This is a genomic window from Paracoccus everestensis, assembly GCF_021491915.1.
Lineage (GTDB): Bacteria > Pseudomonadota > Alphaproteobacteria > Rhodobacterales > Rhodobacteraceae > Paracoccus > Paracoccus everestensis.
On sequence record NZ_CP090836.1, the window covers coordinates 2,814,872 to 2,925,701 of the forward strand.

The window sequence follows — 110,830 nt, forward strand, 5'->3', positions numbered from 1 at the left end:
CTGCAGCCCGCGATCCTTGCCACGGCCGGCCGCGCCGCCGAAGCCACCGAAGACGACCTTGCCAGCACGGCTTGGGGCGCAGACATCGCCGCGATGCGGCACGAAACCATGACAGTCAGGATATTCAGATCATGAGCCAGAACGGTCCCCTCCGCGTCGGCATCGGCGGCCCTGTCGGCGCCGGCAAGACCACGCTGACCGAGCAACTGGCCCGCGCGCTTGCCCCGCGCCTGTCCATGGCCGTGATCACCAACGACATCTACACGCGCGAGGATGCCGAGGCGCTGATGCGCGCCCAGGTTCTGCCCGCCGAACGCATCCGGGGCGTGGAAACGGGCGGCTGCCCCCACACGGCGATCCGGGAAGACGCCAGCATCAACCTGGCCGCCATCGCCGACCTGAATGCGGCCTTCCCGGACCTGGACCTGATCCTGATCGAATCGGGAGGCGACAACCTGGCCGCGACCTTTTCCCCGGAACTGGCCGACCTGACCATCTATGTCATCGACACGGCGGCAGGCCAGGACATCCCCCGCAAGCGCGGGCCGGGACTGGCGCGATCGGATCTGCTGGTGGTGAACAAGACCGACCTTGCGCCCCATGTGGGCGTGGACGCGTTGTTGCTGGAATCCGACGCGCGAACCGCGCGCGGTGCCCGCCCGGTGGTCATGGCGCAGTTGCGCCACGGGGCAGGCGTGCAGGATATCGTCGATTTCCTGATCGACCAAGGCGGCCTGCAACCCTGCGCAGCCTGAGCCTGCCTGCGCCACGGGCAGTTGCCCCCTGCTCTGCCCGTTGCCCGTTCAGTTGCCGCACCACGCGCCTGGATCCTGCCTCAAGCCTGTTCAGACCTTTCAAATCCCGGCTTGCTGCACCTGCGAAGGCCCCGCGCCTTCACGGAAACAACAGGGACACGGGCCGAACGGCTGGGGAAGGTGATGATGAACAAACTGTCCACGATGCTGGCGCTGACCACTGCGATGGGGCTGGCGACCGGGGCCATGGCGCAGGAAGGCGAGCCGATCAGGATCGGCGTGCTGCATTCGCTGTCGGGCACCATGGCGATTTCGGAAACGACGCTGAAGGACACGGTCCTGATGATGGTCGAACAGCAGAACGCCAAGGGCGGGCTTCTGGGCCGCCCGCTGGAAGCCGTGGTGGTGGACCCCGCATCCGACTGGCCGCTGTTTGCCGAAAAGGCGCGCGAGTTGCTGACCGTTTCCGAGGTGGATGCGATCTTCGGCTGCTGGACCAGCGTGTCGCGCAAGTCGGTCCTGCCGGTGATCGAGGAACTGAACGGCCTGCTGTTCTATCCCGTCCAGTACGAAGGTGAGGAGTCGTCCAGGAACGTGATCTATACCGGCGCCGCGCCGAACCAGCAGGCGATCCCGGCGGTGGACTACATGGCCGAGGAACTGGGCGTCGAGAAATGGGCGCTGCTGGGCACCGACTACGTCTATCCGCGCACCACGAACAACATCCTGGACGCCTATCTGAAGGGCAAGGGCGTGGCGGAAGGCGACATCTTCGTCAACTACACTCCCTTCGGCCATTCCGACTGGTCCAAGATCGTGGCCGATGTCGTGGCGCTTGGGGCGGATGGCAAGAAGGTGGGCGTGGTGTCCACCATCAACGGCGACGCGAATGTAGGCTTCTACAAGGAACTGGCGGCGGCAGGTGTCAGCGCCGACGACATCCCGGTCATGGCGTTTTCGGTGGGCGAGGAGGAACTGGCGGGCCTGGATACCGCGAACCTGGTCGGGCACCTGGCCGCCTGGAACTATTTCCAGACCGCCGAATCGGACGGCAACACCGCCTTCATCGAGGAATGGAAGGCCTTTATCGGCGACGACGAACGGGTGACCAACGACCCGATGGAGGCCACGGTGATCGGCTTCAACGCCTGGGTCGCGGCGGTCGAAAAGGCCGGCACCACCGATGTCGATCCGGTTCTGGACGCCATTATCGGGGTTGAGGTTCCGAACCTGACCGGCGGCACCGCCACGATCCTGCCGAACCACCACCTGACCAAGCCCGTCCTGATCGGGGAAATCCGCGAGGACGGCCAGTTCGACATCGTCAGCCAGACCGAGCCCGTGCCGGGCGACGCCTGGACCGACTTCCTGCCGGAATCGGCCAAGCTGGACGCCGACTGGCCGGGCAAGGACTGCGGAATGTTCAACACCGAAACGAACGCCTGCGTGCAGGTCCAGTCCAACTATTGACCCGTCGGGGCGGCTCTCTCCGCCCCTTCTTTTCCGGGAATGCGCCCATGATCCGCCCGCTGATCGTTCTTGCCCTGACGCTGCTTCTGGCGGCGCCCGCCGCGGCCAACCCCGCGCTTGAAGCGGTCATTGCCGACAACCTGGACCAGATCGAGAAGCCCTCGCGCCGGTCGGTGGAACCGCTGGTGGGCCGGATCGCGGCCACCGGTCCCGAAGGTCTGGCCCTGCTGTCCGCCTGGGCCGACCGGTCGCTGGGCGTCACGGATGACGGGCGGCTGCTGATCGTGGCCGGTGATAGGGCCAGCGACGCGGTGACGGGCCAGCCCGTTCCCGGCGCCGATCCGAAAATGCTGCGCCCCAATTCCGGCGTGCGCGGCGTGATCGAATCTGTCCTGGTCGCGAGTGAGATTTCCAACCCCGACCCGGTGCGCCGGGCTGCCGCCCTGGCCTCCATCGCCCGCGACGGCACGGCCGAGCATCTGGCAGCCCTGCGATCTGCCGCGCCCGAAGCCGATCCTGCCCTGGCCTTGCAGCGCGATCGCGTGGCCAGCCTTTTGACGATCCGCTTCGATCCCGACCCCGCCGTCCGCGTCGCGGCCATCGACGACCTGGCGGGCGGGGTGGGTCTCGACTTTCGTGCGGCGCTGAACCCGCTGCTGGTGACAACGCGCATCGCCGCGCCCGCCGAACCGGATGCCAACATCGCCCGCGAACTGACCGTTGGTGACGACGATTTCCCGCGCGAGGCCGCCATTGCCCTGCTGACCAGCCAAGGCATCCTGCAACCCCGCCTGACCCCCGCCGACCAGCGCAACGCGCTTGCCGCCAACATCGTGAACGGAAGCGTGGGCGGCGTCCCGGTGGCAGACCTGTCCGACCCCGCCGCCCGTGACCGCGCCTACGAGGCGCTCGAGGCCTCGGGCGCGGTCCCCCCCGCCGCAACGGACGGCGAGGCTGACGCGGCAATCGCCGCCAATCGGTTTTTCGAAACCTACGCAGAACCCAATGCCGCCGTGACCGACGCCGCCCGCGCCGCGCAGACCGGCGCGCAGGTACGGCTGGCGGCCATGACCGGCATCGACCTGGGGCTGGACGCGCTGTCCTTGGCCTCGATCTATTTCCTGGCGGCCATCGGGCTGGCGGTGACCTTCGGGGTGATGCGCGTCATCAACATGGCGCATGGGGAATTCATCATGATGGGTGCCTATACCGGCTATGCCGTGCAAACCCTGATCGCCGACCGCACCCTGTCGCTGGTCGTGGCCTTGCCGCTGGCCTTCGTCGTGACCTTCGGCGCCGGGGTGCTGCTCTATCGGCTGGTCATCCGCCACCTAGCGCACCGTCCGCTGGAGACGCTGCTGGCGACCTTTGGCGTGTCCATCGCGCTGCAACAGTTGGCCAAGAACATCTTCGGCACCCAGGCCCGCCCGCTGACCGCCCCCGCCTGGCTGGAAGGATCCATCATCGTCAACGACGTGATCTCGATTTCCTCGATCCGGGTGGCGATCTTCGTGCTGGCCCTGCTGTTCCTGGGCCTGTTCCTGTTCATCATGAAGCGCACCCGGCTTGGGCTGGAGGTCCGCGCCGTGACCCAGAACCCCGGCATGGCGGCGTCGATGGGCATCAACCCCGATCGCATCGCCATGATGACCTTTGGCCTGGGATCGGGCATCGCGGGCATCGCGGGCGTGGCCATCGGGCTGTTCGCGCAGGTCACCTCGGAACTGGGCCAGCAATACATCGTGCAAAGCTTCATGACCGTGGTCGTGGGGGGCGTGGGCAACATCTGGGGCACGCTGGCGGGCGCCACGCTGATCGGCGGGCTGTCCAAGGTGATCGAGGCGCTGAACCCCGCCAACACCCTGGCCGCGCAGACCTTCATGATCCTGTTCATCATCATCTTCATTCAGTTCCGCCCGCGCGGCATCATCCCGCAACGCGGCCGCGCGGCAGAGGCGTGACATGACCCGGCAATCCTTCATCCTGCGCAACCCCTCGATCCTGGTGGTGCTGGCGGTTCTGGCCGTCTTCATTGTCGCCGTGACCCTGCTGAGCCAGGCCTATGGCACCGGGCTGATCCCCACATCCACCGTGAAGGTGCTGGGCAAGACATTGTGCCTGGCGCTTGCGGCGGTGGCGATGGATCTGGTCTGGGGCTACCTGGGGATCCTGTCGCTGGGGCAGATGGCGTTCTTTGCCCTTGGCGGATACCTGATCGGGCAATGGCTGATGTATGCGCGGACCGAAGGCATCGTCGCGGCATCCATGGCCGGAAACCCCATTCCACCCACCCCACAGGAACTGCGGGAGGGCGTCGCCAACCAGATCTTCGGCGTGGTCGGATCGTCCGACCTGCCGCTGGCCTGGTCCTTCGCCCATTCGCTGCCGATCCAGCTTCTGCTGGTCTTGGCGGTGCCCGGCCTGCTGGCCCTGGTCTTCGGATGGCTGGCCTTCCGCAGCCGCGTCAACGGGGTCTATCTGTCGATCCTGACCCAGGCAATGACGCTGGCCTTGGCCTTGTGGCTGTTCCAGAACGACAGTGGCTTCCGGGGCAACAACGGGCTGTCGGGCTTGCAGAACATTCCCGGCCTCGATGCGGTCGATCAGGCGACGCTGTCGGTCTGGTTCCTGTGGGCCTCGGCCATGACCCTGGGCCTGGCTTACGTCTTGGCGGCATGGCTGGTCAGCGGCAAGTTCGGCAGCGTGATCCGCGCGATCCGCGACGACGAGACCCGCGTGCGCTTCCTGGGCTATCCGGTCGAGGGCTTCAAGCTGGTGGTCTTCACCCTGGCCGCAGTGATCACCGCCATCGCGGGGGCGCTGTATTACCCGCAGGCAGGGATCATCAACCCGGCCGAGCTGATGCCCATCGCCTCGATCTATCTGGCGGTCTGGGTGGCGATCGGCGGACGCGGCAGGCTGTATGGCGCGATCATCGGCGCGGTCGTCGTCTCGCTGCTGTCAAGCTGGTTCACGGGCGGGCGGGCGCCGGGGATCCGCCTGCCGGGCTATACGGTGAACTGGGTGGACTGGTGGCAGGTGGCGCTTGGCATCAGCTTCGTGGGGGTCACGCTGTTCGCGCCCAAGGGCATCGCGGGCATCGTCGATTGGCTGGGCGGATTGCGCCCGCCGCAGCGGCATGGCCGCGACCTTGGTCCCGACCAGGGCGCGTTGCAGGAACAGGAGGCCAAAGCATGACGGCGTTGCTGGAGGTGGACGGCATTTCCGTCAGCTTTGACGGGTTCCGGGCGATCAACAACCTGTCCTTCAGCATCGGCCCTGTCGAGTTGCGGGCCGTGATCGGTCCCAATGGGGCGGGCAAGACCACCTTCATGGACATCGTGACCGGCAAGACCCGCCCCGACGCGGGCGACGTGAAATGGGGCAGCCCGCCGAAATCGCTGCTGCGCATGAACGAGGCGCAGATCGCCCGCGAGGGCGTGGGGCGCAAGTTCCAGCGTCCCACCGTCTTCGAGGACCAGAGCGTCGCGGACAACCTGACCATGGCGCTGAAGGCCAACCGCAGCCCCTTTGCCGTGCTGGGCTGGCGGCCGTCGCGCGCGTCAGCGGAACGGGTCGCGGACCTGGCCTCCGAGGTCGGCCTGGCAGCCCAGGTCGCCCGCAAGGCCGGGGAATTGTCCCATGGGCAAAAGCAATGGCTGGAAATCGGGATGCTGCTGGCATCGGCCCCGCGCCTGCTGCTGGTCGATGAACCCGCCGCCGGCATGACGCTGGCGGAACGAGAGCAAACCACGGCCCTGCTGGTGCGGCTGGCGCAGACCCGCGCCGTGGTGGTGGTGGAACACGACATGGACTTCGTGCGCCGCCTGAACTGCAAGGTCACGGTCCTGCACCAGGGGTCGGTGCTGGCGGAAGGTTCCCTGGACCATGTGACCCGCAATCCCGACGTCGTCGAAGTCTATCTGGGGCGCTGAAAGATGCTGGAAGCCACCAACCTGACCCTGCATTACGGCGGAAGCCAGATCCTGCACGGGATCGACATCACGGCCCGCCCCGGATCCGTGACCTGCGTGATGGGCAACAACGGCGTGGGCAAGACATCGCTGATGAACCTGCTGGCCGGGCGGCATCCCCGATCCGGGGGCACCCTGCGGTTCGACGGCCGTGACTTGGGGCGCGTCACGGCGCAAGCAATGGCGCGCATGGGCGTGGGCTATGTCCCGCAGGGCCGGGCGATCTTTCCCATGCTGACCGTGCGCGAGAACCTGCAGACGGGATTCGCCTGCCTGCCCCGCAGGGACCGCCGCATTCCGGACGAGCTCTTCGACAGCTTCCCCGTCCTGGCGGAAATGGCCCACCGACGCGGCGGCGATCTGTCGGGCGGCCAGCAGCAACAGCTTGCCATCGCCCGCGCCCTGATCACAAGACCGCGCGTCCTGCTGCTGGACGAACCGACCGAGGGGATCCAGCCCAACATCATCGCCCAGATCGGCCGCGTCATCGCGGGCCTGCGAGACCGGGGCGACATGGCGGTTGTCCTGGTCGAACAGTTCTTCGATTTCGCCTGGGACCTGGGCGATGATTTCCTGGTCCTGGAACGCGGCCGCGCGGTGATGCAAGGCCCCAAGGCCAGCCTGCGCCGCGCCGACCTGCATGCAAGGCTTTCCGGTCACGCGGCGGCGTGATCAGGCCACGAACGGCATCCGGCTTTCCTTTCGCCAGGCCCGGGTTCAATCACACGGTCCGCCTTGTGGCACCGGCGCCAGCGCCAAGTCGATGCGGCGCTATCGCTTGCGTTCCCAGCGGCCGCCTTCCTCGGACCAGTATTCCGCCGCGACGCCCCCGCCGGTCAGCACCCGCCATTGGTCGCGCGCCCGGGCAGTGGCCGCCGCATCGCCGCCGTCGAAGATGATGCAGGCGCGTTCCAGGGCCTGCACCTCGGAAGGCGTGATCTCGGCCCCGTCAAGGGCCATCAGGCAGGCGGGATCGTTGGCGGCCCCCTGTCCGGCCAGCGTCAACAACACGGGCTGTCGCGCGTCATGCGGACCGCCGGCCAGGCCATGCGGCAGGAAGCCGTCGCCTTGCCACAGGTGCAGATCCAGCCGCTCCATCCGGCCCGGATCCGTGCCGCGCAGTTCCACGTGCCAGCCCGCCGCCAGCGACTTGCCGATCAGTTGCGGCAACAGGCTTTCGGCGGGGGACCGGGTCAGGTGATAGAACAGCGCGTTGCCCACCGGGCCTATTTCGCCTCGTAGCCGTCACGGACCAGGCGATCCAGCGTCATCACCCCCCAGCCGGTCGCACCCTTAGGCGCAAGGTCGGTGGCGGCTGGCGGCAGCGCCACGCCCGCGATGTCGATATGCGCCCAGGGGGTGCCCTTGCGGATGAAGCGTTGCAGGAACTGCGCCGCCGTGATCGACCCCGCCGCGCGCCCGCCGGTGTTCTTCATGTCGGCCAGGCGCGACTTGATCAGGGTATCATAGGGCTGGCCCAGCGGCAGGCGCCAGGCACCCTCGCCCTCGGCCTTGGCGGCGGCCAGGATGCTGTCGGCCAGCGCGTCGTCGTTGGCAAAGACGCCCGCATTGTCATGGCCAAGCGCGATGATCACCGCCCCGGTCAGCGTCGCCAGATCGATCACGGCCGAAGGATTGAAGCGGGTCTGCGCATACCACAGCACATCGGCCAGCACCAAGCGGCCCTCGGCATCGGTGTTGATCACCTCGATCGTGTCGCCCTTCATGGACCGCACGATGTCGCCGGGACGCTGGGCACGGCCGTCGGGCATGTTTTCCACCAGTCCCACCAGGCCCACGACATTGGCTTTCGCCCGGCGCAGCGCCAGCGTGCGCATCACGCCCGCGACGACACCCGCGCCGCCCATGTCCATGGTCATCTCCTCCATGCCCGCGGCAGGCTTGATGGAAATGCCGCCGGTGTCGAAGACCACGCCCTTGCCGACCAGGGCCAAGGGCGCCTCGTCGCCGCCGCCGTTCCAGTGCATCACCACGACCTTGGACGGGCTTTCCGACCCCTGCCCCACGCCCAGCAGCGCGCGCATCCCCAGTTCGGCCAGCTGGTCCTCCTCCAGCACCTCGACGGTCAGGCCGATCTCCTCCATCGCCTTCAGGCGGTCGGCGAAATCGCTGGTGGTCAGGACGTTGGCCGGTTCGTTGACCAGATCGCGGGTGAAGAACACGCCTTCGGCAACCGCCGCCGCGTCCTGGGCAGACTTCGCCAGGGCCTCGGGGCCTTCGGCCATGAAGGTCACGCGGGCCTTTTCGCTGACCGGCTCGGCGGGCGCTTCCGGGGCGCTGTCGGCCTGGGCATCGGCCAGAACCGCCGTGTCGGGTTCATGCGTGATGCTTTGCGGGATCGGGTCGGCGCCTGCGTCCCCATCACCCTCGACGGGCTTTGTCTGGTAAACGGAAAAGTCGTATCCCCGCAGCGCGATGCCCAAGGCCACCTCGTTGGCCAGCGGATGCGCGCCCGCCAGCACCAGCGTGTGGGTCTTGCCCAGCTTGGCGCCGATGGCCGCCCCTGCCTTGCGCGCCTGGTCCACGGTGGCATCGTCGGGCAGCGCCACCAGCGTCAGGGCATCCGCCTCCATCCCCGCCGGAAAAGCCAGTTCCAGGGCCGCGCCGGGCTTCAGCGCCTTGCCCGCCCTGGAGTCCATCGCCCGCCACGCCGCCTGCCGGGTCGCGTCCGGCAGGCCCGGCGGCAGGTCGCCCCCCGGGGCGACGATCATTGCCACCCGTCCCTGATGCCCGGCCAGACGGTCGGCGGCGGTTTCGGTAAAGGTGATTTCGACGGGGTGGGTCATGGCGTCCTCATCATTCTGCGGATCAAAGCCTAGACGCCCCGCGCACCCTTTTCCAGAGCCGCCCTTGCCGCTAAGCAAGGATGTGACTGCCGCCCCAAGGATACCCCCCGCGATATGCCCCGGATCGACCGCTATATCCTCAGCCAGTTGCTGACCCTGTTCGGGTTCTTCGCCCTGGTGCTGGTGTCGGTTTACTGGATCAACCGCACGGTCAGCCTGTTCGACGATCTTCTCAGCGACGGGCAGACCGCGCTTGTGGTGCTGGAATTCACGGCGCTGACGCTGCCCCTTGTGATCTCGGTCGTGCTGCCGGTGGCGGGCTTTGCGGCGGCGGCCTACGGGACGAACCGGATGGCGGGGGAATCGGAACTGGTCGCCATGCAGGCGGCGGGGCTGTCGCCCTGGCGGCTGGCGCGGCCGGTGCTGGTTTTCGGCGTCTTCGTGGGGCTGATGGTGGCGGTGCTGGTCCACGGCCTGGTGCCCCTGGCCCGCGCGCGGCTGGCCGACCGGCAAGCGGAACTGGCCCAGGACGTGACCGAGCAGTTCCTGCGCCCCGGCAGCTTTCAATACCCGACGGACGGCATCACCCTGTTCATCCGCGACATCGCCGCCGACGGCCGCCTGCTGGATCTGTTCATCGAGGATGCGCGCGATCCCGCGAACCAGATGATCTATACGTCCGAGGAAGCCCTGGTCGTGCGCACGGATACCGGACCGGTGCTGATCCTGTTGCGCGGCATGTCGCAGAACCTGCGCCAGGCGGGGGACCGCCCGTCGCTGGCGGTCACGCGGTTCGGGGAATTCAGCTATGACATCGGGGCCATGCTGACCGGCGGCGGGCAAAAAGGCCGCGACCTGCGCGACTACGGCACGCTGCGCTTGTTGAACCCGGATGCCGATCTGCTGGCCGCCACCGGGGCCACCGCGCCCGATGCCCGGCGCGAGGCGCATGAAAGGATCGCCCAGCCGCTGTTGTCGCCCATCGCCGCGATGATCGGATTTGCCACGCTTCTGATCGGCGGCTATTCGCGGTTCGGCGTGTGGCGTCAGGTGCTGTGGGCGATCCTCGGGCTGATCGTGGTGCAGTTTCTGACCAATGCCGCCGCCAATCAGGTCGGACGCGACCCTGCCCTTTGGCCGCTGCTCTATATTCCGGCGGCGGCGGGCACGGTGATGTGCCTGGGGCTTTTGTGGCTGGCGGGCAAGCCGCGCCGCCTGAAGCACAGGGGCGCACCGGCATGATCCTGGCCCGCTATGTCGCGCGCCGCTTTCTGCGGTCCTTTGTCACGATCACCGGGGCGTTCCTGCTGATCCTGCTTCTGATCGACATAATCGAGATGATCCGCCGGTTTTCCGACCGCGACATCGGCCTGGGCGGCGCCCTGGGGCTGGCGGGACTGAACGTCGCTTCCAGCTTTTATTCGATCCTGCCCTTGCTGACGGTGCTGGCGGGGATCGCGCTGTTTTTGAACCTGGCGCGCACGTCGGAAATGGTGGCGATCCGGGCATCGGGCCGATCCGCGCTGAAGGTCGTCACCGCCCCTGCCGTCACGGCCGCGCTTGTGGGCGCGCTGACGGTGGCGCTGCTGAACCCCCTGGTGGCCGTTACCGGCGCGCGCTTTGACGAGGCCGTGGCCCGGATCGACCGGGACAGCCGCCAGACGGTATCGGTGGGCGACAGCGCCGTCTGGCTGCGCCAGGCCGTGACCGAGGGGTCCGAGGAATCGGGCCAAATCGTCATCCGCGCCAGCCGCGCCAGCCCCGATGCGACGACGCTTTACGACGCCACCTTCATGGTCTTCGACGAAGCCGCCGGTCCGGTCCGCCGGATCGAGGCCCGGCAGGCTAGGCTGGTGCCCGGCCAGTGGGAACTGTCCGATGTCCGCGACTATCCCCTGTCAAATTCCAATCCCGAAGCTGCCGCCACGTCCGCCGACCGGATGGAACTGGCATCCGACCTGACCGCGCAGCGCATCCGCGAGGGCTTTGGCCGTCCCGAGGCGGTGCCGGTCTGGCAACTGCCGGGCTTTATCGCGGGACTTGAGCGGGCGGGCTTTTCGGCCGCGCGCCACAAGGTCTGGTTGCAGATGGAACTGGCGCGGCCCTTCCTGATGGGGGCGATGGTGCTGATCGCCGCCGCCTTTACCATGCAGCACGTCCGGGGACGCAATACCGGCGGGGCAGTGCTGCTGGCCTTCGGGGCCGGGATCGGGCTGTTCTTTCTGCGCAATCTGGCGCAGGTTCTGGGCGACAATGGCCAGGTGCCGCCCTTGCTGGCAGGATGGACGCCGCCCCTGGTCGGCGGGCTTCTGGCCTTGGCGCTGATCCTGGCGCGGGAGGACGGATGACGACGCGCGTGCTGAAGGGCTGGGCATTGGGGCTGGCATTGCTGCCGGGCATGGCGCTTGGCCAGACGATGCTGTCCCAGGATCCGGGCCTGGGCGCAGGCAGCCTGGGCGGCCCAAGCACCTTCCGCTGGACCGACGAGGCTGCCCTGGCGCCCACCGCCGACCCCTTGGGCAACAGCATCCTGGGCGACCGCACCCCTGATGCCACCCCCTTGCGGGCCGCGGCCCCCGACACGAACGTGACCCTGCCCGCCCGCCCGCTGGACGGACCACGCGACGATGCGGCAACGGTTTTGGCCGACAGCATGGTCCTGCAAGGCGACCAGACGCTGATTGCGGCGGGCGGCGTGGTCGTCTGGTACCAGGGTGCCCGGCTGGTGGCCTCCCGCATCGTCGTGGACGGTCCATCGGGCGACCTGACCATAGAAGGCCCGATCCATCTGTCCCGCCCCGGTGCCGTGGACCCCGATGCCGAGGCGATCCTGATTGCCGACAGCGGCCAGCTGGACCGCGAGCTGCAAGACGGCATCATCCGAGGCGCGCGGCTGGTGCTGGCCCGCGAATTGCAGCTTGCCGCCACCGAACTGACCCGCACCGGAAACGGCCGGACCACCACCTTGCGCCAGGTTGTCGCCTCAAGCTGCCAGATTTGCGCCAGCGACCCGACCCCCTTGTGGGAGATTCGCGCCCGCAGCATCACCCATGACGCGGAAACCCGGCTGCTGACCTTTGATCATCCGCAATTCCGCGCCTGGGGCATCCCGCTTGCCGCCGCGCCCTTTACCGTGACCGCCCCCGATCCCACGGTCGAACGTCGCACGGGCTTCCTGCGGCCGGAATTCCGGACAACCTCGGGGCTGGGGTTCGGGATCAAGCTTCCCTATTTCGTCACCCTGGGCGATCATGCGGATGTTACGGTCACGCCCTATGTCTCGGCCAGCCGGACGCGGACGCTGGAACTGCGTTACAGGCAAGCCTGGTCGAATGGCGTGACCGAATGGAACGGCGCGGTCAGCCGCGATGACATCGAGGCGGGCGAGACGCGGGGATACGTCTTTGGCAATGCCCTGGTCGACCTGCCGCGCGGCTATCGCCTAGGGGTCCAGGTTCAGGCGGCATCCGACCGGGGATATCTGCTGGATTACGACATCACCGAGGCCGACCGGCTGTGGAGCGGCTTTACCGTGGAACGCGTGACCCGCGACAAGCTGTTCTTCGGGCGCGTCGGCAATTACCATTCCCTCCGCGACGACGAAGACAACAGCACCTCGCCCGCCCAGGTGGCCGACGTGATCTGGCAGCGCAGCTTCAGCCCCCGCTATATCGGCGGACAGGCGGCCCTGGAATGGTCGGTCCATGCGCATCGCCGCCCGTCCGACCAGGATCAGGTGGGGCGCGACATGGCCCGCGCCTCGGTAGGCCTTGACTGGCGGCGCAGCGAGATCCTTGCGGGCGGCGTGGTAGGCGCCGCCCTGGCGGGGATCGACGCCGACATTTACCGCATCGCGCAGGACAGCCGCTTTGACGACCTCGTGGCGCGCGCCGACCCGATGGTGGGCGTGGAATTGCGGTGGCCGCTGATCGGCGGCCGCGACGGGGCGACGCATCTGGTCGAACCCGTGGCGCAGATCCTGTATTCCCCGTCAGGGAACGACGACGACATCCCGAACGAGGACAGCCGCCTTGTCGAGTTCGACGAAGGCAACCTGTTTTCCGACAACCGCTTCCCGGGCTGGGACGCGCGCGAAGGGGGCCTGCGCGCCAACCTGGGCGTGACTTGGACCCGCATGGACCCGACAGGCTGGTCGCTGGCCCTGACAGGGGGCCGGGTGCTGCGCGCCGATCCCGAACCCGCCTTCCCCGAGGGATCCGCCCTGTCGGGAACCCGTTCGGATTGGCTGGTGGCGGCGCAATACGACAGCGGGACGGGCCTTGCCATCGCCAACCGGGCGCTGTTCGACGACGGCCTGGATATGTCGCGCAACGAATTGCGGCTGGGCTGGCTGCGCAACGATCTGCAATTGTCGGCGGGTCATCTGTGGCTGGACGGCGATGACGGGAATCCGGAACGCCCTACCATCAGCGAACTGGCCGCCAATGTCGGATGGCAGATTCGCGACGGCTGGTGGGGCAGTGCCGAAACCCGCTATGACTTCGTGGCCGACCGGGCGCAGCGCGCGTCGCTGGACCTGACCTATCGCAATGAATGCCTAACGGTGGACATGGGCGTCTCGCGCCGCTTCACCAGTTCGGACAGTGTGCGGGCGGAAACCAGCCTGGGCCTGTCGGTCCGCCTGGGCGGTTTCGGGACGCAGGAAGACTTGCCGGGCACGGTGGCGCGCCGGTCCTGCATACGCTAAGGTTTGCGCCAAGAAACGAACACAAAGGGGCAGCAGATGCGGCATTTCCTTTCCGGCCTCGCCTTGACGGCGGCCCTGGCGGCGGCGCCCGCGCCGATCCTGGCGCAGAACCTGTTCGAGCCGGTGGTTTATATCAACAACGCCGCCATCACCCGATACGAGGTCGGGCAGCGCCAGCGGTTCATGCAGATCGTGGGTGCGCCGAACACTACTCCCGCCGAGGCGCAGCAGGCATTGATCGACGACCGGCTGCGCAATTACGCGGCGCGGCAGCTGGGGATTGTCCCTACCGACGAAGGCCTGCAGAACGGGCTTGAGGAATTTGCAAGCCGGGCGGGCCTGTCTGCGGCCGAATTCACCGCGGCCCTGGAAAACGCGGGCGTCGAACCCCAGGCTTATCGCGATTTCGTCAGCGCGGGCCTGGTGTGGCGGTCGGTCATCCGCGAACGCGTGGTCCCCCGGATCAAGGTGTCGGATGCCGAGGTGGACCAGGAACTGCGCCGCGTGGTCGAAACGCCGATCCTATCGCGGGTGCTGATTTCCGAACTGATCATTCCCGCTCCGCCGGGGCAGGAACAGCAGGCCCTGAACCTAGCCCGCCAGATCGCCGGCGCGGGGCTGTCGTCGGATGAATTCGAGGCTGCGGCGCGGCAATATTCCGCCGCCGAATCGGCGCAGGCGGGCGGGCGGCTGGCCTGGGTCAACATCGACAACCTGCCCCCCGGCCTGCGTCCGGTGATCACCGCCCTGCAGCCCGGCCAAACCACCCAGCCGCTGACGGTCGAGGGGGCGGTCGTGCTGTTCCACCTGCGCGACAGCCAGGGGACGCTGCGACCCGGTGCGACGGAACAGGTGATCGACTATGCGACCCTGCGCCTGGCGTCCGCCGCGGATGCAGCAACGCTGGCCGCGCGGGCGCTGTCCTGCGACGACCTGTATGTCCAGGCAGGGGCGCAAGCGGGCCAGGTGCAGCGCCAGACTGTGCCGCAAGGCGCGATCCCGACGCTTGTCGCGCAACGCCTGGCCTCGATGGACGCGGACGAGGCCGGCGTGGTCGATTATGGCAACGGCGCCGATCTGGTGATGCTGTGTTCCCGCCAGCCTGCCTTGGTGGCGGACATGGCGGCCGACGTGCCCACGACCGCCCTGCCGGACGACGGAGTCGAGGCCGCGGTGCCGAATGCAAGCGACCTGCCCACCCGCGAGGCCGTGCGCGACGAGATCTTCAACCGCAAGGCCAATGCCGCCGCCGAAGCCTATCTGGCCGAATTGCGGGCCGAAGCTATCATTCGCCGCCCGTGACGGCGGGCCGCATCATCCTGACCTGCGGCGAACCGGCGGGCGTCGGGCCGGAACTGGCCCCGCAGGCGCTTGCGTCAGGTGTGGATTTTGCCTGGATGGGCGATCCGCGCCATCTGCCTGCGGGCACGGCCTTCACGGAAATCGCCGCGCCCGGCGATCCGGTGCCTGCCGGGCATCTGGCCGTGCTGCGCCACGATTTTGCCGCGCCCGCCGAACCGGGCCGCCCCGACCCTGCCAATGCGGCAGGCGTGATCGACGTGATCGCACGCGCGGTGGATCTGGCGATGTCGGGACGGGCGGCGGGAATCTGCACCCTGCCCATCAGCAAGCAGGCGCTGAAGGAAGGCGCGGGCTTTGCCTTTCCGGGCCATACCGAATACCTGGCCCATCTGGCCGGTGATGTTCCGGTCGTGATGATGCTGGCCTCGACCACGGTGGATCCGCCCTGCCGCGTGGTGCCCGCGACGATCCATATCCCGTTGCAGGACGTGCCCGCCGCGCTGACCGATGCGGTTCTGGAACAGGCCATCCGCATCACGCACGCCGCGATGATCCGCGACTTCGGTATCCCCGCCCCGCGACTGGCGGTTGCGGGCCTGAACCCCCATGCGGGTGAAGGCGGCACGATGGGCCGCCAGGAAACCGACTGGATGGTTTCCCTGCTGGCGCGCCTGCGGGCCGAGGGCTTTGACCTGGCCGGCCCCCTGCCCGCCGACACGATGTTTCACGCCCCCGCCCGCGCCCGATATGACGCGGCGGTCTGCGCTTATCACGACCAGGCGCTGATCCCCATCAAGACGCTAGATTTCGCGGGCGGCGTGAATGTGACGCTGGGCCTGCCGTTCATCCGCACCTCGCCCGACCACGGCACCGCCTTTGACATTGCGGGCCAGGGCATCGCCGATCCGGCCTCGACCATCGCCGCCTTGCGCATGGCCCGCGACATGGCGGCGGCGCGGGCATGACCACCATCGACAACCTGCCCCCCCTGCGCGAGGTGATCGCCCGCCACGACCTGCGCGCGAAAAAGCAGCTGGGCCAGAACTTCCTGCTGGACCTGAACCTGACCGCCAAGATCGCACGCCAGGCGGGCGACATGACGCAATGCGACGTGCTGGAAATCGGTCCCGGTCCTGGCGGACTGACGCGCGGGTTGCTGGCCGAAGGGGCGCGCCATGTCCTAGCCATCGAAAAGGATGCCCGTGCCCTGCCTGCCTTGCAGGAAATCGCCGACCGCTATCCGGGCCGACTGACGGTGATCCATGGCGACGCCCTGGACATCGACCCGCTGGCGCATCTGACCCCGCCGATCCGAATCGCGGCGAACCTGCCCTATAATGTCGGAACGGAGCTGCTGATCCGCTGGCTGACGCCGCGCGACTGGCCGCCCTTCTGGCAATCGCTGACGCTGATGTTCCAGAAAGAGGTCGCGGAAAGGATCGTCGCCGCACCGGGCAGCAAGGCCTATGGTCGCTTGGCGCTGCTGGCCCAGTGGCGGGCGGATGCACGCATCGTGATGACCCTGCCGCCCGAGGCCTTCGTGCCCGCTCCCAAAATCCATTCCGCCGTGGTCCATCTGACCGCCCTGTCTGTCCCCCGCTTTCCCGCCGACCCGGCGATCCTGTCGCAGGTGACGGCAGCGGGTTTCAACCAGCGGCGCAAGATGCTGCGCGCGTCCTTGCGGGGCCTGCATCCCCGGATCGATGCGCTGCTGGAACAGGCGCAGATCCCCCCCACCGCACGGGCCGAGGAGATCGAACTGGAACGGTTCTGCGCGCTTGCCCGCGCCTTGCAGGCCGCCCGCAGCGGGCATTGAAAAAGGGCCGCTGGCTGATCGCCGCGGCCCCTTGTTCCTATTCCTCGCCGGTGGCGGGCGTATCCTCAGACCTTGTCTCGTCCTCGGGCGCCTTGCGTCGGCCGCGCGGGGCACGAGGTGCCGCAGGCTTTTCGCCACGCGGCGCGCGTGGGGCGCGGCTGCGGGCAGGCTTGGACGCGGCCTCGGGCGTCTCGACCGGGCCTGCGGTCTCGTCCTCGGATGTCGTCACGGCGTCCGGCAGGCCCTCGGGCAAGGGCTCCATGAGGGGATCAGGCTGGCGAAGTTCCGGCTGCTCCTCCCGGACCTCGGCGACCGGTTCAAAGCCGGGCTGTTCGCGCTGGCCTCCATCGCGGGGGGCCTGGTCGCGGCCGCCTTGATCGCGCTGCTGGTCACGATGCGCGGCATCACGGTTGCCGCTGTCGCGTCCTCCGGTGTCACGCCCGCCGCTGTCGCGCGTGCCGGTGTCACGCCCGCCGGTGTCGCGGCGGGTATGATCGCGTCCGTTGCCGTTTCCGTTTTCGCGGCCAGCATCGTCGCGTCCGCCCCCATCGCGGTTCTGATGCCCGTTATTGTTGCCGTTCGGCTGGGCCTCGCGCCCTTCTTCACCGTCTTGGCGGGGCTGGTGATATTGCTGGCGCTCGGCCATTTCCTTTTGCGCCTCGCCCAGCATCCGCGTGTAATGCTCGGCGTGTTGCAGAAAGGACTGCTCGGCCACGCGGTCGCCGGACAATTGCGCGTCGCGGGCCAGGCTCAGGTATTTTTCAATGATCTGCTGGGGCGTTCCGCGCACCTTGCCCTCGGGGCCAGAGCTGTCGAAAACGCGGTTGACGACATTGCCAAGCGTGCTGCGCTGGCGGTTCGACTTGTTGCGCGAACGGGATTTTGATGATCTCATCAGTTTATCTGTCGTGATTCCAGTATAATCCGGGATCCAGGAGTCTGGACGGCGTCGCGGGCGGCACGGGCGCCGCGAAAGGCGCGCATTGCCGTTCAGCCAAAGGCTTGCGCCCGGACAAACGCAACGGGCGTCCATCAGGGAATCGGCTTTTGCAGGCTGACCCGTGCGTTGGCATCGCTGCCCCCTGCACAAGGGCGACTAACCACGCCCGGCGCAGGCTGACAAGCAAAAACTTGGTCTGCGCCCGCGATTCAGGCCGAAAACCGTGCCAGAATGACACGATCCCGCCCATCCAGATCGTGGATCACCTGCGTTTCAGCCCCCGAATCGGCAAAAAACGCGCCCACCGCCCTCGCCTGTGTCGGCCCGATTTCGACCAGCACGTGCCCACCGGGATTCAGGTGATCCCCCGCCTTCGCCGCGATGGCACGATAGGCGGTCAGCCCGTCCGCCCCATCGGTCAGGGCGCCATGGGGTTCCCAATCGCGCACATCGGGGGACAGCCCGGCCATTTCATCCGCCGCGATATAGGGCGGGTTCGACACGATCAGGTCGAACCGCCCGGCCACCCCGTCATACCAGTCAGCCCGGATGAACTCCGCCGGGACGCCGATCTCCCCCGCATTCCGACGCGCAACCTCCAGGGCCGCGCCCGAGATATCGGTTCCCACCCCCCTGGTCCCCGGCCGCGTGGCCAGAACCGAGATCAGGATCGCCCCCGTCCCGGTTCCCAGGTCCAGAACGCTGGACCAGGGCAGCGCCAAGGCTGCATCCACCAGCACCTCGGTTTCGGGGCGCGGGTCCAGCGTGTCGCGGGTGACATGAAAGCGGTGGGCATAGAAATCGCGAAAGCCCACGATCTGGGCCACCGGCTGATGCGCGGCGCGGGCGGCGATGCCCTGGTCCAGCCGCGCCAGTTCGCCAGTTGTCAGATCGCGATCCAAGCTCCGCAGCCGCCCTGGGTCCACCCCCAGGACAGCCGCAAGGATCCGGTCGGCATCGCGCGCGGCACCTTGGATCCCCGCCTCGGCCAACCTGCGGGCGGCATCCGCACGGGCTTGCGCCAGCCTCACTCCTGGGCGGACAGGCGCGCGGCCTGGTCATGGGCGGTCAGCGCGTCGATGGTTTCGCCCAGATCGCCCGCCATGATCCGGTCCAGCGCGTAAAGCGTCAGGTTGATCCGGTGATCCGTCATCCGGCCCTGCGGAAAGTTATAGGTGCGGATCCGTTCGCTGCGATCCCCGGACCCCACCTGGGACCGCCGGTCGGCGGCCCGTTCGGCATCGGCGCGGGCGCGTTCCATGTCGAAAAGCCGGGCACGCAGCACCGCCATGGCATTGGCGCGGTTCTGGTGCTGGGATTTTTCGCTGCTGGTGACAACAATGCCGGTCGGCAGGTGGGTGATGCGCACCGCCGAATCGGTGGTGTTGACGTGCTGCCCCCCTGCACCCGACGCGCGCATTGTGTCGATGCGGATATCACCCGCCGGGATGTCGATGTCGACCTCCTCGGCCTCGGGCAAGACCGCCACGGTTGCCGCCGAGGTGTGGATCCGCCCGCCCGATTCGGTTTCCGGCACCCGCTGGACGCGGTGAACGCCGGATTCGTATTTCAGCCGGGCAAAGACGCCCTCGCCCTCGATGCGCGCCACGGCTTCCTTGACGCCGCCAAGGTCGGATTCGGTCAGATCCAGCATCTGGAAGGTCCAGCCCTGCTGTTCGGCATGACGGCGATACATGGACAACAGGTCGCCCGCGAACAGCGCGGCCTCGTCGCCGCCGGTGCCGGGACGGATCTCGATGATGGCCGGGCGTGCGTCGGCCGCGTCTCTGGGCAACAGGGCGATGCGCAGGGCCTGTTCCAGGACGGGCATCTCGTCGCGCAACCGTGCCAGTTCATCTTCGGCCAGTTCGCGCATCTCGGGATCGGCCAGCATGGCCTCGGTCTCGGTCAGACCGTCACGGGCGGCCTGCCAGCGGGCGATCTGTTCCACCACCGGCTTCAGTTCGGCATATTCGCGGCTGATCCGGGCGATCTGATCCGGTGCCGGGCCCGCGTTCAGCTGCGCTTCGAGAAACTCGAACCGCTGGACGATCTGGACAAGGCGATCCTCGGGCAACATGGTGGGGGATTACCCGCGCGCCCCCCCACCGGCAAGGGCTTCTTCTTCACTTAAGTATCCCGCAGGGGGTCCGGGGGGCGCGAAGCCCCCCGGCTGTCGCGGGACGCGCTTCAGCGACGCGTCCAGCCGTAAAGCGCGATCAGTTCGGTCGCGACATGGGCTCCCGCGATCGCCGTGGCCCCCGTCGTGTCATACGGAGGAGAGACTTCGACCACGTCGCCGCCGATCAGGTCCACCCCCGCCAGCCCGCGCAGCAACGCCGCCGCCTGCCATGATGCCAGCCCGCCCCAGACCGGCGTGCCGGTGCCAGGCGCGAAGGCGGGGTCAAGCGCGTCGATGTCAAAGGTGATATAGACCGGACGGTCCCCGACCGCCTGCCGGATCCGGGCCAGGGTCGCATCCACCCCGTCGCGATGCACGGACGGCGCATCCAGGATGGTCACGCCCATTGTGTCGGGATTGTCGGTCCTGATCCCCACGCTGACGCTGGCTGCCGGGTCAACGGCCCCCTCGCGGATGGCCTTGTACAGGAACGTGCCGTGGTCGATCCGGTCGGGATCATCGTCCACCCAGGTGTCGGAATGGGCGTCGAACTGGATCAACGCCACCGGGCCGCGCCGGGCGGTCACGGCGCGCAGGATCGGCAGGGTGATGGAATGATCGCCCCCCAGCGTCACCGGCGCCGCGCCTGCGTCCAGGATGGCTCCGATATGCCCCTCGATCCGCGCCGGAACCTCTGCGACATTGGCATAATCGAAGGCCATGTCGCCGTAATCCACGACCGACAGCATCGACAAGGGGTCATAGCCCCAGCCATAGGGGGCGTCATAGGGTTGCAGCACCGACGCCTCGCGGATGGCACGGGGACCAAAGCGCGTGCCGGGCCGGTGCGTCACCGCCTGGTCGAAAGGGATGCCGGTGACCGCCACGTCCGCCCCGGCCAGATCCTTGGTATAGCGCCGTCGCAGAAAGCTTGTTGCCCCGCCGAACGCATTCTCGAACGACAGGCCGCGCGGATCTTTCCTGGTAAAGGCTTGATCGACCTGATTTTTCGCATCTTCCAGTGCCATCGCGACCTTTCCCGCCCTTATGCCCCCGCATGGTGGCGCAGCGCAGGACGCGCCGCAAGCGCCGCCGATTTGATCTGCATCAGGGCGTGACCCCGTCTCCTCCGGTTATCATGGGTCACGAGCGCGCGAGACATGAAATGAAAGACCGCCATGAAGACATCCCTTCTTGCCATCGCCGCACTGGGCGTCCTGGCCCAGCCGGTGCTGGCCCAGACCGACCTTCCATCGGACGCCGAGCTGCGCCAGGCCGCCCTGGAATGGTTCGAACCGATCCCCGACGCGCCCCAAGCCCCTCCGGGCAACGTGCTGAGCCCGGAACGGGTCGATCTTGGGGCGATGCTGTTCTTTGATCCGCGGATGTCGTTGTCGGGCCTGTTTTCCTGCCAATCCTGCCACAACGTCGGCATCGGCGGCGTGGACGGGCTGCAAACCTCGATCGGGCATGGCTGGCAGCAGGGACCGCGCAACTCGCCCACCATGCTGAACGCCATCTTCAACATCGCGCAGTTTTGGGATGGCCGCGCGCCCGACTTGGCCGAACAGGCCAAGGGTCCGGTCCAGGCGGGGGTGGAAATGAACAACACGCCCGAAAACCTGATCGGCACGCTGAATTCCATGCCAGGCTATGTCGATGCCTTCAAGGCGGCCTTCCCGGACGAGGCGACGCCGGTCAGTTTCGACAACTTCGCCACTGCCATCGAATCCTTCGAGGCGACGCTGATCACCCCGAACAGCGACCTGGACCGCTTTCTGAAGGGCGACGACGCGGCGATGACGGACTTGGAAAAGCGCGGGCTGGCGGCCTTCATGGACACCGGCTGCACCGCCTGCCATTCGGGCGTGAACGTGGGCGGGCAGGATTACTACCCCTTCGGCGTGGTCGAGCGGCCCGGCGGATCGGTGTTGCCCGAAGGCGACCGGGGCCGCTTTACCGTGACGAAGACGGCCGATGACGATTACGTCTTCCGCGCCGCCCCCCTGCGCAACGTCGCCCTGACCGCGCCTTATTTCCATTCCGGCGCCGTCTGGGATCTGGCCGAGGCGGTCAGCATCATGTCCTCGTCCCAACTGGGCACCGAACTGGCCGAAGCGCAGGTCGATGAGATCGTGGCCTTCCTGGGCACCCTGACGGGCGAACAGCCCCAGGTGGTCCACCCGATCCTGCCGGTGCGCAGCACGGATACGCCCCGGCCCCAGCCGATGATGCCGTGACATCCCTGCCCGGCTCGGCGACCCTGGGCCGGGCAACCCCCGAATCGCCTTGCATCCCCGGCTTTCGCCGCTATAAGACCCCATCCTTCCGACCGGATATTGCAACCGGCGCAGCCTCTCGTGACGGGTGCGGAAGGGATGGCCCGTCGATGAAATGCGCCTGAAACCGAAAGGGATGCCATGCCTCTGTACGAGCATGTGCTGATTGCCCGCCAGGACCTGTCGAACACGCAGGCCGAAGGGCTGATCGAACATTTCTCGACCGTGCTTGCCGACAATGGCGGCCAGGTCGTCGAAAACGAATACTGGGGTGTCCGCACCCTCGCCTACAAGATCAACAAGAACCGCAAGGGCCACTATGCCTTCCTGCGCTCGGACGCGCCTTCGGCCGCCGTGCAGGAAATGGAACGCCTGGCCCGCCTGCATGACGACGTGATGCGCGTCATGACCGTGCGCGTGGACAAGCACGAGGAAGGCCCCTCGGTCCAGATGCAGAAGCGTGAAGAACGCGGAGAGCGTGGCGACCGTGACCGCGGCGACCGCGGCGACCGTCCGCGCGGCGATCGCGACCGTGGTGATCGTGGCGCCGACCGTGGCGATCGCGGCGACCGCCGCGAGCGGAACTGAGAGGATCTGGAATCATGGCGAACAAACCGTTCTTCCGCCGCCGCAAGGTTTGCCCGTTCTCGGGTGAAAACGCCCCGGCCATCGACTACAAGGACACGCGCCTGCTGCAACGCTATATCAGCGAACGCGGCAAGATCGTGCCCTCGCGCATCACCGCCGTTTCGGCCAAGAAGCAGCGCGAGCTGGCCCGCGCCATCAAGCGCGCCCGCTTCCTGGCGCTGCTGCCCTATGTCGTGAAGTAAGGAGACCTGAACATGCAAGTCATCCTGCTGGAACGCGTGGCGAAACTTGGCCAGATGGGCGAAGTCGTCAACGTGAAGCAAGGCTTTGCCCGCAACTTCCTGTTGCCGCAAGGCAAGGCGCTGCGCGCGTCGGACGCCAACATTAAGGCGTTTGAGGGCCGCAAGGTCCAACTGCAAGCGCAGAACGCCGAATCCAAGGCAGAGGCCCAGAAAATCGCCGACAAGCTGGACGGCCAGACCTTTGTGGTCATCCGTTCCGCATCCGACGCCGGCGCGCTGTATGGGTCCGTCACCACCCGTGACGCAGCCGATGCCGCGACCGAGGCGGGCTTCACGCTGGACCGCAAGCAGGTCGTGCTGAACCAGCCGATCAAGGAACTGGGCCTGCACAATATCAGCATCGTGCTGCACCCCGAGGTTGATGCGACCATCATCCTGAACGTCGCCCGTTCTGCCGAGGAAGCTGAACTGCAAGCGCAGGGCAAGTCGATCCAGGAACTGGCCGCCGAGGCCGATGCCGCCGCCGAGTTCGAGATCGCCGAACTGTTCGACGACATCGGTGCGGCGAACGACGAAGAGGCCGACGACCGGAACTGATCCGGCCGCGCCCCTTTATCGGGCACACGCAAAGTTCAGGGCCGCGACGGGAAACCGCCGCGGCCCGTTTTTCGTTCGGGTTCAAATTGTTTCCCGCCGGAACCGACCATATCATGGACCTGATGATTGGCAGCCGTCCCCGGACGGAATTTTCGCGTTTTACCCAAGGATCGCCCATGCCCGACCCTCTCAGCCAGCTTCTTGCCAGCCGCGACTGGCTGATGGCCGACGGGGCGACGGGCACCAACCTGTTCAACATGGGCCTGCAATCCAATGTCGCGCCCGAATTGTGGAACGCCGACCAGCCGGACCATGTGCGGCGCCTGTATTGCGACGCCGTGCAGTCCGGGGCGGACCTGTTCCTGACCAACACCTTTGGCGGCAATGCCAGCCGTCTGGGCCTGCAAGGCGCCGCGCATCGCGTGCGCGAGTTGAACCTGGCGGGCGCCGCCATGGCGCGCGACATCGCCGACGCATCCGGGCGCAAGGTCGTCGTCGCCGGCAATATCGGTCCCACGGGCGAGATCATGGCCCCCATGGGCAGCCTGTCCCATGCCCGCGCGGTCGAGATGTTCCATGAACAGGCCTGCGCGCTGAAGGAAGGCGGCGCGGATGTGCTGTGGGTGGAAACCATCGGCTGCGACCGCGAATTCCGCGCCGCAGCCGAGGCCGCGCGCCTTGCTGAGATGCCTTGGTGCGGCATGATGAGTTTCGACACGGCGGGCCGCACGATCATGGGCGTGACCTCGGTCCAGTTGTCGGCCTTGGTAGAACGTCTGCCGAACCCGCCTGTCGCCTATGGCGCGAATTGCGGCGTGGGGGCGGCGGATCTGCTGCGAACGGTGCGCGACTTCGTCGCCTCGGGCAACGAACGGCCGATCATCGCCAAGGGCAATGCCGGGATCCCGCATCTGGAAGCAGGCCACCTGCATTACGACGGCACCCCCGCGATCATGGCGGATTACGCCTGCCTGGCGCGTGATATGGGGGTGCGCATCATCGGCGGCTGTTGCGGCACCACCCCTGCCCATCTGCGGGCCATGCGCGACGCGCTGGAAACCCGGCCCGCGGGCCCCCGCCCCTCATTGGAGGAGATCGCGGCACAGCTGGGAGGGTTCAGCTCGGTCGGGGAATACTGACCGAGCGCGCCGGTCGGACGCATCCCGGCGCGGCGCACAAGCGTTGGGCGGGGCGGCGGAACAAAAGGGCGAAGTCATCATGACCGAGGAACGCGACAGCCGGACGGCCATCGTCCGAGGACTCTTGAACAAGTGCCCCAATTGCGGCGAAGGCAAGCTGCTGCGCGGATACCTGGGCGTCCCCGCAGAATGCGAGATTTGCCATGCGCCCCTGGGCCGCTATCCCGCCGCCGACGGACCGGCCTTTTTCGCCATGACGATCATGCTGTTGCTGTTGATCCCGCTGATCGGGTTCACCTGGATCCTGTTCCGGCCAAGCCCGGTCATGCTGCTTGCCATCACGGGCGGGATCACGACGATCCTGACGCTGATCCTGCTGCGCTTCGTCAAGGGGGCCTTCATCGGCTATCTTTGGGCCAAGAACGAACAGGATCGGGGGGCCTAGAACAGCGACAACTGGTCCCCGGCCTTGGGCGGCGGGCCAAAGCGGCTGCAATCCAGGGGCGCGCTTTCCTTGTGATAGTTCAGCCGCCTGCGGGCCAGCCGGAACCGCTGCAGGGCCAGTTCCGCCTCGATCCCAGCGCCCCGGAAGCGATGGCCGAAACGCGGATCGTTGTCGCGCCCGCCGCGCATGGCCCCCACCCGGTTCATCACATGGGCCGCCATGCCGGGGCGGTGGCGGTCCAGCCAGTCGCGAAACAGCGGCGCCACCTCCAGCGGCAGTCGCAAGGGAATCATGCTGGCCGTCGTCGCCCCCGCCTCTCTCGCGGCAGCCAGGATCGCCTCGATTTCAGGTTCGGTCAGGACCGGAATCACCGGGGCGACCATGACGCGCACCGGCACCCCGGCAGCGGCAAGGGTGCGGATCATCCGCAACCTGATCGCGGGCGTGGGGGCGCGCGGCTCCATCGCGCGGGCCAGATCCGCATCCAATGTGGTGATGCTGACGCCCACCGCCGCCATCTGCCGGGCCGCCAGCTCGGCCCATAGATTCACATCGCGCAGCACGGTTTGCCCGCGCGTGACCAGCGTCGCCGGATGGTTCCAGTCCGACAACACCCGCAGGATCCCCGGCATGATCGCCAGCCTCGATTCCACCGGCTGGTAAGGATCGGTGTTCGTCCCCAACGCGATCGGCGCAGGACGATAGCCGGGCCGCGCCAGTTCGCGCGCCAGCAGCACCGCCGCATCGGGCTTGGCCGTGATCCGGGTTTCGAAATCAAGGCCCGGCGACAGGCCCAGATAGCTGTGGGTCGGCCGCGCATAGCAATAGATGCAGCCGTGTTCGCAACCGCGATACGGATTGATCGAGCGGTCAAAGGAAATATCGGGCGAGGTATTTCGCGTGATGATGCTGCGCGGCCGTTCGACCGTGACCTCGGTCCGCAAAAGGCGCACCTCCTCGGGAATGTCCCAGCCGTCGGACTCGCACGTTCTTTGATGCCGTTCGAACCGCCCATCGGGACGGGTGTCCGTGCCACGGGCCTTCAGGCGTTCTTCGGGGTTGCGGGGCGGCAGCATGGCATCATGCTAGAACAATACAAGAACAGTTTCCAGTGCTTTGGCGGTTGATGTTCACGCCCCCCGCCCCCATCCTGCCACCAACCCAGCATCAGGAGGGATCATGAGCGACGATTACACCCCGCCAAAGGTATGGAGCCAGAAGGGCGAGAACGGCGGCCAGTTTGCCAGCATCAACCGTCCCGTGGCCGGCCCGACCCATGACAAGGATCTGCCGATCGGCAAGCATCCCTTGCAGCTTTATTCGCTGGCCACGCCCAACGGGCAAAAGGTCACGATCCTACTGGAGGAATTGCTGGAGGCGGGCTTTGACGCGGAATACGACGCCTGGCTGATCCGCATCGGCGACGGCGACCAGTTCGGCAGCGGCTTCGTGGCCGCAAATCCCAATTCCAAGATTCCCGCGTTGATGGACCATTCTGCAACCCCACCGCGCCGGGTGTTCGAATCGGGGTCGATCCTGGTTTATCTGGCGGAAAAGTTCGGCGCCTTCCTGCCCGCTGACCCGGCCGGTCGGACCGAGGCGATGAACTGGCTGTTCTGGCAAATGGGCTCGGCCCCCTTCCTGGGCGGCGGCTTTGGGCATTTCTACGCCTATGCGCCGGTCAAGATCGAATATGCCATCGACCGCTACACGATGGAGGCCAAGCGCCAGCTTGACGTTCTGAACCGGCATCTGGCTGACAACCGCTTCATGGCGGGCGATGAATACTCGATCGCCGACATGGCGATCTGGCCCTGGTATGGGCAGATCGTAGCAGGCAAGCTTTATGGGGACGCCGCAACCTTCCTAGGCGCGGATATCTATGGCAATGTTCGCCGCTGGCATGACGAGATCGCCGCCCGCCCCGCCGTGCAGCGCGGGATCATGGTCAACAAGACCAGCGGAGAGCCGTCGCAGCAATTGTGGGAGCGCCACGATGCCAGAGACTTCCAGACCCGGACGCAGGACAAGCTGGAGAAGTAAGATCGGGGGCGCTGCCCCCATCGCCTTGCGGCGATTCCCCGGGATATTTAGACCAAAGTGAAAGCCTCTTTTGCCTTGGTCCGAAATATCCACGGGGGTCCGGGGGCAGTCAGCCCCCGGCTTTCGCGGGACGCAGATCAGTTCCGCGCGCGATCCACCATCTTGCCCTTGGAAATCCAGGGCATCATCTCGCGCAGTTTCGCGCCGACCTGCTCGATCTGGTGTTCGTCGTTGATGCGGCGCGTCGCCTTGAACGAAGGCTGGCCGACGGCGTTTTCCTGCATGAAGTCGCGCACGAACTTGCCCGACTGGATGTCTTTCAGCACCGCCTTCATGCGGGCCTTGGTTTCGTCATAGGGCAGGATGCGCGGGCCGCTGACATATTCGCCGTATTCGGCCGTGTTGCTGATCGAGTAGTTCATGTTGGCGATCCCGCCTTCATAGATCAGGTCGACGATCAGCTTCACCTCGTGCAGGCATTCGAAATAGGCCATCTCGGGCTCATAGCCCGCCTCGACCAGGGTTTCGAAGCCCATGCGGATCAGTTCCACCAGACCGCCGCACAGCACAGCCTGTTCGCCGAACAGGTCGGTTTCGCATTCCTCGCGGAAGTTCGTCTCAATGATGCCGGACCGGCCACCGCCGATGGCGGAGCAATAGGACAAGCCCAGATCCATGGCCTTGCCTGAGGCGTCCTGATGGACGGCCACCAGGCAGGGCACGCCGCCGCCCTTGACATATTCGCCGCGCACGGTGTGGCCGGGGCCTTTGGGGGCCATCATGATGACATCGACGCCGGGCTTTGGCTCGATCAGGCCGAAATGCACGTTCAGGCCGTGCGCGAATGCGATCGCCGCGCCGTCGCGCAGGTTGTCGTGGACGTATTTCTTGTAGGTTTCGGCCTGCAATTCGTCCGGCATGGTGAACATGATAAGATCCGCCCAGGCCGCAGCCTCGGCAATGCCCATGACCTTCAGGCCTTCGCCTTCGGCCTTCTTGGCAGAGGGGCTGCCTTCGCGCAGGGCGACGACCACGTTCTTGGCGCCCGAATCGCGCAGGTTCAGCGCATGGGCATGGCCTTGCGAGCCATAGCCCAGAATGGCGACCTTTTTGTCCTTGATCAGATTCACGTCGCAGTCGCGGTCATAGTAAACGCGCATGGGATTTCCTTTTCCTTCGATTGCGGCGGTTCTAGCCGGAAGTGCAGCGAAGGGATGTTCAATTTTCCCGAAAGAGAGTAGTTAGGTGAAATAATCATGCTCAAATACCATTGATTGTTTGAATGTCATGCCCGATGCAACCGACTATCGCATTCTGCGCCACCTGCTTGCAGACCCCGGGGCGCCGAATGCCATCTTGGCACAGCGGGCTGGCGTCACCCCCGCCAGCCTGTGGCGGCGGCTGGAAAAGCTGCGCGGCACCGGCGTCATCGCCGCCATACAGACCCGCATCGACTGGCGCGCCCTGGGATACGAGGTGCAGGTCAGCCTGCGATTCACCCTGGACAAGACCAGCCCGCGCGCCTTTGACGAATTCATCGCCGCCGCGCGCGACGTGCCCGAGGTTACGGAAATCCAGACCTTCCTGGGCAGCGTGGATCTGCGCCTGTCGGTGATCGCGCGCGACATGGCCCATTGGCAGCAGATCTATCGCGACCGGATCCTGCGCCTGCCGCACGTGTCCGACAGCGACGCGTTGATGCTGGTGTCCACCATCAAGGACAGCGGGGAACTGGCATTGTGAGCGGGCTGGACGCGACCGACCTGGCGATCCTGCGAATCCTCGCGCAGGACGCCACCAAAAGCGCGGCCGAGATCGGGCGTGCCGTGGGCATCGGCCAGCCCGCCGCCTGGCGGCGCATCAAGCGGCTGACCGACAGCGGCATCCTTGCCGGGCGCCGCGTGATCGTGGACAATGCGGCGCTTGGCTTTGGCGTCACCGTTTTCTTGGGCATCCGCCTTGCCGCCAAGGGCCGCACGTCGCTGGAGGATTTCGAACGCGCCGTGACTGCCATCCCCGAGGTGCAGACCGTCCAGCACGTGCTGGGCCAGTTCGATTATCGCCTGCGCATCACTGCGCGCGACATTTCCGATTTCGAACGCATCCTGCGCCGCCGCATCATGACCCTGCCCGGCGTGGGCCAGGTCGAGGCGAATGTGATGCTGTCCGAGGAGCGAAGGCCCGGGCCGCTCGGCGCAATGTGAAGCGTTCCTTCTGGCCTCGCCTCGCATCCCGCGCTAGAGATTTCAAATGCAAAAGATCACGCTTCCCGAACGGCCCCATTGGCGCGACACCGCGAAAGAGGTGGGCTTTACCTTTGCCGACATGCATGGCGAACCCTATTGGGACGAAAGCTCGGCATACCGGTTCACGCTGCGCCAGATCGAGGACGACATCGAGGATCCCTCGACCGACCTGCACAATATGTGCCGCGACGCCGTGGCCGAGATCGTGCAAAGCCAGGAAATGATGGAGCGTCTGGGCATCCCCGACCAGCATCGCGACCTGGTGGCCGACAGCTGGCGCCGCAACGAGCCCGAGATCTATGGCCGCCTGGATCTGGCCTATGACGGCAAGGGTCCGGCGAAGCTTCTGGAATACAACGCCGACACGCCGACCTCGCTTTACGAAAGCGCGGCGTTCCAGTGGCAATGGCTGGAGGACCAGCTGGCGGCGGGCGTGCTGCCGCGCGGCGCCGACCAGTTCAACGGCATCCACGAGGCGTTGGTCGAACGCTTTCGCGCGCTGTTCGACCGGAACACCGACATCCACTTCACCGCCGTCGCCGACAACCCCGAGGATTACGCCACCGTCGAGGCCATGGCCTGGGCCGCGCGAGAGGCCGGGATGGGCGCGCATTACAGCGACCTGGACAAGCTGGGCGTGACCAAGCAGGGACAGTTCGTCGATGCCGAGGACCGGGTGATCGGCACGCTGTTCAAGCTGTACCCGTGGGAAGACCTGCTGCGCGACGATTACGCGCGCCATATCGCGGGGTCGGGTTGCCTGTTCCTGGAACCTGCCTGGAAGGCGCTTGTGTCGAACAAGGGGATCCTGCCCGTGCTGTGGCAGATGTTCGAGGGCCATCCGAACCTGTTGCCCGCCTTCTTCGCCGACGACGTGGCCGATGCGCTTGTGGCGGGGGGGCGTGCGGTGCCTGCGGTGGCCGATGCCTTTGGCCGCGTGGCCGACCAGTTCCGGCAGGCCCATGTGGTCAAGCCGATCTTTTCACGCGAAGGCGCCTCGATCAGCATCGTCGAGGGTGGCGAGATCACCGAAGCGTCCCCAAATACCGATTATGACCAGCATCCGCGCATCGTGCAGGCCTATGCGCCCTTGTCCGACTTCGACGGATTCAAGCCGATCGTCGGGGCCTGGATCGTGGGCGATGCCTGCGTGGGCATGGGCCTGCGAGAGGACAAGTCCCGCATCACGCAGGATCTGTCGCGCTTCAAGCCGCATTTCATCGCGGACTAAAGGGGGAAAGACATGAGGAAACGTTCCAGAGCCGTCGCCCTGACCATCCTTGGCGCCGCCAGCTTTGCCATCGCGGGCTGCCGCGAGGAACAGGTGGACGCGCAGGCCTTTCCCGATCTGGCAAGCTGCCAGGCCGCTGCGGCCCAGGGCGGACTGTTCACCGAGGCCGAATGCCAGCAGTCCTTTGCCGAGGCCGAACAGCTTCATGTCGAATCCGCGCCCCGCTATGACAGCCTGCAGGTCTGCGAGGAACAGCACGGCGTCGGCAATTGCGGATCGGAAGACCAGCAGGTGTCGAACGGCGGGTCGGGCAGCATCTTCATGCCGTTGCTGGCGGGATACCTGATCGGGTCCATGCTGGGCGGGGGCGGGCTGTCGCGGTCCCAGCCCATGTATCGCACGCCCCAGGGCGGCTATACCAACGCCGCGCGCACCAGCACGTTTTCCAGCAACACCGGCCGCGCGGCGCTGAACAGCAGCCAGTTCGCCCGCCCTGCCGCGACTGCCGGGCAGGCACCGATGTCGCGGGCCACCGCAGCCTCGCGCGGGGGAATCGGGTCCACCGGCGCCAGCCGCGGTTTCGGCGGTTGATCGCCGCCGGGATTTAGGGGAACCTTTGCCGGACCAGGGCGTCTTGATTGGCCCTTATCCCTGCAGGAGTCTGCCATGTCCCGTGTTGCCCCGCTTGTCGCCGCCCTTTTGATGGCGGCAACGCCGCTGGCCGCGCAGGATATCGTCGTCTCGTCCAAGATCGACACCGAGGGCGGGCTGCTGGGCAACATGATCCTGTTGGTGCTAAGGGATGCGGGCCTGCCGGTGCAGGACCGGTTGCAACTGGGCGGCACGCCGATCATGCGCGACGCCATCGTCGCAGGCCAGATCGACATCTATCCCGAATATACCGCGAACGGCGCCTTCTTCTTCAACGAAGCCGACAGCAACGTGTGGAAGGACGCGGCCCAGGGCTATGCCCGGGTGGCCGAACTGGACCGCGAACAGAACGACATCGTCTGGCTGACGCCATCGCCCGCCAACAATACATGGGCCATCGCCCTGCGCCAGGACGTGGCCGAGGAGAACGGCCTGACCACCATGACGCAGATGGGCGATTGGATCGCGGGCGGCGGACAGGTCAAGCTGGCGGCCTCGACGGAATTCGTGACCTCGCCGGCGGCGCTCCCGGCGTTTCAGGAAACCTATGGCTTCACGCTGACGCCTGACCAGTTGGTGCAGCTTGCGGGCGGCGACACGGCCGCGACCATCGCAGCCGCGGCGCAGCAGACATCGGGCGTGAACGCCGCCATGGTCTATGGCACCGACGGCGCGATCGCCGAAGCGGGCCTGCTGGTGATGGAGGACGACAAGGCCGTCCAGCCCGTCTATCAGCCCGCCCCCATCGTTCGGTCCGAGGTGCTGGAAGCCCATCCCCGGATCGCCGAGGTGCTGGAGCCGATCTTCGCCTCATTGACGCTGCAAACGCTGCAAACGCTGAACGGCCGCATCCAGGTCGGGGGCGAGCCGGCGGCGGCGGTCGCGCAGGATTACCTTACGCAGGCGGGCTTCCTGGACTGATCCTGCCGTGCGGCTGTCGCCCCCGCCGGTTCTGTTCGCGCTGATCGGCGGGGCGGGATTGGCCTTGCCGCTGGTCCAGTTCAAGGCCAACCGGATCGTTCCGGGCGAAGGGATCGACCTGCCGGCGCTGCCCCTTGGCCTGCTGCTGACGGCGGCGCTTGGCGGCCTGTTGCTGGCCGCTTGCCTGGCGCTGTGGCCTGCCGCGATACGCCTGGCGGTTGCGGTCACGGGGATTGTCGCGGTGATCCTGTCGCTTGGCCTGGCCGCGATCCACCTGACGCCCGAGGGGAATACCTTGGCCCGAGTCTCTCCCGCCTCGGGCTTTTGGCTATTGCTCTTGGCCTTCGGGCTGATGCTGGCCGATGCGGTCAGCCGGCTGCGTCCGTCCTTGCCGATGCGGTGGCTGCTGCTGGCGGCGGCCCTTGGGCTGCTGGCCGCGATCTTGGCGTCAGGCCTGCTGGACGGCGTATCGGTGATGCGCGAATACGCCACCCGCCGCGAGTTGTTCCTGCGCGAGGCGCAGGCGCATCTGATGCTGGCCTTCGGATCGCTGGGGCTGGCGTTGCTGACTGGCATCCCGGCAGGCATTGCGGTCTTTCAGATGCCCCGCTGGCGGAGTCCGGTGCTGGGCGTGCTGAACGTTTTGCAAACCATTCCGTCGCTGGCGCTGTTCGGCATCATGATCCCGGTCTTTGGCTGGATCGCCGCGACCCTGCCCGGTGCCGCGCGGCTGGGGATATCGGGTATCGGCACCTTTCCGGCGCTTGTGGCGCTATTTCTGTATTCCCTGCTGCCAGTGGTGTCGAACACCCTGGCCGGGCTGTCGGGCGTCCCTGCCGCCACGCGAGAGGCCGCCGTGGGCTTGGGCATGACCCGCGTGCAGGTTCTGTCGCAGGTGCTGGTGCCGCTGGCGCTGCCGGTGCTGCTGGCGGCGGTGCGTATCGTGCTGGTCCAGAACATCGGCTTGGCGGTCATCGCCGGGCTGATTGGCGGCGGCGGTTTCGGCACCTTCGTCTTTCAGGGCCTGAACCAGACGGCAATGGATCTGGTGCTGCTGGGGGCGCTGCCGACTATTGCCTTGGCGCTTGTGGCGGGGATCGCGCTCGACTTGCTGGTCCAGGCCGCGCGCAGGGATCCCGCATGATCGAGATCCGCAACCTGACCCGCCTTTATGACGGCCTGGCCGTGGTGGACGATGTCAGCCTGACGGTGGAAACCGGGCAACTGGCGGTGCTGGTCGGCACCTCGGGGTCGGGTAAGACAACGCTTTTGCGGATGATCAACCGCCTGGTGCAGCCGTCTTCGGGGCAGGTGCTGATTGACGGGGTGGACACCGCCACCCTGCCCGCGCATCTGCTGCGCCGCCGGATCGGCTATGCCATCCAGGGCCACGGGTTGTTTCCGCACCGCACCGTGGCGCAGAACATCGCCACGGTTCCCCGCCTGCTGGGATGGTCCCGCGCGCAGACGGGCGCGCGCGTCGATGAACTGCTGGAACTGTTCCAGATGGATCCGGCCACGTTCCGCGACCGGATGCCGTACCAGTTGTCGGGCGGGCAGGCGCAGCGGGTGGGCGTCGCCCGCGCCTTGGCCGCGAAACCCGACCTGCTGCTGATGGACGAACCCTTCGGCGCGCTCGACCCGCTGATCCGGGCCAAGGCACAGGATGATCTGCGCGAGATCCAGCAAAGGCTGGGCACGACGCTGATCCTGGTCACCCATGACATGGCCGAGGCGGTGGATCTGGGCGACCGCATCGCGGTCATGCAGGGGGGCAAACTGCTGCAATACGACACGCCCGCGCGCATCCTGACCCAACCGGCCACCCCCTTCGTGGCAGACCTGATCGGAACGACGGACCGGGCGCTGCGGCTGCTGTCGCTGATGCGGGTGGGGGACATCGCACGGCCAGGCCGGGCCGATGGTCCCGCCATTGCGCCCGGGGTCAGCCTGCGCGACGCCTTGGCCGAATGCCTGTGGAGCGGGCGTGAGGCCCTGCCCGTCCAGGGCGGCGGGGTGGTGACGCTGGACGCCCTGCGCGCGCAGGCCCGCCCCCGATGACCGGGCGGATCCTGTTGGCAGGGGCGGCATTGTTTCTGGTGAGCTTCCTGATCTGGCCTGCCGCTCTTGCGCCGCTGTTTCAGCCCTTTACCCGCAACAATGCGCCCGCGATCTATGCCCAGACCAGCCTTTTGTCGCTGACCTTGTCGCATCTGGCCGTTGTCGCCGTGGCGGTGGCGGCATCGACCGTAGTGGGGCTGGCCCTGGCGATCCTTGTGACGCGCCCGGCAGGACGCGAATTCCTGCCTTTGGCGCGGACCGTCACCGCCGTGGGCCAGACCTTTCCGCCTGTCGCCGTGCTGGCCTTGGCCGTGCCGATCCTGGGCTTCGGCACCGGCCCGACGCTGGTGGCACTGTTCCTTTATGGCCTGCTGCCGGTCTTTGAAAACGCGGTTGCCGGGCTGACCGGCCAGCCCCCGCCTGTGGCCGAGGCCGCGGGCGCCATGGGCCTGACGCCCCGCCAAAGGCTGTGGCAGATCGACCTGCCCCTGTCCCTGCCGCTGCTGCTGGCAGGGATGCGGCTGACCGCCGTGATCTCGCTTGGAACGGCCACCATCGGATCGACCGTGGCCGCCCGCACACTGGGAGAGGTCATCATCGCCGGTCTGTTGTCATCCAACACCGCCTTTGTGCTGCAAGGCGGGCTGGTGGTGGGCATCCTGGCCGTGCTGATCCATCACGGCTTTCAGGCGCTGGAATTCCGGATCAGGGCACGAATGGGCCTGGATTAGATCGCCACCGGCAGAACCTTCCAGATATCGGTCATATATCCCCGGATCGTGCGGTCGGACGAAAAGAACCCCGACCGCGCGATATTGAGAGCCGCCATCCGGTCCCAGGTTGCGCTGTCCCGATAAACGGCGTCGATCCGGCGCTGCGTGGCGAAGTAATCGTCGAAATCGCTGGCGACCAGAAAGGGATCGTCGTTCCAGGTCCGGTCCAGCAAGGCATAATAGGATTCGGCCCGGCCGAAGCGGCCTTCCGATATCAGGTGCAGCGCGGCATTCAGATCGCGGCTTTTCTCGATGGCGCGGCGGGCATGACCGGGGGTCGCGACCTCGGCTGCGGCCTGATCCGCCGTCATCCCGAACAGGAAGAAGTTCTCGGCCCCGACCAGGTCGCGGATCTCCACATTGGCCCCGTCCAGGGTGCCTATCGTCAGCGCGCCGTTCAGCGTGAACTTCATGTTGCCGGTGCCCGACGCCTCTTTTCCGGCGGTGCTGATCTGTTCGGACAGATCGGCGGCCGGGATCAGATCCTCGGCCATTGAGACGTTGTAGTTCGGCGGATAGGCGATTTGCAGATACCGGGACGTGACCGGATCGTTGTTGATCGTGGCCGCCACGTCGTTGATCAGGTGGATCACGGATTTCGCCAGCCAGTATCCCGGCGCGGCCTTGCCGCCGAAGATCTTGACCCGGGGCGTCCAGTCCCCGTTCGGATCGTCGTGGATGCGCTGCCACAGGGCGATGGCTTCCAGGATGTTCAGAAGCTGGCGCTTGTATTCATGGATGCGCTTGACCTGGATGTCGAAGATCGCGTCCGGGTCGGCCTTGACGCCCAGATCGGCCAGCAGCCCGTCCGACAGCCAGACCTTGTTCGCGCGCTTGACCTGTCCCAACGTCTCGCGGAAGGCCGCGTCCCCGGCATGGGCTTCAAGGCCGCGCAACTGGTCCAGGTCGGTCGTCCACCCCTCGCCGATGGTGTCGTCCATAAGCTGGGCCAAGCCGGGATTGGACATCCGCAGCCAGCGGCGCGGGGTGACGCCGTTGGTCTGGTTCACGATCCGGTCCGGGTGCAGCCGGTGCAGGTCGGCGAACACAGTGTCCTTGACCAGGTCGGTATGTAGGGCGGATACGCCGTTCACCTTGCCCGCCATGATAAAGGCCAGTTCGCCCATCCGCACCTGATCGTGCTGGACGATCCCCACATGGGGCGGACGCCCGGTTGCCTTGCGGTGATCGTCGTCGATCATCTGGATGATCTGCATATGGCGCGGCAGGACGCCGCCCAGCAGCCAGGTGGACCAGCGTTCCAAGGCCTCGGGCATCAGGGTATGGTTGGTATAGTTCAGCGTTCCCTGCGCCAGGTCGCGGGCCTGGTCGAAGGGCAACCCGTGGTCGTCCATCAGCAGGCGCATCAGTTCCGGCCCGGCGATGGCGGGATGGGTGTCGTTCAACTGCATCGCCACCTTGTCGGGCAGCAGGCTCAGTTCGCCATGTTCCTGCATGAAGCGGCGCAGGATGTCCTGCAAGGAAGCCGAGGTCAGGAAATATTCCTGCTTCAGCCGCAGTTCCTTGCCCGATTCGGTGGTGTCGTCGGGGTAAAGGACGCGCGACAGCACGCGCGCCAATGCCTCGGGTTCGGCCGCCGCCGTATGGTCGCCCGCGTTGAAGCGGTGCAGATCCAGCAACGTCGTCGGATGGGCCCCCCACAGGCGCAGCGTGTTGGCCCAGTTGCCGCCCCAGCCCACCACCGGCGTGTCATAGGCCCGCGCGATGACGCTTTCGCCCGGACGCCAGACGGCACGGCCATCCACCGTCTCGACATGGCCCTTGAACCCGATGGTATAGCTGTAGTCGACCTTGACGAATTCCCAGGGGTGGGGCTGGTTCAACCAGTCCTCGGGCGTTTCGACCTGCTGTCCGCCCTCGAACCGCTGGCGGAACAGCCCGTGTTCGTAACGGATACCATATCCGAAGGCCGGGCATTGCAGCGACGACAGCGATTCCATGAAGCACGCCGCCAGCCGCCCCAGCCCGCCGTTGCCAAGCGCCGCATCGGGTTCGTTGTCCAGGATTTCCTGCTTGTCGAGGCCCAGCATCCGCAGCGCCTCATCCATGGGCTTTTCCAGCCGCAGGTTGATGATCGCATCCCCCAGCATCCGCCCGATCAGGAATTCCATCGACAGATAGCAGACCCGCTTGGCGCCTTGGTCGCGGGCGGCGCGGAACGCATCGACCCAGGTGCCCGCCATCAGGTCGCGCACGGCAAAGCTGACGGCCATCCGCCAGTCAAAGGGCGTCGCGAATTCCGCCCCCCGCCCCTGGCTGTGGGTCAGGTGGTGAAGGATCTGGTCGTGCAGGGCCTGGGCCGAAGGAATGGTGTGCAAATCAAGCCTCGTAGCGGCGGGAAATCATGGGGCAATGCCATGGCCGCCAGAATAGCGCCCAAGGGTTAATTTTGTTGCCAGCTTTACCGACGGTTGGAAAGGGCTGGGCGTGCATTACGATGCGGCAATGCCCGCCGGGCGGGCGTTTCGATCAATCCCCTGCCAGATCGCACAAGACAAAGGCTGCCACGCTTTCGGCCTCGATCCGTTCGACGGGGCCTGCGGGATCGTCGGGCATCCGGTCGCGCGCGCTGTCCAGCCGCCTGCGCCAGTGGGCGCCCCGGGCGGGATCAGGCATCCGAACACTCGTGTCCCCGCCATTGTTGAAGACCAGAAACACCGCCCCCGGCAGCGCGGCATAGGCGGGGGTGCCGGAGGCCATGCGCATCTCGGCCGCCAGCAGGCGCAGGTCCGGGTCGGCCCAGTCGGCCAGCGTCATGGGCGACCCGTCGGCGCGGCGCCAGAACAGGTCGGGCAGGCCGTCCTGTTCGCGCGGCTGGCTGTGCAAAAAGCGGCGCTGCCGCAGGATCGGATGGGCCTTGCGAAAGGCGATGGCCTGGCGGCAGAAATCCAGGAAAGCCGCGTCCGCGCCGTCCCAGTCGACCCAGCCCAGGGGATTGTCCTGGCAATAGGCGTTGTTGTTGCCGTTCTGGGAATTGCCCAGTTCGTCCCCCGCCAGGATCATGGGGGTGCCCTGGCTCAGCATCAGGGTGGCGATCAGGTTGCGGCGACGGCGGTCGCGCCGGGCACGGACGGCAGGATCGTCGGTCGGGCCTTCGCCCCCCCCGTTGTCCGAGATGTTGTGATCGTGGCCGTCGCGGTTGCTCTCGCCATTGGCTTCGTTCTGCTTGCGGGCATAGCTGACGGTATCCATCAGCGTGAAGCCGTCATGGGCGGCTATGAAATTGACCGATGACGTGGCGGCCCGGCCGTCATGGTCGAACCGCGCCGCCGATCCCGCGACGCGCTTGGCAAGGCGGCCGGTTACCCCGGCATCGCCGCGCCAAAAGGCGCGCACTCCGTCGCGATACCGGTCGTTCCATTCGCAAAAGGGCGCCGGATATGCGCCCAGTTGATATCCCCCCGGCCCCAGATCCCAAGGTTCGGCGATCAGCTTGACGCGGTTCAGGATCGGATCCTGCTGCACGGCGCGAAAGAACGGCCCGTCCCGGTCAAAGACGCCCCGCGTGCGGCCCAGCACCGAGCAGAGGTCGAAGCGGAAGCCATCGACGCGCATCACCGTGACCCAATACCGCAGGCTGTCCATCACCAGCCGCAGCGCGAACGGGCTGTCGAGGTTCAGGACATTGCCTGTTCCGGCATCGTTGACATAGAACCGCCGCTCGTCGGCCAAGCGGTAATAGGCCGCGTTGTCGATGCCGCGAAGGGACAGGGTGGGGCCAAGCTCGTTTCCCTCGGCCGTATGGTTGTAAACCACATCCAGGATCACCTCGATCCCCGCCTGGTGGAACCGCGCCACCATCTGCTGGAACTCGGCGATGTCGTGGCCCTGCATATAGCGCGGCTCGGGGGCGAAGAACCCATAGGACATATAGCCCCAGTAATTCGCCAGCCCCCGGTCCGCCAGGAAGCGGTCGTCGGCAAAGGCATGGACCGGCAGCAGTTCGACCGCCGTGACGCCCAGGCTGGTCAAGTGGTCCAGCACCGGATCCGAGGCCATGGCCAGATAGCTGCCCGGCTGGTTTACGCCGGGATGCAGCATGGTCAGCCCCTTGACATGGGCCTCGTAGATCACGGTTTGCGTCAAGGGTGTGCGCAGGGGGCGGTCCTCGCCCCAGTCGAAGGCCGGGTCCACCACCACGCAGCGCGGCATCCGGGCGGCGCTGTCGCGGCGGTCAAAGGACAGGTCGGCATCCGGGTGGCCTGCGCGGTATCCGAACAGCGCGTCGTGGGGCTGGGGACTGCCGGTCAAGCGCCTTGCATAAGGGTCGATCAGCAGCTTGTTGGGGTTGAAGCGATGCCCGTCGCGCGGGCGATAGGGACCGTGGACGCGGTATCCATACCGCTGCCCCGGTGCCACACCGGCGATGTATCCGTGCCAGATATGTCCTTCGCGTTCCGGCAGCGGGATGCGGGTTTCGCGGTCCCGGTCGTCGAACAGGCACAGCACCACCTGATCGGCGTGCTGGGAAAAGATGGCGAAGTTGACGCCGCCCCCGTCGAAGCAGGCGCCAAGCGGGAAGGGGTGCCCCGCGGTGATTGCATGGGTCATCGTGGGGCCGTCAGCCTTGCATAAAGCGCGGCATAGGCCCGTGCCGACTGGTCCCAGCCCACGGGATGCGCCATCGCATTGTCCTGCAGCCGGGACCACGTTTCGGCGTCCCTGTAAAGCAGGCACAGCCGCGTCAACGCGCCGCGCAGCGCATCCGCTGTCACCGGGGAAAACTGCAGCCCCGTCGCCACCCCCCGCGCAAGGGCCGCGGGGGATGCATTGATGACCGTGTCCGCCAGTCCCCCGGTCAGGCCCACGACCGGCACCGCGCCATAGCGCAGGCCGTACATCTGCGTCAGCCCGCAGGGTTCGAACCGCGACGGCACAAGGATCGCGTCCCCCCCGGCGATCAGCCGATGCGACAAGGCTTCGTCATAGCCGATACGGACCGCGACATGGGGGTTCCGTTCGCCCGCCATGCGGAAGGCGTATTCCAGACCCGGGTCGCCCGATCCCAGCAGCGCCAGTTGCCCGCCGTGATCCAGCAGCGCGGGCAGCGCCTCCAGCAGTAGATCGAGGCCCTTCTGATGCGTCATGCGCGACACGATCACGCACAGGGGACCGTCCGCGTCGGGCAAGCCCATCTCGGCCCGAAGGGCAGCCTTGTTGGGGGCCTTCCCGCCTGGGGCGCCATAGGGCTGGATCGCCGGATCCGCCGCCGGATCCCAGGCATCCGTGTCGATGCCGTTGAGAATGCCCATCAGCGATTCCCGCCGATGCCGCATCACCCCGTCCAGGCCCATGCCATATTCCGGGGTCATCAGTTCCTCGGCATAGGTGGGGGACACGGTAGTCAGGGCATCCGCGCCCATCAGCCCCGCCTTCAGCGCCGAGATGCCGCCATAGAATTCATAGCCTTCCAGATGGAAGTGCCAGGGATCCAGGCGCAGCGAATGCATCCGGCCAGGATCGGTGGATCCGGTAAAGGCAATGTTGTGGATGGTCAGCACCGTGGCCGGGCCGCCGCCCATCTGGCGCAGGTATTGGGGGACAAAGCCCCCCTGCCAGTCATGGCCGTGCAGCACCTGCGGTTGCCAGCCGCCCATGCCATGGATGCCCAGATGCGCGCCGATCCAGGACAGCGCGGCAAAGCGTTCGGGATTGTCGGGCCAGTCCTGCCCGCCCGGGGCCATATAGGGCGAACCCGCACGCGCAAACAAATGCGGCGCGTCGATCACCACAAGATCCAGCCCCGCCGCCTGCCCCGACAGGATCCGGGCCCAGCCACCGAAAAGGTCGTGGAAATACGCCACCTCGGTGCCGTCCTGCAGGGCGGCCATGACGGCGGGATAGCCCGGGACCAGGGTGCGCATCTGCACCCCCTGGTCCCGCAGCGCAGCAGGCAGGGCACCCACCACATCCGCCAGACCGCCGGTCTTTACCAGCGGCGCGCATTCGGAAGCGACCGACAGCACTCGGGTCACAGGCTTGCCGCCCGCCGGTCCAGCATATCCTGGGTGATCAAGGTAATGCCCCCGTCGGTGACCCGGAACCACCTTGCGTCCTGGGCCGGATCCTCGCCCACGACCAGCCCTTCGGGGATCACCACGCCCCGGTCGATCACCGCGCGGGTCAGCCGGGCGCGACGCTGTACGGTGACATAAGGCAGCGCCACGACATGATCCAACTGGGCATAGCTGTTGGTGTGAACCTGCGTGAACAGCAGAGAATTGCGGATTTCCGTCCCCGAAATGATGCAGCCCCCCGACACCATCGACGACACCGCGATCCCCCTGCGGTCCTTTTCGTCATGGATGAACTTGGCGGGCGGAACGCTTTCGGAATAGGTCCAGATCGGCCAGTCGCGGTCCCACAGGTTCAGTTCGGGGACAAAATCGGTCAGGTCGATATTGGCCTGCCAGAAGGCATCGACCGTGCCCACGTCCTTCCAATAGGCAGGCGCGCCCGGATCGCGCACGCAGGACACGTCAAAGCGGTGCGCCATGGCCTTGCCGTTCTTCACGATGGCGGGGATCAGGTCGTGGCCGAAATCGTGGCTGGAATTGGGATCCTCGGCGTCCTTCAGCAGCAGGTCGCGCAGAAAGGGCCAGCTGAAGACATAGATCCCCATGGATGCCAGCGCACTGTCGGGATCGTCGGGCATCCCAGGCGGATCGGCGGGCTTTTCCAGGAACGATGTGATGCGCCCGGTTTCGTCCACGGCCATCACGCCGAATGCCACGGCCTCCATCCGGGGCACGGTCAGGCAGCCTATCGTGACATCGGCGCGGCTTTCGCAATGCTCGCGCAGCATCACCTCGTAATCCATCTTGTAGATGTGATCGCCTGCCAGGATCACGATGTAATCCACGTCATAGCTGTCCACGATGTCGATGTTCTGAGTCACGGCGTCCGCCGTGCCGCGATACCAGTGGTCCTCGGACATCCGCTGGCTGGCAGGCAGGATGTCCATGAACTCGTTGCGCTCGGCCCGGAAAAAGTTCCAGCCGCGCTGAACGTGGCGGATCAGGCTGTGGGCCTTGTACTGGGTGGCCACGGCGATCTTGCGGATGCCGGAATTCATCGCGTTCGACAGCGCGAAGTCGATGATGCGGGTCTTGCCGCCGAAATAAACCGCCGGTTTCACGCGCCGGTCGGTCAGTTCCTTCAGGCGGCTGCCCCGCCCGCCGGCCAGCACAAATGCCATCGCGCGCCGGGTCAATCTTATCTCGGCCATCAAACATCCTCCCCTTTATCATCCTTGCCTGCCACAAAGATCACGACCAGCAAGGGCGGCGGCAGCACCTCCACGAAGGCGGGCTGGCCGTCCTGCGGTTCTTTCTGGGCTTTTACCCCGCCCAGGTTGCCAGTGCCTGTGCCCCCATGCGGCCCGGCATCGATGTTGATCGCCCTGTGCCAACGGCCCGGCTGGCACGCCGATGCGGACATGGGTGCGGGGCACGGGCGTGTCGCCATGAATTCGGCCCAGGAAACATCGCCCCGGTCGGTCATCGCGCTGATGGCGGGCACGTCGGGGTGATACACGGTCGCCCAGACACCATCCAGCCCCGGGCTGTCGAATGGACGGTCGCAATGCCCCCTGGACAGGGCGGAAATACCGCCATTCGCCACTTGCAAGATGTCAGGCAGTTGTCCCATGCACCCACCTTAACCCGCCCGCGCATCAGGGCAATCCGTCACTTAACGCCGAAACGGCCTTTCCGGTGCCATGCCGGTCGTGTTCAATCCCCCGAACGAAACAGGAGCGGCGAATGACGGAATGGTGGCGCGACGCGGTGATCTATCAGATCTATCCCCGAAGCTTTCAGGACAGCAACGGCGACGGCATCGGCGACCTGCCCGGCATCACGCGGCGGCTGGACCATGTCGCATCGCTGGGCGTGGACGCGATCTGGCTGTCGCCGATCTTCACCTCGCCCATGAAGGACATGGGTTATGATGTCAGCGATTATTGCGACATCGACCCGCTGTTCGGGACGCTTGCCGATTTCGATGCGCTTGTTGCCCGCGCGCACGATCTGGGGCTGAAGGTCATCATCGACCAGGTGATCAGCCATTCCAGCGACAAGCATCCCTGGTTCGCCGAAAGCCGCCAAAGCCGGGACAACGACCGCGCCGACTGGTATGTCTGGGCGGATCCCAATCCCGACGGCACCCCGCCCAACAACTGGCCATCCGTCTTCGGCGGCCCCGCCTGGGAATGGGAGCCGCGGCGGCGCCAGTATTACCTGCACAACTTCCTGATCGAACAGCCCGACCTGAACCTGTGGAACCGCGACGTGCAGGACGCGCTTCTGGGCACGATGCGCTTCTGGCTGGACCGGGGCGTGGACGGGTTCCGGCTGGATACCGTCAACTTCTATTTCCACGATGCCCGGCTGCGGAACAATCCGCCCAGTCCCGACCACGCTGCGCCGGATACCTATAACTACCAGCACCATGTCTATTCCAAGAACCGGCCGGAAAACATCGCCTTCCTGAAGCGGATGCGCAAGCTGACCGACGACTACGACGCCCGCATGATGGTGGGCGAGGTGGGCGAAAGCGGCGACACCTCGATCCGCATCATGGCCGAATACACGGCAGGGGATGACCGCCTGCATATGTGCTACAGCTTCGAGATGCTGAGCCACGAGTTCACGGCCCGCCATTTCCGCCACACGATCAAAGGCGTCCACCAGGGCGCGCCCGACGCCCATGCCTGCTGGTCCTTTTCCAACCATGACGTGTTCCGCCACGTGACACGCTGGCTGCCCCATGCGGAATCGCCCGAAGCCATGGCCCGGCAGGCGGCGGCGATGCTGCTGTCCTTCCCCGGCACCATCTGCCTTTATCAGGGCGAGGAACTGGGCCAGACCGAAACCGACCTTTCCTATGACGAACTGACCGACCCCCCTGCCCTGCGCTTCTGGCCCGAGATCAAGGGCCGCGACGGCTGCCGCACCCCCATGGTCTGGGACGACAGCCCCCATGCGGGCTTTTCGACAACCAAGCCCTGGCTGCCGGTCAAGGAACCCCAGGCAGCCCGCGCCGTGACCGGACAGCAGGACGGCAACGACAGCGTGCTGTCAGCCTATCGCGCCACCATCGCCTTCCGTAAATCGCAGATGCCGCTGCGGGTGGGGGATACCGCATTCCTGGACCTGCCCGAACCGATCCTGGCCTTTCATCGCGGCACCGGGGACCAGGTGCTGACCTGCGTCTTCAACCTGTCCCCCAACCCGGCCACGCTGACCCTGTCGGACAAGGCGGACCTGACCGGACCATCGCAAGCCGCCCTGTCGGGCAGGGTGCTGAGCCTGCCGCCGAACGGATTCGCCTGGCTGGACGGTCCGGTCAGCCTGCTGGCCTGATCAGTCGGGGTTGCGCCGCAGGAACAGTTCATAGGCCAGATAAAGACCGGCAGCCCCCGACAACAGCGCCCAGAAGGGGCTGCCGGTATAGATTTCGACCCCCGCCCAGGCCAGCGGCACCACCACGCACAACACCCGCACCCACAGGTGGCGGAAAAACGGTGCATTCGGATCAACCAGCATCTTGTACGGCTCCTGCTTTTGCCTTGGTTCAAATATCCCGGGGGTCCGGGGGCTGGCCCCCGGCTATCCCAATCCCGCCAGCCAAGGCGGAGCATCGGCAAGGGCAGCCGCCACATGGTCTATAAAGGCGCGCGTTTTCCTGGGCATCGGCCGGACCTGTGGCCAGACCACGCTGATGGGCAGGGGTTCCTGTGCCAGGCCGGGCAGCAGCCGCACCAGCCGCCCGTCGCGCAGTGCGTCATGGACGATGAACATCGGCAACAGCGCCAGTCCCAACCCGCCAATCGCCAAGTCGCGCATCGCCTCGCCGTTGTTGGCGGTGATCCGGCCCAGGGGAGGGGGCGGCACGTCCCCAAAGGGCCAGATGTCGCCCAGCCGCGCGTTGAGATAGCCGATGGCGCGGTGGCGCGACAGATCGGCAGGGGTTTCGACCGCGCCGTGCAGGGCCAGGTAATCCGGGCTTGCCACCAGCGCGCGGGGATCGGCGCAGACCCGGCGGGCCATCAGGCTGCTGTCCTTCATCACGCCGATGCGCAGGCCCACATCGAACCCGGCCCGGCCCAGGTCGGCCAACTGGTCGTCGTAATCCAGCACGATTTCCAGCCCCGGATGGGCACGGGCAAAACCGGCGATCACCGGACCAAGATGGCGGATGCCGAAGCTCATCGGGGCGGCGATGGCCAGGCGACCGCGCAGGTCGGTTTGCGCGCCCACGCTTTCGGTCGCCGCGACCAGTTCGGCCAAGGCCGGGCGCAGCCGGTCGGCCAGGGCCAGGGCGGCGTCCGTGGGCGCGATGCGGCCCGCATGTCGGGTGAACAAGGCCACGCCCAGGGCCGCCTCGAAATCGCTGATCCGCTTGCTGACGACGGATTTCGACAGATCCGCCCGCGCCGCAGCGCCCGAAATGCTGCCCGCGTCCAGCACGGCCAGAAACGTCCGAATGTCGCTGATCGACCAATCCATGCGTGCAACATACCCCGCGCCCGGCCGTTCGCAAGAACCGAACGCCGCATTGCCTGTCAGGCGGCTGTCCCGAACGGCCTGTCTGCGCCATATTGGGATGGAGCAAGGAAGGGAACCGCATCATGCAACTGACCGGCATCCACCACCTGACCGCGATCACCGCCGACGCGGCAGGCAACAACCGTTTCTATACCGAAACCCTGGGCTTGCGCCGGGTCAAGAAGACGGTGAACCAGGACGATACCTCGGCCTATCACCTGTTCTTCGCCGATGGGGCGGGCACGCCCGGCACCGACATCACATTCTTCGACTGGCCGGCGGCCCGGGAACGGCGCGGCACGCATTCGATCAGCCGCACAGGGTTGCGCGTGGCGGAAGACAGCCTGGACTGGTGGGCCGCCCGCCTGTCCGACAAGGGCGTGACGATCGGCAAGGTCACGATGCTGGATGGCCGCGCCAGCCTGGATATCGAGGATCCCGAAGGCCAGCGGCTGCGCCTTGTGGGCGCGCCCGACCCGGCGGGGCAGCCCTGGGATCATAGCCCCGTCCCGACGCAGCACCAGATCCATGGGCTTGGCCCGATCACCATATCCGTCCCCGACCTGGCCCCGACCGAAGCGTTGCTGACCCAGGTCATGAACATGATTCGCCTGCGCGATTATCCCAGTCCCGACGGGCAGGGGACGGTCCATGTGTTCGCGATGGGCGCGGGCGGGGCTGCGGCGGAACTGCACGTCGCGGTGCAGCCGGGCCTGCCGCCTGCGCAACAGGGGGCGGGCGGGGTCCACCACGTCGCCTTCCGCGTGCCCGACACGGCGGCGCTGACCGACTGGGCGAACCGCGTCCGCACCTTCCGCCTGCCCAGTTCCGGCGAGGTCGAGCGTTTCTATTTCCGCTCGCTCTATTTCCGCGAGCCGGGCGGCAACCTGTTCGAACTGGCGACCGACGGGCCGGGCTTCGACGTGGACGAGCCGCGCGAAACCATGGGTCAGGGCCTGTCCCTGCCGCCCTTCCTGGAAGGCAGGCGCGCCGCCATCGAGGCAGGGTTGAAACCGCTGGACTAAGCAAAGTCCCGGGGGCACCCTGTTCCCGGGTTTCACCGAAAGGACGCGCATGACCACCATCCTCGGCCTGTCGGGCAGCCTGCGCCGCGCCTCGTTGAACGGGGGGCTGCTGCGTGCGGCCCGCGACAGCGCGCCGGGCGGCGTTCGGGTGATCATCGGCGATATCACCCGGGTGCCGCTTTACAATGGCGACGAGGAAGCCGCCCATGGCACGCCCCCTGCAGTCGCGGCGTTGAACGAACAACTGGCGCAGGCGGACGGGCTGCTGCTGGCGACGCCCGAATACAACAACGGCATTCCGGGCGTGTTCAAGAACGTCATCGACTGGATGTCGCGGGGCGAGGGGCTGGCGCTGTTCGCAGGCAAGCCCGTTGCGGTGATGGGCGCATCGCCGGGCGGGTTCGGGACCACCCAGGCGCAAACGCATTGGTGGCCCGTGCTGCGGACCTTGAAGACCCGGCCTTGGTGGGACGGCCGCCTGATGGTGTCGCGCGCGGGCGGGCTGTTCGACGCCGATGGCAACCTGACCGACGACAAGACCCGGGCGCTTGTCGCGGATTTCGTGGCGGGATTTGCCGCCAGCCTGTCCCGGGGAAAGGATCGGCCATGACCCCCGCCATTGACCATATTGCCCTGACCGTGCGCGACCTGCCCGCCATGACGGCGTTCTATCGCGACGCGCTTGGCCTGACCTCGCTGGGCGGCGACGGCGAAACCGCGCGGCTTGGCGCGGGTGGCCGCACCTTGCTGGAATTGCGCGGCGACCACACTGCCCGGCCCCGCGATCCGCGCCAGGCCGGATTGTTCCACACCGCCTTCCTGCTGCCCGAACGCGCCGATCTGGCCCGCTGGCTGCGCCATGCGGCGGAAATACACGTTCCCTTGACCGGGGCCAGCGACCACGGCGTCAGCGAGGCGCTCTATCTCGACGATCCCGAGGGCAACGGCATCGAGATTTATTGGGACCGTCCGCCGTCTGACTGGATCCGCGATGGCGACCGGATCGAAATGTTCACGCACAGGCTGGATCTGGACGACCTGCTGTCGGCCCCGGAGGCCCTCTGGCAAGGCCTGCCCCAGGGCAGCGCCATCGGCCATGTCCATCTGCAGGTCGGTGATCTTGACCGGGCGGACGCTTTCTTTTCGGGCGACCTTGGCCTGACCCGCACCTTCGATGCCCATGGCGGCGCCTGGTACGGCTGGAACGGTTACCATCACCACCTTGCCGGGAATACCTGGAACAGCCGGGACGCTGGGATGCGCGATGCGGGAATGGCGGGCCTGGCCGAGGTGGCCGTTCACGATCCCGCCCGCGCGGGACAGCAGATTGCCGATCCCTGGGGAACCCCGTTCCGCTTCGTCTGACGGCCTTCACGGCAGGGTGTGGTAACGCATTACCTTACGCAAAAGCATCCGCCCATTCGGGATGCCGGGCAAAGCGCGCCGCGACATAGGAACATCGCGGCACGATCCGAAACCCCGACTTGCGCGCATCGGCGACCATGGCATCCACCAAGGCCGCCGCCGCGCCGGTGCCGCGCAGCGCCTCGGGCGCGCCGGTGTGGTCGGCGCTGACCCGGTCCGGGCCGTGCCGGGTGAAGGTCAGTTCAGCCTCGGCGTCGATCCCCGCGATCCGGGCAACATAGCGGCCGTGGCGGGCGTCGGTGTCTTCCCTGGTGATCGTCACCTCAGCCATGATCTGCCCCTGTCATCCAGTCTGCCGCCGCCGCCAGGTCATCGGCGTTCAGGTCATGTCCCGCCTGCACGACGCGGGCATCCAGGTCGGCCCCCTGCCGGGACAGCCAGTCGTTCAGGCGCGGCGCATGGGGACCATAGGGGTCGCGCGCCCCGGTCAGCGTCAGCACCGACAGGCCGGTCAGGTCGGCTTGCGGCAGATCCTCCAGGACCGCCATGGGGCGCATCAGGATCGCACGGCGGATCAGCCCCGGCTGCAACCCCATCACGGCGGCGGCGAAGTTCGCGCCATTGCTGTATCCCATCACCGTGATCCGCGCCGGATCCAGGTCATAGGCGGCAAGTGCGCCGGTCCAGAAACCGGCGAAAACCTCGGCCTCGGCGCGGATGTCGTCCTGATCGAAGCTGGTCATGGAAATGCGGCGAAAGAACCGCGCCACGCCTTCCTCGGTCGAACGGCCCCGCACGCCCAGCAACGTGGCATGGGGCGCGATGCGGTGGGCCAGGGGCATCAGGTCGGCCTCGGTCCCGCCGGTGCCGTGCAGCAGCACCATGGCCGAGCCGTCCTGCTGATCGGTCTGGCGCAGCCGATGCACAAAGGGAAGCTGTCTCATCCTTGTCCTTTCCTCGCCCGGGCGGGCGAATTGCGGCAAGCGCAGGTGCAGATCGACGGTATCCGGGACATGGGGCGGGATCATCAGGGTCCGGCCCAGGCCGCCCGGTTCGTCCACCGCCATGCCGGGACCGTCGGTCGCCAGTTCGATCAAGGTATCGCCCGGTTCGCGAACGTAAAGCGAGGTGAAATACTTGCGGTCATGCACCGTCACATCGCCCATGTCCCGCAAGGCACTCCGGTGGTCCCCCAATGCCGCAAGATCGGGCACCCGCAGCGCCACATGGTCGATCACGCCCGTTCCCGGGATGCCCGGCACAAAGCCGGATGCGTCGCGGATGTCGATGGCGTCGGTGTCGGACAGCAGCCGGGTCAACCCGCCTTCGGCCCCGCCCTGGCGATAGCCGAAGGGCCGCAGGAACGCGGCGGTCTGTTCGGGCACCCCGGACCAGATCGTGAGGGACCGGATGCGGGCGGGGGCGGCGGGCCAGCCGGTATCGGCGGTGTCCGTGCCCGTCAGCTTGACGATGATGCCATCGGGATCCTTCAGCCGCAGCACAGGCTCGTCCCATTCGCGGACCGGGCCTTCGACACGCAAGCCGCGCTGCATGGCGCGGGTCAGCCAGTCGCCGATCCGGGCGCGAGGGATGGCCAGGGCGATTTCTGTCACCCGGCCGTGGCCCACACGTCCCGCCGCGCCGTCCTGCCAGACCAGAAAGCTGACCAGGCTGCCGGGGCTGCCGGCGGGGTCGCCATAGAACAGGTGCAACTGGTCCGCATCCTCGAACCCGGCGGTCTGCTTGACCAGGGACAGGCCCAGAAAGCCCATCCAGAAATCGACATTGGCCTGAACGTCGCGGGTGATCGCCGTGACGTGATGGATTCCGCTGGTCATCGCACACCTCTGGTTCAAACAGTTGCCCCCAAGATGCGGTTCCTGACCCTTGTCCGCCATCCGTCCCATGGTGGACACGGCGTTCGGCCAGGGCGAACGATTTTTACCTTCGGGTTCTGCCGCATCGGACCTATCCTGATCGCAGCAACAGGAGGCCCCGATGAGTTGGAACCCCGCCCTGACGCCCGGCTGCCCCGACGAGGTCGGCCCGGACGCCATCGAGACGCTGATCATCCCCCGCGCCCGCGACATCGGCGGGTTCGAGGTGCGCCGCGCCCTGCCCGCCCCCAAGCGGCAGATGGTGGGGCCGTTCATCTTCTTCGACCAGATGGGACCGGCGGAATTCCTGACCGGGCGCGGCGTCGATGTGCGTCCCCATCCCCATATCGGCCTGGGCACCGTCACCTATCTGTATCGCGGCGACTTTCATCACCGCGACAGCATCGGCACCGATCAGGTCATCACGCCGGGCGCGCTGAACTGGATGGTTGCGGGGCGCGGCGTCACGCATTCCGAACGCACATCCGCCGCCGGGCGCGAAGGGCCGCACAGCCTGTTTGGCATCCAGACCTGGATCGCCCTGCCCGAGACGCACGAGGACATGGCGCCCGTTTTTGAACATCATGGGCGCGACGCCCTGCCGGTAATCCGCGATCAGGGCATCGAGGCGCGGCTGATCCTGGGCCGGGCCTATGGTGAAACGGCCCCTGCGACGCTGTATTCCGACACCTTCTATCTGAACGTGGTGCTTGGTCCACGCGCCCGCTTTCCCCTGCCCGTCGATCACGAGGATCGCGGCATCTATGTCACCCAGGGCAGCATCCGCATCGCGGGCCAGGACTTCGAGGCCGGGCAGATGATGGTGTTCCGCCCAGGCGACGCGATCACCGTGCAGGCGGGCGACCGGGGCGCGCGCCTGATGGTCCTTGGCGGGGAAACGCTGGACGGGCCGCGCCATATCTGGTGGAACTTCGTGGCATCGTCGCGCGAACGCATAGACGAGGCGAAACGCCAATGGCGGGCGGAACGTTGGGGCCAGGGTCTGTTCGACCTGCCGCTCACCGACCGGGCCGAACATATCCCCTTGCCGGAAAGGAACTGAACCCATGACGATAAAGACCGCGCAAGACGTGCTGGACTTCTGGTTTTCCGAAGACGTGGCGCCGAACTGGTTCGTCAAGTCCGATGACATCGACGCCGCGATCCGGGACCGGTTCGCCGACACCTATCAGGCCGCGCATCGCCGGGAACTGGACGGCTGGGCCGAAACGCCCCAAGGCGCGCTTGCCCTGGTGATCGTGCTGGACCAGTTCCCCCGCAACATCTTCCGCGGCAGCGGGCGGGCCTTCGCCTCAAACGACATCGCCCTGGACCACGCCCGCAAGGCCTTGGATGCGGGCTTTGACCAACAGGTGGATGCAAGGGCACGGCAGTTCTTCTATCTGCCCTTCATGCACAGCGAGGATCTGCCCGACCAGACCCGGTCGGTCGAACTTTACGAGGCCTTGGGCAATGCAAACAGCCTGGATTACGCCATCCAGCACCGCGACATCGTCGAACGCTTCGGCCGCTTTCCGCATCGCAATGCTGCCCTGGATCGCCCGAACACCCCAGACGAGGATGAATTCCTGAAAACCCACAAGGGTTTCTGACCGCTGGACGGCAAGCGGTGACCGGATTATCTATAATCCATGACACAGGAACCCCTTGCCCACCGCATCAGTCAGGAACTGGCTGACCGCATCATATCCGGCCAGATCGCGCCGGGGGAACGCCTGCGCCAGGATCACATCGCCGCCGAGTTCGGCGCCAGCCATGTCCCCGTGCGAGAGGCGTTCCGTCACCTGGAAAGCCGGGGCCTTGCCGTCAGCGAGCCCCGGCGCGGCTTTCGCGTCGCGGGCTTTTCCCCCGCCGAGGCGCGCGAAGTGGCCGAGATGCGCGCGGCCCTTGAGGTTCTGGCCCTGCGCCATGCCGCGCCCCGCCTGACCCCCGCGATCCTGGATCAGGCCGAGGAGGCTACGCGGGCGGGCGATCACGCGGGCGATATCCAGGCCTGGGAAGAGGCCAATCGCCAGTTTCACCGGCTGATCCTGGATCCCTGCGGGATGCCGCGCCTGCTGAAATCCATCGCCGATCTGCACAGTGCAAGCGCGCGGTTCCTGTTTTCCGGATGGCGCGCTGAATGGGAAGCGCCGACCGATCGCGACCACCGCGCCATCCTGCACGCCCTGCGGTCGGGCGACTTGGACCGCGCCTGCGCCGTGCTGGGGCGGCATCTGCAATTCAGCGGCCAGCGGCCCTGGACACGACGTTGAATGGCCCCCTCTTGATGAAATAGATAATTCATGGATTATCTGATCACGACGACTCCATAATTATCTATAAAATAGACAGCGGGACGATCATGTCAGCTTTGAACTCTTTCAGCCCCGTGGATCTTCACACCCGGTCCCTGCTTATCCGCCTGCTTGCCATGGCTATTGGCACGGTCCTGCTGGCCATCTCGTCGCGCATCGAGGTGCCGATGGTGCCGGTGCCGGTCACCATGCAGACCTTTACCGTGGCGATGATCGGCGCGCTGTATGGCTGGCGGCTGGGAACAGCCACTGTTTTGACTTGGCTGGGGCAGGCAGCCCTGGGTCTGCCGGTGCTGGCGGGCGGCGCGGGGAGCCTTGCCCACTTCGCGGGACCGACCGGCGGCTATCTTGTGGCCTTCGCGGTGATGGCCGCGCAGATCGGCTGGCTGGCGGAACGCGGCTGGAACGGCGACCGGGCCGCGCTGGCCTTCCTGTCGATGCTGGCGGGCAACCTGATCTGCCTGGCCTTGGGCGCGGCCTGGCTGTCACGCGGCATCGGCTGGGACGCGGCGATCACCCATGGCGTCCTGCCCTTCCTGATCGGCGCGGTGCTGAAATCCGCCGTGGGCGCGCTTGCGCTGCGCCAATTGGGCCGTGCGCGCCGCGCATGACGGTCCGCCTTCGCGCGCATCACCTGCTGTGCCTGCTGACCTGGGCGGGCAAGGGTTACAGCCCCGCCTTCACGGCGGGGTTCACCACCATGCCACCCGCATCGCGGCGGGCGAGGCGGTGGTGCTGGTGGACGGCCCCGACGATGTCTGCGCGCCGATGCTGGACGATCCTGGCTGCCATTGCCGGGGCGGCAGCGTGGCGCGGCGCGATGCGCAGGCTGCCCGCGATGTCGCCGCGCTTCTGGGCTGCCCGCAGTCGGCCGGGCAGCGGCTGGTGCTGGACCCCGCCACGCTGGACCGAATGCGCCGAGCCTTCGCGGGCGGCGCGATCCGCACCGCCTGCAAGGGCTGCGAATGGTCCGGCCTGTGCCGCGACATCGCGGATGACGGCTTTGCGGGGGCGGTCCTGCCCGCCCCTCAGCCAGACAGGCTGCGGGCCTGATCGCGCAGCACGAACTTCTGGATCTTGCCGGTCGAGGTCTTGGGCAGCGGCCCGAACACCACCGACTTCGGCGCCTTGTAATGGGCCATGTGGTCGCGGCAGAAGGCGATGATATCGGCTTCCGACGCCTGCTTGCCGGGGCGCAGGTCCACGAAGGCGCAGGGGGTTTCGCCCCATTTGGCATCGGGGCGCGCGACCACCGCGGCCTCGTTCACCGCCGGGTGGCGATACAGCACGTCCTCGATTTCCACCGAAGAGATGTTTTCTCCGCCCGAGATGATGATGTCCTTGCTGCGGTCCTTGATCTCGACATAGCCGTCGGGATGCATCACTCCCAGATCGCCGGTGGCGAACCAGCCGCCGCGAAAGGCCTTGGCGGTCGCCTCGGGGTTCTTCAGGTATCCGCGCATCACGTTGTTGCCGCGCATGAAGATCTCGCCCAGCGTCTGGCCGTCATGGGGGACGGGGGCCAGTGTCTCGGGATCGGCCACCATCAGCCCGCCAAGCGCCGCGTTGCGCACGCCCTGTCGCGCCTTCAGCCGCGCCCGCCGATCCGGCGGAAGGTCGTTCCATTCCGGCTTCCAGACGCAGACGACCGAGGGGCCATACACCTCGGTCAGGCCATAGACGTGCGTGACCTCGACGCCCATGTCCTCCATCGCCTGGATCACGGCGGCGGGGGGCGAGGCACCGGCGGTCATCACCTTCACCGGGTGGTCGAAGCGCTTCAGATGCGCGTTCTGCGCCAGCATATTCAAAACGATGGGTGCGCCGCAGAAATGCGTGACGCCCTCGCCCGCGATCAGGTCGAAGATCGGCTCGGCCCGGACGGCGCGCAGGCAGATCGAGGTTCCGGCATTGGCGGCCATGGCCCAGGGAAAGCACCAGCCGTTGCAGTGAAACATCGGCAGCGTCCACAGATAAACCGAATGCGCGGGCATCCCCCAGTCCTGCAGCTGAGAGATCGCGTTCAGCGCGGCCCCCCGGTGATGATAAACCACGCCCTTGGGGTTGCCGGTCGTCCCCGAGGTATAGTTCAGCGCGATCGCATCCCATTCATCGGCAGGCGGCTGCCAGTCGAAGCTGGGATCGCCCTCGACCAGTAGGGCTTCGTAGTCCAGGGCACCGACCGGGTCGCCATGGATAGTCGTGGGGTCCAGGATGTCCACGACCAGCTTGATGTCACAGCCCTGCAAGGCCTCGCGCGCAAGGGGGGCGAATTCGCTGTCCACCAGCAGGGCCTTGGCCTCTCCATGCTGCAGGATGAAGCGGACGGTTTCCGCGTCCAGCCGCGTGTTGATCGCGTTCAGCACCGCGCCCAGCATGGGGACGCCGAAATGGGCCTCGTAAAGTTCGGGGATGTTGGGGGCGATCACCGCCACCGTATCACCGCGCCCGATCCCGCGCGCCGACAGCGCAGAGGCTAGGCGGCGGCAGCGGTCATGGGTCTGGCCCCAGGTCCGCCGGATCGGGCCATGGACCAAGGCCAGCCGGTCGGGATGAATGGCGGCGGTGCGAGCCAGGAAATCCAGAGGCGTCAGTTGCGCGAAATTGGCCGCGCAGGCGTCGAGGCCTTGGTCAAAGATGGTGTTGGTCATGTCCCCTCCCCTTTTATGCGGTCAGCCAGCTCGGCCGATATGCTGGATCGCGGTGAAGCCTTCGAAGCGGGGACCGCCTTCATACAGCTTCTTCGTCTCGCCCGCCCGCGCATGGGCGTCGCGGAACTGCTGGCTGCGGGTCCAGCCGATGAAATGATCCTCGGACTCCCAGACCGTGTGCGAGGCATAAAGCCGCCGCCCGTTCTCCTCGGGGCCTTTCAGCATATGGAACTCGACAAAGCCCGGCAGGCTGTCCAGCTTGCTGTCGCGCGACAGCCACAGCGCCTCAAATTCTTCGGCATTCTCGACAGGGACGGTAAAGCGGTTCATGGCGATGAACATGGGGACACTCCTTTTTGCCGGCGATCCTGCCGATCTTGCCGTCATGGATAAGCCCCGACCCGGCGCCTGTCACGCGCTTGTGACGGGGCACGCGGACGTTCCGGGTTACGCTTTTCGCGATCTTTCCGGGGGACGACCATGCGCCTTGCCCTTGCCGCCGCCGTGATCGCCGTTCTGCCGCTGGCCGCGCAGGGTCAGGAACGCAGGCCCAGCCATTGCATCGCGATTGCCAACGGACCCGAGCGTGTCCAGCAGGCCGCCTGGTCCGATCCGGTGCCGGATCGGTCGGTCAGGCTGTCATACCTGGGACACGCGATGTTCCTGATCCAGACGCCGGGGGGCTTGGATATCGTCACCGACTTCAACGGCAACCTGCATCCCGGCGCGCCGGTCCCGGACGTGGTGACGATGAACCGCGCCCATTCCAGCCACTGGACTGACCGGGTGGACGGGATTGAACACGTGCTGCGCGGCTGGTCGGACCAGTTCGGGGTGGCGGCTGACCATTACCTGACGCTGGACGACGCGCTGATCCGCAATGTCCCGACCGACATCCGGTCCTTTGGCACGGTCGAGGAAGGCGGCAATTCCATCTTCGTCTTCGAGGCGGGCGGGCTGTGCATCGCGCATCTGGGCCACCTGCATCACGAACCCACGGACGAGGATTACGCCCGCCTTGGCCGCGTCGATGTCCTGCTGGTCCCGGTGGACGGCAGCTATACGATGGAGCAGGCGGCGATGATGCGCGTCGTCAGCCGCCTGAACAGTTCCGTGGTGATCCCGATGCACTGGTTCGGCCCTGCGCGGCTGGAAACCTTCCTGACCGGCATGTCAGGCCAGTTCGCCATCCAGCGGCCAGGGGGCAGCGAATACCTGACCTCCCTGCGCGGGCTGCCGGACAGGCCGACGGTGATGGTTCTGGAACCGGCATCCTTGGGGCGAAGCTGGCCTTGACGGGGACGGGGCGCGGCAACACTCTGCCCGCCGAACCAGCGAAGGCCTGCGCCAATGTCCGATTTCATCATCCCGCCCACAGCCATTCCGTCCCTGCCCGTGGCAGGCGACAGCCGCCGCTTTCCGGTGCGCCGGATCTATTGCGTGGGCCGTAACTATGCCGACCACGCGCGCGAGATGGGCCATGACCCGGATCGCGAACCCCCGTTCTTCTTTTCCAAGCCAGCCGACACGCTGCTGTCAGGGGACGCCGACCTGCCCTATCCGCCCCAGACGGGCGACCTTCATTTCGAGGCGGAACTGGTCGTGGCACTTGGTGCGGGCGGGGTGGACATTGCACCTGACGACGCGCAGGGGCTGATCTGGGGCTATGCCGCCGGCAACGACTTCACCCGGCGCGATTTGCAGGCGGCGGCGAAGAAGGCCGGGCGGCCCTGGGATCTGGCCAAGGGCTTCGATCTGTCGGCAGCCTGCGGGCTGCTGCATCCCGCCAGGCAGACAGGCGCGCTGAACGGCGGGCGGATCGCGCTGACGGTCGATGGCGCCATCCGGCAGGAGTCGGATTTGTCGCAGATGATCTGGCCCGTCGCCGATGTCATCGCCCATCTGTCGCAGTCGGTGCGGCTGGAGCCGGGCGATTTGATCTTCACCGGCACCCCGGCAGGGGTGGGGGCGGTCACGCGCGGGCAGGTTGTCACGGTCGAGATCGAAGGGCTGACGCCGCTGGTGACGCGGATCGTCTGACGGGCAGGCGAAAGGTGCGTGCAAGCACGCACCCTACGGTGCATTCCCTGCGCCGATCGCCGCCCGTAGGGTGCGTGTTCACACGCACCATCCTTCGTCAAACCGGCCCGAGCGGCAGGCACGGGCACGGGACCAGGCAAGGCATTCGGATCTGGCCGGACCGCTGCGCAGGCCCCAGTGTCCTAAACGGAATCAGCCAGTGCGGGGCGGTGCATTCGGAAACTCATGCGGGCTTCCGCCTTCTTTTCTTCACAAGCTCAACCGCCTTCAGCACGGCCACATAGAAGACCGGCACCAGGAAGATCCCGATTACGGCGGATGACGCCATGCCGCCCAGAACCCCGATCCCGATGGAGTTCTGCGCCCCTGCCCCGGCGCCGCTGGCGATGGCCAGGGGCAGCACGCCCAGCATGAAGGCAAAGGTGGTCATCAGGATCGGACGCAGGCGCATCTTGGACGCCTCGATGGAGGCCTCCAGCAGGGGACGGCCCTGCGCCACCAGCGATTGCGCGAATTCCACGATCAGGATGGCATTTCGCGCCGCAAGGCCGATGGTCGTCAGCAAGCCCACCTTGAAATAGACGTCATTCGACTGGTCGAAGAACAAGGCCGCCGCCAGGGCGCCCAGGATGCCCACCGGCACGGTCATCATCACCGCAAGCGGCACCGTCCAGCTTTCGTAAAGCGCGGCAAGCGCCAGGAACACGACCAGGGCAGACAGCGCGAACAGCACCGGCGCCTGGTTGCCCGACAGCCGTTCCTGATAGGACAGGCCCGTCCAGGCGGTCCCGTAGCCGCCGTCCATTTCCGCCACGATCTCCTCCATCGCGTCCATGCCCGCGCCGGACGACAGCCCCTGGGCCGAGGCGCCCGACAGTTCCAGGGCGCGGGTGCCGCCATAGCGGGCCAGGGCCTGGGGTTCCTGATCCCAGACCTGGGTGGAAAAGGCTCCGAAATTCACGATGTCGCCGTCGGAATTGCGGGCGAACCAGCGGTCGATATCCTCGGGCTGGGACCGGGCGTAAGCCTCGCCCTGGACGATCACCGGGCGCAGTTCGGTGCCAAGCGCAAAATCGTTCACGTCACGGCCCGAAAAGATCACGGACAGCATCGCGTTCACCTCGGATATGGACAGGCCAAAGGCCGCGGCCTTCTGCTGGTCGATGTCCAGGCGCAGGGAGGTCTGGAACGGCGCCTCGTTTCCGCGCAGGTTGGTGACGCGCCCATCTGTTTGCGCGGTTGCAACAAGCTGGTCGGCGGCAGCGGACAGGGCTTCCTGCCCCCGGCCCGACTGGTCCAGCAGATACATGGAAAAGCCGGACGACGCACCCATGCCGGGGATCGAGGGCGGTTGCAGGAAATAGGCCTGGCCCGCGCGGTTGTTCATGAAGAAATACCCGTTCGCCCGCGCCACCAGCGATGCCACGTCCAGGCCCGGTCGATCCTCGTATTCGCGCAGCTTGGCAAACAGCATGGCATTGTTCTGGCCCGACCCGCCGAAGCTGAAGCCCAGGACGGAAAAAGTCGATTCGACTGTGTCGGATTCCTGGACGCGCAGGTATTCCTCGACCTTTTCGACCAGGGCCTGGGTTGCGGCGGTGGTCGATCCGTCGGGCGTCTGGATCATCACCATCATCACGCCCTGATCCTCGTCCGGCAAAAAGGATCCGGGCAGCTTGCCGTAAAGCGCCCCGGCCCCGAAGCCGATGGCCACCAGCACGATCAACATCCGGAACGGACGGCGCACCAGCCGCGACACCGCCGCGCCATAGCCGTTGGTGGCGCGATCCAGGTTGCGGTTGAACCAGCGGGCGGGTGCGATCCCGTCGCCATGCTTGCGCGGGCGCAACAGGCTGGCGCACATGGCCGGCGTCAGGATCACGGCCACGCCCAGCGACAGCACCATGGCGGTGATGATCGTCAGCGAGAACTGGCGATAGATCACCCCTGTCGCCCCAGACATGAAGGCCATGGGCAGGAACACCGCCGACAGCACCATCACGATGCCGACCAAGGCCGAGGTGATCTCGTCCATGCTTTTCTGCGTGGCCTCGACGGGGCCAAGGCCTTCCTCCTCCATCACCCGCTCGACGTTTTCGACCACGACGATGGCGTCGTCGACCAGAAGGCCGATGGCCAGCACCAGGGCGAACATGGTCAGCGTGTTGATGGAAAAGCCCGCCGCCGCCAGCACGCCAAAGGTGCCCAGAAGCACGACCGGGATGGCGACCACCGGGATGATTGTGGCGCGCCAGCTTTGCAGGAAGGCCAGGATCACCAGGAAGACCAGCACCACGGCCTCGGCCAGGGTCTTGTAGACCTGGTGGATCGACTTTTCGACAAAGGGCGCGGTGTCATAGGGATAGACGACCTGCACCCCCGCAGGCAGGGACGGCGCAACAGTGTCGATGACCGCGCGCACGGCATGGGCGGTATCGACGGCATTCGCCCCCGTCGCCAGGTTCACGCCGAAACCCGCCGCCGGGTTGCCGTTGTACCGCGCAGCCCCGCCATAGGATTCCTGCCCGATCTCGATCCGGGCGACATCCCCCAGGAAGACGGTTGACCCGTCCGGGTCCACCCGCAACAGGATCCGCTCGAATTCGGGGACGGATGAAAACTGCGACTGCGCCGACAAGGTCATGGTCAGCCGCTGCCCTTCGGCACTGGGTTCGGCGCCCAGGTCGCCCACGGTGACATTGCTGTTCTGTTGGGACACGGCTGCGGTCACATCGGCGGGCGTGACCTGGTATTGCGCCATCTTCATCGGATCCAGCCAGATGCGCATCGCATAGCCCGACCCGAAGGTGTTGATCGATCCGACGCCCGGCGTCCGCTTGACCGGATCCTCGATCATCTGGGACACCAGATCGCCCAGCTCGACCGTCGAATGGCTGCCATCGCTGCTGGTCAGCGCCCCCACCAGCAGGATCGACGAGGTCGAGCGCGACACGTTCACGCCCTGGCTCTGCACGATGTCGGGCAGCTGGCTGGTGACCAGTTGCAGCTTGTTCTGGACCTGGACCTGCGCGATGTCGGGATCGACCGTGTCGTCAAAGGTCAGCGACACCGAGGCAGATCCCGGCGTCGAATTCGAGGTCATGTAGATCAGGCCGTCGATCCCGGTCATCCCGTCCTCGATCACGGTGGTGACGGAATTTTCCACGATCTCGGCGGATGCGCCGGTATAGCTCGCGCTGATGCGGACGGTGGTGGGGGCGATCTGGGGATATTGCTCGATCGCCAGGGATTGCAGGCCGAGGGCGCCGACCAGCATGGTCACAAAGGCCAGAACCCAGGCAAAGACGGGACGGTGGATGAAAAAGCGGGCCATGCGCGGTTACTCTGCCGGGGCGGCTTCGGCCGCCTCGGGTTGGGCCGGAGCATCCGGGGCCGTGGGGGCGGGCTGTTCGCGGACCACGCCGTTTTCGTCCAGCGTGACCGGCACGGCCGTCACCGCCGCGCCTTCGCTCAGCGCGGCCAGGTTATCGACCGCCAGCAGATCGCCGGGTTCCAGCCCGTCGGTCACGATCCAGTGGTTTCGATAGCTGCCGTCATCGGTCAGGTTCACCTGCACGGCCTTGTTGTCGCGCACGACCCAGGCCGTCAGCTGGCCGGTCTTGCCGCGCGCCGCGGCGTTCTGCGTGACCAGGAAAGCCTCGGTCGTGCCCAGGTCGATCTGGCCGCGCAGGAACATTCCCGGCAGGATCAGGCGGCGCGGGTTGTCGAACCGGAACCGCGTGTCCACCGCCCCGGTCGAGGTCGAGACGGTAAAGCCCGGCGCGACCAGTTCCCCGGTCGCCGCATAGGTTTCGCCGGTTTCCAGCGTCAGGGTGGCTTGCAGCCGTTCGTTCAGTTGCAACCGGCCTTCGCTGATGTCGTCGCGCAAGGACAGCATCCGGGCCGAGGGCTCGTACATATCCACTTCGATGGGATCGAGGCTGGTGACGGTGGCAAGCGCCTGGGCCTGGCCCGCCGTGACCAGATCGCCCACAGACACGGCCGCCACACTGGCCATGCCGTCGATGGGGCTGGTCACGGTGGTCCAGCCCAGTTCGGCCTGCGCCAGGGTCAGCGCGGCCTCGGCCGCTTGCAGCGCGGCCTCGGCCTGTTCCAGGGTGGCGCGCGATTGGTCCACCTGCGCCTGCGTGGTGCCCGATCCCAGCAACTGTTCGGTCCGCCCAAAGGATGTCTGCGCCTGCGTCAGCGCCGCCTGGGCAGAACTTACCTGGGCCTGGGCGCTTTTCAGGTTTGCCTCGTAGGTGGTCGGGTCGATGCGGAACATCGGCGCGCCTGCTTCAAGCGCGGTGCTGGGCTTGTACAGGATTTCCGTCACCAGCCCGCCGACCCTGGGGCGAATCGCCGCTTCGGATTGCGCCACCGCGCGACCGGGAAGCGTCAGGATCCGCGGCACCGGCTGGGGCTGCACCTGGACCACGCCGACTTGGGTCGGGGGCATCTGATCCTGTTGCGCCTGGGCCGGCAGGGATAGGAACCACAAGGCAAGAAAGGCAACGCATACCACTGGGCGGATTCGGGACATCGGATGATTCCTTCTGAAAGGGCGCCAGAACGGCAATGCTTGGTGGCCTTGTTGCATGATCATGCACAGTGTGCAATATTTGCTTGAAATGAATCTGGGAGACTGGCATGGTCGTGAAAACAACGCTTCGTGACCGAAGGCGGATCCAGACCGCGCGGGAAATCCAGCGGACGGCGCTGTCGCTGGCGCTGCGCCAGGGATATGACAGCGTGACCACGGAAATGATCGCGGCCGAGGCCGGGATCAGCCAGCGGACCTTCTTCAACTATTACCTGAACAAGAATGCGGCGATCATCGGCACGGCGCCCAGCTTCGACGACGCGACCGTGGCCTGGTTCCGCAATTCGTCCGGCCCGCTGCTGAACGATCTGTTGCAGGCGCTGCGGCATCTGTTGTGCAACAGCGACCTGAACCGGGAAACGTCACAGCTGATCGACCGGCTGCTGGACAGGGCGCCGGAATTGCTGCCGATCTTTTACGGGTCGCTGAAACGCCTGGGCGACCAGATCGCCGACCTGGCCGTCACCCGCCTGGGCGAGGCTTCCCGTCCCGATGCCGAACTGCTGGCCCAGGCGATCTCGCACGCCCTGGCCGACACGTTCCGCATCTGGGCCAATGACGATGCGATGTCGCCAGACAGCATCGTCGATGTTGCCGCCGCCAAGTTGCAGGTCTTGCACGGGTATCTGGCCCAAGCCTGAGGCCGGGGGTCAGCCCAGGGCTGCGGCCAGCAGAACCAGACCCGACAGAGCGGCAAGGACCGGCAGAGCGCGGGCCATGCCGCGTCCGGTGTCGAGGGTGCAGGCGTCCTGCCCGATGCGGCGCAAATGCAGTTCGGTCTGGATGTCGAACATAAAAGGCACTCCGAAATGAACAATGGGGCAGGGATCGCTGTGGCGTCTGATACTGCGGGCGGGCATCATGCGCCCGCCGGGGGTGCCCGGCGCGGGGACGAGGCCTGGCCCAGCAACCTGCGCAGCATCGACGGACGCGCGGTCTGGTCCAGCAGCCGGTCCCGGATCACCTTGCCCCCCGGCCAGGGACCAAAGCCCGAGGCCACGTTGACATGGCCCGCATGACCCAAGTCGATCAGGTCCGCGCCCAGGTCGTCCGCCAGATCCCGGCTGCGGTCAAAGGACATCCACGGATCGTTGCGGCTGGCAACCAGCACCGTGGGCACGTCCAGCGCCCTGTCGGGCAGCGGGCCGAAGCGGCGGATGCGCCTGCAGTCGTCAAATCCCGCCATTGGATCGGCCGGGGCCACCAGAACGGCGCCGCGCACCCGCAGCCCCGACCAGCGGTCCAGCATCTGCGCGATCAGCACCGATCCCAAGGAATGGCCGACCAGGATGCTGCCGGGGTGGCGCAGGATCATCACGGCCAAGGCAGCCTCCCAGGCCTCGCGGATGGGACGGCGGGGGTCCGGCAGATCGACGAGCATGGCGTTCGGATCGGTGCGCGCCCACCAGTCCTGCCAATGGGGGCTGGGCGATCCGTCAAGGCCGGGAACGATCAGGGTCTTGGACATGGGGCGGTTCCTTTCATCCGTTCCGATAACACTACAATTCCTGTCGTGATTTGGTTCCCAAAGATCCCCTTCCAAAGGGAATGCCGTTCCCTCAGCGGTCGCGGGTATTGACCGGATAGGCGGTGCTGTGGCGCAGCCGTTCCATCGCGAAATGCGAGGTCAGGTTCTTGATCGGAACCGCATCGGTCAGCCGGCGATAGAAATCGTCGTATGCAGCCATGTCGGCCACCGCAACGTGCAGCAGGTAATCCATTTCCCCGGCCATGCGGTAGGCCTCCATGATCTCGGGGAATTTCCTGACGGCGGCCATGAACGCGTCGCGCCAGCCTGCGCCGTGATCGGCGGCCTCGATCCCCACGAAGACGGTCAGGCCAAGCCCCAGCTTTGCCGGATCGGCCAGGGCCACGCGGCCCGTCAGGACGCCTGTCGATTCCAGCTTCTGGATGCGCTTCCAGCAGGGGGTTTGCGACAGCCCCACCTGGTCGGCGATCTGCGCGATCGGCTGGGTTGCATCGGCCATCAGGGCGGCGACGATCTTGCGGTCGATCAGGTCCAGGCTGGTCATGCGTATCCTCGGCGGCAGGTCTTTCGTGCAGACTGCCAGAAAAACATCAAATGTCCACCGTCTTTGTCGTATATATCTGGAACGCCATAACCTGCGACAAATCTCGACCTTGATGCGGGTATTTTATCGCCGTAGGGTGGGCCATGATCACGCAGAAGATGAAATACGCGCTCAAGGCGATGCTGGTGCTGGGGGACGAAGCCGCCCAGCCCGCCCCCGAGGCGTTGACCATCGAAAAGATCGCCCGCCGGTCGGACACCCCCAAGCGGTTCCTGGAACAGATCCTGCTGGAAATCAGGAACGCGGGCATGGTCAGTTCCATTCGCGGCCGGTCGGGCGGCTATCTGCTGATCAAGCGGCCCAGCGACATTTCCATTTCCGAACTGCTGCGCCTGATCGACGGACCGATCGCCCCCCTGCCCTGCCTGTCGCGCCGCGCCTATCAACGCTGCGAGGATTGCCGCGACGAGGCGTCCTGCCGCATCCGCAAGGTTTTCGCCGAGATTTTCTGGTCCTATCTGATCCTGATCGAGTCGCTGACGCTGGAGGATATGCTGCGGTCCGAACAGGTGGCGGGCCAGGTGATCGGGGCCTAGAACGGCGCGGGCTGGCTGAAGCTGACCTGCGCGCCGCTGTCGGGATGGCGCAGGCGCAGGCTTTCGGCGTGCAGCATCAGGCGCGGGTGATCCGCCGCAGCGCCCGTCGCATACAAGGGATCGCCCAGGATCGGATGGCCTGTTTCCGCCATGTGGACGCGCAATTGATGGCTGCGTCCGGTCAGCGGGAACAGGCGGACGCGGGTTTCGGCATCGCTGGCGCGGATCACCCGCCATTCGGTCAGCGCCGGGCGCCCCGTGTCGTGATCGACCTTCTGGCGCGGACGGTTCGGCCAGTCGACGATCAGCGGCAGATCGACGGCGCCGGTCTTCGGCTCCAATCGCCCGGACAGGCGGGCGACATAGACTTTCTTGACGCGGCGATCCTCGAACTGCTTTGACAAGGTGCGCTGCGCGTGAGGCGTCAAGCCAAAGACCATTACCCCCGACGTATCCTGGTCCAGGCGATGCACCAGCAGCACGGTCGGAAAGGCACCGCGCAGCCGGTTGATCAGGCAGTCGTCCTTGCCCTCGCCCCGGCCCGGAACCGACAAAAGGCCCGCGGGCTTGGCAACCACCAGGATTTCGTGATCGGCATGGATCACCTGCGGCGCGTCAGGGGGCGGGGCATAGGTAAAGACCGTCACTTCGCGACCAGCCGGATCGCCAGGCCCGCGAACATCACGGCGGCGATCTTGTTGATCAGGCCCAATCGCTGACCGATCACATGACCCGCATAGCCCGCCACGATGCCATAGCCCATCGTGACCAGCGTGCCGGTAAAGGCGAAGATCAGCCCCAGGCCCAGGATCTGCTGCCAGATCGGACCCCAGGCAGGGCTGGTGAACTGTGGCAGAAAGGCCAGCAGGAACAGCACCGGCTTGGGGTTCAGGGCGTTGGACAGGAAACCGCGCCGGATGATGTTCCAGGGCCGCACGCTGCCGCGCGCCGAAGGATCGGCCGGACCCGCCCGCCAGCTTTTCCAGGCCAGCCACAACAGATAGGCCGCGCCCGCATACTTGATCGCCAGCAGTGCCCCGGGATGGGCGGCGACGACCGCGCCCAGGCCCACGGTCGCCAGCGTCACGTGCATCAGCACGCCCAGGCCCACCCCAAGGCCCGCCAAGGCCCCCGCGCGCGGACCGCCCTGGATCCCGCAGGCACTGGCGAAGAACACGTCCTGACCCGGCGCCACGTTCAGCATCAGCCCGCCCGCGACGAACGTGGCCAGTTGCGCCAGCGGAATGGCGGCGATCGTGTCCCAGATCATCCCTGCGGATCCTGCGGCAGGCCGTCCGCGATGTCATAATAATCGCCTTTGTCGGCCACATAGATATGCCCCGCCATCCGCAGGCCGGTGGGATTGTCCACCGCGCCCGGCGCGACCTCGATCCCGCCATGGCCCTGGCGGCGCCAGAACAGGCTGCTGCCGCAGTCGGGGCAAAAGCCGCGCTCGGCCTCGGCCGAGGATCGGAACCACTTGACCTGGCCCCCGATCGTCAGATCGGCGGCCTGGGCGGCGGCCCAGACATGGCCCGACCAGCGGCGGCACTGGCTGCAATGGCAGGCCCGCAAGGGATCGCCGCCCCAGCGGCCCGTAAAGGTGACCGCGCCGCACAGGCAACGCCCGGTGAAGTCAGACATGACCGAAAACCTCCTCCAGAATGAAGGCCAGTCGGGTGGCATCCTCGTCGGTGAAGGCGTCCGGCCGGTCGCTGTCGATATCCAGAACGCCGATCAGCCGCCCGCCGTTGCCATGGACCGGCAGGACGATCTCGGACCGGGTGGAACTGGCGCAGGCGATATGGCCGGGAAAAGCATCCACGTCGGGCACCAGTTGCACCTGCCCCGTGCGCGCCGCGGCCCCGCAGACCCCGCGGGAGAAGGGAATCACCAGACAGCCATGGCCGCCCTGGTAAGGGCCGATCTTCAGCAATTCGGGCGCGACCACCCGGTAGAAGCCGGTCCAGTCGAAGCGGTCGTCGGAATGATGGATCTCGCAGGCAAGGGTCGCCATCAGCGCGACCTCGTCGGTTTCGCCCTGGGTCAGGGCGCGGATTCGGGCGGTCAGGGCGTCATAATCGGTCATGGCTTCTTCTATGCCGTGCGACAGGCCGCGAAAAGCCGCGATTGTGCCATGGACGGCCCTTCGGCCCTGGGCCAATCTGCGGGCCATGACCCGCATCAGCCTGACACAGCGCATTCTTCTGGTGATTTTGGCCGTTCAGGCGGCGCTGTTCGCGGCTCTGGCGTTTGCCAGCCTAGAGGGTGCGCGCCGCGACATCGCCGCCGAAACGCGTCTGGCGGTGGAAACCGCGCGCGCCCTGGTGCTGGCGACGGTGGGCACCATGCATGGGGCGGTGCCGCCCGACCGGATCATGCAGCTTTTGCCCGAACGGCTGGTGGTGCCGCGCCATGTGACGCTGGGAACCGTCGATGTCCTGGACGGCGTGGTGCGCCGCGCCCGCGCGCCGACGCAGGCCCAAACCCCCGCACCCGGATGGTTCGCGGCCCTGGTCGCGCCGAATCTGCTGGAAACCCGGCTGCCCGTGGTGATCGAGGGCCGCCCGCGCGGCTATGTCTTCATCGCCACCGACCCCGAGGCCGAAATTGCCCTGGCCTGGCGGAACCTGTCGGCCTTTCTGGGCCTGGCCGCCCTGGCTTCGGTGGTTCAAGGGCTGCTGATCCTGCTGGCCACCCGACAGGCGCTGCGTCCGGTCACGACGATCGCCAGCCGCCTGGCCGACCTGCGCCGGGGGGATTTGTCGGCGCGGGTCGGCCCTGTGGCGCAACGCGACCTGATCCCCATTGCCGCAGGTGTGGACGATCTGGCCCAGGCCCTGCAACAGGCCCAGGCGGACCGCGCCCGGCTGCAACGCCGCGTGGTCACGCGCGGGGACGAGGAACGCAAGGCCGTCGCCCGCGACCTGCATGACGAGATGGGCCCCTGCCTGTTCGGCCTGCGGGTCGAGGCCGATGCCCTGCGCGAGGCGGCGGCCTCCCCCGCCATCGCCGCCCATGCCCAGGCCATTGCCGACATCGCCGAGGAAATCGCCCGCGTGAACCGCGCGCTACTGGGCGACCTGCGGCCTGCCGCCATCGGCCAGCTGCCGCTGGCGACAGTGCTTTCCGATTACGTGGCAGATCTGGGGCGGCGCTTTCCAGACCTGGACATTGACCTGGACCTGGCTCCTGGCCTGGCCGAGCCGGACGAGGCGACCGCCCTGACCTTGTTCCGCATCGTGCAGGAAGGCACCACCAACGCCCTGCGCCATGCAGGGGCCGACCGCGTGACGGTGCGTCTGTGGACAGATCCCGCGCATTGGCGGATCGTGCTGTCCGACGACGGGGGCGGGATGGCGCCGGACAGCCGGGAAGGCACCGGCTTGACCGGGATGCGCGAACGGATCACGCTTCTGGGCGGCGATTTGTCCTTGTCCTCGGGGTCGGAGGGGACCACCATCAGCGCCAGCCTGCCCTTGCAGCAGCCGGAATGAAGGTTCGACATCACGATGAAATCCGCGCTTGTCATCGACGATCACCCCATCACCCACCTGGGCGCGAACCGCCTTTTGCGCGAACTGGGGTATGAGCGGATCGGCCAGGCCATGTCGGGCGAGGACGCCCTAGCGCAACTGTCCGGCGGCGATGCGCCCGACCTGATCGTCCTGGACATCAGCCTGCCGGGGCGGGGCGGGCTGGATCTGGTGACACCCTTGCGCGACGCCGCGCCCGATGCACGCATCCTGGTCTTTTCGATGAACGACCAGACCGGTTTTGCCGCCCGGGCCTTGCAGGCAGGTGCGCAAGGATTCCTGTCCAAGAACGCGCCGCCTGCCGATTTCCGCGACGCCGTGCGGATGCTGGAAGGGGGCGAATTCTATCTGTCGCCCAAGCACGCGATGGCGCTGGCAACGCTGCGGGCGGGGGCATCCGCCGATCCTCTGGGCGCGCTGTCGGACCGGGAACGGCAGGTGCTGGCGCTGATCGGCCGGGGGCTTGGCCTGCAAGCCATCGCGGACGAGCTGGACGTCAGCTACAAGACGGCAGCCAACACCTCGTCCGCCTTGAAAAAGAAGCTGGGCGTGGACGGCATCAACGGGCTGATGAAATTCGCCCTGGACAGCGGGGTATGACGGCAATGCTGGGATGGTTCAGCCTGGAAGACGACGCCCCGGACGGGGAAGCCGACCGGATCCTGGCACGGCTGGCAAAGGGTCTTGCCGATGCCGGGCTGCGGCTGGCGGGCGCCGTCCAGCGCAACACGGACCTGGGCGCGGATTGCGCCTGCGACATGGACGTGCTGGTGATTGGCGAGGAAGACGCGCCGATCCGCATTTCCCAGTCGCTGGGCAGCGGATCGTCCGGCTGCCGGCTGGATCCCGGCGCCCTGGAAATGGCGGCGGCGCGTGTCGAGGCACGGCTGGCGGGTGCCGAATTGCTGATCCTGCCCAAGTTCGGCCGGCAGGAAGCCATTGGCCGGGGCTTTCGCAGCCTGATCGCGCAAGCCCTGGCCCAGGACGTGCCGGTCCTTTTGCACGTGCCCCCTGAACAGCGCGCCGACTTTGACCGATTCCGCGAAGGAATGGGACAGCGCATCCCGCCAAGCGCCCTGGCCGAATGGTGCCTGGATCAGGTTACGGGCGTCCAGTGACCGAAGATCCGGTGATCGACGCGCGCGGGTTGCTGTGCCCGCTGCCGGTCTTGCGGCTGCGCAAGCTGCTGGGGGACCGGCCGCCGGGCGCGCGGGTGCGGCTGTGGGCCTCTGACGCCATGGCCCTGGTGGATGTGCCGCATTTCTGCGAGGGCTCGGGGCACCGGCTGGTCGGGCAGCGCGACATTGGCGGCGGCGTTCATGAATTCACCGTCGAAAGGGGGCCTTCCGCCCCCTCGGCCGCCATCGCGGCCTCACCCCCCGAGGATATTTGAGTGAAGAAGAAGGCATGCTTGCCGTATTCCTGAAGACGCTGCCCTTTTTCGGGCTGATCGGCCTGGGGTGGCTGGCGGCACGGACGCGGCTTTTTCCCCAGGAAGGGGCAGTGTGGCTGACAAAGTTCGTCTTCTATTTCGCGCTGTCGGCAATGCTGTTCCGCTTTGCCGCCCGGCTGGATCTGGCAGCGTTGTTCGATGCGCGGTTCGCAGGCGCCTATCTGGCCGGATCCCTTGCGGTCTGGCTGGTCGGCATGGCCGCTGCCCGCGTCCGCGGCCTGCCCTTGTCTGATTCAGCGATGGAGGCGCAGTGCTGCATGATCGGCAACACGGGCTTTCTGGGCGTGCCGATGCTGGTCGTGCTATTGGGCGAACGGGCCGTGGGGCCGGTGCTGATGGTTCTGACCATCGATATGCTGGTGTTTTCGACGCTGATCACCCTGATCATCCATGCGGGCCGCAGTGGCGGGCTGCGCCTTGCCACGGTGGTCCCGATCGGGCGGGGCATCGTCGCCAACCCGATGATCCTGTCGATGGTGGCGGGCTTGGCTTGGGCGCAGATGCGCCTGCCCCTGCCCGGTCCCTTGGATGAATTCCTGGTCATGCTGGGGGCCGCCGCCACCCCTGGCGCGCTGTTTGCCATCGGCGCCAGCCTTGCCGGGCGGCGGATCGGGCGGCTTGCGGCGTCGGGATGGCTGTCCTTTGCCAAGCTGGTCATCCATCCCCTGGCCGTGGGTCTGGCGGCGTGGGGTCTGCGCGTGGAACCCTTTGCCGCCGGCGTGATGGTTGCCGCCGCAGCCCTGCCGGTGGCGGGCAATGTCTATATCCTGGCGCAGTATTTCGGCGTGGCGCAGCAACGGGTTTCCGCCGCGATCCTGATATCGACCACCGCCAGCATCGTGACGATCCCGCTGGTCATGCTTCTGATCGGCCAGGCCTGAAACGAAATTCGGGGAAAATTGGTCGGAGCGAGAGGATTCGAACCTCCGACCCCCTGCTCCCGAAGCAGGTGCGCTACCAGGCTGCGCTACGCTCCGACCGTAGGTGGGGCAGGTAGCGCGGGGCGGGGCGGATTGCAAGCCCCGTCAGGGACGCGGCGGCCATATTCTTTGCAGCAGCGAGGTGCGCGGCGCCGTCACCGTTTCCGCCCGGATGCGGGACGCGATCACCGGGCGGTTGGCGGAATTGCCGCCCCGTCCTTCGCGCCAGACGATATAGATGCCCGACCCGATGATAACCGTGGCGCCCAGGACGGTGGGGGCGTCCAGAACCTCGTCGAACAGAAACCAGCCATAGGCGGTGGCCCACAGGATCTGGGAATATTGCATGGGGGCAACGATCGCGGCCTCGCCCGCGCGATAGGCCAGGATCAGCAGGAACCCGGCGATCAGCCCAAGGCAGGCAATCACCCCGGCAAGGGCCAGATCCGGCAACTCCATTGGGCGGTAAGCCAGTGTCAGGGACGCACCGGTGGCCACGAAGTTGCCCAGCATCGGCCACATCAGCAGAACCAGCGGACGTTCGGCCCGACCCAGCTTGCGCAGGATGACGGCGGTCGTCGCCGATGCGATGGCCGAGGCCAGCGCCGCCAGATGCCCCCATTCCAAGGCCTGCGCACCCGGGCGCAGCACGATCAGCACGCCCAGAAGGCCGATCACCACGGCGGCCCAGCGATGCGGCCCCACCCGTTCCCCCAGGATCGGGATCGACAGGATCGTCACCAGCAGAGGGGCGGCGAACAGGATCGCATAAACCTGTGCCAGCGGCAGATGCGAGAAGGCCAGGAAACTGCCCATTCCCGCGACCACCCCCATGGCGGTGCGCAGCGCCACCCAGCCGGGATTGGCCGGGCGCAACGTGCCGGGGGTGGGGTCGCGCATGACGATCAGCGTGACCAGCGGAAAGGACAGAAGCGAGGAAAAGAACAGCACCTGCAATGCGGGATACTGCGCCCCCAGCACCTTGATGACCACGTCATGCGTCGCATAGATGCCCATGGCCAGCAAGGCCAGGGCCGCTCCGCGGACGTTCGATGCCGATTCCATCAGCCCTGGGACAGGGCCGCGACGATGCGATCGCCCATCTGAGACGTGGTGACGGGGGTGCCGCCTTCCGGTCCCATCAGGTCGGCCGTGCGCACGCCATCGGCCAGCACCCGTTCGACCGCGCGTTCCAGATCGGACGCCGCCTGCCCTTCATCGAAGGAATAGCGCAGGGCCATCGCGAAGGACAGGATGCAGGCGATCGGGTTGGCGCGGCCCTGCCCGGCGATGTCGGGTGCCGATCCGTGGACGGGTTCGTACATTGCCTTGGGGCGGCCATTCGCCATGGGCGCGCCCAAGGAGGCCGAGGGCAGCATCCCCAGGCTGCCGGTCAGCATCGCGGCGGCGTCCGACAGCAGATCGCCGAACAGGTTGTCGGTCACGATCACGTCGAACTGGCGCGGGTTGCGCACAAGCTGCATCGCGCCATTGTCGGCATACATATGGGTCAGGTCCACGTCGGAATATTCGTTGTCATGGACCCACTGGACTTCCTCGCGCCAGAGGATGCCGGATTCCATCACATTGGCCTTTTCCATCGAACAGACCTTGTTGCCCCGCCGCCGGGCCAGTTCAAAGGCCGACCGGGCAACGCGCCGGATCTCTCCGCTAGTATAGCGCTGCGTGTTGATGCCCACGCGCCCGCCTTCGTTGTCGGGGTTGTTGCCGTCCGAATGGATGCCGCGCGGTTCGCCGAAATAGACCCCACTGGTCAGCTCGCGCACGATCAGGATGTCCAGGCCCGCCACCACGTCACGCTTGAGGCTGCTGAAATCGGCAAGCGCGTCAAAGCACTGCGCCGGGCGCAGGTTGGCGTAAAGGTCCATCTCCTTGCGCAGGCGCAGCAGGCCGCGTTCAGGTTTCACGCTGAAATCCAGCACGTCGTACTTCGGCCCGCCGACCGCGCCCAGCAGCACCGCGTCCACCGCCTGCGCCCTTGCCATCGTTTCATCCGTCAAAGGCGTGCCATGCGCGTCATAGGAAGCGCCGCCGACCAGACCTTCGCTGATGTCGAAGGACATCCCGCGATTGGCCCCAAACCAGTCGATGACCTTGACCACCTCGGCCATGACCTCGGGACCGATCCCGTCGCCGGGCAGGATGAGAAGCGAATAGCTGTCGGACATGGTTCCTCCGGTCCTTGGGTCGCGGCATCGCGTCCGGTGCTAGCCCCCCCGCTGGGGCTGGTCAAGTTGACGCAGGCGGGCAATTGCACGTCTTGCACCTTCCGCGGCGATGGCCCAGCCTGCGCCCGAACCGCCAGGGGGGAACGCCGCGAATGCCAGTCCTATCCGTGGGCCTTGTCAGCCTGGTGCTGGCCTATGTCCTCAGCCAGTTCTATCGCGCCTTTCTGGCAGTGCTGACGCCGGTCCTGGGCACGGAACTGGGGGCCATGCCCGGCGATCTGGCGCTGTCGTCGGGGCTGTGGTTCGCCACATTCGCGGCGATGCAGATCCCGGTCGGGCGGATGCTGGACCGGATCGGGCCGCGCCTGACGGTGGCCCTGCTGCTGGGGGGCGCGGGGGGCGCGGGGGCTGCGGTCTTTGCCCTGGCCCAGGCGCCCTGGCACCTGCATCTTGCGATGGCGCTGCTGGGCGTGGGCTGCGCGCCGGCCCTGATGGGATCCTATTACATCATTGCACGCGAATACCCCGCCGCGGCCTTTGGCGCCCTGGCGGGAATGATCGTGGGATTCGGCTCGCTCGGCAACATCCTGGGCGCGACGCCGCTGGTCTGGGCAATCGAGACGCTGGGCTGGCGTGCCAGCATTGCTGGCCTGGGCCTTGCCACGGTCGGCGTGGCGTTGCTGATCGCGGGCACCGTGCGCGATCCTGCGAAGCTGGGCACAGACCATCCGCAGGGGTCGCTGGCCGAGGTTCTGCGCCTGCGCGCCCTGTGGTTCATCCTGCCGCTGTTCTTCGTGAACTACGCGGCCTCGGGCGCGATCCGAGGGCTTTGGGCCGCGCCTTATCTGGAACGTGTCTTCGACGCGGATGCCGTCGTGATCGGGCGGGCGACCCTTGCCATGGGCGTGGCCATGATCCTGGGCAATTTCCTGGTGGCCCCCGCCGTGCGGCTGGTGGGCAGCCTGCGCCGGACGGTGCTGATCTTTACCGGCGCCACGCTGGTGGTGATGGGGTTCCTGGTCCTGAACCCCGACCCCGGCCTGCGCCTGGCCGTGGCCTTGCTGGCGTTGATCGGGCTGTCTGGGGCGGGATACGTCCTGCTGATGGCCCATGGGCGGTCCTTCCTGCCCGATCATCTGGTCGGGCGTGGGGTGACATTCCTGAACATGATTTCCATCGGTGGGGTGGGGGTGATGCAGTTCGCCTCGCGCCCGGTCTTCCAGGCGGCGTCCGGGGCCTTTCCCCCGCCGCAGGCCTTCGCAATGCTGTTCCTGTTCTTCCTGATCCCGCTTGCCATCGGCTTCGCCCTGTATTTCCTGACGCCCGAGGCCCGCAATGCCTGATCCGATGACTGACCCGCTGGTCATCGCCCCCAACCTCAAGCGCCGCTTGTCGGGCGTCACTGCGACCGTGGTCCGGCTGATCCCGGTGCAGGAACGAATGATCGCGATCCGTGCGACCGGTCCCGGCCTGCCGCCGGATGTGCCGCATATTCCGCTGGCCCGCGCCGTCCTGATGCCGCGCGACCGCTGGCGCGTCTGGCACGCCCGGCGCAACACGGAAATGGCCCTGGGGCTGGTGCTGCGGCGGGTGCTGCGGCGAAAATACCGGCTGATGTTCACATCCGCCGCCCAACGCCGCCACACCGGGTTCACCAAGTGGCTGATCCGGCAGCAGGATGCGCTTGTCGCCACATCCGGCAAGGCCGCAGGCTATCTGGACCGGCCCGCCACGGTGGTGATGCATGGCGTGGATACCAAGGTGTTCCAGCCGCCCGCCGACCGGGCCGCGTTGCGCCGCGACCTTGGCCTTGACCCCGATGCGGTGCTGATCGGCTGCTTCGGCCGGGTTCGCGCGCAGAAGGGCGTCGATCTGCTAGTCCGCGCAGGGCTGCGGCTGCTGCCCGACAGGCCGGGCGTTCAGATCGTCTTCACCGGGCGCATCACGCCGGACAACCGCGCCTTTGCCGATGGGCTGCTGGCCGAAATCGCGGCGGCAGGCCTGGGGGATCGCATCCGTTTCCTGGGGGAACTGCCCTGGGACCAGGTTGTGCGGCATTACCAGGCGCTCGATCTGTTCGCGGCCCCTGCCCGCTGGGAAGGCTTTGGCCTGACGCCGCTGGAGGCGATGGCCTGCGGCGTCCCCACCGTGGCCGCCCGCGTCGGGGCCTATGAAACCCTGATCCGCGACGGCGTGACCGGCAGCCTGGTGCCCGCTGACGATGAGGAGGCATTGACCGAGGCATTGCGGCGCTGGCTGGACGATCCCGCCGCGCGCGATGCCGCCGGCCGAGCCGCCCGCGACCACGTTGCCACCAACCATGCCATCGACGGCGAGGCCCGCGCCTTGGTCGCCATTTACAACGACCTGCTGGCCCGGCCATGAACAAGCTGCGCTTTTATGCCGCCCGGACGCTGCGCGATGAAGCTGCGCTGCAAGCCCTGTCCGTTCCCCAGGCCGATCTGCTGGCTGATCTGGACGGCAAGTCGGTTGCCTTGGTCGGCAATGCCCGGTCGCTGGCCGACAGCGCACAGGGCGCGGCCATCGACGCCGCCGATGTCGTCATCCGCATCAACCGCGCCCCCCAGCCCGGGCCCGGCAGCCATGGCACCCGCACCGACTGGCTGGCCCTGGCCGTGCGGCTGTCCGATGAGGATCTGGCCCGCATCGCGCCCCGGCGGATCCTGTGGATGTCGCCCAAGCGCAAGCGCCTGGGCTATCGCATCGCGCAGGGCGACGGCTTTTATCTGCATCCGCTGGCCGATCATCAGGCCTTGAAAGACCGCCTTGCCGCGCCGCCCACCACCGGGGCGATGATGATCGACCTGTTGCTGCGGTCCGGCCTTTCCAGCCTGACCCTTCACGGCTTCGACTTCTTCGCCAGCCAAAGCCTGTCGGGCCGCCGCACCGCCGATCAGGTGCCCCATGACTTTGGCGCCGAAGCGGCCTGGGTTGCGGATTTGCGGCGCAGCGATGGGCGGCTGAGCCTGATCTAAAGAAACCCGATCCATCGCCCGGCCAGCAGCACGCCGGGCCAGATCACCGCCGACAGGGCGGCCAGGATCCGGGCGGCCGGGCCGGGCCGCCCCGTGGCGATCATCTGTTTCCATCCCAGCCTGTGCATCAGGACGACATTGCCCAAGGCCACGGCCAGCAGGACCAGTTTCCAGCGAAAGGCCGCGTTGCCCAGATACTCGGCCGCACTGACCGACCACAGGCAGGCGCCCGTCAGGACGGCCAGTCCCAACCCGATGCCCGCCATCCGCGACAGGAACGGTCCGATCACCGGCAAGGACGGGCCGCGCAGAACCCCCAGGATCCGCAGATCCAGCGGCAGGATCGCGCCCAGCAGCAGTCCGATTCCCAGGATATGCAGCGCGTTCAGCACCATGTACAGATCGCCCGACCCGCGCAGCATCCGCGCCAGGCCCGAGGCTTCGATCCAGGCCGCAAGCTCCATCAGCTGTCAGTCGGCCTGGATGCGTTCGGGATACATGTCATAGTTCCGGCCGTCGATCACGATGCGCACCGCCTTCATATGCGCCTCGGCGGGATCGCGGTCGCGGTTGCCGATCACCGTGACCGCATCGCCGATGCTGGCAGTATCCCCGTCAAAGCCCGACCGCGCCGTCCGGCCCGGATTGCCCAGTTCGACGAACCAGACCGTGCCATCCGCCGCCCGGACCCGCAGGCTGGGATGGGGCGGGTTCATCGACACGTCCTCGATCAGGCCGTCCAGCCGAACCTGGTCACCCTCGGCCCAGGACCAGCCGTGATGCGCGGCCACCGGCGCGGCCAGCATCATCAGTCCGGCGACGATCCCCTTGAAGCCGTGGCGCATGGCAAGACTCTTGTGCATGATAATCCCGTGGCAAGGGTATCGCGCTTTGGCCGGGTCCTTTATGACATTGGCGTTACCCGAGGCGGTGCGGCGGCGCCCCCTTCCCCTTGGTCCACCCATGCGCTAAACGCCCCTGACCGCCAGAAAAGGAGTCCCCCTCAGATGGGCTACAAAGTCGTCGTCGCCGGCGCCACGGGGAATGTGGGCCGCGAAATGCTGAACATCCTGGAGGAACGCATGTTCCCCGTGGACGAGATTGCCGCGCTGGCCTCGCGCCGGTCGCAGGGCACCGAGGTCAGCTTTGGCGACAAGACCCTCAAGGTGAAGGACATCGAGCAGTTCGACTGGACCGGCTGGGACATCGCGCTGTTCGCCATCGGGTCGGATGCGACGAAAATCCATGCGCCCAAGGCCGCGGCGGCGGGTTGCATCGTGATCGACAATTCGTCGCTTTATCGTTATGACCCCCAGATCCCGCTGATCGTGCCCGAGGTGAACCCGGATGCGATCCACGATTACAAGAACAAGAACATCATCGCGAACCCCAACTGTTCCACCGCGCAGATGGTGGTGGCGTTGAAGCCGCTGCACGACCGCGCGCGCATCACGCGGGTCGTGGTCAGCACCTATCAGTCCGTGTCGGGCGCGGGCAAGGACGGCATGGACGAATTGTGGAACCAGACCAAGGGCATGTATGTGCCGGGTCAGGAAGTCGCCCCCAAGAAGTTTTCCAAGCAGATCGCCTTCAACGTGATCCCGCAGATCGACGTTTTCCTGGACAGCGGCGACACCAAGGAAGAATGGAAGATGGTGGCCGAGACGAAGAAGATCCTCGACCCCAAGGTCAAGGTCACGGCCACCTGCGTGCGCGTGCCGGTCTTTGTCGGACATTCGGAATCCATCAACATCGAGTTCGAGGACTTCTTGGACGAGGACGAGGCCCGCGACATCCTGCGCGAGGCGCCGGGCATCCTGGTCGTCGACAAGCGCGAGCCGGGCGGATACACGACCCCGGTCGAATGCGTGGGCGAGTTCGCGACCTTCATCAGCCGCATCCGCCAGGACGTGACGGTGGAAAACGGCCTGAACCTGTGGTGCGTCAGCGACAACCTGCGCAAGGGCGCCGCCCTGAACGCCGTGCAGATCGCGGAACTGCTGGGCAATCGCGTCCTGAAAAAGGGCTGACCCGGTGTTCGACTGGATCACGGGCTTTCTGGACAGCGGCGGGGCCTGGGCCATCGCCGCCCTGATGCTGCTGGAAAACGTCTTTCCGCCGATCCCGTCCGAATTGATCATGCCGCTGGCGGGCTTCAACGCCGCCCGCGGCGGCACGCCCCTGTGGCTGGCGGTCCTGGCCGGTGGCCTGGGATCGCTTGCGGGGGCCTATCTGTGGTATCTGGTCGGTCGCGCCTTTGGCGCCCACCGGCTGCGCCGCCTGATCGCGCGCCATGGCCGCTGGCTGACCCTGACCCTGTCGGAATTCGAGGCGGCCGAGGGATGGTTTCAACGCCATGGCCGCAAGATCGTGTTCCTTGGGCGCTTTGTCCCCACCGTGCGCACGCTGATCTCGATCCCCGCCGGGATCGAGCGGATGCCGCAGGCGCAGTTCCTGCTGTTCACCGCCCTTGGCAGCTTCATCTGGTCGGGTGGGCTGGCGCTTGCGGGCTATCTGCTGGAAGACCAGTATGAACGGGTCGAACACTGGATCAACCCGGTGTCCACGGCGGTCGTGATGGGCATCATTGCGCTGTATGTCTGGCGCGTGATCCGCTGGAAGCCCGACGCCTGAACGCCGGGCGCCCTGTCAGATGGTTGCCCAGGTTTTTCCACCCTCAAGCGCCTGGAACAACGTGCCTTCGCTGATGTCGTGGACAAGGCCGTGGATCGACATCTGCCCCGCCTCGACCGCCGTGCGGACAAAGGGGAATGTCATCAGGTTCTCGATCGATACCAGCACCGCCTCGCGTTCCAGGGCGGCAACTTGCTGGTCCTCGGGCAGATCCTTCACCCGGTCATAGCCGGGGCGCAGGATGTCCATCCAGCGGCCGACGAAGCTGGTCTTTTCCTCCAGTTCGGGGGCATGGCCTGAACACATCGCATGACAGCCCGCCACGCCGCCGCACATGGTATGGCCCACCACGATCAGATGCGCGACCTTCAAGGCCTGCACCGCATATTCCACCGCCGCCGAGGTGCCGTGCTGCAACCCGTCCGGGGCATAGGGCGGCACAAGGTTCGCGATGTTGCGATGGATAAAGAATTCGCCCGTATCCGCGCCAAAGATGCTGGTAACGTGGACGCGCGAGTCGCAGCAGGAAATCACCATGGCGCGCGGGCGCTGCCCGTCGGTGGCCAGGCGGCGATACCAGGCGCTGTTTTCGGCATAGGACGTGGCCTTCCAGCCGTGAAAGCGGCCTGCCAGATATTGCGGCAAAGGACGAATGTTATGCATGGCTCACCCTTGTCATCACGCCGCTTGATAGGCGGAGATTGAAACAAATTCGAGAGGTTTCTTTTGGCGCCATCAAGCCTTTCTTCACCGCAGACGGTCATCTTGCACAGACCGGACTTTCAGGAAGACAAGGGTTAAGGCAGATGGCACAAATCATGGCGTTGGCCGTATCAGAGCCGGTTCGGGTCGATTCCCGCCGCCTGGGCGACATCGTGACCGAACTGGGCGAAACGGCGGCGCAGAACGTCATCGGCCTGGCCCTGGAACAGCTGGCAGCCGCCCTGACCGCCGCCGACAAGGCCATCCGCGCAAGCGACCTGCCCGAGGGCGCGCGCCAATGCGACCTGCTGGCCCGGCTGGCCTGGCAGATCGGGCTGTTGTCGCTTGCGGGCGTGGCGATGGATCTGGGGGCCTGCGCGGACAAGCGCGATCGGGTTGCCATTGCCGCGGTCCATGCCCGGCTGATGCGGGTGGGCAACCGGTCCCTGACGGCGATCTGGGACCGCAGCCAGCTTGCCTGAGGCGGGCTTGCGGGCGCGCGCCCAACTTGTAGTCTGGCGTTCGACAGACCAAGGACAGGCCCATGATCCCCGATTTTGCCCCCGATTCCGCCGATGCCCTGCCGCTGTGGGCGGTGTGGAAGGGCGACCCCCTGGTCGACCAGGCTGGTCCCTGGCCGGGCGCCAGCGGATTTTCGGGAAAGACCGGGGAAATCTGCCTGCTGCCCAATCCTTCGGGCGGGCTTGCGGGGGCCTTGCTGGGCCTGGGGGATCGAACGACCGCCCCCCGCCACCGCTTTGCCCTGGCCCATGCCACGGCCTTGCCGCCAGGAACATGGCGCGCGATCCTGCCCGACGGCCTTGACCCGGATGAGGCTGCCTTGGCGCTGCTGCTGGGCCAGTATCGCTTTACCCGCTACAAGGGGACACCTTATTCCGGCCCGCAGTTTTCCTGCCCCGAGGGTGTGGATGCCGCCCGGATCCATGCGCAGGCGGCAGGAGAGTTCCTGACCCGCGACCTGATCAACACCCCTGCCAACGACATGGGACCGATTGATCTGGAAGACGCCGCCCGCGCCCTGGCCAAGGAGGTGGGCGCAAGCGTCACGGTCACGACCGGGCCGGACCTTCTGGACGCCAACCTGCCGATGATCCACGCGGTCGGGCGCGCGGCCGAACAGGCGCCGCGCCTGATTGACATCCGACTGGGCAACAGCGGCCCGCGTTTGACGGTCGTCGGCAAGGGTGTCTGCTTTGATACCGGCGGGCTGGACATCAAGCCCTCGGCATCCATGTTGCTGATGAAAAAGGACATGGGCGGCGCGGCGACCGCGCTTGGCCTTCTGAAGATGCTGGCGCTGACCGGGGCTGCGGACCGGATGCGGATCCGGCTGCTGCTGCCGGTCGTGGAAAACAGCGTTTCGGCCAGCTCATTCCGGCCCGGCGACGTGTTGACCAGCCGCAAGGGCCTGACGGTCGAGGTGAACAACACCGACGCCGAGGGCCGGTTGATCCTGGCCGATGCCTTGGCTTTGGGGGCCGAGGAAAGCCCCGACCTGATGATCTCGCTGGCGACGCTGACAGGCGCCGCGCGCGTGGCGCTTGGGCCGGACCTGCCGCCTTTTTACTGCGACGACGATGCCACCGCCGATGCGCTGTCGCGCGCCGCAATGGCCGTGCGCGATCCGCTGTGGCGGATGCCCTTCTGGGATGGCTACGAATCCCAGATCGAGCCGCCTATCGCGGATCTGGACAACGCCCCCTCGGGCGGGATGGCGGGGTCGATCACCGCCGCGCTGTTCCTGCGCCGCTTCGCGGAAGGCGCCGGGCGCTATGTCCATATGGACATCTATGGCTGGCAGCCGGTCCTGGCCCCCGGCAGGCCCAAGGGGGGTGTCGGCCAGGGGGCACGGGCGATCCTGGCCGCCTTGCCGCAGATCCTGGCATGACGCTGGACCGCCGCCTGACCCCGGCAACCGACCGGATCGCGCTGGAATGCCTGGCAGGGGTGCTGGAACGCCCCGCCTATACGCCCGGCAATGCCGCGCGGCTGGTGGTGCCCCTGGCCGACCTGTTGACCGCACCAGACGCGCGCCGCGACCGGCAGGTGAATTTCGGCGCCGACGTGACGGTGATCGAGACGCGGGGCGACTGGTGTTTCGTGCAAACGGATCTAGACGGCTATTGCGGCTGGCTGGCTGGCTCCTCGCTGGGCCATGACCTGCCGCCGATCACGCATCGGGTAACGGCCCCTGCCACCCATGTCTATCCCGCCCCCGACATGAAGCAGCCGCAGATTGTCAGCCTGTCCCTGGGCGCCCGCCTCTCGGTCACGGGGGTCGAAGGGCGGTTCGCCCGTCTTGCTACCGGCGGCTTCGTTCCCGTGCAGCATATCGGCGACCAGCCCGCCACCGATCCGGTGCCGGTCGCGGAAAGCCTGTCCGGCACGCCCTATCTGTGGGGCGGCAACAGCCGTGCGGGCATTGACTGTTCGGGCCTGGTCCAAGCGGCGCTGACGGCCTGCGACATCCCCTGCCCCGGCGACAGCGACCTGCAGCGCGCTGCCTTTCCAGTGGCAAACGAAATCCGAAGGGGCGATCTGCTGTTCTGGCCGGGCCACGTAGCCTTGGCGATGTCGCCCGACCGGATGATCCATGCGACCGCCTTTGCCATGGGGGTGATCGTCGAATCCATCCCCGACGCCATCGCCCGAATCGATGCGGCAGGCGATGGCCCGTTCCTTGGCATCCGCCGCCCGCCTCTGGCGCAGCCCGCCACTTTGGCCTAGACCGCCGCGCAAAGGAGTTGCGGCCCATGTTCACCGTTTCGCTGATCGCATCGCCCCTGCGCGCCAACCTGACCCAGGCCGTGGCCGGGGGCCTGGCCGCCCGTTGGGGGGGCGAACCGATCCGCTGGCTGAACCCCGCCATCGCTGCGGAATTCGACGTGGCAACCCAGCCTGCCGACTTTCAGGATGCCTGGGCCGATATGCAGCGGCAAACCCTGGATCTGGCGATCCAACCGGCCCAGGGCCGCCGCAAGGCGATCCTGCTGGCCGACATGGATTCGACCATGATCGGGCAGGAATGCATCGACGAATTGGCCGACATGGCGGGCGTCGGACCGCGCGTGGCCGACATTACGGCACGGGCCATGAATGGAGAACTGGACTTCGACAGCGCACTGACCGAACGCGTCGGGCTGCTGAGCGGGCTGAAGGACAGTGTGATCGCGGATGTGCTGGCCTCGCGGATCACCATGACCTCGGGCGGGGCGGAACTTGTGGCGACAATGCGCGCGAACGGCGGCTATGCGGCGCTTGTCTCGGGCGGGTTCACGGCCTTTACAGAAGCAGTTGCCGACAGGCTGGGTTTTGACGAACACCGTGCCAATACCCTGGTGGCCGAAGGCGGCTTGCTGACCGGACGGGTCGCGATACCGATCCTGGGCCGCGAGGCCAAGGTCGAGGCGCTGATCCAGATCGCCAAGGCGCGCGGCCTGACGCCTGCCGATGTGATTGCTGTGGGCGACGGCGCCAACGACCTGGGCATGATCCAGCTTGCCGGGACGGGTGTTGCGCTGCACGCCAAGCCCTCGGTCGCGGCGCAGGCGCAGATTCGCATCAACCACGGCGACCTGACATCGCTGCTGTACTTGCAGGGTTATTCTGCCAAGGATTTCGTCACGGGCTGATCGCCTGTACCGTTTCCGCCACAGACCGGGCGCAGGCAGCAATGCGGTCCATGATCGCCTGCCCTTCGGCGACCGGGGGGGTTAGTTGCCAACAGCCGGCCCCTTCAGCGCACCGATCCGATCCGGCATGGACAGGGCGAAGTGGCGGTCGAGGATGGCAGGCCTTTCCGCCAACAGCACCAACAGCATGGCTGGTTACTGCGAAGTCCGGGATAGATCTCGAACAACATTGCAGACGGTTCCGCCCTGAAACACCTGAAGAAGGGGCGCAACCTGTTGGTCCATTCGACGAACCTCTGCTGCTCTTGCCCTTGCCTTGGTCCAAATATCCCACGGGGGTCTGGGAGTGTGAAACCCCCGTCTTTACAAACCCCTGTCAAAGGCGCATGGCGCGGCCATGATCGACCTTTCCCTGGACCTTTTCCTGCTTCTCGCCTTTGCTGGCTTCGCTGCCGGCTTTATCGATTCGATCGCCGGCGGCGGCGGGCTGATCACCCTGCCTGCGCTGATGCTGGCGGGGATCCCGCCGGCGCAGGCGCTTGCAACGAACAAGGTGCAGGGTGTCTTTGGCGCGGCGACGGCGGCGGTCAGCTATGCCTCGCGCGGCTTGGTCGATCTGCGAAGCCAGTGGAAATCGGCATTAATTGCGGGGGCGGCAGGCGCCCTGGGGGCGGCCTTGGTCAGCTATCTTCCGACCGACGATCTGCGGCTGATCCTGCCGGTGATCCTGATCGCCATCGCCGCGTTCTTTGCACTGAAGCCGGGGCTTAACGACCTGGACCGGGTGCGGCGCGTGGCACCCGCAGCATTTGCCCTGACGGCGGTGCCGCTGGTCGGGTTTTATGACGGGGTCCTGGGACCGGGGGCCGGTTCGTTCTATATGATCGCCTTTGTCACGCTGGCGGGATACGGCGTGCTGAAAGCCACGGCGCATACCAAGCTGCTGAACTTTGCCTCGAATCTGGGGGGGCTTGCGGCTTTTGCGCTGTTTGGCCAGCCCTTGTGGCTGGTGGGGATCGTGATGGGCGGGGCGCAAATCGCGGGCGCGATGCTGGGCGCGCGGCTGGCCACGCGGATTGGCGCGCGGCTGATCAAGCCGCTGCTGGTGGCGACATCCTTGGCGCTTGCGCTGCGGCTGATCTGGCAGATGATCTAGGCGGGAAAGCCGGGGGCGGTCCGCATTTCCCCGGTGACGATGCCGCGCCAGTTGCGGATCGGGTCGGTCAGGAACCGGCCCACCGCCGGGTGATTCCGCTCGAGCACGCCAAGATGGACCAGCAAGGCGGCAATGGCAGCCTCGGCGGCGCGGGTGCCGCCATCCGTCACCTTCAAGGCCACGCCCAGGCCCTGATCGGGCAGGATGGCGACGAAAACGGCCTCGGCCCCGGTCTTTGTGGCGACGCGGCCACCGCTGGCGCGCATCAGGACCGTGCAGGCGCGGCCTTCGCCCGCAACCATTTCGGGATGGGCGCGCATGGCATCCACCAGCCGCCGCATGGCCCGGCCCCGCCCATCGTCGGCCGGATCGGCAAAGGCCGCCATGGCACGGCCAAGGCCCGCCAGCGAACAGGACCAGTTCGGGGCCGAACAGCCGTCGATGCCATAGCCCGGGCTAGATTCACCCGTCACCTCCTCGAACGCGGCTTTCACGGCCTGCTGGACGGGATGGTCCGGTTCGACATACTCGGTCCCGCCACCCAGATGGCGATTCAGCGTCAGGAAACCCGCGTGCTTGCCCGAACAGTTGTTGTGCAACTGGCTGGGAGCCTCGTCCCCGCAGGTCAGGCGGCGGTTTTCATCGCGGTCGCTCGGCATATGGCAGCCGCAACGAAGGTGGGATTCGCCCAGGTCCAATGCCTGCAGCCACTGGTCCACGGCGTCCACGTGCATCCGCGCGCCGCTGTGGCTGGCGCAGGCAAGCGCAAGCTGCCGGTCGGTCAGCCCGGCGGCATCGGCCGCGCCGCTTTCGATCAGGGGCAGTGCCTGGATCATCTTGCAGGACGAGCGAGAAAAGATGATTTCGCTTGGACAGCCCCAGGCCTCGACCACACCCTTGGTGTCGCAGATGACGGCATGGCCGGAATGCAGGCTCTCGCGTTGCCCGCCGCGCCACAATTCGATCAATTCGGCCGAACGCATCGCCTGTCCCCCTGACAATTGCGCGATTTCCTGCCTTGCGCTCTTTCTTGCGCAATGATTTTGGCTATCGTGACCGCGAACGGTTGAAAAGACCACAGCAATCGGGAAAGAACGCCCCTGATGTGGCGAAACCCATGGCAGGAGGCCAGAGCATGACCAACACCACGCTGCGCGGCGTGACCGCCGCCCTTGTCCTGATCGCCGGACTTGGATCCGCAGCGGCACAGGAATCGACCAATGTCGTTGCCACCGAAGGCGACTGGACGGTCTTTGCGGCGGAAAATCCCAAGGAATGCTGGGCGGTCTCCCCGCCCAAGGCCACGCAGAACACCGACGCGAACGGCGCCCCGAGAGAGGTGACGCGCGGCGACATCCGCCTGTATGTCGCGTATCGGGGCGGCAACGGCGAGGTGTCTTTCAGCGGCGGCTATCCCTTTGCCCCCGACAGCACGGTCGAGGTCGATATCGGCGGGACCAAGTTCAACCTGTTCACCGAAGGCGAAAGCGCCTGGACCGGCAGCGCGTCCGAGGATGAAAAGCTGATTGCAGCCCTGCGCGGCGGCACGAACGCGGTCATTACCGGGCGGTCATCGCGCGGCACCGTGACAAAGGACACGTTCAGCTTGGCGGGAATCACGGCGGCCACGAACACGGCGCGGTCGCGCTGTCAGTAAGGGTTGGGGGCGCTGCCCCCATGCCTTCGGGACTCACCCGGGATACTTAGACCAAGGCAAAGGCGAGGCCGGTTGATTTTCGGCCTCGTTTTGCTTATCTGCGGGTCTTCGCATAACACCGGAAGTCCCATGAACGCGCCCCTCACGCCCGATGTCCTGACCCTTCCCCGCAAGCTGCCAGATACCGGTCGGGTGAACATCGTCGGGCTGACGCGCGATCAATTGCGCCAGGCCCTGATTGACGCGGGCACGCCGGAAAAGCAGGCCAAGATGCGCGTGGGCCAGGTGTGGCAATGGATTTACCATTGGGGCGTGCGCGATTTTGCCGCGATGAGCAACCTGGCCAAGGACTACCGCGCCCTGCTGGCGGACCGGTTCGAGATCGTGCTGCCCGAGATCGTGACCCGTCAGATCAGCGAGGACGGGACGCGCAAGTACCTAGTCCGCATCGCCGGCGGCCACGAGGTCGAGACGGTCTATATCCCCGAGGAAGGTCGGGGCACCTTGTGCGTATCCAGCCAGGTCGGTTGCACGCTGACCTGTTCCTTTTGCCACACCGGCACGCAGAAGCTGGTGCGAAACCTGACCGCAGGCGAGATCGTCGGGCAGTTGATGCTGGCCCGCGACGATCTGGGCGAATGGCCGGTGCCCGGTGCCCCCAAGGACGAAACCCGCCTTGTCAGCAACATTGTTCTGATGGGCATGGGAGAGCCTTTGTACAACTTTGACGCCGTGCGCGACGCGATGCGCGTCTGCATGGACAACGAGGGGCTGTCCCTGTCGCGCCGCCGCATCACCCTGTCCACCAGCGGCGTGGTCCCCGAGATCGCCCGGACCGCCGAGGAGATCGGCTGCCAGCTTGCCGTCAGCTTCCACGCCACCACCGACGAGGTCCGCAACGTTCTGGTGCCGATCAACAAGCGCTGGAACATCCAAACCCTGCTTGACGCGTTGCGCGATTATCCGCGCCTGTCGAACAGCGAGCGGATCACCTTTGAATATGTGATGCTGGCTGGCGTGAACGACACCGACGAGGACGCCCATCGCCTGATCGAACTGATCCGGGGCATCCCTGCCAAGATCAACCTGATCCCCTTCAACGAATGGCCCGGCGCGCCTTACAAGCGATCCAGCAACAACCGCATCCACGCCTTCGCCGACATCATCTACAAGGCGGGCTATGCCAGCCCGATCCGCACCCCGCGCGGCGAGGATATCATGGCCGCCTGCGGGCAGTTGAAATCGGCCACGGAACGCGGGCGGAAGTCGCGCGCGGAGATTGCGGCAGAGGCAGGCGCCTGAGCCGGGTACGCCCTGTGCAGCCCATTGCCGCGTAGGCAATCGGCTGCTAGGATTTGTCCGATACAAGGAAGGTCTGGGCCGGTGACGCCGTCGCCCGTGGCGTAGGTTCTGGATGCCCCATGCGCTTGTCCTGTGGCTTCTGGCCTGGAGCCTTGCCGCAGGAACCGCATTGGCCGAACCCGTTGCCCCCGTGGACCGGAACCTGTTCGCCTTCGGCGGCCGCATGACCGCCGAGGCCATGCCCAAAAGCGTCAACATCCCCGGTGTTTCCTATGAGGACAACGGGATCCTCGGGATCGGCATCCAGCGCTGGACCTGGCGGGGCCGCCATGTGGATATCGGCTACAAGGGCGGTATGGCGCATCGCTTTGGACGGGACACCACCACCGAAGCCTGGGCGGGGATCGGCATCCGCTGCTGCCGGTACAGGCTGATGCGCGATCTTGTGCTGACCCCGTCGATCATTTTCGGCCTCAGCTATGTCGATGCGGCGCATCTGGGCCGGGAAACCGAACAAGTTGCGCGCGATGACGGCGACGCGCAACTGCTGTTCTATCTTTCACCCGAACTGGAGCTTGCCGCCCCCGACACGGACTGGTCCGTCTTCTGGCGGCTTCATCACCGTTCGGGCGGGGGACAGACGCTGGGGAATATGCGCGGCGCCACCAATGCCAATGTCGTGGGCCTCCGGCTGCGATTCTAGTTGCGGCCGAGCAGTTCCCAACCGTCGATGATCTCCACCGCTTCCTCCGCTGTCTCGACATAGCGGAACAGGCCCAGATCCTCCTCGGAGATCGTCCCCGCGTCTGCCAGTCCCCGCCAGTTGACGATCCCCTCCCAGAACTCCCTGCCGAACATCAGCAGGGGTACACGGGCCATGCGGCCGGTCTGGATCAGGGTCAGGGTCTCGAACAACTCGTCCAGGGTACCGAAGCCGCCCGGAAAGATGGTGATCGCGCGGGCGCGCATCAGGAAATGCATCTTCCGGATCGCGAAATAGTGGAAGTTGAAGCACAGCTCCGGCGTCACATAGACGTTCGGCGCCTGTTCGTGGGGCAGCACGATGCCCAGGCCGATGGAGTTGCCGCCGACCTCGTGCGCGCCCAGGTTGCCCGCCTCCATCACACCGGGGCCGCCGCCGGTGGTGATGACGAATTCACGCCCACCGGTTTCCAGGCTGCGGCGGGTCATTTCCTGCGCGAACAGCCGCGCTTCCTCGTAATAGGCAGACAGCCCGGCCAGCGCGGGGGTCCGCGCATTGGCCGCGTTTTCAGGCGAGGGGATGCGCGCGCCGCCGAACATCACCACGGTCGATTCGACCCCTGCCTCGTCTAGCAGCATCTGCGGCTTCAGCAACTCCAGTTGCAGGCGGATGGGGCGGAGTTCCTCTCGCAACAAGAAGTCGCGGTCGGTGAAGGCCAACTGATAGGCGGGTGAGCGGGTCTGCGGCGTATCGGGAATCTGTTCGGCGCGGACTGCATCCTCGTCGCTGTGGGGAAAGGGGTGGGCGCGGTCCTCGGTGGTCTTGGTCGCGTCGTTCATCGGATCCTCGGATTGCACGGGGCTTGTCCCAGGCTTATAGCCCCGGTGAACCAGTTTCCACCCGCCGCAGAGGAGAGGCCATGACCCAAGCACTTGAGACCGCCATCGAGGCCGCGTGGGAAGCCCGCGCCGACATCGACGCCAGCACGACCGGCTTCATGCGCGAGGCGGTGGAGGAAACCCTGGCGCAACTGGACAGCGGCAACCTGCGCGTGGCCGAAAAGCGCGGCAGCGACTGGCACGTGAACCAGTGGGCGAAGAAAGCCGTGCTGCTGTCCTTCCGCCTGAACGACATGGAGGAGATGTCGGGCGGTCCGCAGGGGTCCAACTGGTGGGACAAGGTGCCGTCAAAATTCGCAGGCTGGGGCGACAACCAGTGGCGCGCGGCCGGTTTCCGCGCCGTGCCCGGCGCCATCGTGCGGCGCAGCGCCTTTATCGCGCCGGGGGCAGTGTTGATGCCGTCCTTTGTGAACCTGGGCGCCCGCGTGGGCGAGGGCACGATGGTCGATACCTGGGCCACCGTCGGTTCCTGCGCGCAGATCGGGAAGAACGTCCATCTGTCGGGCGGTGTCGGCATCGGCGGCGTGCTGGAACCCCTGCAGGCCGGGCCGACGATCATCGAGGACGATTGCTTCATCGGCGCCCGGTCCGAGGTGGTCGAGGGATGCATCGTCCGCGAAGGATCGGTCCTTGGCATGGGCGTCTTCATCGGCCAGTCCACCAAGATCGTGGACCGCGAAACCGGCGCCGTCATGTATGGCGAGGTTCCGGCCGGGTCGGTCGTGGTTGCCGGGTCGATGCCCTCGAAGAACGGCGTCAACCTGTATTGCGCCGTGATCGTCAAGCGCGTGGATGCGAAAACGCGGTCCAAGACCTCGATCAACGAACTGCTGCGCGATTGAGGCGCGACGGGTGACCACGCTTTTAATCGACGCCGACGCCTGCCCGGTCAAGGCCGAGGCTGAACGGGTGGCGACGCGCCTGCGGGTGCCGATGGTGCTGGTCTGCAATGGCGGGCTGCGGCCGTCCGCCAACCCGCTGGTCACGTTGAAGATCGTCGCCGAAGGCCCGGACGAGGCGGACAAGTGGATCGCCGACCAGTGCGGGCCGGGCGACGTGGTGGTGACGGGCGACCTGCCGCTGGCGGACCGTTGCCTCAAGGAGGGTGCGCAGGTCGTGACCCATGACGGCGAGGTGCTGAGCCTTGCCAATATCGGCCCGCGGCTTGCCACGCGCGACCTGATGGCGGATCTTCGCGCCTCCAATCCGTTCATGCAGGGCGGCGGGGCGGCGTTTTCCAAGGCGGACCGGTCGCGGTTCCTGCAATCGCTGGACCGGGCGCTGGCGGCGGCGCTGCGCCAGCCACCGCGATAGCCTTTCGGCAAAACCCGCATCTGCCGGCCCGTGCCACCTTGCGCCCCGACCGCGCATGGCTATAACCCCGGACGATTTAGCCGCCGCCCGCCGCCGCGAAGCCCGAAGGACCAAGCCATGCCGAAAAGAACCGATATCAAGTCGATCCTGATCATCGGCGCAGGCCCCATCGTCATCGGCCAGGCCTGCGAGTTCGACTATTCCGGCGCCCAGGCCTGCAAGGCGCTGCGCGAGGAAGGATACCGGGTGATCCTGGTGAATTCCAATCCCGCGACGATCATGACCGACCCGGAAATGGCCGATGCCACCTATATCGAGCCGATCACCCCCGAGATCGTCGAAAAGATCATCGCCAAGGAACGCCCCGACGCGCTGCTGCCGACGATGGGCGGGCAGACCGGGCTGAACACGGCCTTGGCGCTGGCCGACATGGGCGTGCTGAACCGCTATGGCGTGGAACTGATCGGCGCGCAGCGTGCCGCCATCGAGATGGCCGAGGATCGCAAGCTGTTCCGCGAGGCGATGGACCGGATCGGCTTGGAAAACCCCAAGGCTACCATCGTCGCCGCGCCGAAACTTGCCAGCGGCAAATACGACGTCAACGCGGGCGTGGCGCAGGCCATGGACGCGCTGGAGGACATCGGCCTGCCGGCCATCATCCGTCCCGCCTTTACCCTGGGCGGGACCGGCGGCGGCGTTGCCTATAACCGCGACGACTACGAACGGATCGTGCGGTCCGGCCTGGACGCCAGCCCCGTGGCGCAGGTTCTGGTCGATGAAAGCCTGCTGGGCTGGAAGGAATTCGAGATGGAGGTCGTGCGGGATCGCAACGACAACGCCATCATCGTCTGCGCCATCGAAAACGTCGATCCGATGGGCGTGCATACCGGCGATTCCATCACCGTGGCCCCGGCCCTGACGCTGACCGATCGCGAATACCAGATAATGCGCAACGGCTCTATCGCCGTGCTGCGCGAAATCGGCGTGGAAACCGGCGGATCCAACGTGCAATGGGCGATCAACCCGGCCGATGGCCGCATGGTCGTGATCGAGATGAACCCGCGCGTGTCGCGATCCTCGGCACTTGCATCGAAGGCAACCGGCTTTCCCATTGCCAAGATCGCCGCGAAACTGGCCGTGGGCTATACGCTGGACGAGTTGGACAACGACATCACCAAGGTGACGCCCGCGTCTTTCGAACCCTCCATCGATTATGTCGTGACCAAGATCCCGCGCTTTGCCTTTGAGAAGTTTCCCGGATCAAAGCCCGAACTGACTACGGCGATGAAATCCGTGGGCGAGGTCATGGCCATCGGCCGTTCCTTCCACGAATCGCTGCAAAAGGCACTTGCCTCGATGGAGACCGGCCTGACTGGCCTGGACGAGATCGCCATCGAAGGCGCCGCCGACCAAGGCAAGCCCGCCGTCATCGCCGCCTTGTCGAAAGCCACCCCCGACCGCATCCGCGTCATTGCCGAGGCGATGCGCTTTGGCTTGGGCGATGACGAAATCGGGCGCATCACTAGCTTCGACCCCTGGTTCCTGGCCCGCATCCGCGAAATCGTCGATGCCGAACACAAGCTGCGCCACAATGGCCTGCCTGCCGATGCCGAAGGGCTGCGCGCCGTCAAGATGATGGGCTTTACCGATGCCCGCCTGGCCAGCCTGACCAAGCGCGACGAACATGACATCCGCCGCATCCGCCGCAAGCTGGACGTGGTTCCCGTCTTCAAGCGCATCGACACCTGCGCCGCCGAATTCGAGGCCCAGACCCCCTATATGTATTCCACCTATGAAGCCCCGGCGATGGGCGACGTGGAATGCGAATCGCGCCCGACCAATGCCAAGAAGGTCGTCATCTTGGGCGGCGGGCCGAACCGGATCGGCCAGGGGATCGAGTTCGATTACTGCTGCTGCCACGCCTGCTTTGCGCTGACCGATGCGGGCTACGAGACGATCATGGTCAACTGCAACCCGGAAACGGTCAGCACCGATTACGACACCAGCGACCGGCTGTATTTCGAGCCGCTGACGCTGGAACACGTTCTGGAAATCCTGCGCGTGGAACAGGAAAACGGCACCTTGCACGGCGTCATCGTCCAGTTCGGCGGCCAGACTCCCTTGAAGCTGGCCAATGCCCTTGAAGCCGAACGGATCCCGATCCTGGGCACCACCCCCGACGCCATCGACCTGGCCGAGGACCGCGAGCGGTTCCAGCATCTGCTGAACGATCTGGGCCTGCGTCAGCCCATCAACGGCATCGCCCATTCCGACGAGCAGGCCATTCAGATCGCCGAGCGCATCGGCTTTCCGCTGGTGATCCGCCCGTCCTATGTGCTGGGGGGCCGCGCGATGGAGATCGTGCGCGACATGGACCACCTGCGCCGCTATATCACCGAGGCGGTCAAGGTGTCCGGCAAGAATCCGGTGCTGTTGGACAGCTATCTGTCCGGCGCGATCGAGGTCGATGTGGACGCCTTGTCGGACGGTGAAAACGTCCATGTCGCGGGCATCATGGAACATATCGAGGAAGCGGGGGTCCATTCGGGCGACAGCGCCTGTTCCCTGCCCCCTCATACCCTGGACGCCGCCACCATCGAGGAACTGAAAAAGCAGACCGTGGCGATGGCGCGCGCGCTGAAGGTCAAGGGCTTGATGAACGTGCAATTCGCGCTGAAAGACGGCGCGATCTATGTGCTCGAGGTGAACCCGCGCGCGTCCCGCACCGTGCCCTTTGTCGCCAAGGCTACCGACAGCGCCATTGCATCGATCGCGGCGCGGCTGATGGCGGGCGAGCCCATGTCGAACTTCCCCCTGCGCGCGCCCTATCCCGAAGGCGTCGGCCCGGAAACCGACCTGCCCTTCGCCGATCCGATGACCCTGGCCGATCCGATCACACCCTGGTTTTCCGTCAAGGAGGCCGTGCTGCCCTTTGCCCGCTTCCCTGGCGTCGATACGCTGCTTGGCCCGGAAATGCGTTCGACGGGCGAAGTCATGGGCTGGGACCGCAATTTCGCCCGCGCCTTCCTCAAGGCGCAGATGGGCGCGGGATCGAACCTGCCCTTTGAAGGCCGCATTTTTGTTTCCGTCAAGGACGCCGACAAGACCGAGGCCTTGGCCGGCGCCGCCCGCGACCTGACATCGATGGGCTTTTCCTTGATCGCAACCAGCGGCACTGCCGATTTCCTGGCGGCTGCGGGGGTCGAGACTGCCCGTGTGAACAAGGTTTACGAAGGCCGCCCCAACATCGTCGACCGGATGAAGAATGGTGAAATCGCCATGGTCCTGAACACGACTGAGGGTGTCCAGGCCATCGCCGACTCCCGCGAGATCCGTGCGGTGGCGCTGTATGACAAGATCCCCTACTTCACCACGGCCGCGGGCAGCATCGCGGCCGTCGCAGCCGTCAAGTCGCGCGAGGAAGGCGAGGTCGGCGTCAGAAGCCTGCAGGCCTGAGGGGATATCGGAATGCGACCGACCGACAGTGTACATAACTGTCGGTCGTGACCGAAGGACAGCATCGGCGAGTTCGAGTTGGGCGTGCTCGGAACGAGGATGCTCGATGCTGCCAGGTCGAAGGCGCGCCGGGGCAAACTGTACCTTTCGGTGCCGTTTGGCTATGTCTGGCATCGCGAAGCAGGCTTGGGGCTCGATCCAGATCTCCGAATGCAGGAAGTGATCCGGCTCATCTTCGCCCGCTTCCACGAACTTGGCAGCGCGCGCCAGGTGCTGTTGCCGGTGACGGCGGATCAGATCCACCTCCCTCAGCCTTCAGATGAGGGCCGCGGGACCAGCTTCACCTGGTTGCCGACCCGCTACCGCGATGTCATCGCGGTTCTCAAGAACCATTCTATGCAGGCGCTTATCCTTACGGAAAGAGTGAGAAGCGTATCTCCCTTGTCGACGGGCGTGCCGCGCGGATTTACGGGTAGGGCAAGCCGGCAGGAACTTGGGAAATTTTCATCAAGGACCACTACAAGGGCTACATCAGTTGGGAGGTCTAAGAGCGCAACCAGAAGCAGTTGGCGCTCAGCACCTATGGCCGCGCGCCGGCGGCACGAAGTCAGGCTGGGGCGGCAAGGCGTTACTGTCGGGGATCATAACGTACGGGCGGTGTGGACGACGACTGAGTGTCGCCTATACAGGCAACCCGCAAAGTCGGCCGGTCTATCGTTGGGACAAGCCCAACCTGATGATATGCCTGCCCCGGTGCATGACCTTTGGCGTCCAAGTGTTGAGGGGGCGGTTGCGCGCGCGCTGCTGCGCGGGAGAACCGCTGGCGATCGAGGCCGCGTTCGAGGCAGAGCGAATACACCGGGAACGACAGGAGGATCGGCGCCAGATCCTCGATCTGGAACTGCAGCAGGCCTGTTGCGAAGCCGCTCTTGCCGAGCGTTGCTATGCGGCCTGCGATCCTGACAACCGTCTGATCGCCGCGCGGTTGGAGAAGAACTGGGAAACAGCGCTGCGCCGCGTGCGGGATCTGGAAGCCCGCCAATTTGGCAAACATTCATCGACCATCGAGATCGATCCGCGCACCTTCGCCAATCTGGCGGACAATCTGTCAGCGGCTTGGAATGCGCCCGATGTGACAATGGGACGATTATTCCTCCTTGTCTTATTCAGGGGCTGGCTTCTGAGGGTATACAGGAGCCACTGCCCGCAACGCCATTTATGGCGGGCAGTGGCGGCGGTTGGATCGTCATCTGCTGGGTCAGCAAGGACCGTTTCGGAGTTTGATCAACCGCCGTCTTCACCAGGGGCCTGAACGGATACGCGTGTTTGCGTCACGCATGACAAGCATAGGACATGGCGAAGATGACTGAACATACCATTGGCATCGACATCTCGAAAACCCATCTCGACGCCTTCCGACTGGAAGACCAGGCGGCGCGGCGGTTCGAGAACGCGCCCCGGGGCTTCCGGGCCTTGATCCGCTGGCTCGGCCAGACGCCGGTCGCCCGCATCGTCTTCGAACCGACAGGGCCTTATCATCGGGCCTTCGAGACGGCGCTGTCGGGCAAGCTGCCGCTGGTCAAGGTCAATCCGCTGCAGGCCCGGCGCTTTGCCGAAGCGTGCGGGATGCGGGCCAAGACCGATGCCATCGATGCACGCATCCTGGCTCGGATGGGGGCCGCCCTGAGGCTGGAACCGGATGCGCCAGCCGCGGAAAACCTGCTTGCGCTCAAAGACTTGCAGGTGGCACGGACGGCACTGGTCAAGGAGCGCACCCGCCTGCGCAACCGCAGCCATGTGCAGCTCAATCCGATCCTGAAACGCCAGAGCAAGGTGCGCCTGACCCTCGTCGAGCGCCAGCTCGCCGAGCTTGATGCCGCGATTGCACGCCATATCGCCAGCGACAAAGCCCTGGAGCGCAAGCGCGAGATCCTGTGCTCGATCCCCGGCCTCGGACCCATCGCCGCCGCGCTGATCCTCACCTTCCTGCCGGAAATCGGCACCCTCGACAGAAAGCAGGCCGGAAGTCTCGCAGGTCTTGTCCCGAACAGCCGCGAGTCCGGTCAATGGAAGGGAAAGTCATTCATCAGCGGCGGGCGAAAGCCCCTGCGTGACGCGCTCTACATGCCTGCCCTCGTGGCCATGCGCTTCCACCCTGATCTCAAGGCGAAGTATCACGCCCTGCGCGAGGCCGGAAAGCCCGCCAAGCTGGCCATCGTCACGCTCATGCGCAAGCTCATCGAAACGGCCAACGCTCTCGTCAAAGCCGACCGCAATTGGGCCCCTAAACCGACTTGACCAGGACGGATACTCTGAACGCTGATTGCCGATATTGTCGTGGATGTTGAGATGCGGTGCGCGAGGTCGTCCTCACGATCCATTGGCGGGGCGGTCGCCACTCGGAACTGAGGGTTCGCAAACCTCGAGCGGGCGAACAGGGTTGTGAGACCACCGGGGATGCGCTGGGGGTGATGCGGAGCATGGCAGGACGCTGGTCGGACGACCATGTCGCCGCCTCGCTCAATCGCATGGGAATGCCCACAGGACAGGGCAAAACCTAGACGGCGCACTGTGTCGCCTTGGGCCGGCCTGTGCGTGGCATCCACGCCTGCCGGTCCACGGAAATGGATGGCGCCTGGCTGACCATGACCGAAGCAGCCAAAGTCGTGGGCGTCGCAAACCACCGGATACGCCGCCTCATCCGGGCAGGCGTGCTGCCTGCCGAGCAGGTTGTTCGTGGCGCGCCTTGCCAAATCCGTGCCGATGACTCGACTCGACGCAGGATCACGCCGCGGCAACCCGAAACAGTCGCCCGTGTCGCCTTGCCGATACAGACACGCTTCCAAGGTTTACAGATAGGTGATGAAGGAGTGCGCAATGACTCGGCCGTCGCCAAGCTCATAGCTACCTGCTCCCTGCATTTCAGTCCTTTATCTCGATAGCAGGGACAATGCGGCAGCATAGCGGTTGCTGGTCGTCGCGGTTTGGACCTGTGACAGGGCAAGATAGCGCGTGGTCAGCTTGTCGATGGTGGCGTCCGTCGAAATCGCGGAAAAGCTGCTGCTGCCTAGAAACCGTTCTGAGGCCGACATGAACTCCTCAAGCTGACGATCGACCGACAGGTTGGCGATTGAACTGAGCATCCTGAAGGCCCCTGCAAAAACGGTGCGCAGAGGTTCGTTGCCCAGAACTTCATACCACAGGGTCTTGTCACTGGATGTGCGGGTGGCAAAGGCCTTGACCTCGTTCCGGGCGTTCAGGGCCAAGCGATAGCTTTCATCCCCCTCGCCCACGCGCTTTTCGAATTGCCGTTGGACATAGGCCTGCGTCAGTGCCTTACCCGTCGCGACGGCGTCTGTCCGCTTGTCAAAAGCTTGGGCCAGCTTCAGATAACGCTTGTCCCCCAACCGGTTGACCAGGGATGCGCTGTCCCCCAAATCCGCTTCCAACACCTTGCGGATGAAGGCCTTGCTGGCAAGATCGCTGTCCAGGCCAAAGGCGCCAAGCGCCACCTGCAGCATCTTGTAATCACCGACCAAATCCGCAGCCGTGGTGGTGGCCGTCAGGTTTTCCTGGAGATAGGCGGTGGCCCGTTGCACCGTAGGGTCTTTCGCCGTGGCCTCGAGCTGACGGGATTCCATGCGCTGCAACACACGCCATCCCGCCAAGCCGCTTAACCCCACGGTGATTGCTGCGGTCATGGCACCCTCATTGACGGCGGGCTTGGATAAGCTGGTCTTCCTGGGGCAGCAGGTCACGCAGCCGCCGCAGGGCGGGATAAACTGCGCCGTCTTCGACGCTGATCCGCGCGTCGCATAGGGCAGCCTGGCTGGCCTTGTCCTCGAACACCAAGGCCAGTTGTGCGATAGCCAGGAGCAATTGGCGCCTGCCTTCGTCCAGAGCAGCGTCACCTGACAGGATCAGTTGCGCGATATAGCAGGCACGGCCGACTGGGGTGTTTGCGCGGTCGGGATGGATCGCGTCCTTGAGGCGCAGGACATTCGCATTGGGTGTGCGGATGGCGATCTTGGATCGACGATCACCGTTTTCGATAACGGCCCCGTTGATCAGCACGCGTTCGTTTGGCGCAAGCTTTAGAACAAGGCCGCTCATGCCGAGGCCTCCTGGCGCAACCCGCGCATCATGGCCATATTGATGTCGATCAGCGGGGCAAGGCTGACTTTGCCAGACAAAGCCTGATGGCCGTGACGCAGCGCAAAGCCGGCCAGCGACAGCAGCCCCGCCCGGACAGCGTCCGGCAGCGCGTTGCCGGGGTCGGCAAGGTCGCTTGCCAGAATGGTCCAAAGTTGGTTGTTCTTGTCCACGGCGGCGATCGTATCCGGGCCACACCCGGCCTCGGCCGCTTGGCGCAACATCCGGGTCACGCGCGAGAAGACATCGTATTCGGCATCGCGCGCGGTGCGGACGACGCTGTTGCCATAGCCAGTGTTGGAAAAAGAAGGGACCGCGTTCAAGGGTGATCATCCTGATCTGAAGGGTCAGCGATAGCGGGGCGCCACAGGGCGCCCCAACGAGTATCCTGGATCAGCGGAACAAGCTCATGATCGCCGAGGGCGCCTGGTTGGCGATCGATAGGGCCTGGATGCCCAGCTGCTGCTGGGTTTGTAGCGCCTGCAAGCGGGCCGAGGCTTCTTCCATGTCGGCATCCACCAGAGAACCGATGCCCACCTTAAGAGAGTCGGCAAGCTTCCCAACGAACTCTGATTGATCAGAGATCCTTTTGGCAGCCGCACCAAGCTTGGCAGAGCCAGCTACGGCGATGTCCAACAGGTTCTCGATCTTCGAAACTGCAGTAGTCACGTCGTCCTGGTCGGCCAGCGTGCCAATAGCGGAAGAGGAATGTCCCACCCCGCTCGTCGCCAAGGTGGAGGCGTCTGTAGCAACGTAGGCACGATCATATCCAAGCGAAGCAACCTGAATCAGCCCCGCAGTGGTCGTGCCACTGCCAGAGGCACGATTCAGAGAAGCCAGCACCGTGAAGTTTTGAACGGCCGTACCTGTTACCGCAGCTTGACCGGGCACACCACCAGCCTTCAGCAGGTTCACCCCGTTCATCTGCGTGCCAGCAATGATCGACGTGATCTGCTTCTCTTTCTCGGCAATGTCATTGGTGACCTTGGCGAAGTCAAAGCCATCGGTTCCTGCTCGAGAAGCGAGATCCTTCATCTCATTCAGAACTTTTACAATTTGCTCAGAGCCGCTGAGTGCAGTCCCAACAGTTGCTCCGGCAACATTCAGGCTGCTCTGGATCGAACGAAGCGACGATTGGTCTGTCTCCATGATTTTCGAGATAGCCCAGACCGCAGCGTTGTCTTTGGCGGAACCGATCGACTTGCCGGTCGCGATTTCCGACTGCGCCTTGTTCAGGTTGGCATTGACGTTCTTCAGGGTTTGCAGGGCGACGATGGCGCCATTGTTGGTCAGAATACTGGACATCTTATCCTCGGATATAATGGATGCTTTGCATCCTTGATTGTGACAATTGGCCTTCTGACCCTGGGTGTTTATCCCTGTGCCGCTTTTGGCATGACCACAGTCCTAGCAGCCGGTGATTGATGGATAGTGAATCTTCCCTCGCCCCTCAAATACCGAACACAAAGGATTTTAGTTAAAACCGCTGCGCCAGCATGGCATTGGTGGGCGTATTGCGGCGCTGGCCCGCCTGGTCATAGGTTTGCAGGCTGCGCGCATTCTTGACGATGTCGCGGATTTGGTCGATGGCACGCTGGGTGCCGCGCGCCGAATCCTCGGCCAGGCGGCGCAGGTGTTGCAGAACCTGCTCGGTTTGCGCCTTCGATTCGGCATCCAGCCCGTCGCGTTCGAATCGGTGGGCAAGCGTCTCGATCCGGACAAGGGCCTGGGCTGCGTCGCCGGAAATGATGGCCTGTTCGATGCCGCGCAGGATTTCGCGGTGCTTGGGTTTCATTGCCCCATCCATTTGCTGAATCCCAGATCCATGCGGTCCGCCAGGGCCGCGGCCTGTTCCTGGATCAGGAAGCTGGAAAACTGGTCTTCGCCAATGCCGCCGCCGAACGCGCCGGTGTTGGATTTCGGACCGCAGTATTTCAGCATCTCCTCCAGAAACAGTTGTTCGAGTTGTTCGGATGGCGGGCGTGGCGGGGACGCGGACGCGGACGCGGACGCCGTTGAAACTTGGTTGACCTGCATGACCATTTTCCCGATTGCGGATATTTTTCATGATTAGCGTCTCACGGTAAATAAATCGTAAGGACTTATCCTTATTCCTGAAGGCCTCAGGTTGGGAATCGGGCCTATGTCAGAGAGTTTTGTTTTACCGGTCGCGAATATGATCCAAGCCTCGGTTCTTGCCGAACCTGTGGTCGAGGGCGAGGAGGATGCATCGGACTTCACCGTCGAGGAGGTTGCGATTGACGAGTTGCCGACCGATGCGATTTCGGCAGACATGGTTGATGGGGGCCAGCCCCCCCAGGACCGGTTGCAGATGCTGATCGAGGACTTGTCGGGGATTACCGGCGCCTTTCGCCAAGCTCCGGCCGAGGAGGGGCAAGAGGGAGTGGAGGCGGATATCCCCGAAATCAAGGTGGCCCCGCCCGAATTGGGGCCGCGGGTCGCCCAGGCCGCGCCACTTGATCCCCCGCTTGTCCTGTTGGTCCAGGCAGCCACCGATATGCCGCAGATCGACCTTGTGCCCGCCGACCTGTCCCTCCTGCCCGTTCATCCGTCGCGCGACGCCGCAGCGGCCTCCCCGGACCGGCCGCTGATCCGGGTTCCTGTCCCATCGGTGGTGCGCCAGATGGCGGAGGCGATCGTCACAGCCCGCGAGGACCGGATCGAGGTTGCCCTTGCGCCCGAGGAACTAGGCCGCATCCGCATGGTCATGACCGGGCCGGAACACAGCCCCCATGTGCTGGTCTGGGCCGAACGGCCCGAGATCCTGGACCAGCTGCGCCGCAATGCCTCGATCTTGCAGGACTGTTTCGGCGATGCCGGAATGGCCGACGCGTCCTTTGAGTTCCAAGACGACAACGGGACCGGGACCGGCGGCCAGAAGCCGTTTCCCGAAGCGGCCCGGCAGGGCTTTGACGTGACCGAATCTGTTCCTGTTCCCGTTGCCTGGACGCCCATGGCGATCCCGGCGCGTCTGGACATCCGCATCTGAAAGGAAAAACGCTTGGTTTCCGCAATCACCGGCGCAACGACCGCGACCGCCGCCTCGGCCGCCCCGCCCACCGCTTTCACGACCGCCCAGTCGACGAATTTCGACACCTTCCTCAAGATGCTGACCACGCAGTTGCAGAACCAGGATCCCCTGAACCCGATGGAGGGCAGCGATTTCGCCGTCCAGCTTGCGACCTTCTCGGGGGTCGAACAGCAGGCGCAGACCAACAAGCTGCTGGAACAGATGCTGACGCAGTCGGGCGGCAGCCTGGGCCAGCTGGCCGAGTGGATTGGGAAAGAGGTGCGGACGACCGAACCCGTCTGGTTCGGGGACAAGCCTCTGACATTGGACATCGCCCCGGACAGCCGTGCCGACAACGTCACCTTGGTGACGCTGAACGAAGCGGGCAAGGAGGTGTTGAGAGAGGAAATCGGGCCGGGCGAAGGCCAGATCGACTGGCTGGGCCGCAATGACAGCGGTGAGAAGCTGGCCGACGGTCGCTATTTCTTTGTCATCGAAAGCATGAAGTCGGGCGAGGTGATTTCCGAAGATCGGGTCGGCGCCTATGTCCGCGTGGCCGAGGCCGAGGTCGGCGCACAAGGGGTCGAGTTGATCTTTGAAGGGGGCGGATCGGCCCTTGCTGCCCAGATCGAGGCCCTTCGCGGCGGAACCTAAAGCTGCGGCAGAAAGGCGCCGCGCATCGTCAGGATCTCCTCGCTGATCCGGGCGGTGGCGGGGCTGGGCTGCCGATCGGCGCGGCGCAGCAGATACCAGCTTCGCTGGATCGGCAGTCCGATGCCCCGCAGCGCGATCAGGCGGCCCGACCGCAATTCCTCGGTCACGGTGTGCTGGGATATCAGCGCGATCCCCAGGCCCGCGATCACCGCCTGCTTGATCGTCTCGTTGGTGCCCATTTCGACCGCGCGCCATGTCGCGCCTTCGCCGATGCGATCCAGAAAGCGGGTCATCAGGGTGCGGGTGCCCGATCCTTCCTCGCGTGACAGAAAGGTCTGGGCCAGCAGGTCGCCGGGCATCACCGGGTCGGCGGGGGCCAATGGATGATCGGGTGCAGCGATGATGATATGGGGATGGGGTCCGACAGGGTCGGCGATCACCGCCGGTTCGCGCGGCGGGCGGCCCATGATCGCCAGATCCAGTTGATCGGCCGCAAGCGCCGCCAGGATCGTGTCGCGGTTGCCAATGCGCAACGTCACCTCGATATCGGGCAAAAGTCGCAAAAGCCGGGCGACCAGGCCGGGGGCGAAATATTTGCCGGTGGACACCACGCCCAGCACCACGGTGCCAACATGGCCTTGCTGCAAGGCGCGGATATCACGCCCTGCGCGGGCTAAGGCGGTGGCGATCTGCGCCTCGGCCAAAAGCAAGGCCTGCCCCTCGGGGGTCGGGCGAAAGGCGCCGTGTTCGGCCCGAGCTACCAGGAGACGACCGGCCAACTCCTCTAGCCCCCGCAGCTGGCTGTGGATGGCGGGCGTGGTTAATCCCAGCAGGCTTGCGGCGCCCGTCAGGCTGCCGCTGTCAGCCACCGCGCGCAGGCAGCGCAGCTGCCGCAAGCTGATCCCATCAATCTTCATTTTCATCAAATTTTAATACATCTTCCAGATTATTAAATTTCCTTGAAATTTTCTGCCTGTCAATCTGCCCTCGTCGAACGCCATGAGGAGGGGCCGATGACCGCGCCCAGCATCGAAACGACCCATATGCCGCCGCAAGTCCGGCCGCTGATGCTGGCAATCGACCCGCTGGACGGTTCGTCGAACATCGACACCAATGTGTCCATCAGCACGATCTTCGCGGTCTGTCCCGCCAAGGATCAGCCTGACGCCAGCTTCTTGCGCCCCGCGCGCGAATTGATCGCAGGGGGATGCATCATCCTTGGTCCGCGCTGCTGCCTGATGGTCAGCTTTGGCGACGGCACGCAAATCTATACGCTGAACCCCGACACGGACAGCTTCGACCTGACCGCCCCCGCATGACCATGCCCATCTGCTTTTTCGAATTCGCCATCAGCGCGTCGCACTATCGTCATTGGCCGCCCGTTCCGCGCCTATATCGACGGCTGCCTGGCCGGGATCGACGGCCCCCGTGCGCAGAACTTCAACTTACGCTGGACGCCACTATCACCGACCTTCACGGGCGCACGCCGCTGGTCTTTGGATTTGCCGCAAAAGCGGACCGCGTCGCCGCCTGTCACGACCTGCCCGACGCCGAGGTGTCCGCCCTGTTCGGCCATCGCGGCCTGTTGTGGGCCTGAGGTATATCCATGAGCAAGAAGCACCCCATCATTTCCGTCACCGGCAGTTCCGGGGCGGGCACCACCACGGTCAAGTCCACCTTCGACCAAATCTTCCGCCGCGAGGGGATCCGCGCCGTCAGCATCGAGGGCGATGCCTTCCAGCGCTTCGACCGGCAGGCCATGAAGGACGAACTGGCCCGCCGCCAGGCCGCGGGCGATCAGACCTTCAGCCATTTCAGCTTTGATGCCAATGAACTGGAGAAGCTGGAGGAGATCTTCCGCATCTATGGCGAGACGGGCAGCGGGGAAACCCGCCATTATGTCCACGATGACCGCGAGGCCGAACGCTGGAGCACGCCGCCCGGCACGTTTACCCCCTGGGCACCTTTCGAGGCAGGATCGGACCTGCTGTTCTACGAAGGGCTGCACGGCGCGGTGGTCAATGACAGCGTCAACCTGGCGGGCTTGGCGGATCTGAAGATCGGCGTGGTGCCCGTCATCAACCTTGAGTGGATCCAGAAGATCCACCGCGACAAGGCCTCCCGCGGCTATTCGACCGAGGCCGTGACCGACACGATCCTGCGCCGGATGCATGCCTATGTGCATTGCATCTGCCCGCAATTCACCCAGACCGACATCAATTTCCAGCGGGTGCCGGTGGTCGATACCTCGAACCCCTTCATCGCCCGCTGGATCCCCACCGCCGACGAAAGCCTGGTGGTGATCCGGTTCCGCAACCCGCGCGGCGTCGATTTTCCCTATCTGACCCAGATGATCGACGGGTCGTGGATGACGCGGGCCAATTCCATCGTCATTCCGGGACCGAAAAGCGACCTTGCCATGCAGCTGATCCTGACGCCGATGATCCTGCGTCTGGTTGCCGACGCCAAGCGCGCCTGAGGCCATGCGATGAACCAGATGACCCGCATCGATCCAGTTCTGAAAGCCAAGATAGCGAACGCGATCCGTGCCCTGGCAATGGACGCGGTCGAGGCCGCCACATCGCCCATCCCGGCGCGCCCATGGGGATGGCCGATGGCCGATGTGGCGACCGTCCTGTTCAACCGCTTCATCCGGGTGGATCCGGCTTATCCCCGCTGGCCTGATCGCGACCGCTTCGTGATGTCGGCGGGGCATGGGTCAATGCTGGTCTATGCCGTCAATCACCTGCTGGGCCATGACGACATGGGCACCGACCAGATCCGCGTCTTCCGGCAGACGGGATCGCGCACGGCAGGCCACCCAGAATACGGCCCTGCCAAGGGGATCGAGATCACGGCCGGCCCCCTGGGCCAGGGCATCACCAGCGCCGTCGGCATGGCGTTGGCGGAACGCATGGCCCATGCCCGCTGGCCGGACCTGAGGGACCGCTGGACCTATGTGATTGCGGGCGAAGGCTGCCTGATGGAGGCGATCAGCCAAGAGGCAATCGACCTGGTGGGCCACCTGCGGCTGGGCGGCTGATCGTGCCGTGGGACGACAACCGCATTACCATCGACGGCAGGACGGACCTGTCCACCCGCGCCGACCAGAAGGTGCGCTTTGCCGCTGCGCGCTGGCATATGCAGGCGGTGGACAGGCATGACCGCGAGGCAGTCGCCGCGGCCATTCAGGCCGCGTGGGCCGACGACCGCCGCTCGATGGTCGCCTGCAAGACCATCATCGACTTTGGCGCGCCGAACAAGCGGGGCGGCCACGATGCCCACGGCGCGCCTTTGGGGCCGAAGACATCGCCGCCCGCAAGATGCGGGATCGGCCGTACGACCCTTCTATCCGCCTAAAAGGATTTGATCGCTAATCATTACCAAAGGCTTGTTGCGGTTCGCCCGAAGGTCGCAACCCGCAAGGCCAGCGAAATGGCGTTGGAGGCCATCAACGCGACCCTGCCCCGGACCATTGGCGGAAGCGCGGATCTGAACGGGTCGAAACTGACCCGCAGCAAGGGAATGCAGGCTGTACGCCCGGACGACTATGCGGGCCGCTATGTCCATTGTGGTATTCGCGAACATGGCATGGCGGCGGTGATGAACGGGACTGCGTTGCATGGCGGGTTCATCCCCTATGGCGGGAAATTCCCGGCATTCCCCGACTATTCCCGGCCCGCGATCCGGCTGGGCGCACAGATGAGGGTGCCGATCGTCCATGTGATGGACCCATGACAACATCGATTTGAGCGAAGACGGCCTGATCTACCAGCTGGTCAAGCATCTGGCATCCTTGCGCACCATCCCGAACCTTCAGGTGTTCCCCCGCCGGTGCGGTGGCAACCGCCGAGGCCTGGGAAATCGCCCTGACCAGCCAGTCCACCCCCTCGGTCCTGGCCTTGGCCAAGCAGCTTATCACGGGAGAGAACTGATGGCGCTGATCACGCTGAGATAGCTTTTAGACCATGGCTATGGCGTGCCCGCCTTTAACATCAACAACATAGAACAGGGTCTGGCGATCCTGAAAGCCACCGCCGTCGATGCCTGGTCATCCTGCAAGCCAGCCGGGCGCGCGGTCTTATGCCGGCGACATCACGCTGCGCCGCAAGGCCGAGGCCCTGGCCGAGACTAACCCCGGCATCCCGATCTGCCTGCACCAGGACCACGGCAACAACCTGGCGACCTGCATGTCGGCGATCCGCCACGGCTTCACATCGGTGATGATGGACGGGTCGCTGCACGCTGTGCCGCGACCGGTTCGAACGCTTCGGCACGGCGGGGCAGGCACCCAAGACCAAGGTCATCGCGATGGACAAGAGGGTCAACCACTATGCGTCGGGGTTCTGGACCCGGCCATCACCGGCGCGAAAGCCGCCGGAGAGGAGGAGTCACCACGAACGAGATGCCAACCAAGCTGGACGCCAAAAGCGCTACGCCGCAGGTTCGTGGGCAAGCTGGAAGGCGATCCGGCCACCACCAAGGGCTATTACGACATCTTCCGCGAGGATCGGAATCCGATGGCCCAGGAAAACGGCTCTTCTTCGAACAGGACTGGGCATCGCTCAACAAGATGATGCCTGTCGCCTCGGGCGGGATCCATGCGGGCCAGATGCACCAGCTACTGACCTATTTGGGCGAGGATGTGGTCCTGCAATTCGGCGGCGGAACCATCGGCCATCCGCACGGCATCTAGGCTGGCGCGACCGCGAACCGCGTGGCGCTGGAGGCGATGGTCTTTGCGCGCAACGCCGATCGCGACATCTGGAACGAGGGCGAGGATATCCTGCGCAACGCGGCCAGGACCTGCACGCCGCTGAAGCAGGCGTTGGATGTGTGGAAGGACGTGCCCTTCAACTATGCCTCGACCGGTGCGCCTGATTTCACGCCGATGGCCGAAGTGTCGATGTGATCCCAACGGTGCGTGTGAACACGCGCCCTACCCGCCCCTAGGGTGCGTGCTTGCACGCACCGCCCCCGCCACAAGGGACAAAACCCATGAAACTGCGCCAAGGACAGTTCAGCTTTCTGCCCGACCTGTCGGACGACGACATCCGGGTCCAGGCCCAATACGCTATCGGCAATGGCTGGGCCGTGTCGGTCGAATACACCGACGACCCCCATCCTTGGGACACCTATTGGGAAATGTGGGGCCATCCGATGTTGGACAACCCGGACGCCGCCGTGGTCTTCCAGGTCAACGAATGCCGCAAGGAACATGGCGGCAAGTACATCCGCGTCATCGCCTTTGGCGCATCGCCCGGTTGGGAATCCGTCAGCATGAGCGTCATCGTGAACCGCCCAGCCAGCGAACCCGGCTTCGGCATGGTCCGTCAGGAAGGCGAGGGCCGCAGCATCCGATACACCATCGAAAGCCATACTATGCGCGAACCTGCAGGCGCGCGATACGCCTGATCCCTTCCGGCGGTGTCCCCCCCACCGCCCAAGCTTTTGTGAAAGGTGCCCCAATGGACGATCCCCGCCCCACCCATGTCGATCTGGCCGCATCCTTCGAGTAAAGCGGCGTGCGCGAACTGGATGAGACCCTGACAGGCCTTGAACCGGTCAAGTCCCACATCCGCGAGACCGCCGCCCTGCTGCTGGGGGACAAGGCCGCCGCCAGCTGGGGCTGGCTGTCGAAACGTCCATGCTGCATATGTTCTTGACCGGCAAGACCACCGTGGCGCTGAAGATGGCCAGCCTGCTGCACCGCCTGGGCTATGGCCGCAAGGGCCGCTCGCGCATCGCATCGAACTTCCCGAGCATAGCGGTCCCGAACTGCTGCATATCGCGGAAAAGATGCTGACCAGCCAGAACTACCGTCTGGACGATGATGCGCGAACGGCGATGGAGCAGTATATCACCGCCCGCCGGACCCTGCCGCATTCGCCAATACCCGGCAGGTTCGAAACGCGCTGGACCGCGTTCACCTGCGCCAGGCCGACCGCCTGATCAACAAGGCGAAGGGGCCCATGGACGCCTTCCGCCTGTCGCTGATCGCCGAACCCAACATCCGCGTTTTCGGGGCGGGCTGGACATGGACAGGCTTGACGCGCAGGGCGCAAACCGCCAATCCGCTGCGGAATGATTGGGAAAGGGACCGCCATGACCTTCGACCGCAGCATCAAGATCGCGCCTTCCATCCTATCCGCCGACTTCGCCAATTTCGGGGCCGAGATCCGCGCCATCGAGGATCAGGGTGCGGACTGGGTCCATGTCGATGTGATGGACGGGCATTTCGTGCCGAACCTGACCTTCGGCCCGCCTGCCGTGAACGCGTTTCGTCCCCATGTCACGACCTTCATGGATGTCCACCTGATGATCGCCCCGGTGGACCCCTATATCGAGGCCTATGCCGAGGCGGGCGCCGACATGATCACCGCCCATGTCGAGGCCGGTCCCCATCCCCACCGCACCCTGCAGGCGATCCGAGCGACAGGGAAAAAGGCCGGGATCGCGCTCAATCCCGGCACCCCGGTCGAGGCGGTGGAATACCTGCTGGATCTGGCCGACATGGTGCTGGTGATGACCGTGAACCCCGGCTTCGGGGGGCAAAAGTTCATCCACGGCCAGGTGGACAAGATCGCCCGCCTGCGCGGCATGATCGGCGACCGGCCCATCCATATCCAGGTGGACGGCGGCGTGGATCCCAAGACCGCATCCCTTGTGGCCAAGGCCGGGGCGGATGTGCTGGTCGCAGGATCGGCGGTGTTCAAGGGCGGGTCGGTCAGCCAGCCGCAGGTTTACGGGCAGAACATCCGCACGATCCGCGAGGCCGCAAGGGGACTGTCGCAAGCGGTTTGACAATCCCCCGCTCCCTGCGCTTTCCTGCCGGGGAACAACGCAGGGGAGCGGTCATGGATCTGGGCATCAGGGGAAAGCGCGGGCTGGTCTGCGCGGCGTCAAAGGGTCTGGGGCGCGGCTGCGCCGAAGCCCTGGCCGAGGCAGGGGTCGATCTGGTCATCAACAGCCGCACCGAATCCGAGATCACCAGGACGGCCGAGGAGATCGCACGGAAGCACGGCGTTTCCGTCACCCCCGTCGCCGCCGACATCACCACCGAGGAAGGCCGCGCCAAGGTGCTGGCCGCGGTCGGACAAGCCGATATCCTGGTCACCAACGCGGGCGGCCCGCCGCCGGGCGATTGGCGCGACTGGAGCCGCGACGATTTCATTCGCGCCATCGACGCAAATATGCTGTCGGCGATCGCGCTGATGCAGGCGCTTGTGCCCGGCATGATGGACCGGGGCTGGGGCCGGGTGGTCAACATCACCTCGGCCTCGGTTCGCTCGCCCGTATCGGTGCTGGGGCTGTCCAATACCGCGCGGACCGGGCTGACCGGATTTGTCGCGGGAATGTCGCGCCAGGTGGCGGGGCATGGGGTCTGCGTGAACAACATCCTGCCCGGCATTCATGCGACCGCCCGCGCCGACAGCCTGGACAAGGGTGTATCCAACAAGCAGGGCATCAGCATCGAGGACGCGCGCCGCCAGCGGCAGGCGGGCATCCCCGCGGGCACCTATGGCACGCCCGAGGATTTCGGCGCCACCTGCACCTTTCTGTGCGGTCAGCAGGCGCGGTTCATCGTGGGCCAGAACATCCTGCTGGACGGCGGCGCGCTGAACGCCACGGTCTAGGGCTGCCCGGTGGCGGCGCGATAGGCGCGCAGGATCCCTGCAAGCTGGTCCCGGCGGACCTGGGGGTCGGCCAGCACCGCGCACAGCCCCCGGGCGCGGGCGGACATCTGCTGGCAGTCGTCGGGATTGGCACGCGCCCAGGCCAGCCTTTCCGGCAGATCGCCCGCGCCGGGGCGCAGGGGGATATAATGCTGCCAGGGCTGGAAGATCCCGCGCGCGAAGGTCTCCCAGCCGTCCTCTTCCAGCAGCACGACCGAGTTGCTGTTGGCCAGCGGCAGGAAATCCTCGGCCCCCGAGGTCGCGCCCAGGCAGACCAGATAGCGGTGCGACAACAGCACATCGTCGCCCTTCCGGCTTGCAATCAGATGCGGCAGGCCCGCGAGGCCCAGGGCCTTTTCCCCCCGCGCGTCCGGGGTCAGGCCAGCATCGATCCGGTCCGATCCGTGATGGCGCAGGGCCAGTACGACGCGTGCGGCGGCGCGCAGGTCCGCCCCTGCACCCGCCTTGCCCGCCAGCAGGTCCGCCACGGCCTCGTGCACCGGGCGCAGGGGCTGGCCGTCCTGCGCGATCACATGACCAGACAGGTCGCCGCGGAAAACGGCCCGGTCCAGCTTTTGCGCAAAGGGCGGGTCGGGGCGGTCGGGGCGGCCCAGATAGCCGTCGTTGCCAAGCCGATGGATCCACGGCATCGGCCACAGGAACACATTGGCCGCCTCCGCCCTGCGGCAGCCCGCCAGCACCGGGCCGTCGCCCCCCGCATATCCGGGCTGCATGTTGATGTGATAGATGCCGCTGTCTGCCACCTGCGCGATGTCATTGGCAGTCGTGGCGATGCGCAAAAGGCGGGGCATCGCGGCATGGGCATGAAAGAACCCGTCCGGGCCTCGCCGCAGGGGCAGCGCCGCGCCGCTGCGATCACGAACCTCCTCCCGGTCCAGATCGACAATTGCCGCATGAGGGGACCCGGCCCGATGCGGGGCAGGAACAAAGGCCGCCGGACAAGCCGCGCAAACCACCGCAGCGTTGATGCTGCCGGCATCGCGATCCGCAGCCCTGTCCGGCGCCTCCAGCATCCGGGCGAGGGCCGGCAGATAGGCCTGGCGCCGCGACTTGGCCCCCGCGCCGGGGCGGCGCGGGCAATTGGACAGGTCGAACCAGGGCGCCAGGGCGTCGCGGTAATCGCCGGGGGTGGCATGGTCGATGTCGATTTCCACGAACTCGGCCCGGTTCGCAAAATAGGCGCGGCAATCGGCCAGGTGGGCATCCCATTCGTCGGCCCACAGGTCGGCCAGGTCCGCTACCGCCACGCCCCGGATCTGGGCGCAAGCGCGGGCATAGCTGCCGTTCCGGTGCATATATCGGCTGATCACCCAGTCCTCGACCCGGCGGGTGTTCAGCAGAAAGACCGAACCGGGCCAGCTTTCGTCAAGGAAGCGGAACTCCTTGAATGCCTCGACGATGGGCATATTCAAGTAACGGACGGATTCCATGTCGGTGAAGGCCACCGTGTCGGCCCAGGGCCGCAAGGGCTTCACGCCCGTCAGCTTTGACCAGGCGATGTCCTCGGCCAGGGCGCCTTCGGCCCAGTGAACGGCGGGATAGCCGTTCATCCCGAACAGGCGCGCGATAAAGGTCGTGCCGCATTTGTTGAAGCCGATCTGAAAGAATTTCCGCGCCACGCCGCCCCCTGTCCGATGCCGCGCGACCCTGCTGCGGGGGCGGGGCGCTGTCAATCGCGGCAGGGACGGGGGGATACGACAAAAGGCTTGCCTTGCGGGCGCGGCCCGGTTAGCTCTCAGGCCATCGGAACTCGGGAGAAGCTGGCCCGCGCCAGTGCCGAAGGAGCAGCCGCCCCGGCGAACTCTCAGGCAGAAGGACCGTTTTCCGCCAAGAACTCTGGAGAGTGGCCGATCCGGCCCGCCGAAGGGATAACGATCTCAGGCGCCCCGACGGGGCAAGGACAGAGGGGGCATCGTATCGGGCGAACAGCCCGCCAACCGATGCCGGCTGTCCGGCTGTTTGAGAGGAAGGTCACATGACCGACAATCCGCGCCGGACCGGGCTTTACGATCTTCACGGAAGGCTTGGCGCCCGCATGGTTCCCTTCGCAGGATGGGAAATGCCGGTCCAGTATCCGATGGGGGTGCTGGCCGAACACCTGCATACGCGCGCGCGTGCCGGGCTGTTCGATGTCAGCCACATGGGCCAGGTTCTGGTCACGCCGAACAATGGCGACGTTGCAACGGCGGCATTGGCCCTGGAACGCCTGATCCCCGCCGATGTTAAGGGCCTGGCCGAGGGGCGACAGCGTTACGGGCTGTTCACCAACGACCGGGGCGGGATCCTCGACGACCTGATGTTTGCCAACCGGGGCGATCATTTCCTGCTGGTCGTCAACGCCGGCTGCGCGGAACAGGACATCGCTCATCTGCAGACCCTGGAGGGGGTTACGGTGACGCCTGTCACGGATCGCGGGCTGCTGGCCCTGCAAGGTCCGCTGGCAGCCGAGGTTCTGTCCCGGATCGTCCCCGCCGCGGCCGATATGCGCTTCATGGACAGCCAGGTCCATGCCTGGAACGGAGAGGATTTGTGGATCT

At 66.0% G+C, this 110,830-nt stretch carries 117 protein-coding genes, 1 tRNA gene, 3 pseudogenes and 1 riboswitch (2 of these 122 cut by a window edge); of the genes and pseudogenes, 77 read left to right on the plus strand and 44 right to left on the minus strand.

Features of this window, described 5'->3' with window-relative positions; genetic code table 11:
- The 7 genes from LZ585_RS14070 to urtE form a co-directional block, all read left to right on the plus strand.
- Positions 1–135 carry the 3' end of an urease accessory protein UreF gene (locus LZ585_RS14070; protein WP_234854152.1) on the plus strand. 570 nt of this gene lie to the left of the window's left edge, so the window shows 135 of its 705 coding nt (coding positions 571–705); the start codon falls outside the window, past its left edge; the stop codon is at positions 133–135.
- The gene (gene ureG / locus LZ585_RS14075) at positions 132–755 is read left to right on the plus strand and encodes an urease accessory protein UreG (RefSeq protein ID WP_234854153.1); all 624 of its coding nucleotides are present in this window, start codon (positions 132–134) and stop codon (positions 753–755) included. The genes LZ585_RS14070 and ureG overlap by 4 nt, the downstream gene beginning before the upstream one ends.
- Positions 756–938: 183 nt before the next feature.
- Complete coding sequence (gene urtA, locus LZ585_RS14080) at positions 939–2,225, plus strand: urea ABC transporter substrate-binding protein (protein ID WP_390625076.1); 1,287 nt, start codon at positions 939–941, stop codon at positions 2,223–2,225.
- Positions 2,226–2,272: 47 nt separating this feature from the next.
- The gene (gene urtB, locus LZ585_RS14085) at positions 2,273–4,186 is read left to right on the plus strand and encodes an urea ABC transporter permease subunit UrtB (RefSeq protein ID WP_234854154.1); all 1,914 of its coding nucleotides are present in this window, start codon (positions 2,273–2,275) and stop codon (positions 4,184–4,186) included.
- A gap of 1 nt (position 4,187) precedes the next feature.
- Positions 4,188–5,423 (plus strand): urea ABC transporter permease subunit UrtC, encoded by a 1,236-nt coding sequence (gene urtC / locus LZ585_RS14090; RefSeq protein ID WP_234854155.1) that lies wholly within the window; start codon positions 4,188–4,190, stop codon positions 5,421–5,423.
- Positions 5,420–6,160, plus strand: coding sequence for an urea ABC transporter ATP-binding protein UrtD (urtD, locus tag LZ585_RS14095; protein WP_234854156.1), 741 nt, complete (start codon positions 5,420–5,422; stop codon positions 6,158–6,160). The genes urtC and urtD overlap by 4 nt, the downstream gene beginning before the upstream one ends.
- A 3-nt stretch (positions 6,161–6,163) precedes the next feature.
- Positions 6,164–6,871, plus strand: coding sequence for an urea ABC transporter ATP-binding subunit UrtE (urtE, locus tag LZ585_RS14100; RefSeq protein ID WP_234854157.1), 708 nt, complete (start codon positions 6,164–6,166; stop codon positions 6,869–6,871).
- 99 nt (positions 6,872–6,970) lie between these two features.
- On the opposite strand, the gene LZ585_RS14105 is transcribed toward urtE, so the two are convergent.
- Together LZ585_RS14105 and LZ585_RS14110 are read right to left on the minus strand one after the other, a co-directional pair.
- Entirely contained in the window at positions 6,971–7,420 is a 450-nt protein-coding gene (locus LZ585_RS14105) for a DNA polymerase III subunit chi (RefSeq protein WP_234854158.1), read from the minus strand.
- A 5-nt stretch (positions 7,421–7,425) separates the two neighbouring features.
- Complete coding sequence (locus LZ585_RS14110) at positions 7,426–9,006, minus strand: leucyl aminopeptidase (RefSeq protein ID WP_234854159.1); 1,581 nt, start codon at positions 9,004–9,006, stop codon at positions 7,426–7,428.
- A gap of 114 nt (positions 9,007–9,120) precedes the next feature.
- Here LZ585_RS14110 and lptF point away from each other — a divergent pair, with 114 nt between their 5' ends.
- The 6 genes from lptF to rsmA are packed head-to-tail and all read left to right on the plus strand — an operon-like array spanning position 9,121 to position 16,832.
- Positions 9,121–10,248 (plus strand): LPS export ABC transporter permease LptF, encoded by a 1,128-nt coding sequence (gene lptF, locus LZ585_RS14115; RefSeq protein WP_234854160.1) that lies wholly within the window; start codon positions 9,121–9,123, stop codon positions 10,246–10,248.
- On the plus strand, positions 10,245–11,354 hold the full coding sequence (lptG, locus tag LZ585_RS14120) for an LPS export ABC transporter permease LptG (protein WP_234854161.1): 1,110 nt from the start codon (positions 10,245–10,247) through the stop codon (positions 11,352–11,354). The genes lptF and lptG overlap by 4 nt, the downstream gene beginning before the upstream one ends.
- Complete coding sequence (locus tag LZ585_RS14125) at positions 11,351–13,714, plus strand: LPS-assembly protein LptD (protein WP_234854162.1); 2,364 nt, start codon at positions 11,351–11,353, stop codon at positions 13,712–13,714. The genes lptG and LZ585_RS14125 overlap by 4 nt, the downstream gene beginning before the upstream one ends.
- A 36-nt stretch (positions 13,715–13,750) precedes the next feature.
- Positions 13,751–15,016 carry a peptidylprolyl isomerase gene (locus LZ585_RS14130; RefSeq protein ID WP_234854163.1) on the plus strand — a complete coding sequence of 422 codons (1,266 nt, stop codon included), beginning with the start codon at positions 13,751–13,753 and terminating at the stop codon, positions 15,014–15,016.
- Positions 15,013–15,981 carry a 4-hydroxythreonine-4-phosphate dehydrogenase PdxA gene (gene pdxA / locus LZ585_RS14135; protein WP_234854164.1) on the plus strand — a complete coding sequence of 323 codons (969 nt, stop codon included), beginning with the start codon at positions 15,013–15,015 and terminating at the stop codon, positions 15,979–15,981. Before LZ585_RS14130 ends, pdxA begins: the two co-directional genes overlap by 4 nt.
- Positions 15,978–16,832 (plus strand): 16S rRNA (adenine(1518)-N(6)/adenine(1519)-N(6))-dimethyltransferase RsmA, encoded by an 855-nt coding sequence (gene rsmA, locus LZ585_RS14140; RefSeq protein WP_234854165.1) that lies wholly within the window; start codon positions 15,978–15,980, stop codon positions 16,830–16,832. Before pdxA ends, rsmA begins: the two co-directional genes overlap by 4 nt.
- 37 nt (positions 16,833–16,869) lie before the next feature.
- On the opposite strand, the gene LZ585_RS14145 is transcribed toward rsmA, so the two are convergent.
- From LZ585_RS14145 to speB, 4 genes are all read right to left on the minus strand, one after another.
- Entirely contained in the window at positions 16,870–17,727 is an 858-nt protein-coding gene (locus LZ585_RS14145; protein WP_234854166.1) for a DUF4167 domain-containing protein, read from the minus strand.
- A 254-nt stretch (positions 17,728–17,981) separates the two neighbouring features.
- Positions 17,982–18,803, minus strand: coding sequence for a peptide chain release factor N(5)-glutamine methyltransferase (prmC, locus tag LZ585_RS14150; RefSeq protein ID WP_234854167.1), 822 nt, complete (start codon positions 18,801–18,803; stop codon positions 17,982–17,984).
- On the minus strand, positions 18,800–19,852 hold the full coding sequence (prfA, locus tag LZ585_RS14155; RefSeq protein WP_234854168.1) for a peptide chain release factor 1: 1,053 nt from the start codon (positions 19,850–19,852) through the stop codon (positions 18,800–18,802). Before prfA ends, prmC begins: the two co-directional genes overlap by 4 nt.
- A gap of 110 nt (positions 19,853–19,962) precedes the next feature.
- Positions 19,963–20,922 carry an agmatinase gene (gene speB / locus LZ585_RS14160; RefSeq protein WP_234854169.1) on the minus strand — a complete coding sequence of 320 codons (960 nt, stop codon included), beginning with the start codon at positions 20,920–20,922 and terminating at the stop codon, positions 19,963–19,965.
- A gap of 150 nt (positions 20,923–21,072) precedes the next feature.
- Here speB and LZ585_RS14165 point away from each other — a divergent pair, with 150 nt between their 5' ends.
- The 6 genes from LZ585_RS14165 to LZ585_RS14190 all read left to right on the plus strand — a co-directional run bounded on the left by LZ585_RS14165 (position 21,073) and on the right by LZ585_RS14190 (position 25,184).
- Positions 21,073–22,134, plus strand: a complete 1,062-nt coding sequence (locus LZ585_RS14165; RefSeq protein WP_234854170.1) for a cytochrome-c peroxidase — start codon at positions 21,073–21,075, stop codon at positions 22,132–22,134.
- Between the two features lie 180 nt (positions 22,135–22,314).
- Positions 22,315–22,761, plus strand: a complete 447-nt coding sequence (gene rpsF / locus LZ585_RS14170) for a 30S ribosomal protein S6 (protein ID WP_234854171.1) — start codon at positions 22,315–22,317, stop codon at positions 22,759–22,761.
- A gap of 14 nt (positions 22,762–22,775) precedes the next feature.
- The gene (gene rpsR / locus LZ585_RS14175) at positions 22,776–23,003 is read left to right on the plus strand and encodes a 30S ribosomal protein S18 (protein WP_103173059.1); all 228 of its coding nucleotides are present in this window, start codon (positions 22,776–22,778) and stop codon (positions 23,001–23,003) included.
- 12 nt (positions 23,004–23,015) lie between these two features.
- Entirely contained in the window at positions 23,016–23,600 is a 585-nt protein-coding gene (gene rplI / locus LZ585_RS14180) for a 50S ribosomal protein L9 (RefSeq protein ID WP_234854172.1), read from the plus strand.
- Positions 23,601–23,776: 176 nt separating this feature from the next.
- A complete protein-coding gene (bmt, locus tag LZ585_RS14185; protein ID WP_234854173.1) occupies positions 23,777–24,739 on the plus strand; it encodes a betaine--homocysteine S-methyltransferase in 963 nt (320 codons plus the stop codon).
- A gap of 79 nt (positions 24,740–24,818) precedes the next feature.
- Positions 24,819–25,184, plus strand: a complete 366-nt coding sequence (locus LZ585_RS14190; protein WP_234854174.1) for a DUF983 domain-containing protein — start codon at positions 24,819–24,821, stop codon at positions 25,182–25,184.
- Here LZ585_RS14190 and LZ585_RS14195 read toward each other — a convergent pair.
- A complete protein-coding gene (locus LZ585_RS14195; protein WP_234854175.1) occupies positions 25,181–26,260 on the minus strand; it encodes a PA0069 family radical SAM protein in 1,080 nt (359 codons plus the stop codon). The two genes, LZ585_RS14190 and LZ585_RS14195, sit on opposite strands and share 4 nt — an antisense overlap.
- Before the next feature lie 103 nt (positions 26,261–26,363).
- Between LZ585_RS14195 and yghU the strand changes: the two genes are divergently transcribed.
- Positions 26,364–27,227 carry a glutathione-dependent disulfide-bond oxidoreductase gene (yghU, locus tag LZ585_RS14200; protein WP_234854176.1) on the plus strand — a complete coding sequence of 288 codons (864 nt, stop codon included), beginning with the start codon at positions 26,364–26,366 and terminating at the stop codon, positions 27,225–27,227.
- Between the two features lie 137 nt (positions 27,228–27,364).
- On the opposite strand, the gene ilvC is transcribed toward yghU, so the two are convergent.
- Positions 27,365–28,387, minus strand: a complete 1,023-nt coding sequence (ilvC, locus tag LZ585_RS14205; RefSeq protein ID WP_234854177.1) for a ketol-acid reductoisomerase — start codon at positions 28,385–28,387, stop codon at positions 27,365–27,367.
- A 127-nt stretch (positions 28,388–28,514) separates the two neighbouring features.
- Between ilvC and LZ585_RS14210 the strand changes: the two genes are divergently transcribed.
- The 8 genes from LZ585_RS14210 to LZ585_RS14245 all read left to right on the plus strand — a co-directional run bounded on the left by LZ585_RS14210 (position 28,515) and on the right by LZ585_RS14245 (position 35,068).
- The gene (locus tag LZ585_RS14210) at positions 28,515–28,970 is read left to right on the plus strand and encodes an Lrp/AsnC family transcriptional regulator (RefSeq protein WP_234854178.1); all 456 of its coding nucleotides are present in this window, start codon (positions 28,515–28,517) and stop codon (positions 28,968–28,970) included.
- Complete coding sequence (locus LZ585_RS14215; protein ID WP_234854179.1) at positions 28,967–29,431, plus strand: Lrp/AsnC family transcriptional regulator; 465 nt, start codon at positions 28,967–28,969, stop codon at positions 29,429–29,431. The genes LZ585_RS14210 and LZ585_RS14215 overlap by 4 nt, the downstream gene beginning before the upstream one ends.
- A 46-nt stretch (positions 29,432–29,477) precedes the next feature.
- Positions 29,478–30,704, plus strand: coding sequence for a glutathionylspermidine synthase family protein (locus tag LZ585_RS14220; protein WP_234854180.1), 1,227 nt, complete (start codon positions 29,478–29,480; stop codon positions 30,702–30,704).
- A 12-nt stretch (positions 30,705–30,716) separates the two neighbouring features.
- The gene (locus LZ585_RS14225; protein WP_234854181.1) at positions 30,717–31,295 is read left to right on the plus strand and encodes a DUF1190 domain-containing protein; all 579 of its coding nucleotides are present in this window, start codon (positions 30,717–30,719) and stop codon (positions 31,293–31,295) included.
- A 75-nt stretch (positions 31,296–31,370) separates the two neighbouring features.
- On the plus strand, positions 31,371–32,276 hold the full coding sequence (osmF, locus tag LZ585_RS14230; protein WP_234854182.1) for a glycine betaine ABC transporter substrate-binding protein OsmF: 906 nt from the start codon (positions 31,371–31,373) through the stop codon (positions 32,274–32,276).
- A gap of 7 nt (positions 32,277–32,283) precedes the next feature.
- Entirely contained in the window at positions 32,284–33,420 is a 1,137-nt protein-coding gene (locus LZ585_RS14235; RefSeq protein ID WP_234854183.1) for an ABC transporter permease, read from the plus strand.
- Positions 33,417–34,337: an ABC transporter ATP-binding protein gene (locus tag LZ585_RS14240; RefSeq protein WP_234854184.1), complete on the plus strand. Its 921-nt coding sequence runs from the start codon at positions 33,417–33,419 to the stop codon at positions 34,335–34,337. Before LZ585_RS14235 ends, LZ585_RS14240 begins: the two co-directional genes overlap by 4 nt.
- Positions 34,334–35,068 (plus strand): ABC transporter permease, encoded by a 735-nt coding sequence (locus tag LZ585_RS14245; protein WP_234854185.1) that lies wholly within the window; start codon positions 34,334–34,336, stop codon positions 35,066–35,068. The genes LZ585_RS14240 and LZ585_RS14245 overlap by 4 nt, the downstream gene beginning before the upstream one ends.
- Here LZ585_RS14245 and LZ585_RS14250 read toward each other — a convergent pair.
- The 5 genes from LZ585_RS14250 to LZ585_RS14270 form a co-directional block, all read right to left on the minus strand.
- Positions 35,065–37,449 carry a glycogen/starch/alpha-glucan phosphorylase gene (locus LZ585_RS14250; RefSeq protein ID WP_234854186.1) on the minus strand — a complete coding sequence of 795 codons (2,385 nt, stop codon included), beginning with the start codon at positions 37,447–37,449 and terminating at the stop codon, positions 35,065–35,067. The two genes, LZ585_RS14245 and LZ585_RS14250, sit on opposite strands and share 4 nt — an antisense overlap.
- Positions 37,450–37,600: 151 nt before the next feature.
- Positions 37,601–39,682, minus strand: coding sequence for a glycogen debranching protein GlgX (gene glgX, locus LZ585_RS14255; protein WP_234854187.1), 2,082 nt, complete (start codon positions 39,680–39,682; stop codon positions 37,601–37,603).
- Positions 39,679–41,106: a glycogen synthase GlgA gene (glgA, locus tag LZ585_RS14260; RefSeq protein ID WP_234854188.1), complete on the minus strand. Its 1,428-nt coding sequence runs from the start codon at positions 41,104–41,106 to the stop codon at positions 39,679–39,681. Before glgA ends, glgX begins: the two co-directional genes overlap by 4 nt.
- Entirely contained in the window at positions 41,103–42,359 is a 1,257-nt protein-coding gene (gene glgC, locus LZ585_RS14265) for a glucose-1-phosphate adenylyltransferase (RefSeq protein ID WP_390625077.1), read from the minus strand. Before glgC ends, glgA begins: the two co-directional genes overlap by 4 nt.
- A complete protein-coding gene (locus LZ585_RS14270) occupies positions 42,359–42,781 on the minus strand; it encodes a hypothetical protein (protein WP_234854190.1) in 423 nt (140 codons plus the stop codon). The genes glgC and LZ585_RS14270 overlap by 1 nt, the downstream gene beginning before the upstream one ends.
- A 113-nt stretch (positions 42,782–42,894) precedes the next feature.
- On the opposite strand from LZ585_RS14270, the gene LZ585_RS14275 reads away from it, so the two are divergent.
- Positions 42,895–44,496 carry an alpha-glucosidase family protein gene (locus LZ585_RS14275; RefSeq protein ID WP_234854191.1) on the plus strand — a complete coding sequence of 534 codons (1,602 nt, stop codon included), beginning with the start codon at positions 42,895–42,897 and terminating at the stop codon, positions 44,494–44,496.
- On the opposite strand, the gene LZ585_RS14280 is transcribed toward LZ585_RS14275, so the two are convergent.
- Both LZ585_RS14280 and LZ585_RS14285 read right to left on the minus strand, forming a co-directional pair.
- On the minus strand, positions 44,497–44,679 hold the full coding sequence (locus LZ585_RS14280; protein ID WP_234854192.1) for a hypothetical protein: 183 nt from the start codon (positions 44,677–44,679) through the stop codon (positions 44,497–44,499).
- 63 nt (positions 44,680–44,742) lie between these two features.
- Positions 44,743–45,642, minus strand: coding sequence for a LysR family transcriptional regulator (locus LZ585_RS14285; RefSeq protein ID WP_234854193.1), 900 nt, complete (start codon positions 45,640–45,642; stop codon positions 44,743–44,745).
- Positions 45,643–45,764: 122 nt separating this feature from the next.
- Between LZ585_RS14285 and LZ585_RS14290 the strand changes: the two genes are divergently transcribed.
- Genes LZ585_RS14290 through LZ585_RS14300 form a run of 3 tightly spaced genes read left to right on the plus strand, consistent with a single transcriptional unit; the run spans position 45,765 to position 48,071 of the window.
- Positions 45,765–46,706, plus strand: coding sequence for a ring-cleaving dioxygenase (locus tag LZ585_RS14290; RefSeq protein ID WP_234854194.1), 942 nt, complete (start codon positions 45,765–45,767; stop codon positions 46,704–46,706).
- A gap of 49 nt (positions 46,707–46,755) precedes the next feature.
- Positions 46,756–47,316: an NADPH-dependent FMN reductase gene (locus tag LZ585_RS14295; RefSeq protein WP_234854196.1), complete on the plus strand. Its 561-nt coding sequence runs from the start codon at positions 46,756–46,758 to the stop codon at positions 47,314–47,316.
- Complete coding sequence (locus LZ585_RS14300; protein ID WP_234854197.1) at positions 47,313–48,071, plus strand: VOC family protein; 759 nt, start codon at positions 47,313–47,315, stop codon at positions 48,069–48,071. Before LZ585_RS14295 ends, LZ585_RS14300 begins: the two co-directional genes overlap by 4 nt.
- A gap of 34 nt (positions 48,072–48,105) precedes the next feature.
- On the opposite strand, the gene LZ585_RS14305 is transcribed toward LZ585_RS14300, so the two are convergent.
- Both LZ585_RS14305 and LZ585_RS14310 read right to left on the minus strand, forming a co-directional pair.
- Positions 48,106–48,402: a GNAT family N-acetyltransferase gene (locus LZ585_RS14305; RefSeq protein WP_234854198.1), complete on the minus strand. Its 297-nt coding sequence runs from the start codon at positions 48,400–48,402 to the stop codon at positions 48,106–48,108.
- The gene (locus LZ585_RS14310; RefSeq protein WP_234854199.1) at positions 48,395–49,909 is read right to left on the minus strand and encodes a VOC family protein; all 1,515 of its coding nucleotides are present in this window, start codon (positions 49,907–49,909) and stop codon (positions 48,395–48,397) included. The genes LZ585_RS14305 and LZ585_RS14310 overlap by 8 nt, the downstream gene beginning before the upstream one ends.
- Before the next feature lie 160 nt (positions 49,910–50,069).
- Between LZ585_RS14310 and LZ585_RS14315 the strand changes: the two genes are divergently transcribed.
- The 5 genes from LZ585_RS14315 (at position 50,070) to LZ585_RS14335 (ending at position 53,319) form a co-directional block, all read left to right on the plus strand.
- Positions 50,070–51,011 carry a pirin family protein gene (locus LZ585_RS14315; RefSeq protein WP_234854200.1) on the plus strand — a complete coding sequence of 314 codons (942 nt, stop codon included), beginning with the start codon at positions 50,070–50,072 and terminating at the stop codon, positions 51,009–51,011.
- 4 nt (positions 51,012–51,015) lie between these two features.
- Positions 51,016–51,561, plus strand: coding sequence for a DUF924 family protein (locus LZ585_RS14320; RefSeq protein WP_234854201.1), 546 nt, complete (start codon positions 51,016–51,018; stop codon positions 51,559–51,561).
- A 39-nt stretch (positions 51,562–51,600) separates the two neighbouring features.
- Entirely contained in the window at positions 51,601–52,224 is a 624-nt protein-coding gene (locus LZ585_RS14325) for a GntR family transcriptional regulator (protein WP_234854202.1), read from the plus strand.
- 158 nt (positions 52,225–52,382) lie between these two features.
- On the plus strand, positions 52,383–52,877 hold the full coding sequence (locus tag LZ585_RS14330; protein WP_234854204.1) for a biotin transporter BioY: 495 nt from the start codon (positions 52,383–52,385) through the stop codon (positions 52,875–52,877).
- Positions 52,878–52,905: 28 nt separating this feature from the next.
- Positions 52,906–53,319, plus strand: a complete 414-nt coding sequence (locus tag LZ585_RS14335; protein ID WP_234854205.1) for a DUF1284 domain-containing protein — start codon at positions 52,906–52,908, stop codon at positions 53,317–53,319.
- Here the strand turns inward: LZ585_RS14335 and LZ585_RS14340 are convergent.
- Together LZ585_RS14340 and LZ585_RS14345 are read right to left on the minus strand one after the other, a co-directional pair.
- A complete protein-coding gene (locus LZ585_RS14340; RefSeq protein ID WP_234854206.1) occupies positions 53,295–54,917 on the minus strand; it encodes an acyl-CoA synthetase in 1,623 nt (540 codons plus the stop codon). The genes LZ585_RS14335 and LZ585_RS14340 overlap by 25 nt on opposite strands.
- 21 nt (positions 54,918–54,938) lie before the next feature.
- Positions 54,939–55,259: an antibiotic biosynthesis monooxygenase family protein gene (locus tag LZ585_RS14345; protein WP_234854207.1), complete on the minus strand. Its 321-nt coding sequence runs from the start codon at positions 55,257–55,259 to the stop codon at positions 54,939–54,941.
- A 138-nt stretch (positions 55,260–55,397) separates the two neighbouring features.
- On the opposite strand from LZ585_RS14345, the gene LZ585_RS14350 reads away from it, so the two are divergent.
- Entirely contained in the window at positions 55,398–56,213 is an 816-nt protein-coding gene (locus LZ585_RS14350; RefSeq protein WP_234854209.1) for an MBL fold metallo-hydrolase, read from the plus strand.
- Positions 56,214–56,267: 54 nt separating this feature from the next.
- Positions 56,268–56,957 carry a fumarylacetoacetate hydrolase family protein gene (locus LZ585_RS14355; protein WP_234854211.1) on the plus strand — a complete coding sequence of 230 codons (690 nt, stop codon included), beginning with the start codon at positions 56,268–56,270 and terminating at the stop codon, positions 56,955–56,957.
- 223 nt (positions 56,958–57,180) lie between these two features.
- Here LZ585_RS14355 and LZ585_RS14360 read toward each other — a convergent pair whose 3' ends face one another.
- Both LZ585_RS14360 and LZ585_RS14365 read right to left on the minus strand, forming a co-directional pair.
- Positions 57,181–60,291, minus strand: a complete 3,111-nt coding sequence (locus LZ585_RS14360) for an efflux RND transporter permease subunit (protein ID WP_234854212.1) — start codon at positions 60,289–60,291, stop codon at positions 57,181–57,183.
- 6 nt (positions 60,292–60,297) lie between these two features.
- The gene (locus LZ585_RS14365; protein WP_234854214.1) at positions 60,298–61,416 is read right to left on the minus strand and encodes an efflux RND transporter periplasmic adaptor subunit; all 1,119 of its coding nucleotides are present in this window, start codon (positions 61,414–61,416) and stop codon (positions 60,298–60,300) included.
- 191 nt (positions 61,417–61,607) lie between these two features.
- On the opposite strand from LZ585_RS14365, the gene LZ585_RS14370 reads away from it, so the two are divergent.
- Positions 61,608–62,201, plus strand: a complete 594-nt coding sequence (locus tag LZ585_RS14370) for a TetR/AcrR family transcriptional regulator (RefSeq protein WP_234854216.1) — start codon at positions 61,608–61,610, stop codon at positions 62,199–62,201.
- Between the two features lie 9 nt (positions 62,202–62,210).
- Here the strand turns inward: LZ585_RS14370 and LZ585_RS14375 are convergent, their stop codons facing one another.
- The 3 genes from LZ585_RS14375 to LZ585_RS14385 all read right to left on the minus strand — a co-directional run bounded on the left by LZ585_RS14375 (position 62,211) and on the right by LZ585_RS14385 (position 63,593).
- Entirely contained in the window at positions 62,211–62,354 is a 144-nt protein-coding gene (locus LZ585_RS14375; RefSeq protein ID WP_234854217.1) for a hypothetical protein, read from the minus strand.
- A gap of 65 nt (positions 62,355–62,419) precedes the next feature.
- A complete protein-coding gene (locus tag LZ585_RS14380) occupies positions 62,420–63,028 on the minus strand; it encodes an RBBP9/YdeN family alpha/beta hydrolase (protein ID WP_234854218.1) in 609 nt (202 codons plus the stop codon).
- Between the two features lie 91 nt (positions 63,029–63,119).
- Complete coding sequence (locus LZ585_RS14385; RefSeq protein WP_234854219.1) at positions 63,120–63,593, minus strand: Lrp/AsnC family transcriptional regulator; 474 nt, start codon at positions 63,591–63,593, stop codon at positions 63,120–63,122.
- Between the two features lie 143 nt (positions 63,594–63,736).
- On the opposite strand from LZ585_RS14385, the gene LZ585_RS14390 reads away from it, so the two are divergent.
- Positions 63,737–64,189, plus strand: a complete 453-nt coding sequence (locus LZ585_RS14390) for an RrF2 family transcriptional regulator (RefSeq protein ID WP_234854220.1) — start codon at positions 63,737–63,739, stop codon at positions 64,187–64,189.
- Here LZ585_RS14390 and LZ585_RS14395 read toward each other — a convergent pair.
- Genes LZ585_RS14395 through LZ585_RS14410 form a run of 4 tightly spaced genes read right to left on the minus strand, consistent with a single transcriptional unit; the run spans position 64,186 to position 66,278 of the window.
- Positions 64,186–64,836, minus strand: coding sequence for a pseudouridine synthase (locus tag LZ585_RS14395; RefSeq protein WP_234854221.1), 651 nt, complete (start codon positions 64,834–64,836; stop codon positions 64,186–64,188). The two genes, LZ585_RS14390 and LZ585_RS14395, sit on opposite strands and share 4 nt — an antisense overlap.
- The gene (locus LZ585_RS14400; protein ID WP_234854222.1) at positions 64,833–65,459 is read right to left on the minus strand and encodes a LysE family translocator; all 627 of its coding nucleotides are present in this window, start codon (positions 65,457–65,459) and stop codon (positions 64,833–64,835) included. The genes LZ585_RS14395 and LZ585_RS14400 overlap by 4 nt, the downstream gene beginning before the upstream one ends.
- The gene (locus LZ585_RS14405) at positions 65,456–65,833 is read right to left on the minus strand and encodes a GFA family protein (protein WP_234854223.1); all 378 of its coding nucleotides are present in this window, start codon (positions 65,831–65,833) and stop codon (positions 65,456–65,458) included. The genes LZ585_RS14400 and LZ585_RS14405 overlap by 4 nt, the downstream gene beginning before the upstream one ends.
- A complete protein-coding gene (locus LZ585_RS14410; RefSeq protein ID WP_234854224.1) occupies positions 65,826–66,278 on the minus strand; it encodes a GAF domain-containing protein in 453 nt (150 codons plus the stop codon). The genes LZ585_RS14405 and LZ585_RS14410 overlap by 8 nt, the downstream gene beginning before the upstream one ends.
- An 85-nt stretch (positions 66,279–66,363) precedes the next feature.
- On the opposite strand from LZ585_RS14410, the gene LZ585_RS14415 reads away from it, so the two are divergent.
- Genes LZ585_RS14415 through LZ585_RS14435 form a run of 5 tightly spaced genes read left to right on the plus strand, consistent with a single transcriptional unit; the run spans position 66,364 to position 70,059 of the window.
- Positions 66,364–67,686: an ATP-binding protein gene (locus LZ585_RS14415; protein WP_234854225.1), complete on the plus strand. Its 1,323-nt coding sequence runs from the start codon at positions 66,364–66,366 to the stop codon at positions 67,684–67,686.
- A 15-nt stretch (positions 67,687–67,701) separates the two neighbouring features.
- Positions 67,702–68,325: a response regulator gene (locus LZ585_RS14420; RefSeq protein ID WP_234854226.1), complete on the plus strand. Its 624-nt coding sequence runs from the start codon at positions 67,702–67,704 to the stop codon at positions 68,323–68,325.
- Between the two features lie 5 nt (positions 68,326–68,330).
- Complete coding sequence (locus LZ585_RS14425; RefSeq protein ID WP_234854227.1) at positions 68,331–68,843, plus strand: DUF2478 domain-containing protein; 513 nt, start codon at positions 68,331–68,333, stop codon at positions 68,841–68,843.
- Complete coding sequence (locus LZ585_RS14430) at positions 68,840–69,118, plus strand: sulfurtransferase TusA family protein (protein WP_306751294.1); 279 nt, start codon at positions 68,840–68,842, stop codon at positions 69,116–69,118. Before LZ585_RS14425 ends, LZ585_RS14430 begins: the two co-directional genes overlap by 4 nt.
- 14 nt (positions 69,119–69,132) lie before the next feature.
- On the plus strand, positions 69,133–70,059 hold the full coding sequence (locus LZ585_RS14435; protein WP_234854229.1) for an AEC family transporter: 927 nt from the start codon (positions 69,133–69,135) through the stop codon (positions 70,057–70,059).
- 19 nt (positions 70,060–70,078) lie between these two features.
- On the opposite strand, the gene LZ585_RS14440 is transcribed toward LZ585_RS14435, so the two are convergent.
- From LZ585_RS14440 to leuB, 3 genes are all read right to left on the minus strand, one after another.
- A tRNA-Pro gene (locus LZ585_RS14440) sits at positions 70,079–70,155 on the minus strand.
- A gap of 48 nt (positions 70,156–70,203) precedes the next feature.
- Complete coding sequence (locus LZ585_RS14445) at positions 70,204–71,163, minus strand: DMT family transporter (protein ID WP_234854231.1); 960 nt, start codon at positions 71,161–71,163, stop codon at positions 70,204–70,206.
- The gene (gene leuB / locus LZ585_RS14450) at positions 71,163–72,287 is read right to left on the minus strand and encodes a 3-isopropylmalate dehydrogenase (RefSeq protein ID WP_234854232.1); all 1,125 of its coding nucleotides are present in this window, start codon (positions 72,285–72,287) and stop codon (positions 71,163–71,165) included. The genes LZ585_RS14445 and leuB overlap by 1 nt, the downstream gene beginning before the upstream one ends.
- 152 nt (positions 72,288–72,439) lie before the next feature.
- Here leuB and LZ585_RS14455 point away from each other — a divergent pair, with 152 nt between their 5' ends.
- Genes LZ585_RS14455 through LZ585_RS14465 form a run of 3 tightly spaced genes read left to right on the plus strand, consistent with a single transcriptional unit; the run spans position 72,440 to position 75,283 of the window.
- Positions 72,440–73,630 (plus strand): MFS transporter, encoded by a 1,191-nt coding sequence (locus LZ585_RS14455; protein WP_234854233.1) that lies wholly within the window; start codon positions 72,440–72,442, stop codon positions 73,628–73,630.
- Positions 73,631–73,634: 4 nt separating this feature from the next.
- Complete coding sequence (locus tag LZ585_RS14460) at positions 73,635–74,672, plus strand: glycosyltransferase family 4 protein (RefSeq protein ID WP_234854234.1); 1,038 nt, start codon at positions 73,635–73,637, stop codon at positions 74,670–74,672.
- Entirely contained in the window at positions 74,669–75,283 is a 615-nt protein-coding gene (locus LZ585_RS14465; RefSeq protein WP_234854235.1) for a glycosyltransferase family 29 protein, read from the plus strand. Before LZ585_RS14460 ends, LZ585_RS14465 begins: the two co-directional genes overlap by 4 nt.
- On the opposite strand, the gene LZ585_RS14470 is transcribed toward LZ585_RS14465, so the two are convergent.
- The gene (locus tag LZ585_RS14470) at positions 75,280–75,747 is read right to left on the minus strand and encodes a DUF2214 domain-containing protein (RefSeq protein ID WP_234854236.1); all 468 of its coding nucleotides are present in this window, start codon (positions 75,745–75,747) and stop codon (positions 75,280–75,282) included. The genes LZ585_RS14465 and LZ585_RS14470 overlap by 4 nt on opposite strands.
- A 6-nt stretch (positions 75,748–75,753) precedes the next feature.
- On the minus strand, positions 75,754–76,146 hold the full coding sequence (locus tag LZ585_RS14475; RefSeq protein WP_234854238.1) for a DUF6152 family protein: 393 nt from the start codon (positions 76,144–76,146) through the stop codon (positions 75,754–75,756).
- 144 nt (positions 76,147–76,290) lie between these two features.
- On the opposite strand from LZ585_RS14475, the gene LZ585_RS14480 reads away from it, so the two are divergent.
- Both LZ585_RS14480 and LZ585_RS14485 read left to right on the plus strand, forming a co-directional pair.
- Positions 76,291–77,313 carry an aspartate-semialdehyde dehydrogenase gene (locus LZ585_RS14480; RefSeq protein ID WP_234854239.1) on the plus strand — a complete coding sequence of 341 codons (1,023 nt, stop codon included), beginning with the start codon at positions 76,291–76,293 and terminating at the stop codon, positions 77,311–77,313.
- A gap of 4 nt (positions 77,314–77,317) precedes the next feature.
- On the plus strand, positions 77,318–77,917 hold the full coding sequence (locus tag LZ585_RS14485) for a DedA family protein (RefSeq protein ID WP_234854240.1): 600 nt from the start codon (positions 77,318–77,320) through the stop codon (positions 77,915–77,917).
- Positions 77,918–77,932: 15 nt separating this feature from the next.
- Here the strand turns inward: LZ585_RS14485 and LZ585_RS14490 are convergent, their stop codons facing one another.
- A complete protein-coding gene (locus LZ585_RS14490; protein ID WP_234854241.1) occupies positions 77,933–78,580 on the minus strand; it encodes a carbonic anhydrase in 648 nt (215 codons plus the stop codon).
- A 143-nt stretch (positions 78,581–78,723) separates the two neighbouring features.
- Between LZ585_RS14490 and LZ585_RS14495 the strand changes: the two genes are divergently transcribed.
- The 5 genes from LZ585_RS14495 (at position 78,724) to LZ585_RS14515 (ending at position 83,428) form a co-directional block, all read left to right on the plus strand.
- On the plus strand, positions 78,724–79,101 hold the full coding sequence (locus LZ585_RS14495) for a hypothetical protein (RefSeq protein WP_234854242.1): 378 nt from the start codon (positions 78,724–78,726) through the stop codon (positions 79,099–79,101).
- Between the two features lie 62 nt (positions 79,102–79,163).
- Positions 79,164–80,528 (plus strand): leucyl aminopeptidase family protein, encoded by a 1,365-nt coding sequence (locus LZ585_RS14500; protein WP_234854243.1) that lies wholly within the window; start codon positions 79,164–79,166, stop codon positions 80,526–80,528.
- Complete coding sequence (locus LZ585_RS14505; protein WP_234854244.1) at positions 80,525–81,367, plus strand: C40 family peptidase; 843 nt, start codon at positions 80,525–80,527, stop codon at positions 81,365–81,367. Before LZ585_RS14500 ends, LZ585_RS14505 begins: the two co-directional genes overlap by 4 nt.
- A 26-nt stretch (positions 81,368–81,393) precedes the next feature.
- Complete coding sequence (gene serB / locus LZ585_RS14510) at positions 81,394–82,272, plus strand: phosphoserine phosphatase SerB (protein ID WP_234854245.1); 879 nt, start codon at positions 81,394–81,396, stop codon at positions 82,270–82,272.
- Positions 82,273–82,669: 397 nt separating this feature from the next.
- Positions 82,670–83,428, plus strand: coding sequence for a TSUP family transporter (locus LZ585_RS14515; protein ID WP_234854247.1), 759 nt, complete (start codon positions 82,670–82,672; stop codon positions 83,426–83,428).
- Here LZ585_RS14515 and LZ585_RS14520 read toward each other — a convergent pair.
- Positions 83,425–84,411: an asparaginase gene (locus tag LZ585_RS14520; RefSeq protein WP_234854249.1), complete on the minus strand. Its 987-nt coding sequence runs from the start codon at positions 84,409–84,411 to the stop codon at positions 83,425–83,427. The two genes, LZ585_RS14515 and LZ585_RS14520, sit on opposite strands and share 4 nt — an antisense overlap.
- Positions 84,412–84,563: 152 nt before the next feature.
- Between LZ585_RS14520 and LZ585_RS14525 the strand changes: the two genes are divergently transcribed.
- The 3 genes from LZ585_RS14525 to LZ585_RS14535 all read left to right on the plus strand — a co-directional run bounded on the left by LZ585_RS14525 (position 84,564) and on the right by LZ585_RS14535 (position 87,090).
- Positions 84,564–85,085: an invasion associated locus B family protein gene (locus tag LZ585_RS14525; RefSeq protein ID WP_234854250.1), complete on the plus strand. Its 522-nt coding sequence runs from the start codon at positions 84,564–84,566 to the stop codon at positions 85,083–85,085.
- Between the two features lie 129 nt (positions 85,086–85,214).
- Positions 85,215–86,387, plus strand: coding sequence for a 23S rRNA (adenine(2503)-C(2))-methyltransferase RlmN (gene rlmN / locus LZ585_RS14530; protein WP_234854251.1), 1,173 nt, complete (start codon positions 85,215–85,217; stop codon positions 86,385–86,387).
- A 112-nt stretch (positions 86,388–86,499) separates the two neighbouring features.
- Positions 86,500–87,090, plus strand: coding sequence for a hypothetical protein (locus LZ585_RS14535; protein WP_234854252.1), 591 nt, complete (start codon positions 86,500–86,502; stop codon positions 87,088–87,090).
- On the opposite strand, the gene LZ585_RS14540 is transcribed toward LZ585_RS14535, so the two are convergent.
- The gene (locus LZ585_RS14540; protein ID WP_234854253.1) at positions 87,087–87,929 is read right to left on the minus strand and encodes an LOG family protein; all 843 of its coding nucleotides are present in this window, start codon (positions 87,927–87,929) and stop codon (positions 87,087–87,089) included. The genes LZ585_RS14535 and LZ585_RS14540 overlap by 4 nt on opposite strands.
- Positions 87,930–88,009: 80 nt before the next feature.
- Between LZ585_RS14540 and dapD the strand changes: the two genes are divergently transcribed.
- The 5 genes from dapD to LZ585_RS14565 all read left to right on the plus strand — a co-directional run bounded on the left by dapD (position 88,010) and on the right by LZ585_RS14565 (position 95,057).
- The gene (gene dapD, locus LZ585_RS14545) at positions 88,010–88,831 is read left to right on the plus strand and encodes a 2,3,4,5-tetrahydropyridine-2,6-dicarboxylate N-succinyltransferase (RefSeq protein ID WP_234854255.1); all 822 of its coding nucleotides are present in this window, start codon (positions 88,010–88,012) and stop codon (positions 88,829–88,831) included.
- 10 nt (positions 88,832–88,841) lie between these two features.
- On the plus strand, positions 88,842–89,303 hold the full coding sequence (locus tag LZ585_RS14550; protein ID WP_234854256.1) for a YaiI/YqxD family protein: 462 nt from the start codon (positions 88,842–88,844) through the stop codon (positions 89,301–89,303).
- 117 nt (positions 89,304–89,420) lie between these two features.
- Complete coding sequence (gene carB, locus LZ585_RS14555) at positions 89,421–92,759, plus strand: carbamoyl-phosphate synthase large subunit (RefSeq protein ID WP_234854258.1); 3,339 nt, start codon at positions 89,421–89,423, stop codon at positions 92,757–92,759.
- Positions 92,760–93,516: 757 nt separating this feature from the next.
- Entirely contained in the window at positions 93,517–94,071 is a 555-nt protein-coding gene (locus LZ585_RS14560; protein ID WP_234854259.1) for a hypothetical protein, read from the plus strand.
- A gap of 50 nt (positions 94,072–94,121) precedes the next feature.
- Positions 94,122–95,057, plus strand: coding sequence for an IS110 family RNA-guided transposase (locus LZ585_RS14565; protein WP_234855850.1), 936 nt, complete (start codon positions 94,122–94,124; stop codon positions 95,055–95,057).
- 632 nt (positions 95,058–95,689) lie between these two features.
- Here the strand turns inward: LZ585_RS14565 and LZ585_RS14570 are convergent.
- The 6 genes from LZ585_RS14570 to LZ585_RS14595 form a co-directional block, all read right to left on the minus strand.
- The gene (locus tag LZ585_RS14570) at positions 95,690–96,460 is read right to left on the minus strand and encodes a DUF1217 domain-containing protein (RefSeq protein WP_234854260.1); all 771 of its coding nucleotides are present in this window, start codon (positions 96,458–96,460) and stop codon (positions 95,690–95,692) included.
- Between the two features lie 7 nt (positions 96,461–96,467).
- On the minus strand, positions 96,468–96,872 hold the full coding sequence (gene flbT / locus LZ585_RS14575; protein WP_234854261.1) for a flagellar biosynthesis repressor FlbT: 405 nt from the start codon (positions 96,870–96,872) through the stop codon (positions 96,468–96,470).
- Positions 96,869–97,234 carry a flagellar biosynthesis regulator FlaF gene (gene flaF / locus LZ585_RS14580; RefSeq protein ID WP_234854262.1) on the minus strand — a complete coding sequence of 122 codons (366 nt, stop codon included), beginning with the start codon at positions 97,232–97,234 and terminating at the stop codon, positions 96,869–96,871. Before flaF ends, flbT begins: the two co-directional genes overlap by 4 nt.
- A 70-nt stretch (positions 97,235–97,304) precedes the next feature.
- Positions 97,305–98,216: a flagellin N-terminal helical domain-containing protein gene (locus LZ585_RS14585; RefSeq protein ID WP_234854264.1), complete on the minus strand. Its 912-nt coding sequence runs from the start codon at positions 98,214–98,216 to the stop codon at positions 97,305–97,307.
- A gap of 172 nt (positions 98,217–98,388) precedes the next feature.
- On the minus strand, positions 98,389–98,706 hold the full coding sequence (locus LZ585_RS14590) for a hypothetical protein (protein WP_234854265.1): 318 nt from the start codon (positions 98,704–98,706) through the stop codon (positions 98,389–98,391).
- A complete protein-coding gene (locus LZ585_RS14595) occupies positions 98,703–98,948 on the minus strand; it encodes a hypothetical protein (RefSeq protein WP_234854267.1) in 246 nt (81 codons plus the stop codon). The genes LZ585_RS14590 and LZ585_RS14595 overlap by 4 nt, the downstream gene beginning before the upstream one ends.
- 139 nt (positions 98,949–99,087) lie before the next feature.
- Between LZ585_RS14595 and fliK the strand changes: the two genes are divergently transcribed.
- Both fliK and LZ585_RS14605 read left to right on the plus strand, forming a co-directional pair.
- Positions 99,088–99,921: a flagellar hook-length control protein FliK gene (gene fliK / locus LZ585_RS14600; RefSeq protein WP_234854268.1), complete on the plus strand. Its 834-nt coding sequence runs from the start codon at positions 99,088–99,090 to the stop codon at positions 99,919–99,921.
- 12 nt (positions 99,922–99,933) lie between these two features.
- Positions 99,934–100,596, plus strand: coding sequence for a flagellar hook capping FlgD N-terminal domain-containing protein (locus LZ585_RS14605; RefSeq protein WP_234854270.1), 663 nt, complete (start codon positions 99,934–99,936; stop codon positions 100,594–100,596).
- On the opposite strand, the gene cbbR is transcribed toward LZ585_RS14605, so the two are convergent.
- Positions 100,593–101,513 carry a LysR family regulator CbbR gene (gene cbbR, locus LZ585_RS14610; protein WP_234854271.1) on the minus strand — a complete coding sequence of 307 codons (921 nt, stop codon included), beginning with the start codon at positions 101,511–101,513 and terminating at the stop codon, positions 100,593–100,595. The two genes, LZ585_RS14605 and cbbR, sit on opposite strands and share 4 nt — an antisense overlap.
- A 96-nt stretch (positions 101,514–101,609) precedes the next feature.
- Between cbbR and LZ585_RS14975 the strand changes: the two genes are divergently transcribed.
- From LZ585_RS14975 to LZ585_RS14660, 10 genes and pseudogenes are all read left to right on the plus strand, one after another.
- Positions 101,610–101,915 carry a hypothetical protein gene (locus LZ585_RS14975; RefSeq protein ID WP_234854272.1) on the plus strand — a complete coding sequence of 102 codons (306 nt, stop codon included), beginning with the start codon at positions 101,610–101,612 and terminating at the stop codon, positions 101,913–101,915.
- Complete coding sequence (locus tag LZ585_RS14980) at positions 101,912–102,193, plus strand: hypothetical protein (RefSeq protein ID WP_234854274.1); 282 nt, start codon at positions 101,912–101,914, stop codon at positions 102,191–102,193. Before LZ585_RS14975 ends, LZ585_RS14980 begins: the two co-directional genes overlap by 4 nt.
- Before the next feature lie 9 nt (positions 102,194–102,202).
- Positions 102,203–103,075 (plus strand): phosphoribulokinase, encoded by an 873-nt coding sequence (locus tag LZ585_RS14625; protein WP_234854275.1) that lies wholly within the window; start codon positions 102,203–102,205, stop codon positions 103,073–103,075.
- Positions 103,076–103,093: 18 nt separating this feature from the next.
- A pseudogene (locus LZ585_RS14630) lies at positions 103,094–104,510 on the plus strand (transketolase); the annotation flags it as partial.
- 65 nt (positions 104,511–104,575) lie between these two features.
- Positions 104,576–104,843, plus strand: a pseudogene (locus tag LZ585_RS14635) (class II fructose-bisphosphate aldolase); the annotation flags it as partial.
- A gap of 201 nt (positions 104,844–105,044) precedes the next feature.
- A pseudogene (locus tag LZ585_RS14640) lies at positions 105,045–105,508 on the plus strand (RuBisCO large subunit C-terminal-like domain-containing protein); the annotation flags it as partial.
- Positions 105,509–105,594: 86 nt separating this feature from the next.
- Positions 105,595–106,011: a ribulose bisphosphate carboxylase small subunit gene (locus LZ585_RS14645; RefSeq protein WP_234854276.1), complete on the plus strand. Its 417-nt coding sequence runs from the start codon at positions 105,595–105,597 to the stop codon at positions 106,009–106,011.
- A gap of 232 nt (positions 106,012–106,243) precedes the next feature.
- Positions 106,244–106,402 carry a hypothetical protein gene (locus LZ585_RS14905; RefSeq protein ID WP_315857616.1) on the plus strand — a complete coding sequence of 53 codons (159 nt, stop codon included), beginning with the start codon at positions 106,244–106,246 and terminating at the stop codon, positions 106,400–106,402.
- Positions 106,403–106,701: 299 nt separating this feature from the next.
- The gene (gene rpe, locus LZ585_RS14655; RefSeq protein ID WP_234854277.1) at positions 106,702–107,400 is read left to right on the plus strand and encodes a ribulose-phosphate 3-epimerase; all 699 of its coding nucleotides are present in this window, start codon (positions 106,702–106,704) and stop codon (positions 107,398–107,400) included.
- Positions 107,401–107,453: 53 nt separating this feature from the next.
- Entirely contained in the window at positions 107,454–108,233 is a 780-nt protein-coding gene (locus tag LZ585_RS14660; RefSeq protein WP_234854279.1) for an SDR family oxidoreductase, read from the plus strand.
- Here LZ585_RS14660 and LZ585_RS14665 read toward each other — a convergent pair.
- On the minus strand, positions 108,230–109,912 hold the full coding sequence (locus LZ585_RS14665; protein ID WP_234854280.1) for a glycosyl transferase family 90: 1,683 nt from the start codon (positions 109,910–109,912) through the stop codon (positions 108,230–108,232). The genes LZ585_RS14660 and LZ585_RS14665 overlap by 4 nt on opposite strands.
- 122 nt (positions 109,913–110,034) lie before the next feature.
- A riboswitch (glycine riboswitch) is annotated at positions 110,035–110,123 on the plus strand.
- A 145-nt stretch (positions 110,124–110,268) separates the two neighbouring features.
- Here LZ585_RS14665 and gcvT point away from each other — a divergent pair.
- A protein-coding gene (gene gcvT, locus LZ585_RS14670; protein ID WP_234854282.1) for a glycine cleavage system aminomethyltransferase GcvT crosses the window boundary here: on the plus strand, positions 110,269–110,830 show its 5' end (the start). The gene runs 563 nt beyond the window's last position; only the first 562 of its 1,125 coding nucleotides appear in the window; the start codon lies at positions 110,269–110,271; its stop codon lies beyond the right edge, outside the window.

Coding starts and splice junctions, on each gene's coding strand:
- ureG (WP_234854153.1), top strand. CDS start 132: ATGAGCCAGAACGGTCCCCTCCGCGTCGGCATCGGCGGCCCTGTCGGC.
- urtA (WP_390625076.1), top strand. CDS start 939: ATGATGAACAAACTGTCCACGATGCTGGCGCTGACCACTGCGATGGGG.
- urtB (WP_234854154.1), top strand. CDS start 2,273: ATGATCCGCCCGCTGATCGTTCTTGCCCTGACGCTGCTTCTGGCGGCG.
- urtC (WP_234854155.1), top strand. CDS start 4,188: ATGACCCGGCAATCCTTCATCCTGCGCAACCCCTCGATCCTGGTGGTG.
- urtD (WP_234854156.1), top strand. CDS start 5,420: ATGACGGCGTTGCTGGAGGTGGACGGCATTTCCGTCAGCTTTGACGGG.
- urtE (WP_234854157.1), top strand. CDS start 6,164: ATGCTGGAAGCCACCAACCTGACCCTGCATTACGGCGGAAGCCAGATC.
- LZ585_RS14110 (WP_234854159.1), bottom strand. CDS start 9,006: ATGACCCACCCCGTCGAAATCACCTTTACCGAAACCGCCGCCGACCGT.
- lptF (WP_234854160.1), top strand. CDS start 9,121: ATGCCCCGGATCGACCGCTATATCCTCAGCCAGTTGCTGACCCTGTTC.
- lptG (WP_234854161.1), top strand. CDS start 10,245: ATGATCCTGGCCCGCTATGTCGCGCGCCGCTTTCTGCGGTCCTTTGTC.
- LZ585_RS14125 (WP_234854162.1), top strand. CDS start 11,351: ATGACGACGCGCGTGCTGAAGGGCTGGGCATTGGGGCTGGCATTGCTG.
- LZ585_RS14130 (WP_234854163.1), top strand. CDS start 13,751: ATGCGGCATTTCCTTTCCGGCCTCGCCTTGACGGCGGCCCTGGCGGCG.
- rsmA (WP_234854165.1), top strand. CDS start 15,978: ATGACCACCATCGACAACCTGCCCCCCCTGCGCGAGGTGATCGCCCGC.
- LZ585_RS14145 (WP_234854166.1), bottom strand. CDS start 17,727: ATGAGATCATCAAAATCCCGTTCGCGCAACAAGTCGAACCGCCAGCGC.
- prfA (WP_234854168.1), bottom strand. CDS start 19,852: ATGTTGCCCGAGGATCGCCTTGTCCAGATCGTCCAGCGGTTCGAGTTT.
- speB (WP_234854169.1), bottom strand. CDS start 20,922: ATGGCACTGGAAGATGCGAAAAATCAGGTCGATCAAGCCTTTACCAGG.
- LZ585_RS14165 (WP_234854170.1), top strand. CDS start 21,073: ATGAAGACATCCCTTCTTGCCATCGCCGCACTGGGCGTCCTGGCCCAG.
- rpsF (WP_234854171.1), top strand. CDS start 22,315: ATGCCTCTGTACGAGCATGTGCTGATTGCCCGCCAGGACCTGTCGAAC.
- rpsR (WP_103173059.1), top strand. CDS start 22,776: ATGGCGAACAAACCGTTCTTCCGCCGCCGCAAGGTTTGCCCGTTCTCG.
- rplI (WP_234854172.1), top strand. CDS start 23,016: ATGCAAGTCATCCTGCTGGAACGCGTGGCGAAACTTGGCCAGATGGGC.
- bmt (WP_234854173.1), top strand. CDS start 23,777: ATGCCCGACCCTCTCAGCCAGCTTCTTGCCAGCCGCGACTGGCTGATG.
- LZ585_RS14190 (WP_234854174.1), top strand. CDS start 24,819: ATGACCGAGGAACGCGACAGCCGGACGGCCATCGTCCGAGGACTCTTG.
- LZ585_RS14195 (WP_234854175.1), bottom strand. CDS start 26,260: ATGCTGCCGCCCCGCAACCCCGAAGAACGCCTGAAGGCCCGTGGCACG.
- yghU (WP_234854176.1), top strand. CDS start 26,364: ATGAGCGACGATTACACCCCGCCAAAGGTATGGAGCCAGAAGGGCGAG.
- ilvC (WP_234854177.1), bottom strand. CDS start 28,387: ATGCGCGTTTACTATGACCGCGACTGCGACGTGAATCTGATCAAGGAC.
- LZ585_RS14210 (WP_234854178.1), top strand. CDS start 28,515: ATGCCCGATGCAACCGACTATCGCATTCTGCGCCACCTGCTTGCAGAC.
- LZ585_RS14220 (WP_234854180.1), top strand. CDS start 29,478: ATGCAAAAGATCACGCTTCCCGAACGGCCCCATTGGCGCGACACCGCG.
- LZ585_RS14225 (WP_234854181.1), top strand. CDS start 30,717: ATGAGGAAACGTTCCAGAGCCGTCGCCCTGACCATCCTTGGCGCCGCC.
- osmF (WP_234854182.1), top strand. CDS start 31,371: ATGTCCCGTGTTGCCCCGCTTGTCGCCGCCCTTTTGATGGCGGCAACG.
- LZ585_RS14240 (WP_234854184.1), top strand. CDS start 33,417: ATGATCGAGATCCGCAACCTGACCCGCCTTTATGACGGCCTGGCCGTG.
- LZ585_RS14245 (WP_234854185.1), top strand. CDS start 34,334: ATGACCGGGCGGATCCTGTTGGCAGGGGCGGCATTGTTTCTGGTGAGC.
- glgX (WP_234854187.1), bottom strand. CDS start 39,682: ATGACCCATGCAATCACCGCGGGGCACCCCTTCCCGCTTGGCGCCTGC.
- glgC (WP_390625077.1), bottom strand. CDS start 42,359: ATGGCCGAGATAAGATTGACCCGGCGCGCGATGGCATTTGTGCTGGCC.
- LZ585_RS14270 (WP_234854190.1), bottom strand. CDS start 42,781: ATGGGACAACTGCCTGACATCTTGCAAGTGGCGAATGGCGGTATTTCC.
- LZ585_RS14275 (WP_234854191.1), top strand. CDS start 42,895: ATGACGGAATGGTGGCGCGACGCGGTGATCTATCAGATCTATCCCCGA.
- LZ585_RS14280 (WP_234854192.1), bottom strand. CDS start 44,679: ATGCTGGTTGATCCGAATGCACCGTTTTTCCGCCACCTGTGGGTGCGG.
- LZ585_RS14285 (WP_234854193.1), bottom strand. CDS start 45,642: ATGGATTGGTCGATCAGCGACATTCGGACGTTTCTGGCCGTGCTGGAC.
- LZ585_RS14290 (WP_234854194.1), top strand. CDS start 45,765: ATGCAACTGACCGGCATCCACCACCTGACCGCGATCACCGCCGACGCG.
- LZ585_RS14295 (WP_234854196.1), top strand. CDS start 46,756: ATGACCACCATCCTCGGCCTGTCGGGCAGCCTGCGCCGCGCCTCGTTG.
- LZ585_RS14300 (WP_234854197.1), top strand. CDS start 47,313: ATGACCCCCGCCATTGACCATATTGCCCTGACCGTGCGCGACCTGCCC.
- LZ585_RS14305 (WP_234854198.1), bottom strand. CDS start 48,402: ATGGCTGAGGTGACGATCACCAGGGAAGACACCGACGCCCGCCACGGC.
- LZ585_RS14310 (WP_234854199.1), bottom strand. CDS start 49,909: ATGACCAGCGGAATCCATCACGTCACGGCGATCACCCGCGACGTTCAG.
- LZ585_RS14315 (WP_234854200.1), top strand. CDS start 50,070: ATGAGTTGGAACCCCGCCCTGACGCCCGGCTGCCCCGACGAGGTCGGC.
- LZ585_RS14320 (WP_234854201.1), top strand. CDS start 51,016: ATGACGATAAAGACCGCGCAAGACGTGCTGGACTTCTGGTTTTCCGAA.
- LZ585_RS14325 (WP_234854202.1), top strand. CDS start 51,601: ATGACACAGGAACCCCTTGCCCACCGCATCAGTCAGGAACTGGCTGAC.
- LZ585_RS14330 (WP_234854204.1), top strand. CDS start 52,383: ATGGCTATTGGCACGGTCCTGCTGGCCATCTCGTCGCGCATCGAGGTG.
- LZ585_RS14340 (WP_234854206.1), bottom strand. CDS start 54,917: ATGACCAACACCATCTTTGACCAAGGCCTCGACGCCTGCGCGGCCAAT.
- LZ585_RS14345 (WP_234854207.1), bottom strand. CDS start 55,259: ATGTTCATCGCCATGAACCGCTTTACCGTCCCTGTCGAGAATGCCGAA.
- LZ585_RS14350 (WP_234854209.1), top strand. CDS start 55,398: ATGCGCCTTGCCCTTGCCGCCGCCGTGATCGCCGTTCTGCCGCTGGCC.
- LZ585_RS14355 (WP_234854211.1), top strand. CDS start 56,268: ATGTCCGATTTCATCATCCCGCCCACAGCCATTCCGTCCCTGCCCGTG.
- LZ585_RS14360 (WP_234854212.1), bottom strand. CDS start 60,291: ATGGCCCGCTTTTTCATCCACCGTCCCGTCTTTGCCTGGGTTCTGGCC.
- LZ585_RS14365 (WP_234854214.1), bottom strand. CDS start 61,416: ATGCCCCCGACCCAAGTCGGCGTGGTCCAGGTGCAGCCCCAGCCGGTG.
- LZ585_RS14370 (WP_234854216.1), top strand. CDS start 61,608: ATGGTCGTGAAAACAACGCTTCGTGACCGAAGGCGGATCCAGACCGCG.
- LZ585_RS14375 (WP_234854217.1), bottom strand. CDS start 62,354: ATGTTCGACATCCAGACCGAACTGCATTTGCGCCGCATCGGGCAGGAC.
- LZ585_RS14380 (WP_234854218.1), bottom strand. CDS start 63,028: ATGTCCAAGACCCTGATCGTTCCCGGCCTTGACGGATCGCCCAGCCCC.
- LZ585_RS14385 (WP_234854219.1), bottom strand. CDS start 63,593: ATGACCAGCCTGGACCTGATCGACCGCAAGATCGTCGCCGCCCTGATG.
- LZ585_RS14390 (WP_234854220.1), top strand. CDS start 63,737: ATGATCACGCAGAAGATGAAATACGCGCTCAAGGCGATGCTGGTGCTG.
- LZ585_RS14400 (WP_234854222.1), bottom strand. CDS start 65,459: ATGATCTGGGACACGATCGCCGCCATTCCGCTGGCGCAACTGGCCACG.
- LZ585_RS14405 (WP_234854223.1), bottom strand. CDS start 65,833: ATGTCTGACTTCACCGGGCGTTGCCTGTGCGGCGCGGTCACCTTTACG.
- LZ585_RS14410 (WP_234854224.1), bottom strand. CDS start 66,278: ATGACCGATTATGACGCCCTGACCGCCCGAATCCGCGCCCTGACCCAG.
- LZ585_RS14415 (WP_234854225.1), top strand. CDS start 66,364: ATGACCCGCATCAGCCTGACACAGCGCATTCTTCTGGTGATTTTGGCC.
- LZ585_RS14420 (WP_234854226.1), top strand. CDS start 67,702: ATGAAATCCGCGCTTGTCATCGACGATCACCCCATCACCCACCTGGGC.
- LZ585_RS14425 (WP_234854227.1), top strand. CDS start 68,331: ATGCTGGGATGGTTCAGCCTGGAAGACGACGCCCCGGACGGGGAAGCC.
- LZ585_RS14435 (WP_234854229.1), top strand. CDS start 69,133: ATGCTTGCCGTATTCCTGAAGACGCTGCCCTTTTTCGGGCTGATCGGC.
- LZ585_RS14445 (WP_234854231.1), bottom strand. CDS start 71,163: ATGGAATCGGCATCGAACGTCCGCGGAGCGGCCCTGGCCTTGCTGGCC.
- leuB (WP_234854232.1), bottom strand. CDS start 72,287: ATGTCCGACAGCTATTCGCTTCTCATCCTGCCCGGCGACGGGATCGGT.
- LZ585_RS14455 (WP_234854233.1), top strand. CDS start 72,440: ATGCCAGTCCTATCCGTGGGCCTTGTCAGCCTGGTGCTGGCCTATGTC.
- LZ585_RS14460 (WP_234854234.1), top strand. CDS start 73,635: ATGACTGACCCGCTGGTCATCGCCCCCAACCTCAAGCGCCGCTTGTCG.
- LZ585_RS14465 (WP_234854235.1), top strand. CDS start 74,669: ATGAACAAGCTGCGCTTTTATGCCGCCCGGACGCTGCGCGATGAAGCT.
- LZ585_RS14470 (WP_234854236.1), bottom strand. CDS start 75,747: ATGGAGCTTGCGGCCTGGATCGAAGCCTCGGGCCTGGCGCGGATGCTG.
- LZ585_RS14475 (WP_234854238.1), bottom strand. CDS start 76,146: ATGCACAAGAGTCTTGCCATGCGCCACGGCTTCAAGGGGATCGTCGCC.
- LZ585_RS14480 (WP_234854239.1), top strand. CDS start 76,291: ATGGGCTACAAAGTCGTCGTCGCCGGCGCCACGGGGAATGTGGGCCGC.
- LZ585_RS14490 (WP_234854241.1), bottom strand. CDS start 78,580: ATGCATAACATTCGTCCTTTGCCGCAATATCTGGCAGGCCGCTTTCAC.
- LZ585_RS14495 (WP_234854242.1), top strand. CDS start 78,724: ATGGCACAAATCATGGCGTTGGCCGTATCAGAGCCGGTTCGGGTCGAT.
- LZ585_RS14500 (WP_234854243.1), top strand. CDS start 79,164: ATGATCCCCGATTTTGCCCCCGATTCCGCCGATGCCCTGCCGCTGTGG.
- LZ585_RS14505 (WP_234854244.1), top strand. CDS start 80,525: ATGACGCTGGACCGCCGCCTGACCCCGGCAACCGACCGGATCGCGCTG.
- serB (WP_234854245.1), top strand. CDS start 81,394: ATGTTCACCGTTTCGCTGATCGCATCGCCCCTGCGCGCCAACCTGACC.
- LZ585_RS14515 (WP_234854247.1), top strand. CDS start 82,670: ATGATCGACCTTTCCCTGGACCTTTTCCTGCTTCTCGCCTTTGCTGGC.
- LZ585_RS14520 (WP_234854249.1), bottom strand. CDS start 84,411: ATGCGTTCGGCCGAATTGATCGAATTGTGGCGCGGCGGGCAACGCGAG.
- LZ585_RS14525 (WP_234854250.1), top strand. CDS start 84,564: ATGACCAACACCACGCTGCGCGGCGTGACCGCCGCCCTTGTCCTGATC.
- rlmN (WP_234854251.1), top strand. CDS start 85,215: ATGAACGCGCCCCTCACGCCCGATGTCCTGACCCTTCCCCGCAAGCTG.
- LZ585_RS14535 (WP_234854252.1), top strand. CDS start 86,500: ATGCCCCATGCGCTTGTCCTGTGGCTTCTGGCCTGGAGCCTTGCCGCA.
- LZ585_RS14540 (WP_234854253.1), bottom strand. CDS start 87,929: ATGAACGACGCGACCAAGACCACCGAGGACCGCGCCCACCCCTTTCCC.
- dapD (WP_234854255.1), top strand. CDS start 88,010: ATGACCCAAGCACTTGAGACCGCCATCGAGGCCGCGTGGGAAGCCCGC.
- carB (WP_234854258.1), top strand. CDS start 89,421: ATGCCGAAAAGAACCGATATCAAGTCGATCCTGATCATCGGCGCAGGC.
- LZ585_RS14560 (WP_234854259.1), top strand. CDS start 93,517: ATGACCTTTGGCGTCCAAGTGTTGAGGGGGCGGTTGCGCGCGCGCTGC.
- LZ585_RS14565 (WP_234855850.1), top strand. CDS start 94,122: ATGACTGAACATACCATTGGCATCGACATCTCGAAAACCCATCTCGAC.
- LZ585_RS14570 (WP_234854260.1), bottom strand. CDS start 96,460: ATGACCGCAGCAATCACCGTGGGGTTAAGCGGCTTGGCGGGATGGCGT.
- flbT (WP_234854261.1), bottom strand. CDS start 96,872: ATGAGCGGCCTTGTTCTAAAGCTTGCGCCAAACGAACGCGTGCTGATC.
- LZ585_RS14585 (WP_234854264.1), bottom strand. CDS start 98,216: ATGTCCAGTATTCTGACCAACAATGGCGCCATCGTCGCCCTGCAAACC.
- LZ585_RS14590 (WP_234854265.1), bottom strand. CDS start 98,706: ATGAAACCCAAGCACCGCGAAATCCTGCGCGGCATCGAACAGGCCATC.
- LZ585_RS14595 (WP_234854267.1), bottom strand. CDS start 98,948: ATGCAGGTCAACCAAGTTTCAACGGCGTCCGCGTCCGCGTCCGCGTCC.
- fliK (WP_234854268.1), top strand. CDS start 99,088: ATGATCCAAGCCTCGGTTCTTGCCGAACCTGTGGTCGAGGGCGAGGAG.
- cbbR (WP_234854271.1), bottom strand. CDS start 101,513: ATGAAGATTGATGGGATCAGCTTGCGGCAGCTGCGCTGCCTGCGCGCG.
- LZ585_RS14975 (WP_234854272.1), top strand. CDS start 101,610: ATGACCGCGCCCAGCATCGAAACGACCCATATGCCGCCGCAAGTCCGG.
- LZ585_RS14980 (WP_234854274.1), top strand. CDS start 101,912: ATGACCATGCCCATCTGCTTTTTCGAATTCGCCATCAGCGCGTCGCAC.
- LZ585_RS14625 (WP_234854275.1), top strand. CDS start 102,203: ATGAGCAAGAAGCACCCCATCATTTCCGTCACCGGCAGTTCCGGGGCG.
- LZ585_RS14645 (WP_234854276.1), top strand. CDS start 105,595: ATGAAACTGCGCCAAGGACAGTTCAGCTTTCTGCCCGACCTGTCGGAC.
- LZ585_RS14905 (WP_315857616.1), top strand. CDS start 106,244: ATGCTGCATATGTTCTTGACCGGCAAGACCACCGTGGCGCTGAAGATG.
- rpe (WP_234854277.1), top strand. CDS start 106,702: ATGACCTTCGACCGCAGCATCAAGATCGCGCCTTCCATCCTATCCGCC.
- LZ585_RS14660 (WP_234854279.1), top strand. CDS start 107,454: ATGGATCTGGGCATCAGGGGAAAGCGCGGGCTGGTCTGCGCGGCGTCA.